Source organism: Hyphomicrobium denitrificans ATCC 51888 (genome assembly GCF_000143145.1).
GTDB lineage: Bacteria > Pseudomonadota > Alphaproteobacteria > Rhizobiales > Hyphomicrobiaceae > Hyphomicrobium_B > Hyphomicrobium_B denitrificans.
This window is the reverse complement of record NC_014313.1, coordinates 1,646,271-1,759,925: the sequence shown is the minus strand read 5'-3', so window position 1 is coordinate 1,759,925 and position 113,655 is coordinate 1,646,271. Positions and strand designations below refer to the sequence as shown.

Annotated in this window: 105 protein-coding genes (1 of these 105 cut by a window edge); 40 read left to right on the top strand and 65 right to left on the bottom strand. The window is 62.6% G+C overall.

Annotation, left to right across the window (positions count from 1 at the left end):
- Window positions 1-113: 113 nt before the first annotated feature.
- The 10 genes from HDEN_RS08480 to rpsF form a co-directional block, all read right to left on the bottom strand.
- A complete protein-coding gene (locus HDEN_RS08480) occupies window positions 114-899 on the bottom strand; it encodes an SDR family NAD(P)-dependent oxidoreductase (RefSeq protein WP_013215691.1) in 786 nt (261 codons plus the stop codon).
- 39 nt (window positions 900-938) lie between these two features.
- Window positions 939-2,420 (bottom strand): amidophosphoribosyltransferase, encoded by a 1,482-nt coding sequence (purF, locus tag HDEN_RS08475; RefSeq protein ID WP_013215690.1) that lies wholly within the window; start codon window positions 2,418-2,420, stop codon window positions 939-941.
- An 89-nt stretch (window positions 2,421-2,509) separates the two neighbouring features.
- On the bottom strand, window positions 2,510-3,142 hold the full coding sequence (locus tag HDEN_RS08470; RefSeq protein WP_013215689.1) for a CvpA family protein: 633 nt from the start codon (window positions 3,140-3,142) through the stop codon (window positions 2,510-2,512).
- Window positions 3,143-3,197: 55 nt separating this feature from the next.
- On the bottom strand, window positions 3,198-4,574 hold the full coding sequence (radA, locus tag HDEN_RS08465; protein ID WP_013215688.1) for a DNA repair protein RadA: 1,377 nt from the start codon (window positions 4,572-4,574) through the stop codon (window positions 3,198-3,200).
- The gene (gene alr, locus HDEN_RS08460) at window positions 4,574-5,716 is read right to left on the bottom strand and encodes an alanine racemase (RefSeq protein ID WP_013215687.1); all 1,143 of its coding nucleotides are present in this window, start codon (window positions 5,714-5,716) and stop codon (window positions 4,574-4,576) included. Before alr ends, radA begins: the two co-directional genes overlap by 1 nt.
- Window positions 5,717-5,737: 21 nt before the next feature.
- Window positions 5,738-7,249 (bottom strand): replicative DNA helicase, encoded by a 1,512-nt coding sequence (locus HDEN_RS08455; protein ID WP_013215686.1) that lies wholly within the window; start codon window positions 7,247-7,249, stop codon window positions 5,738-5,740.
- Window positions 7,250-7,412: 163 nt separating this feature from the next.
- Window positions 7,413-7,997, bottom strand: coding sequence for a 50S ribosomal protein L9 (gene rplI, locus HDEN_RS08450; protein WP_013215685.1), 585 nt, complete (start codon window positions 7,995-7,997; stop codon window positions 7,413-7,415).
- A gap of 47 nt (window positions 7,998-8,044) precedes the next feature.
- Window positions 8,045-8,995 (bottom strand): DUF2232 domain-containing protein, encoded by a 951-nt coding sequence (locus tag HDEN_RS08445; RefSeq protein ID WP_013215684.1) that lies wholly within the window; start codon window positions 8,993-8,995, stop codon window positions 8,045-8,047.
- 108 nt (window positions 8,996-9,103) lie between these two features.
- A complete protein-coding gene (gene rpsR, locus HDEN_RS08440; RefSeq protein ID WP_013215683.1) occupies window positions 9,104-9,358 on the bottom strand; it encodes a 30S ribosomal protein S18 in 255 nt (84 codons plus the stop codon).
- A gap of 3 nt (window positions 9,359-9,361) precedes the next feature.
- Window positions 9,362-9,901 carry a 30S ribosomal protein S6 gene (gene rpsF, locus HDEN_RS08435; RefSeq protein ID WP_013215682.1) on the bottom strand — a complete coding sequence of 180 codons (540 nt, stop codon included), beginning with the start codon at window positions 9,899-9,901 and terminating at the stop codon, window positions 9,362-9,364.
- A 394-nt stretch (window positions 9,902-10,295) separates the two neighbouring features.
- On the opposite strand from rpsF, the gene HDEN_RS08430 reads away from it, so the two are divergent.
- Window positions 10,296-10,541 carry a hypothetical protein gene (locus HDEN_RS08430; RefSeq protein WP_013215681.1) on the top strand — a complete coding sequence of 82 codons (246 nt, stop codon included), beginning with the start codon at window positions 10,296-10,298 and terminating at the stop codon, window positions 10,539-10,541.
- A gap of 32 nt (window positions 10,542-10,573) precedes the next feature.
- Here the strand turns inward: HDEN_RS08430 and HDEN_RS08425 are convergent, their stop codons facing one another.
- Window positions 10,574-11,386 (bottom strand): slipin family protein, encoded by an 813-nt coding sequence (locus HDEN_RS08425; protein ID WP_013215680.1) that lies wholly within the window; start codon window positions 11,384-11,386, stop codon window positions 10,574-10,576.
- Window positions 11,387-11,719: 333 nt separating this feature from the next.
- On the opposite strand from HDEN_RS08425, the gene HDEN_RS08420 reads away from it, so the two are divergent.
- From HDEN_RS08420 to gmk, 8 genes are all read left to right on the top strand, one after another.
- Window positions 11,720-12,244, top strand: a complete 525-nt coding sequence (locus HDEN_RS08420) for a VOC family protein (protein WP_013215679.1) — start codon at window positions 11,720-11,722, stop codon at window positions 12,242-12,244.
- Between the two features lie 141 nt (window positions 12,245-12,385).
- Window positions 12,386-13,333, top strand: a complete 948-nt coding sequence (fabD, locus tag HDEN_RS08415; RefSeq protein WP_013215678.1) for an ACP S-malonyltransferase — start codon at window positions 12,386-12,388, stop codon at window positions 13,331-13,333.
- Window positions 13,334-13,343: 10 nt separating this feature from the next.
- A complete protein-coding gene (gene fabG, locus HDEN_RS08410) occupies window positions 13,344-14,090 on the top strand; it encodes a 3-oxoacyl-[acyl-carrier-protein] reductase (RefSeq protein WP_013215677.1) in 747 nt (248 codons plus the stop codon).
- A 399-nt stretch (window positions 14,091-14,489) separates the two neighbouring features.
- Window positions 14,490-14,732 (top strand): acyl carrier protein, encoded by a 243-nt coding sequence (locus HDEN_RS08405; RefSeq protein ID WP_013215676.1) that lies wholly within the window; start codon window positions 14,490-14,492, stop codon window positions 14,730-14,732.
- A gap of 140 nt (window positions 14,733-14,872) precedes the next feature.
- Window positions 14,873-16,135 (top strand): beta-ketoacyl-ACP synthase II, encoded by a 1,263-nt coding sequence (gene fabF, locus HDEN_RS08400; RefSeq protein WP_013215675.1) that lies wholly within the window; start codon window positions 14,873-14,875, stop codon window positions 16,133-16,135.
- A gap of 136 nt (window positions 16,136-16,271) precedes the next feature.
- Window positions 16,272-17,678: an endolytic transglycosylase MltG gene (gene mltG / locus HDEN_RS08395; RefSeq protein WP_013215674.1), complete on the top strand. Its 1,407-nt coding sequence runs from the start codon at window positions 16,272-16,274 to the stop codon at window positions 17,676-17,678.
- Window positions 17,679-17,774: 96 nt separating this feature from the next.
- Window positions 17,775-18,665 carry a YicC/YloC family endoribonuclease gene (locus tag HDEN_RS08390; RefSeq protein ID WP_013215673.1) on the top strand — a complete coding sequence of 297 codons (891 nt, stop codon included), beginning with the start codon at window positions 17,775-17,777 and terminating at the stop codon, window positions 18,663-18,665.
- A gap of 27 nt (window positions 18,666-18,692) precedes the next feature.
- Window positions 18,693-19,343: a guanylate kinase gene (gene gmk / locus HDEN_RS08385; protein ID WP_013215672.1), complete on the top strand. Its 651-nt coding sequence runs from the start codon at window positions 18,693-18,695 to the stop codon at window positions 19,341-19,343.
- On the opposite strand, the gene rsmA is transcribed toward gmk, so the two are convergent.
- From rsmA to lptF, 6 genes are all read right to left on the bottom strand, one after another.
- Entirely contained in the window at window positions 19,340-20,212 is an 873-nt protein-coding gene (rsmA, locus tag HDEN_RS08380) for a 16S rRNA (adenine(1518)-N(6)/adenine(1519)-N(6))-dimethyltransferase RsmA (protein WP_013215671.1), read from the bottom strand. The two genes, gmk and rsmA, sit on opposite strands and share 4 nt — an antisense overlap.
- Complete coding sequence (pdxA, locus tag HDEN_RS08375; RefSeq protein WP_013215670.1) at window positions 20,209-21,270, bottom strand: 4-hydroxythreonine-4-phosphate dehydrogenase PdxA; 1,062 nt, start codon at window positions 21,268-21,270, stop codon at window positions 20,209-20,211. Before pdxA ends, rsmA begins: the two co-directional genes overlap by 4 nt.
- Before the next feature lie 2 nt (window positions 21,271-21,272).
- Window positions 21,273-22,577: a peptidylprolyl isomerase family protein gene (locus HDEN_RS08370; RefSeq protein ID WP_245256762.1), complete on the bottom strand. Its 1,305-nt coding sequence runs from the start codon at window positions 22,575-22,577 to the stop codon at window positions 21,273-21,275.
- A gap of 150 nt (window positions 22,578-22,727) precedes the next feature.
- A complete protein-coding gene (locus tag HDEN_RS08365; RefSeq protein WP_013215668.1) occupies window positions 22,728-25,205 on the bottom strand; it encodes an LPS-assembly protein LptD in 2,478 nt (825 codons plus the stop codon).
- 3 nt (window positions 25,206-25,208) lie between these two features.
- Window positions 25,209-26,303, bottom strand: a complete 1,095-nt coding sequence (gene lptG / locus HDEN_RS08360; protein WP_013215667.1) for an LPS export ABC transporter permease LptG — start codon at window positions 26,301-26,303, stop codon at window positions 25,209-25,211.
- Entirely contained in the window at window positions 26,300-27,496 is a 1,197-nt protein-coding gene (gene lptF, locus HDEN_RS08355) for an LPS export ABC transporter permease LptF (RefSeq protein ID WP_013215666.1), read from the bottom strand. Before lptF ends, lptG begins: the two co-directional genes overlap by 4 nt.
- 353 nt (window positions 27,497-27,849) lie before the next feature.
- Here lptF and HDEN_RS08350 point away from each other — a divergent pair, with 353 nt between their 5' ends.
- The gene (locus tag HDEN_RS08350) at window positions 27,850-29,379 is read left to right on the top strand and encodes a leucyl aminopeptidase (RefSeq protein WP_013215665.1); all 1,530 of its coding nucleotides are present in this window, start codon (window positions 27,850-27,852) and stop codon (window positions 29,377-29,379) included.
- 157 nt (window positions 29,380-29,536) lie between these two features.
- Here the strand turns inward: HDEN_RS08350 and HDEN_RS08345 are convergent, their stop codons facing one another.
- The 5 genes from HDEN_RS08345 to HDEN_RS08325 all read right to left on the bottom strand — a co-directional run bounded on the left by HDEN_RS08345 (window position 29,537) and on the right by HDEN_RS08325 (window position 32,437).
- The gene (locus HDEN_RS08345) at window positions 29,537-30,178 is read right to left on the bottom strand and encodes a dihydrofolate reductase family protein (RefSeq protein ID WP_013215664.1); all 642 of its coding nucleotides are present in this window, start codon (window positions 30,176-30,178) and stop codon (window positions 29,537-29,539) included.
- Between the two features lie 68 nt (window positions 30,179-30,246).
- Window positions 30,247-30,600, bottom strand: a complete 354-nt coding sequence (locus HDEN_RS08340) for a hypothetical protein (protein WP_013215663.1) — start codon at window positions 30,598-30,600, stop codon at window positions 30,247-30,249.
- Window positions 30,601-30,616: 16 nt separating this feature from the next.
- Complete coding sequence (locus HDEN_RS08335) at window positions 30,617-31,342, bottom strand: hypothetical protein (RefSeq protein ID WP_013215662.1); 726 nt, start codon at window positions 31,340-31,342, stop codon at window positions 30,617-30,619.
- Window positions 31,343-31,409: 67 nt separating this feature from the next.
- Window positions 31,410-31,925, bottom strand: coding sequence for a GNAT family N-acetyltransferase (locus HDEN_RS08330; protein ID WP_013215661.1), 516 nt, complete (start codon window positions 31,923-31,925; stop codon window positions 31,410-31,412).
- Window positions 31,922-32,437: a hypothetical protein gene (locus HDEN_RS08325; RefSeq protein ID WP_245256761.1), complete on the bottom strand. Its 516-nt coding sequence runs from the start codon at window positions 32,435-32,437 to the stop codon at window positions 31,922-31,924. The genes HDEN_RS08330 and HDEN_RS08325 overlap by 4 nt, the downstream gene beginning before the upstream one ends.
- On the opposite strand from HDEN_RS08325, the gene HDEN_RS08320 reads away from it, so the two are divergent.
- The gene (locus HDEN_RS08320; RefSeq protein WP_245256760.1) at window positions 32,436-33,101 is read left to right on the top strand and encodes a DUF2306 domain-containing protein; all 666 of its coding nucleotides are present in this window, start codon (window positions 32,436-32,438) and stop codon (window positions 33,099-33,101) included. The two genes, HDEN_RS08325 and HDEN_RS08320, sit on opposite strands and share 2 nt — an antisense overlap.
- A 69-nt stretch (window positions 33,102-33,170) precedes the next feature.
- Window positions 33,171-34,178: a nucleoside triphosphate pyrophosphohydrolase gene (mazG, locus tag HDEN_RS08315; RefSeq protein WP_013215658.1), complete on the top strand. Its 1,008-nt coding sequence runs from the start codon at window positions 33,171-33,173 to the stop codon at window positions 34,176-34,178.
- Here mazG and HDEN_RS08310 read toward each other — a convergent pair.
- The 9 genes from HDEN_RS08310 to dusB form a co-directional block, all read right to left on the bottom strand.
- Window positions 34,175-35,401, bottom strand: a complete 1,227-nt coding sequence (locus HDEN_RS08310; protein ID WP_013215657.1) for an FAD-dependent oxidoreductase — start codon at window positions 35,399-35,401, stop codon at window positions 34,175-34,177. The two genes, mazG and HDEN_RS08310, sit on opposite strands and share 4 nt — an antisense overlap.
- Window positions 35,402-35,423: 22 nt before the next feature.
- Window positions 35,424-36,731: a GTPase HflX gene (gene hflX, locus HDEN_RS08305; RefSeq protein ID WP_245256788.1), complete on the bottom strand. Its 1,308-nt coding sequence runs from the start codon at window positions 36,729-36,731 to the stop codon at window positions 35,424-35,426.
- A 92-nt stretch (window positions 36,732-36,823) separates the two neighbouring features.
- On the bottom strand, window positions 36,824-37,072 hold the full coding sequence (gene hfq, locus HDEN_RS08300; protein WP_013215655.1) for an RNA chaperone Hfq: 249 nt from the start codon (window positions 37,070-37,072) through the stop codon (window positions 36,824-36,826).
- Between the two features lie 169 nt (window positions 37,073-37,241).
- Window positions 37,242-38,105: a D-amino-acid transaminase gene (locus HDEN_RS08295; RefSeq protein WP_013215654.1), complete on the bottom strand. Its 864-nt coding sequence runs from the start codon at window positions 38,103-38,105 to the stop codon at window positions 37,242-37,244.
- 15 nt (window positions 38,106-38,120) lie between these two features.
- On the bottom strand, window positions 38,121-39,521 hold the full coding sequence (gene ntrX, locus HDEN_RS08290) for a nitrogen assimilation response regulator NtrX (protein ID WP_013215653.1): 1,401 nt from the start codon (window positions 39,519-39,521) through the stop codon (window positions 38,121-38,123).
- Window positions 39,522-39,552: 31 nt separating this feature from the next.
- Window positions 39,553-41,877 carry a sensor histidine kinase NtrY-like gene (locus HDEN_RS08285; protein WP_245256759.1) on the bottom strand — a complete coding sequence of 775 codons (2,325 nt, stop codon included), beginning with the start codon at window positions 41,875-41,877 and terminating at the stop codon, window positions 39,553-39,555.
- A 273-nt stretch (window positions 41,878-42,150) separates the two neighbouring features.
- A complete protein-coding gene (gene ntrC, locus HDEN_RS08280) occupies window positions 42,151-43,596 on the bottom strand; it encodes a nitrogen regulation protein NR(I) (RefSeq protein ID WP_013215651.1) in 1,446 nt (481 codons plus the stop codon).
- A complete protein-coding gene (locus HDEN_RS08275; RefSeq protein WP_013215650.1) occupies window positions 43,596-44,759 on the bottom strand; it encodes a two-component system sensor histidine kinase NtrB in 1,164 nt (387 codons plus the stop codon). The genes ntrC and HDEN_RS08275 overlap by 1 nt, the downstream gene beginning before the upstream one ends.
- Window positions 44,756-45,742, bottom strand: coding sequence for a tRNA dihydrouridine synthase DusB (gene dusB / locus HDEN_RS08270; RefSeq protein ID WP_013215649.1), 987 nt, complete (start codon window positions 45,740-45,742; stop codon window positions 44,756-44,758). The genes HDEN_RS08275 and dusB overlap by 4 nt, the downstream gene beginning before the upstream one ends.
- Window positions 45,743-45,965: 223 nt before the next feature.
- Here dusB and HDEN_RS08265 point away from each other — a divergent pair, with 223 nt between their 5' ends.
- From HDEN_RS08265 to HDEN_RS08245, 5 genes are all read left to right on the top strand, one after another.
- On the top strand, window positions 45,966-47,153 hold the full coding sequence (locus HDEN_RS08265) for a bifunctional 2-C-methyl-D-erythritol 4-phosphate cytidylyltransferase/2-C-methyl-D-erythritol 2,4-cyclodiphosphate synthase (protein WP_013215648.1): 1,188 nt from the start codon (window positions 45,966-45,968) through the stop codon (window positions 47,151-47,153).
- A gap of 4 nt (window positions 47,154-47,157) precedes the next feature.
- A complete protein-coding gene (locus HDEN_RS08260) occupies window positions 47,158-47,775 on the top strand; it encodes a cation efflux transmembrane domain-containing protein (RefSeq protein ID WP_013215647.1) in 618 nt (205 codons plus the stop codon).
- 162 nt (window positions 47,776-47,937) lie between these two features.
- Window positions 47,938-48,423 carry a MarR family winged helix-turn-helix transcriptional regulator gene (locus tag HDEN_RS08255; RefSeq protein ID WP_013215646.1) on the top strand — a complete coding sequence of 162 codons (486 nt, stop codon included), beginning with the start codon at window positions 47,938-47,940 and terminating at the stop codon, window positions 48,421-48,423.
- A 128-nt stretch (window positions 48,424-48,551) separates the two neighbouring features.
- A complete protein-coding gene (locus tag HDEN_RS08250) occupies window positions 48,552-49,043 on the top strand; it encodes a CinA family protein (protein WP_013215645.1) in 492 nt (163 codons plus the stop codon).
- Entirely contained in the window at window positions 49,040-49,888 is an 849-nt protein-coding gene (locus tag HDEN_RS08245) for a pentapeptide repeat-containing protein (protein WP_013215644.1), read from the top strand. Before HDEN_RS08250 ends, HDEN_RS08245 begins: the two co-directional genes overlap by 4 nt.
- A gap of 228 nt (window positions 49,889-50,116) precedes the next feature.
- Here the strand turns inward: HDEN_RS08245 and HDEN_RS08240 are convergent, their stop codons facing one another.
- The 8 genes from HDEN_RS08240 to HDEN_RS08200 all read right to left on the bottom strand — a co-directional run bounded on the left by HDEN_RS08240 (window position 50,117) and on the right by HDEN_RS08200 (window position 55,231).
- Window positions 50,117-50,581 (bottom strand): type II toxin-antitoxin system RatA family toxin, encoded by a 465-nt coding sequence (locus HDEN_RS08240; protein WP_013215643.1) that lies wholly within the window; start codon window positions 50,579-50,581, stop codon window positions 50,117-50,119.
- Window positions 50,582-50,718: 137 nt separating this feature from the next.
- A complete protein-coding gene (locus tag HDEN_RS08235) occupies window positions 50,719-50,973 on the bottom strand; it encodes a GlsB/YeaQ/YmgE family stress response membrane protein (protein ID WP_013215642.1) in 255 nt (84 codons plus the stop codon).
- Between the two features lie 92 nt (window positions 50,974-51,065).
- A complete protein-coding gene (locus tag HDEN_RS08230; protein WP_013215641.1) occupies window positions 51,066-51,353 on the bottom strand; it encodes a hypothetical protein in 288 nt (95 codons plus the stop codon).
- A gap of 238 nt (window positions 51,354-51,591) precedes the next feature.
- A complete protein-coding gene (locus tag HDEN_RS08225; RefSeq protein ID WP_013215640.1) occupies window positions 51,592-52,008 on the bottom strand; it encodes a hypothetical protein in 417 nt (138 codons plus the stop codon).
- A 239-nt stretch (window positions 52,009-52,247) separates the two neighbouring features.
- On the bottom strand, window positions 52,248-52,574 hold the full coding sequence (locus HDEN_RS08220; RefSeq protein WP_013215639.1) for a DUF5076 domain-containing protein: 327 nt from the start codon (window positions 52,572-52,574) through the stop codon (window positions 52,248-52,250).
- Window positions 52,575-52,697: 123 nt separating this feature from the next.
- Window positions 52,698-52,964 (bottom strand): FtsB family cell division protein, encoded by a 267-nt coding sequence (locus HDEN_RS08215; RefSeq protein WP_245256758.1) that lies wholly within the window; start codon window positions 52,962-52,964, stop codon window positions 52,698-52,700.
- 324 nt (window positions 52,965-53,288) lie between these two features.
- On the bottom strand, window positions 53,289-53,606 hold the full coding sequence (locus HDEN_RS08210) for a hypothetical protein (protein WP_245256787.1): 318 nt from the start codon (window positions 53,604-53,606) through the stop codon (window positions 53,289-53,291).
- 284 nt (window positions 53,607-53,890) lie between these two features.
- The gene (locus HDEN_RS08200; protein WP_013215636.1) at window positions 53,891-55,231 is read right to left on the bottom strand and encodes a porin; all 1,341 of its coding nucleotides are present in this window, start codon (window positions 55,229-55,231) and stop codon (window positions 53,891-53,893) included.
- Window positions 55,232-55,481: 250 nt separating this feature from the next.
- Here HDEN_RS08200 and HDEN_RS08195 point away from each other — a divergent pair, with 250 nt between their 5' ends.
- The 3 genes from HDEN_RS08195 (at window position 55,482) to HDEN_RS08185 (ending at window position 58,636) form a co-directional block, all read left to right on the top strand.
- Complete coding sequence (locus HDEN_RS08195) at window positions 55,482-56,708, top strand: FAD-dependent monooxygenase (protein ID WP_041921607.1); 1,227 nt, start codon at window positions 55,482-55,484, stop codon at window positions 56,706-56,708.
- A gap of 121 nt (window positions 56,709-56,829) precedes the next feature.
- Window positions 56,830-57,699, top strand: a complete 870-nt coding sequence (locus HDEN_RS08190) for a lysophospholipid acyltransferase family protein (protein ID WP_245256757.1) — start codon at window positions 56,830-56,832, stop codon at window positions 57,697-57,699.
- A gap of 112 nt (window positions 57,700-57,811) precedes the next feature.
- The gene (locus HDEN_RS08185; protein WP_013215633.1) at window positions 57,812-58,636 is read left to right on the top strand and encodes a hypothetical protein; all 825 of its coding nucleotides are present in this window, start codon (window positions 57,812-57,814) and stop codon (window positions 58,634-58,636) included.
- A 21-nt stretch (window positions 58,637-58,657) separates the two neighbouring features.
- Here the strand turns inward: HDEN_RS08185 and HDEN_RS08180 are convergent, their stop codons facing one another.
- Together HDEN_RS08180 and HDEN_RS08175 are read right to left on the bottom strand one after the other, a co-directional pair.
- Window positions 58,658-58,894: a DUF883 family protein gene (locus HDEN_RS08180; protein ID WP_013215632.1), complete on the bottom strand. Its 237-nt coding sequence runs from the start codon at window positions 58,892-58,894 to the stop codon at window positions 58,658-58,660.
- A gap of 140 nt (window positions 58,895-59,034) precedes the next feature.
- The gene (locus tag HDEN_RS08175) at window positions 59,035-59,340 is read right to left on the bottom strand and encodes a hypothetical protein (protein ID WP_013215631.1); all 306 of its coding nucleotides are present in this window, start codon (window positions 59,338-59,340) and stop codon (window positions 59,035-59,037) included.
- A 187-nt stretch (window positions 59,341-59,527) separates the two neighbouring features.
- Between HDEN_RS08175 and HDEN_RS08170 the strand changes: the two genes are divergently transcribed.
- Window positions 59,528-59,818, top strand: a complete 291-nt coding sequence (locus HDEN_RS08170) for a hypothetical protein (protein WP_013215630.1) — start codon at window positions 59,528-59,530, stop codon at window positions 59,816-59,818.
- Between the two features lie 166 nt (window positions 59,819-59,984).
- Here HDEN_RS08170 and HDEN_RS08165 read toward each other — a convergent pair whose 3' ends face one another.
- A complete protein-coding gene (locus HDEN_RS08165) occupies window positions 59,985-60,227 on the bottom strand; it encodes a hypothetical protein (protein WP_013215629.1) in 243 nt (80 codons plus the stop codon).
- Between the two features lie 201 nt (window positions 60,228-60,428).
- On the opposite strand from HDEN_RS08165, the gene HDEN_RS08160 reads away from it, so the two are divergent.
- Complete coding sequence (locus HDEN_RS08160; protein WP_013215628.1) at window positions 60,429-60,776, top strand: DMT family protein; 348 nt, start codon at window positions 60,429-60,431, stop codon at window positions 60,774-60,776.
- 4 nt (window positions 60,777-60,780) lie between these two features.
- Here HDEN_RS08160 and HDEN_RS08155 read toward each other — a convergent pair whose 3' ends face one another.
- Both HDEN_RS08155 and HDEN_RS08150 read right to left on the bottom strand, forming a co-directional pair.
- Complete coding sequence (locus tag HDEN_RS08155; RefSeq protein WP_013215627.1) at window positions 60,781-61,758, bottom strand: hypothetical protein; 978 nt, start codon at window positions 61,756-61,758, stop codon at window positions 60,781-60,783.
- A 119-nt stretch (window positions 61,759-61,877) separates the two neighbouring features.
- On the bottom strand, window positions 61,878-63,503 hold the full coding sequence (locus HDEN_RS08150; RefSeq protein ID WP_013215626.1) for an isovaleryl-CoA dehydrogenase: 1,626 nt from the start codon (window positions 63,501-63,503) through the stop codon (window positions 61,878-61,880).
- A gap of 220 nt (window positions 63,504-63,723) precedes the next feature.
- Here HDEN_RS08150 and HDEN_RS08145 point away from each other — a divergent pair, with 220 nt between their 5' ends.
- Together HDEN_RS08145 and hspQ are read left to right on the top strand one after the other, a co-directional pair.
- Entirely contained in the window at window positions 63,724-64,782 is a 1,059-nt protein-coding gene (locus HDEN_RS08145; protein WP_013215625.1) for an HpcH/HpaI aldolase/citrate lyase family protein, read from the top strand.
- 55 nt (window positions 64,783-64,837) lie between these two features.
- Window positions 64,838-65,170 (top strand): heat shock protein HspQ, encoded by a 333-nt coding sequence (hspQ, locus tag HDEN_RS08140; protein ID WP_013215624.1) that lies wholly within the window; start codon window positions 64,838-64,840, stop codon window positions 65,168-65,170.
- Between the two features lie 123 nt (window positions 65,171-65,293).
- Here hspQ and HDEN_RS08135 read toward each other — a convergent pair whose 3' ends face one another.
- Entirely contained in the window at window positions 65,294-66,187 is an 894-nt protein-coding gene (locus HDEN_RS08135) for an invasion associated locus B family protein (protein ID WP_013215623.1), read from the bottom strand.
- Window positions 66,188-66,515: 328 nt separating this feature from the next.
- Here HDEN_RS08135 and HDEN_RS08130 point away from each other — a divergent pair, with 328 nt between their 5' ends.
- On the top strand, window positions 66,516-68,312 hold the full coding sequence (locus HDEN_RS08130) for an extracellular solute-binding protein (RefSeq protein WP_013215622.1): 1,797 nt from the start codon (window positions 66,516-66,518) through the stop codon (window positions 68,310-68,312).
- Window positions 68,312-69,850 carry a class I adenylate-forming enzyme family protein gene (locus tag HDEN_RS08125; protein ID WP_013215621.1) on the top strand — a complete coding sequence of 513 codons (1,539 nt, stop codon included), beginning with the start codon at window positions 68,312-68,314 and terminating at the stop codon, window positions 69,848-69,850. The genes HDEN_RS08130 and HDEN_RS08125 overlap by 1 nt, the downstream gene beginning before the upstream one ends.
- Here the strand turns inward: HDEN_RS08125 and mfd are convergent.
- Window positions 69,847-73,332 (bottom strand): transcription-repair coupling factor, encoded by a 3,486-nt coding sequence (gene mfd, locus HDEN_RS08120; protein WP_013215620.1) that lies wholly within the window; start codon window positions 73,330-73,332, stop codon window positions 69,847-69,849. The genes HDEN_RS08125 and mfd overlap by 4 nt on opposite strands.
- A 9-nt stretch (window positions 73,333-73,341) precedes the next feature.
- Entirely contained in the window at window positions 73,342-73,614 is a 273-nt protein-coding gene (locus HDEN_RS08115; protein WP_013215619.1) for an FAD assembly factor SdhE, read from the bottom strand.
- Between the two features lie 232 nt (window positions 73,615-73,846).
- Here HDEN_RS08115 and recG point away from each other — a divergent pair, with 232 nt between their 5' ends.
- A complete protein-coding gene (gene recG / locus HDEN_RS08110; RefSeq protein WP_013215618.1) occupies window positions 73,847-75,961 on the top strand; it encodes an ATP-dependent DNA helicase RecG in 2,115 nt (704 codons plus the stop codon).
- Here recG and HDEN_RS08105 read toward each other — a convergent pair.
- The 4 genes from HDEN_RS08105 to glmU form a co-directional block, all read right to left on the bottom strand.
- The gene (locus tag HDEN_RS08105; protein WP_013215617.1) at window positions 75,958-76,779 is read right to left on the bottom strand and encodes a DUF502 domain-containing protein; all 822 of its coding nucleotides are present in this window, start codon (window positions 76,777-76,779) and stop codon (window positions 75,958-75,960) included. The genes recG and HDEN_RS08105 overlap by 4 nt on opposite strands.
- Before the next feature lie 44 nt (window positions 76,780-76,823).
- Window positions 76,824-78,107 carry an SPOR domain-containing protein gene (locus HDEN_RS08100; protein ID WP_245256756.1) on the bottom strand — a complete coding sequence of 428 codons (1,284 nt, stop codon included), beginning with the start codon at window positions 78,105-78,107 and terminating at the stop codon, window positions 76,824-76,826.
- 112 nt (window positions 78,108-78,219) lie between these two features.
- Window positions 78,220-80,040 (bottom strand): glutamine--fructose-6-phosphate transaminase (isomerizing), encoded by a 1,821-nt coding sequence (gene glmS / locus HDEN_RS08095; protein WP_013215615.1) that lies wholly within the window; start codon window positions 80,038-80,040, stop codon window positions 78,220-78,222.
- Between the two features lie 144 nt (window positions 80,041-80,184).
- Complete coding sequence (gene glmU / locus HDEN_RS08090) at window positions 80,185-81,537, bottom strand: bifunctional UDP-N-acetylglucosamine diphosphorylase/glucosamine-1-phosphate N-acetyltransferase GlmU (RefSeq protein ID WP_013215614.1); 1,353 nt, start codon at window positions 81,535-81,537, stop codon at window positions 80,185-80,187.
- Between the two features lie 376 nt (window positions 81,538-81,913).
- On the opposite strand from glmU, the gene HDEN_RS08085 reads away from it, so the two are divergent.
- Entirely contained in the window at window positions 81,914-82,792 is an 879-nt protein-coding gene (locus HDEN_RS08085) for an SPOR domain-containing protein (RefSeq protein ID WP_013215613.1), read from the top strand.
- 99 nt (window positions 82,793-82,891) lie between these two features.
- Here HDEN_RS08085 and ypfJ read toward each other — a convergent pair whose 3' ends face one another.
- The gene (ypfJ, locus tag HDEN_RS08080) at window positions 82,892-83,854 is read right to left on the bottom strand and encodes a KPN_02809 family neutral zinc metallopeptidase (protein WP_013215612.1); all 963 of its coding nucleotides are present in this window, start codon (window positions 83,852-83,854) and stop codon (window positions 82,892-82,894) included.
- Between the two features lie 146 nt (window positions 83,855-84,000).
- The gene (locus tag HDEN_RS08075; protein WP_013215611.1) at window positions 84,001-85,440 is read right to left on the bottom strand and encodes a malonyl-CoA decarboxylase; all 1,440 of its coding nucleotides are present in this window, start codon (window positions 85,438-85,440) and stop codon (window positions 84,001-84,003) included.
- Between the two features lie 81 nt (window positions 85,441-85,521).
- Between HDEN_RS08075 and HDEN_RS08070 the strand changes: the two genes are divergently transcribed.
- The 3 genes from HDEN_RS08070 (at window position 85,522) to HDEN_RS08060 (ending at window position 88,835) form a co-directional block, all read left to right on the top strand.
- Window positions 85,522-86,019, top strand: coding sequence for a hypothetical protein (locus HDEN_RS08070; RefSeq protein ID WP_013215610.1), 498 nt, complete (start codon window positions 85,522-85,524; stop codon window positions 86,017-86,019).
- Between the two features lie 330 nt (window positions 86,020-86,349).
- Window positions 86,350-87,798, top strand: a complete 1,449-nt coding sequence (locus HDEN_RS08065; protein ID WP_013215609.1) for a YcjX family GTP-binding protein — start codon at window positions 86,350-86,352, stop codon at window positions 87,796-87,798.
- The gene (locus tag HDEN_RS08060) at window positions 87,795-88,835 is read left to right on the top strand and encodes a YcjF family protein (protein WP_013215608.1); all 1,041 of its coding nucleotides are present in this window, start codon (window positions 87,795-87,797) and stop codon (window positions 88,833-88,835) included. Before HDEN_RS08065 ends, HDEN_RS08060 begins: the two co-directional genes overlap by 4 nt.
- 9 nt (window positions 88,836-88,844) lie before the next feature.
- Here HDEN_RS08060 and mdoH read toward each other — a convergent pair whose 3' ends face one another.
- Window positions 88,845-90,818, bottom strand: coding sequence for a glucans biosynthesis glucosyltransferase MdoH (mdoH, locus tag HDEN_RS08055; RefSeq protein ID WP_013215607.1), 1,974 nt, complete (start codon window positions 90,816-90,818; stop codon window positions 88,845-88,847).
- Complete coding sequence (locus tag HDEN_RS08050; RefSeq protein WP_041921604.1) at window positions 90,803-92,362, bottom strand: glucan biosynthesis protein G; 1,560 nt, start codon at window positions 92,360-92,362, stop codon at window positions 90,803-90,805. Before HDEN_RS08050 ends, mdoH begins: the two co-directional genes overlap by 16 nt.
- A gap of 736 nt (window positions 92,363-93,098) precedes the next feature.
- On the opposite strand from HDEN_RS08050, the gene HDEN_RS08045 reads away from it, so the two are divergent.
- Window positions 93,099-94,409, top strand: a complete 1,311-nt coding sequence (locus HDEN_RS08045; protein WP_013215605.1) for a porin — start codon at window positions 93,099-93,101, stop codon at window positions 94,407-94,409.
- Window positions 94,410-94,813: 404 nt separating this feature from the next.
- Window positions 94,814-96,148, top strand: a complete 1,335-nt coding sequence (locus HDEN_RS08040; protein WP_013215604.1) for a porin — start codon at window positions 94,814-94,816, stop codon at window positions 96,146-96,148.
- A 34-nt stretch (window positions 96,149-96,182) separates the two neighbouring features.
- Here the strand turns inward: HDEN_RS08040 and HDEN_RS18335 are convergent, their stop codons facing one another.
- Window positions 96,183-96,353: a hypothetical protein gene (locus HDEN_RS18335; protein ID WP_169305488.1), complete on the bottom strand. Its 171-nt coding sequence runs from the start codon at window positions 96,351-96,353 to the stop codon at window positions 96,183-96,185.
- On the opposite strand from HDEN_RS18335, the gene HDEN_RS08035 reads away from it, so the two are divergent.
- From HDEN_RS08035 to HDEN_RS08020, 4 genes are all read left to right on the top strand, one after another.
- Window positions 96,352-97,527, top strand: a complete 1,176-nt coding sequence (locus HDEN_RS08035) for a vWA domain-containing protein (RefSeq protein ID WP_041921603.1) — start codon at window positions 96,352-96,354, stop codon at window positions 97,525-97,527. The genes HDEN_RS18335 and HDEN_RS08035 overlap by 2 nt on opposite strands.
- 138 nt (window positions 97,528-97,665) lie before the next feature.
- The gene (locus HDEN_RS08030; RefSeq protein WP_013215602.1) at window positions 97,666-98,181 is read left to right on the top strand and encodes a hypothetical protein; all 516 of its coding nucleotides are present in this window, start codon (window positions 97,666-97,668) and stop codon (window positions 98,179-98,181) included.
- Between the two features lie 62 nt (window positions 98,182-98,243).
- The gene (locus tag HDEN_RS08025) at window positions 98,244-98,609 is read left to right on the top strand and encodes a hypothetical protein (protein WP_013215601.1); all 366 of its coding nucleotides are present in this window, start codon (window positions 98,244-98,246) and stop codon (window positions 98,607-98,609) included.
- Window positions 98,610-98,708: 99 nt separating this feature from the next.
- On the top strand, window positions 98,709-99,974 hold the full coding sequence (locus tag HDEN_RS08020) for a GNAT family N-acetyltransferase (RefSeq protein WP_245256755.1): 1,266 nt from the start codon (window positions 98,709-98,711) through the stop codon (window positions 99,972-99,974).
- Window positions 99,975-99,998: 24 nt separating this feature from the next.
- Here the strand turns inward: HDEN_RS08020 and HDEN_RS08015 are convergent, their stop codons facing one another.
- The 3 genes from HDEN_RS08015 to HDEN_RS08005 all read right to left on the bottom strand — a co-directional run bounded on the left by HDEN_RS08015 (window position 99,999) and on the right by HDEN_RS08005 (window position 101,989).
- A complete protein-coding gene (locus HDEN_RS08015; protein WP_013215599.1) occupies window positions 99,999-101,060 on the bottom strand; it encodes an NAD(P)/FAD-dependent oxidoreductase in 1,062 nt (353 codons plus the stop codon).
- A 25-nt stretch (window positions 101,061-101,085) separates the two neighbouring features.
- Window positions 101,086-101,406: a 2Fe-2S iron-sulfur cluster-binding protein gene (locus tag HDEN_RS08010; RefSeq protein WP_013215598.1), complete on the bottom strand. Its 321-nt coding sequence runs from the start codon at window positions 101,404-101,406 to the stop codon at window positions 101,086-101,088.
- Between the two features lie 178 nt (window positions 101,407-101,584).
- Window positions 101,585-101,989, bottom strand: a complete 405-nt coding sequence (locus tag HDEN_RS08005) for an Hpt domain-containing protein (RefSeq protein ID WP_013215597.1) — start codon at window positions 101,987-101,989, stop codon at window positions 101,585-101,587.
- 379 nt (window positions 101,990-102,368) lie between these two features.
- On the opposite strand from HDEN_RS08005, the gene HDEN_RS08000 reads away from it, so the two are divergent.
- Window positions 102,369-105,125: a coiled-coil domain-containing protein gene (locus tag HDEN_RS08000; protein WP_013215596.1), complete on the top strand. Its 2,757-nt coding sequence runs from the start codon at window positions 102,369-102,371 to the stop codon at window positions 105,123-105,125.
- A gap of 61 nt (window positions 105,126-105,186) precedes the next feature.
- Complete coding sequence (gene dgcA / locus HDEN_RS07995) at window positions 105,187-106,164, top strand: N-acetyl-D-Glu racemase DgcA (protein ID WP_013215595.1); 978 nt, start codon at window positions 105,187-105,189, stop codon at window positions 106,162-106,164.
- Between the two features lie 3 nt (window positions 106,165-106,167).
- Here dgcA and HDEN_RS07990 read toward each other — a convergent pair whose 3' ends face one another.
- Window positions 106,168-107,376, bottom strand: coding sequence for an MFS transporter (locus tag HDEN_RS07990; protein WP_013215594.1), 1,209 nt, complete (start codon window positions 107,374-107,376; stop codon window positions 106,168-106,170).
- Window positions 107,377-107,546: 170 nt separating this feature from the next.
- Here HDEN_RS07990 and HDEN_RS07985 point away from each other — a divergent pair, with 170 nt between their 5' ends.
- Window positions 107,547-108,095, top strand: coding sequence for a hypothetical protein (locus tag HDEN_RS07985; RefSeq protein WP_013215593.1), 549 nt, complete (start codon window positions 107,547-107,549; stop codon window positions 108,093-108,095).
- 78 nt (window positions 108,096-108,173) lie between these two features.
- Here the strand turns inward: HDEN_RS07985 and HDEN_RS07980 are convergent, their stop codons facing one another.
- The 5 genes from HDEN_RS07980 to tkt form a co-directional block, all read right to left on the bottom strand.
- A complete protein-coding gene (locus HDEN_RS07980) occupies window positions 108,174-109,406 on the bottom strand; it encodes an OmpP1/FadL family transporter (RefSeq protein ID WP_013215592.1) in 1,233 nt (410 codons plus the stop codon).
- A gap of 393 nt (window positions 109,407-109,799) precedes the next feature.
- Window positions 109,800-110,627, bottom strand: a complete 828-nt coding sequence (gene thiD, locus HDEN_RS07975; protein ID WP_013215591.1) for a bifunctional hydroxymethylpyrimidine kinase/phosphomethylpyrimidine kinase — start codon at window positions 110,625-110,627, stop codon at window positions 109,800-109,802.
- A gap of 20 nt (window positions 110,628-110,647) precedes the next feature.
- Complete coding sequence (locus tag HDEN_RS07970) at window positions 110,648-111,445, bottom strand: cytochrome c biogenesis CcdA family protein (RefSeq protein ID WP_013215590.1); 798 nt, start codon at window positions 111,443-111,445, stop codon at window positions 110,648-110,650.
- A gap of 40 nt (window positions 111,446-111,485) precedes the next feature.
- A complete protein-coding gene (locus HDEN_RS07965) occupies window positions 111,486-112,682 on the bottom strand; it encodes a phosphoglycerate kinase (RefSeq protein WP_013215589.1) in 1,197 nt (398 codons plus the stop codon).
- Between the two features lie 47 nt (window positions 112,683-112,729).
- Window positions 112,730-113,655 carry the final stretch of a transketolase gene (gene tkt, locus HDEN_RS07960; RefSeq protein WP_013215588.1) on the bottom strand. It continues 1,084 nt past the right edge of the window, so the window shows 926 of its 2,010 coding nt (coding positions 1,085-2,010); the start codon falls outside the window, past its right edge; it ends in the stop codon at window positions 112,730-112,732.

Genomic DNA, 113,655 nt, shown 5'->3' with positions numbered 1-113,655 from the left:
CGAAGTTGTGTCGGGAATGAGGCAGAACGCTTCGCTTCGCCAAGGCTGCATGGCAGATCAAACGAGGGCTGGCGGCTCGATCCATCGCAAGCGCCGTCGCTGCGTCGCGTGACTCAAACGTCGGCGTCGATGACGTTGCCATCCAAGCGAACGCCGGGACGCGCTGAGCTTCGCCACTCACGAAAATTCACGAGATCACCGTTGAGCGTGCAGTGCGGCGATGCGAGTTCGAGAAACAGCGGCACGATCTCTTCGGGCGCAGGCAGGCTCGCAGGATCTTCGCCGGGGAAAGCCCTCGCACGCATGTTCGTCCGCGTCGCACCGGGATTGATCAGGTTGACGCGCACATTCGTGTTCACGAGTTCCGCAGCCCACGATTTGGCGAGCGCTTCGAGGCCTGCTTTGGAGGCGGCGTAAGGCCCCCAATACGCGTATTTGCCGCTCGCAGCTCCCGACGTGACGAAGATCGCGCGCCCCGCGTCGGAGCGCTTCATCAACGGATCGAGCGTGCGGATCAAACGCCAGTTGGCGTTGAGGTTGATGTCGATCGTTGCGAGAAAGCCTTCTTCCGTCGTGTGACCGAGCGGAGAAAGCGGCCCGAGAATTCCGGCGTTAGCGACGAAAATGTCGAGATGCTGCCAGCGCTGATAAATCGTCGGCCCGAGCTGATCGACGCGATCGCCCTTGCTGAGATCGAGCTGCAGAAGCGTCGCCGCACCACCCGCCGCGCGAATATCGTCGTCGAGGGATTCGAGCGCGCCAAGCGACCGCGCCGTGATGACGACATGAGCGCCGGCTTTCGCAAGACCGAGAGCGACCGCTCGTCCGATGCCGCGCGATGCGCCTGTGACGAGGGCGATGCGTCCCTTGAGCGGCGCATCATCGAAGCTTTGCGTCATGAAAAATACTCGGGCTGCGGGTTCGGCCGCGATGCGATGTCAGCCGACCTCTGCGAGAAGCGACAGCTGGCGGGGGATGGCCCCATCGTGATCGGTGAGGTTTGTCGGATAATCGCCGGTAAAGCAATGGTCGGTGAACTGCGGCGCCCGCTCGTCGCGTTGATCGAGCCCGATGGCGCGATAGATGCCGTTAACGGACAGGAAGGCGAGACTGTCGGCCCCCATGAAAGTCCGCATCTCCTCCAGCGACATGTTCGCGGCCAGCAGGTCCTTTTTGCTTGGCGTATCGATGCCGTAATAATCGGGATGCGTGATCGGCGGCGAGGAGATGCGCATGTGAACTTCGCGCGCGCCCGCGTCGCGGATGAGCTGGACGATTTTTTTCGATGTCGTGCCGCGCACCACGCTGTCGTCGATCAGAACGACGCTCTGGCCGCGAATGACACCGGAATTGGCGGAATGCTTGAGCTTGACGCCAAGCTGGCGGATGCGCTGTTCCGGTTCGATGAACGTACGGCCGACGTAGTGATTGCGGATGATGCCAAGCTCGAATGGCACATCGCTCTGCTGGCTGAAGCCGATAGCTGCCGGAACGCCGGAGTCGGGGATCGGCACGACGACATCGGCGTTGACCGGTGCCTCGCGTGCAAGCTCGACGCCCATGCGCTTGCGGATGTCATAAACGGTCTGCCCGCCGACAATCGAATCCGGACGGGCGAAATAAATGTACTCGAAGATGCACGGACGAGCCGGTCGCATCGGGAAGGGGCGATGGCTTTCGAGACCTTCGTCGGTGATGACGACAACCTCGCCGTTCTCGACTTCGCGCAGGAACTCGGCGCCGACCATATCGAGCGCGCAGGTTTCAGACGCGAGAACGTAGGACGTGCCGAGGCGTCCGATGACGAGCGGACGAATGCCGATGGGATCGCGCGCGCCGATCATCATGTCGTTGGTCAGGCAGACGAGCGCATACGAACCTTCGATCTGCCGGATCGCGTCGATGAAGCGCTCGACGATGCGGCGCTTCTTGGAGCGCGACAGCAGATGCAGGATGACTTCGGTGTCGGAGGTGGACTGGCAGATGGCGCCGGACGAGATGAGCTCGCGCCTTAGCGTCAGAGCGTTCGTGAGATTGCCGTTATGCGCGACGGCGAAACCGCCGGTATCGATATCTGCGAAGAGTGGCTGGACGTTTCGGATGAGCGGATCGCCGGTCGTCGAGTAGCGATCATGTCCGATGGCCATACGGCCTTTGAGGCGGGTGAGGACGTCGGCTTTCGAGAAGCTGTCGCCGACCAGGCCCATGCGACGTTCGGAATGGAAGTTGCGGCCGTCGTAGGAGCATATTCCGGATGCTTCCTGACCGCGGTGCTGGAGTGCGTGTAGGCCCAGCGCGGTCATCGCCGCAGCGTCGGGATGATCGAAGATGCCGAAGACCCCGCACTCTTCGCGCAGCCGGTCGTCGTCGTATCGCGTGATCGTCAAACCGTCGACAGTCACGCCGCCCTGCTGTGCCATGAGCATCTCCCGCGTTTGAACCGCCGCAATGTCCGATTACGCCGGGTAGTTCCAAACGAGCGCGCCGTGGCGGCTTGACGCCCGCCGCGTCACGCGACCGTCATATAGTACCGCTTACCGCCGATGACCAGCGCGACGGAACGCCCTTTTTGGTCAAGAAAGCCTTGCTGGCCGCCGGGCTGCTCGGTGGGCGGCGGCGGATTGGCCGACGGCTGGGGAATGATCTCGAGAAGCACCGTACGGATCGCTTCGCCTGTCGACTTCACATAGTCGCGAAAGTAGGCGTCGCGGACGAGCGGATGCTGCTTTTCCTTATCGGGCGAGATGAACGCCTCGTAGGCCATGTAGGGGATGACGAACAGCAGAAACCCGCGCAGGACGCCAAAGACGAAACCCAGGACGCGATCGACCATGCCGACCTGGCTATCGAGAATGGCGTCCGAAATGCGTGCCGTAATAAGGTGAACGATAATGAGGACGATCAGCGCCACGACCAGAGCCACGGCGACGGTGGCGATCTGCGGCGGAAGGCTCGTCTGAGCGGCGATTTCCGCGGTCATGTCTTTTTTGGTCGAGAAAATCCAGTACCCGACACCGGCGGCTGCGATCCACGACAGGATCGAGAGCAGCTCGCGCGCAAAGCCGCGATACATGGCCAGAAGCCCTGAAATGAACGCGACCGCGATCAATGCGAGGTCCAAGTATGTCAACGGACCAACCATGGCCGAAATCCCTCTATGATCCAGCACCCCCCAGGGCCGAGATTCGCCCGCACGTTCAGTTGCATGGCGCCGCCGCCGCTGCAAGTGACTTGAGATGTGCGATACGGGACAGCGAGACTTTCAGTCCCGCGGTATCGACTTCGCCGCTCTCGGGCAGAAAAGCTTGTGAAAACCCGAGCTTGGAGGCTTCTTTCAGGCGCGGCGTCATCATGGCGGCGGCGCGGACGGCACCCGAAAGCGACACCTCCCCGAAAAACACGGCGTCGTGAGGCAGAGGCACGCCGGTCATGGCCGACAGCAGAGCCGCCGCGGCTGCGAGATCGGCAGCGGGCTCCGCTATTTTGAGACCACCTGCAACGTTCAGGTAGACGTCGTGACCGGTAAACGAAACTCCGCAGCGGGCGTCGAGCACCGCGAGCAGCATGGCCAGCCGATTGTTGTCCCAGCCGACGACGGCACGGCGGGGCGTCCCGAGGCCCGACGGCGCCACCAGCGCCTGGATTTCGACGAGTAGGGGGCGCGTACCTTCGATCCCGGCGAAGACGGCCGCGCCCGGGCTTTGGCTGTCGCGGTCTCCCAGGAACAACTCGGACGGGTTGGCGACTTCCTTCAGCCCGCCGGTCACCATCTCGAATACGCCGATTTCGTCGCTCGGCCCGAAGCGGTTCTTGACCGCTCGCAGGATGCGATAGGGGAGCCCCCGGTCGCCTTCGAAGTACAACACGGTATCGACCATGTGCTCGATGACCTTGGGCCCGGCGATCTGACCATCCTTGGTGACGTGCCCGACGAGGAGCAGGGCGGCTCCCGCCATCTTGGCGTAGCGGATCAGAGCCAGCGCCGCCGCGCGAACCTGGCTGACGGTGCCGGGAGCCGCGTCGAGCGTGTCGGCCCAAAGCGTCTGGATGGAATCGATGATGACGAGGTCCGGCGGGCGGTCGTCGCTGAGCGTCGCGAGAATGTTCGAGAGATTGGTCTCCGACGCGAGGCCGACTTGCGCATCCGCGAGCCCCAGCCTTCCGGCGCGCAGCCGGACCTGCGCGATGGCTTCCTCGCCCGAAAAATAAATCGAACGCCCGCCGCGCCGCGCGAGATGCGCCGCGACCTGCAACAGTAATGTCGATTTCCCGATGCCGGGCTCGCCGCCGATCAGAATGGCGGAGCCGGGCACGACGCCGCCGCCGGTCACGCGGTCGAGTTCCATGATGCCGGTCGAAAAGCGCGGCGCTTCCTCGGCCGATCCGATGAGCGTCTCAAGCTTGATAACGCGGCCTTTCGATTGCCGCGTGATGCCGGAGCCGGGAGGCGGGCCCGCGTCGGTCTCTTCGACGAGCGTGTTCCAGTCTCCGCAGGCGGAACATTTCCCCGCCCAGCGCGTCGCGGTGGCCCCGCAGGCCTGACAGACGTAAAGCGATTTCGCGGCCTTCGCCATCAGGCAGCGTCCTCGACGTAAAGGCGCGTGAAGCGCGGCCCGAGACGCGTCAGGATTTCGTATCCGATCGTTGCCGCCGCGATGCCCGCATCCTCGATCGTCAGCCCTTCGCCGATCAGCGTCGCGAAATCGTGCGGCTTCACGGCGCCGTCGGGAAGGTCCGTCACGTCGACCGTGATGAGATCCATCGAGACGCGGCCGACGAGGGGAGCCAGGTGTCCGTCGATCAGGACGTGTCCGCCGGGCCGCCCATCGGGCGCACTGGAATTCCGAGGCACGCCATCGGCATAGCCTGCTGCAATGGTCGCGATGCGGCTCGGACGCTTGGCGCGCCATGTCGCCGAATATCCGACGGTTTCTCCCGGCGCGACGTCGGCAACGGCGAGAATGCGCGCCGCGACGCGCACCGCAGGTTTCACCGGCGCGGGCGCAAGCTGTGAAGCCTGTCCGCCATAAATCGCATATCCCGGCCTGACGAGATTGAAGTGATACGCCGGACCGAGCATCAGCCCGTCCGATGCCGCGAGACTTCTCGGCACGCCGGGAAACAGCGCCGTCAGCGTTTCGAACGCCAGCAGCTGATCGCGGTTTTTCGGATCGCGCGGATTGTCCGCCGAAGCGAGGTGGCTCATCACCAGTTCGAGGCGAAGGCCGGACAACACGCTCGGATCAGCGGTCAGACGGCGAACGTCGCGCACCGGCAGACCGAGCCGGTTGAGGCCCGTATCGATGTGCAGCGCGGCGGGAAGCGTTTCGCCGCGCATCCGAGCCAGGGCCGCCCAGGCTGCAATATCGTCAAGCGTCGAAAGCACTGGCGTCACGCCTTGATTTGCGAAGGCCGTCGCGCATCCGCCGACCAATCCATCGAGCGCAAAAATGTGAGCCTCGGGCGCAAGCTTTCGCGCTGTCTCCGCTTCCTCCGGCGTCGCGATGAAGAACGTCGTGCAACCGGCGTGGCTGAGCGCCGCGATCACCCGTTCCGCGCCGAGACCGTAGGCGTCGGCTTTGACGACGGCCGCGCACTGCGCCGGCGCGACTTTCGCCGCCAGCGCTCGCCAGTTGGCGGCGATCTGCGCGAGATCGACGGTGATCGTGCCGGTGGCGCCCGCCAGCGAGCCCGACATGCGTGCGTTCACCGTCATTCGATCCTTCCCAGCCCGAGCCTAATGCGAGGGCAACATATAGTCCCGCGCCAGATTGCCAAAGCGCGTGAACTGGCCTTCGAACGACAATTCGACCGTACCCACCGGGCCGTGACGTTGCTTGCCGATGATGACCTCGGCCTTGCCCGAAGCCGCGCTCATCTTCGTCATCCAATCGGCAAATTCGGGCGTTCCTTCGGCAGGCTTCGTGCGCTCGATGTAATATTCCTCGCGGAACACGAACATGACGACGTCGGCGTCCTGCTCGATCGAGCCCGATTCACGAAGGTCGGAGAGCTGAGGACGCTTGTCTTCGCGCTGTTCCACCTGACGCGAAAGCTGCGACAGGGCGATGATCGGAACCGCCAGTTCCTTGGCGAGCGCCTTGAGGCCCGTGGTGATTTCCGTGATTTCCTGAACGCGGTTGGCGCTGCTGCTCGCTTTCGATCCTGCGAGCAACTGCAGGTAGTCGACGACGAGCAGGTCGAGGCCGTGCTGCCGCTTGAGCTTACGTGCCCGCGCCGAAAGCTGCGCGATCGTGATGCCGCCCGTCTGGTCGATGTAAAGCGGAATGCGCGACATCTCGTTGGCGACGTCGGCGAGCTTGCGGAATTCTTCCTCGTTGATCATGCCGCGCCGGATTTTCTCCGAACTGATTTCCGCCTGCTCTGCAAGAATACGCGTCGCGAGCTGCTCCGACGACATTTCGAGCGAGAAGAACCCGACGATGCCGCCGTCGAGCGTTTCCGCCGTCCCGTCCGAACGCTGTCCGGCGCGATGAGCCTTGGCGACGTTGTAGGCGATGTTCGTCGCGAGCGCCGTTTTGCCCATCGACGGACGGCCTGCGAGAATGATGAGGTCCGAACGCTGCAGACCGCCGAGCTTGTTGTCGAGATCCGAAAGCCCCGTCGACGCGCCGGAAAGATGCCCCGAGCGCTGGAAGGCGCTGTTCGCCATCTCGATCGCGGTCGTCAGCGCCGACTTGAAGGTCTCGAAACCCTTGCCGTACTTGTTCTGCTCCGCGAGCGAGTAGAGACGCCCTTCGGCTTCTTCGATTTGCGCGCGCGGCGCGTTGTCGACGGCGGCATCGTATGCCGTGTTGACCATGTCCTCGCCGATCAGGATCAGCGAACGGCGCGTTGCGAGGTCGTAGATCGTGCGGCCGTACTCGGCGGCGTTGATGATCGTCGTCGCGTTGGCGGCGAGACGGCCGAGATATTGCGGCACCGTCATCGTCGCATCGATCGGCTCGACGTTTTCGAAGAACGTCTTGACCGTGATCGGCGTCGCGGTCTTGCCGGCATGGATCAGCGCCGCGAGCGTCTCGTAGATGCGCCCATGCAGCGGATCGAAGAAATGATCGGGAGACAGGAAGCTTGAAACGCGATCGAGCGCCTCGTTATTGACGAGGATCGCGCCCAAAAGCGCCTGCTCGGCTTCCAGGTTATGCGGGGGCTGACGAAAGGTCAGCGGTTCAATTGCCGAGCCAGCTTGCTTGAGCTTCTCGGTTGCGAGGACTGCGGGATCTGCCATGCGCGGGACGCTAGCAGATTCCGTTTCCCGCCTCGCCACCCGCGGTGGCGCTTCCTGCATCCGTCCCCGTTATTAACACCACGAGGCGGAAAGATCCGGAAAGGCTTGGCCGTTGCGAATCGAGCAACAGCCAAGCCGGTTGTGCAACCTGATCGCGAAGGGATCAGGCTTTGTCGGCGTCTTCCGAATCTTCGGTCGTGTGGCCTTCCTCGAACACGGCGTCCGGATTGAACGTCTCGAGTTCGAGTGCTTCGTCCTTGACGACCGCGACGTCTTCGCCGCGCGCCTGCTTGTCGGCTTCATCCTGCGACCGCGCGATGTTCAGCGAAACGGTGCTGACGACTTCCGGATGCAACTGAACCTTCGCCGGGTTGAGACCGAGCGACTTGATCGGCTTGTCGAGAACGATCTGGTTGCGGTTGACGGTGAAGCCGCCCGCGCTGATCGTTTCTGCGATGTCGCGCGTCGAGACCGAGCCGTAGAGCTGGCCCGTGTCGCCGGCGGCGCGGATGATGATGAAGGTCTGCCCCTCGAGCTTCGCCGAGACCGCTTCGGCTTCCGCCTTGTGAGCGAGGTTTTCGGCTTCGAGCTGCGAGCGGCGGCCTTCGAACACCTTCTTGTTGTCTTCCGTTGCGCGCAGCGCCTTTTTCTGCGGCAGCAGGAAGTTGCGCGCGTAACCGTCCTTGACGTTGACGACGTCGCCCATCTGTCCGAGGCGGCCGATGCGTTGAAGCAGAATGACTTGCATGAAAAGAACTCCTTTTTGGTTTTTGCGTTTGTTGAATGCGATGAATTTCAGCTTGGCGGTGGAGGCGGCTTGCCTGCGTTCCGGTAGTTGAAAACGGTTTCGGCGAGGCCGACGAGGGCCAGGAGCAATCCGATGTGCGGAACAAGGATCGCGCCGATATAGAGCGAGCTCAGAATGAAGCTGCGCCACGGCGAGCCGCGCGTCAGCACATGAACGAGGCCAAGCCCGACGAGCGCGAAGGCAAGCGTGAACGGCGCCGCGACACCGGCCGAGAGCAGGCCGGTCAGTCCGCCCGTGAAGGTCAGGCCGATGGCAACGAACAGCGCGAGTGTCGCCCCGGCTGGCATCTTGAACTGCGCGAGATCCGGCCAGGGACGCACCAGGCGTCCGGATGCGAGCGTGATGCGGCCCGCGAGCCAGAGGTTGAGCAATGTCGTCGCCATGGCCAGAAGGCCCAGCGCCCAGGGCAGTGTCGAGAGCGTCGAACGCGTGATCTGATCGATCTCCGCCTCGCCGATCGCCGGCGCTCCGGGGATTTGCGTCAGCTCGGATTTGACGAAGGCTTGGACGGCGCCGCGCAGCATCTTCGTCAGGGTTTCGATGTCGCCGCCCATCATGATCAGCGCCAGCATCGCGAACAGTCCTGCGAACAGCGCCGCGAACACGACGATTCGGCCGATAGGATACCATTCGCGCTGGTCTTCCGGTCCGCGGCTCATCAGCGTGAACCGCGTGCAGACGAAAGCCGGGATGGCCGTGCTGATCGCATAGATTTCCGCCGTCAGCGGATTGGTGATCAGCATCACGGTCGTCGTCGCCGTGATGGCGGCGATCGCGCCGGGGATCACACCCAGTCCAAGACCTGCGAGATAAAGGGAGAGCGGCGTCAGCAGAAACAGCACGACGCGCAGCACCATCGCTCCAGTCGTCGCCGAAGCGAAAACGACCGCGGAAACAATACCCGCTGCAATGGCAAGAAGAAAAACGTTCGTCGGCATCGCCTGCTGTCCCGCATTTCGAGCGGTTAGAGCCGGATCCGGTTTCCCGTCCCGACCCAACGGAGAGAAATTCCCCTCTCCCCGTTCTTTACGGGGAGAGGGCGATGATTACTTGATTACGTACGGCAGCAGCCCAAGGAAGCGGGCGCGCTTGATGGCCTGGGCCAGCTCGCGCTGCTTCTTGGCCGAGACGGCCGTGATACGGCTCGGCACGATCTTGCCGCGTTCGGAAATGTAGCGGCCGAGCGTGCGCACGTCCTTGTAGTCGATCTTGGGAGCGCCTTCACCCGAGAACGGGCAGGTCTTGCGACGGCGCTGGAACGGACGACGGGCACCGCCGCCGCTGGAAGCGATTTCAGCCATGGATTAGCCCTCCGAGCCAGGATTGGAATCACGCGGCGGACGAGGTGCGCGCGGCGCATCTCCATCACGGGGCGGACGCGGACCGCGGTCGCCGTCTCTCGGCGGGCGCGAACGGAACGTCGAGCCGCCTTCACGGCCGCCACCGAAACCACCGCGATCACCGCGCGGCGGGCCGCCACGGCCGCCACCGCCGAAGCCGCGATCACCGCGCTCTTCGCGGTCCTGCTTGCGCATCTGGACGCTGGGCTCGGTCTCGTGCTCTTCGACGCGAATGGTCAGAAAGCGAATGACGTCGGAATTGATGCCCATGCGCCGTTCCATCTCGGTCACCGCTGCGGGCGGCGCGTCGATGTTGAAGAAGGCGTAGTGGGCCTTGCGATTCTTCTTGATCTTGAAAGCGAGGTTCTTCAGTCCCCAGTATTCCTGCTTGGTGACTTTGCCCTGGCCTTCCTCGACGACGTCCTGAAATTCTTTCATCAGGGCTTCGACTTGAGCTTGGGTCACGTCCTGGCGTGCCAGGAACGTATGCTCGTAAAGCGGCATACGATGGCCTTTCGGTTCGAGTTGTCGCGTTCTTGGAACGCGGTCGCTTTCCCACCGGCGCAAAGCCCCAATCAGGCCCGAGAAAGGCCGATCTGGTACCCATCAGGAGAAGACACTGGGGGACGACGTCAGAAACGCCTCTCGGCAGCATTTGATAGCAAATGCAACCTGAGCCCCCGATCAGCCTCCAACCGGAGCGGAAAGCGCGCTTATACAGGATTTGGCCGATCCGGCAAGGCGTCCAGGCCCCGGCCAGGCGCAATCTTTGAGGCTCGGTCGCCGCACCTGCGCAATTTCTTCGTCGACAACTTCGGCCTGTCGCCCCGCTGCCAGGGAATCATGGCCTAACGGGCAATTCAAAACGCCTCAGGCGGCGCGTCGAGGGAGAACAGGCATGAAGTTCGCAGCTTATACCGAGGAAACCATCTGGGCGGTCGAGGATACCGAGGAAGCTGCCCGTTCTGAAGGCGAGGCCACGATGCAGGAGTTGGGCTCTACGGCCGATGCCGCGTCCCTCAAAGTCGCACCGATCGACGACGATCTCGTCGAAGCCCTCGCTCAGGCGGAAGCCTCGGGCGAAGACGTGCTCTTCGACCTCATCGATGGCGAACTCTGCGAGGTCGAGACGGTCGAGACCTGAGGTCCCGCCGCGTCGCGCAGAACTAGGCAAGCTCAGCTTTCTTCGCTGGTGGCGTCTTCCGCTGGCGTCGCTTGCACGGGAAGAATACCGGCGCCGCCCGAGAGAACCAGGGTCGGCGCCGATTTTCCGTTTGCGCCTGACAGCGCCTGCAGAACGCGCAGGTTCATCAATTCCGGATTGCCCTTCAGGAGACGTGCCGCATTGTTCAGGGCACGCAACGCGGCCTGCTCGCCGCGAGCGCGTTCGAGGCTCGCAGCCGCTTCGAGTTTGGCGCGTGCGGCATCCGTCGCGATGCGCCGGATCTCCGCGGGCATCATCAGATCACGCACGTCGGCGCGGATCAGATCGCACCCCTGCTGCTCGCATCCCGCCTTCGCGAGCGCGAACAATTGCTCATCCAGCTTGCCGCGCTGGTCGAGAAGCTCCTCGAGCGTCGCCGCCGCTGCGATATCGCGCAACGCCAGCTGCAGCGTACGATAAATGGCGGTGTAATAGCCCTCGGAACTGGTTTCGAGCGCTTTACGCGCGTCCGTCACCCGGACGACGGCGACTGCGCTCATGCGCAGCGCCAGGCGATCCTGGCTCAGCACCTCCTGGCTTGCGACAGTGATCGCCGTCTCGTTGACGTTGATCGTCCGGAGCGTCGAACGCGGCGAAATCCAATGCCGTCCAGGCCCGACTTCGCGGTCGAACTTGCCGTCCTTGTAGACGACGCCACGCAGACCTTCCGACACGACCGTTCCAGAACTTGCAACGAATTTGAACAGGTAAATGGCCATGGCGATCGCAACGATGAGCGCCATGATCAGCGGCAGAGACATGATGAGATCGGATTCCTGCTGCATCGGTGACCCGTGACCTTGGTAGGAGCGCTTCCGGCGCCGTGGCCACGTCACGGGAGCAATCCCCGAAGGTCTGCTCGCAGGGCGGCGCGGCGACTGCCTTGCGGCGGGCGCCGGAAGCGACAGTTTGCTTTTGGATCAGGCTCATCACCCGAGACCGCTAGGTAAAACTCCTGCTGACGAAAGGCCTACGGCCTTTCCGCAGCCCACCCGCGCGGCACTCGAACTTAGCATATGGGTTTCGTTAAAACGAAGGCGGATCGTCTTGGAGCTTGCCTGGACGACACCAGCGGCCCATCTCAATTCCCATCCGCTCATGGCATACGAGGCAGACCGATGGACGAGGCGCGCGGCGAGACAACAAGCACGGCAACGCCGATTGATCCCGGCGTCCGCATTGGGCACGTGCATCTCAAGGTCGCCGATCTCGACCGCGCGCTGGGCTTCTATTGCGGAGTCCTCGGCTTTGAGCTGACGCAGCGCTACGGCAATCAGGCGGCTTTCATATCGGCGGGCGGCTATCACCATCACATCGGCCTCAACACCTGGGAGAGCCGGGGAGGGACGCCGCCGCCTCCGGGCACGACGGGCCTCTACCATCTCGCCGTGCTCTACCCGACGCGCGCGGCGCTGGCGGATGCGCTGCGCCGGCTCATGCAGGCGGGCATTCGGCTGACCGGCGCCAGCGATCATGGCGTCAGCGAAGCGCTGTATCTCGATGATCCGGACGGCAACGGCGTCGAGCTCTACTGGGATAGGCCCGCGGCGGATTGGCCGCGCGACGCGTCCGGCGCGATTGCCATGTTCACCAAGGCATTGGATATCAACGATCTTTTGCGCGAGCGGAAGACCAGCGCATAAGCCTGCGCTTCACCCGCGCGGCGTCGGCGGGCTGTTACCTGCCGCTCTTGACACGTGCGCGATCGGCGTGGACTAAGGCCGCCCAATATCTGCGTTCTCGCAGAGATTTCATCCTTCAGTCCAAGGAGCACCCTCTCCACGATGGCACGCGCATTCGTCTTTCCCGGACAGGGCAGCCAGGACGTCGGTATGGGCAAGGCCCTTGCTGAAGCCTTTCCCTCGGCCAAGGCCGTTTTCGACGAGGTCGACGACGCGCTGGGCCAGAAGCTCTCGGCCATCATCTGGGAAGGTCCCAAGGAAACTCTGACGCTGACCGAGAACGCCCAACCGGCTCTCATGGCGGTGTCGATGGCCGTCATGCGCGTGCTCGAAAAAGAGAAGGGCTTCTCGCTCGCCGACAAGGTCAAGTTCGTCGCCGGACATTCGCTCGGCGAATATTCCGCGCTCGCAGCCGCCGGAGCCTTCTCGCTTGCCGACGCCGCGCGGCTTTTGAAACTTCGCGGTCAGGCAATGCAGAAAGCGGTTCCCGTCGGCGTCGGCGCGATGGCCGCGCTGCTCGGCGTTGGAGCGGAAGCCGCCGAGAAAGTCGCCGCTGAAGCTGCGCAGGGCGATGTCTGCCAGGTCGCGAACGACAACGATCCGACACAGATTGTCCTCTCCGGTCACAAGACCGCAATCGATCGCGTCGCCGAGATCGGCAAAAAATACGGCGTCCGCCGCGCCGTGCCGCTTCCTGTCTCTGCACCCTTCCATTGTGCGCTGATGCAGCCCGCCGCCGACGCGATGGCGGAAGCTCTCGCGACGGTGACGGTCAACAAGCCCGTCGTTCCTGTTGTCGCCAACGTCCTCGCCGCGCCGATTTCCGATCCCGACGAGATCAGGAAGCGTCTTGTCGAGCAGGTGACCGGAACTGTGCGCTGGCGCGAATGCGTTGCCGCGATGGCCGCCGATGGCGTGACGGAATTCTACGAAATCGGCGCCGGCAAAGTCCTTGCCGGTCTCGTGAAGCGGACCGCGGCTTCGGCCAGCGCCGTGAGCCTCGGCGCACCGGCCGACATCGACGCGGCGCTCGCCGCACTCAATGCTTGAAGGAGACCTCATGTTCGATCTGACTGGTAAAACGGCGCTCGTCACAGGCGCCACCGGCGGCATCGGTGCCGAAATCGCGCGCGTCTATCACAAGGCCGGCGCAACGGTCGCCATCTCGGGCCGCAAAGTCGAAGCGCTGGAAGAACTCGCCAAGGAACTCGGCGACCGCGTCCATGTTCTCCCTTGCGATCTTGCCGATCGCCCGAGCGTCGCGAAGCTGATCGACGAAGCCGTGAAGGTTCTCGGCGGTCGTCTCGACATTCTCGTCAACAACGCCGGCTTGACGAAAGATAACCTCTTCATGGTGATGAAGGACGATCAATGGGACGACGTCATCGCCGTCAACCTGACGTCGACGTTCATGCTGTGCCGCGCCGCCTCCCGTCACATGATGCGCTCCAAGACGGGTTATGGCCGCATCATCAATATCGCCTCCGTGTCGGGAGTGTTCGGCAATCCAGGACAGGGCAACTACGCCGCGTCAAAGGCCGGTATGATCGGCATGACCAAATCGCTCGCACGCGAAGTCGCCTCGCGCGGCATCACCGCGAACTGCGTCGCGCCGGGCTTCATCAAGACGGCGATGACCGATGTCTTGACGGACAAGCAGAAGGGCGACATCGCGCAGATCATTCCGTCGCAACGTTTCGGCGAGCCGCTGGATATCGCTGCCGGCTGCCTGTATCTCGCCTCCAACGAAGGTGGGTACATGACCGGTCAAACGCTACACATCAACGGCGGCATGGCGATGGTCTGACCGTCTCCGAAAACGATGGTAAACGGCCGCAAAGCTTCAATTTCCTAGGTTTTGCCCGTGTGCTGTACGAGCGTGTTGAGCTGCGTCACCGTGTGCTTTGCAAGGCCACGTAAACGTGTTAACGACACCACGGTTTTGAGGCGCGAAAAGCGCGCCTTCGGGACGGCGTGAAGCTGGGGACAAACCAGCGTAGCGTTACGCGAATACGGTACTCCGGGGTAAGACTCACGCTACGGGGACCAAAGAAAAGACTTCTGAAAACGGACGCGAGCCCCTATCCGAGCAGGCTGAATTTCCCTTAAAGTTGAAAATAGGCATGCGGTTTCCAGCGGGTTCTGCAGAGCGAACGGAGCGGGCCATTGAGGCTCGCCGAATAATAGAAAGACACGAGGATTGACGATGAGCGATGTTGCAGAGCGCGTGAAGAAAATTGTCGTAGAGCATCTTGGCGTCGAGGCCGATAAGGTCACGGACAACGCCAGCTTCATCGACGACCTTGGCGCGGATAGCTTGGATACGGTTGAGCTCGTGATGGCGTTCGAAGAAGAATTCGGATGCGAAATTCCGGATGATGCCGCTGAGCACATCCTCACTGTCGGCGATGCTGTGAAGTTTCTGGAAAAGAACGCCAGCGCGGCCTGAGCGTCCTCGTTCATCCGCAGAATTGAGGCGCGGGCACTCGCGCCCATCGGATTGGATTTGAAGGGGGCTGGGATGACCGGCCCCCTTCACATGCTGATTGCGATCGACCTTCATTTCCAACAGCCAAGCAAGAAGAAGCCATGCGCCGAGTTGTCATCACAGGAATGGGTATCGTCTCCCCCGTTGGCTGCGGTGTTGAGGCAGCCTGGAAAAATCTGCTCGCGGGGCAGAGCGGCGCCCGCCGCGTCGAAGAGTTCGAAGTCTCCGACATCACCTGCCAGATCGCGAATTTCATTCCGCGCGGCGCGACTGCGGAAGGCAAGTTCAATCCCGACGATTGGATGGAGCCGAAAGAGCAGCGCAAGGTCGACGACTTCATCATCTATGCGGTCGCTGCGGCCGCGCAGGCCATTCGCGATTCCGGCCTGAAATTCGAGACTGCCGAAGCGCAGGAGCGCGCCGGTGTTCTGATTGGTTCCGGTATCGGCGGATTGTCGGGCATTGCCGACACGTCGATCCTGCTCAAGGAAAAAGGTCCGCGCCGCGTCTCGCCGTTCTTCATTCCGGGGCGGCTGATCAATCTCGCGGGCGGCTACGTCTCGATCATGCATAACCTGCGCGGGCCGAACAACGCCGTCGTCACGGCGTGCGCCACCGGTACGCACGCGATCGGCGACGCGGCGCGCATCATCGCGCTCGACGACGCTGACGTGATGGTGGCGGGTGGTTCCGAAAGCCCGATATGCCGCATCGCGATGGCGGGCTTCGCCGCCTGCCGCGCGCTGTCGACGGGCTTCAACGATACGCCGACGAAAGCTTCGCGCCCCTACGACAAGGATCGCGACGGGTTCGTGATGGGCGAGGGCGCCGGCATCGTCGTTCTCGAAAGCTACGAGCATGCCAAGGCGCGCGGCGCGACGATCTACGCCGAGGTGATCGGCTACGGTATGTCGGCCGACGCCTTCCACATCACCGCGCCTGCTGAAGATGGCGACGGCGCCTACCGCTGCATGAAGATGGCGCTCAACCGCGCTGGTGTTTCGCCGAGCGAGATCGACTACGTCAACGCGCACGGCACCTCGACGCCGATGGGCGACGAGATCGAGCTAAAGGCCGTTGAACGCCTGTTCGGCAACACGGCGGGCAAGCTCGCGATGTCGTCGACGAAGTCGGCGATCGGCCATCTCCTCGGCGCCGCTGGTGCGGTCGAGGCGATTTTCTCGACCCTCGCGATCCGGGATAACATTGCGCCGCCGACGCTCAACCTCGATACGCCGTCCGTCGAAACCGCGATCGATCTGGTGCCACACGCGCCCAAAAAGCGTGACATCAATATCGCGCTGTCGAACTCGTTCGGCTTTGGCGGCACCAATGCCTGCCTGGTGCTGCGAAGAGCAGCTTAAACACCGGCCGGCTTCGCCGTTTTGCCACAATTTCCGTTGAGCGTCCGATCGAGGGGCGGGGCTGATGAAGTGTGTGTGATTGAGCTATTCTCAATCGCTCGCTGCCGCTTCTTCAAGGGACAATGCTCTGAGTATCATGAGTCAGCAAAGACGCCGCCCGGACGGGAACAAGACCGCCCGCACCGCCGGAGCACGAAGCCCAGCTGAACGCCTCGAACCCGGCCGTGCGCCCCGCCGGCCGCGCGGCCTCGACGCGCGCGAGCCGTCACGCGTGGTGTCGACAATCGTGCGCATCATCAGCGGCGTGCTCACGGTTTCGCTGATTGGCATGCTGCTCGTCGGCGGCATGTCGTTCACTATCTACAACCAGTATGAAAGCCCCGGCCCTCTCGATGCGCCGCGCGTCGTCGTCATTCCGAAAGGCGAGGGGCGCATCGCCATCGCGGAACGGCTCGAGAAGGACGGCATCATTTCCAATCGCTGGACGTTCGTCGGCGGCCACCTGATGCAGAACTTCTTCGGCCAGCGAAAGAACGGCGAACTCAAAGCCGGCGAGTATGAAATCAAGGAGCACGCGTCGATCCGCGAAGTGATCGACACGCTCTCCGAAGGCAAGTCGATCCTCTACAAGGCGACGCTGCCCGAAGGCCTGACGAGCGAGCAGATCGTCGAACGGCTGAAAGCCGAGCCGAGCCTCAGCGGTGAAGTCACGCACGTTCCGCCGGAAGGATCGCTCCTGCCGGACACCTACTATTTCTCGAAAGGCACGCCGCGGCAGGAACTTCTGGAGCGCATGCAGGCCGAGATGGGAAAGGCGCTCAGTGCGCTCTGGGAGAGCCGCGATCCGAGCTTGCCGATCAAGAGTGCCGAGGACTTGGTGACGTTCGCCTCGATCGTCGAAAAGGAAACCGGGCGCGCGGATGAACGCGATCGCGTCGCCGCCGTTTTCTACAATCGCCTGAGAAAGGGCATGCGGCTGCAATCCGATCCGACGATCGTCTACGGCATCGTCGGCGGGCAGGGTGCGCTGGGTCGAGGCATCACCAAGTTCGATATCGAGACGAAGTCGCCATACAACACTTATCAGATCAGCGGTTTGCCACCGGGACCAATCTGCAATCCCGGCAAGTCGGCGATGCAGGCTGCACTGCATCCTGCCCAGACGTCGGACCTCTACTTCGTCGCCGACGGCACCGGCGGACACGCATTCTCTGAAAATCTGAAAGACCACAACACGGCGGTCCAGAAATGGCGTGAAGTCGAGAAGCAGCGCGCCAAGCAGGCGGACGGCACGGACAGCAAGCCGGACGACAACAGCGCGCCCATCCCGCAGGCCAAGCCCGACGCGGCCGCCAAGGATCAGGCGCGCAAGGGCAAGACGCTCCAGCAGGCCCGCAAGAACGCCAAGGCAGCGCAAAATCAGGGGCCGGCCGGCGGCGCGGCGGCAGGAAGCGGTGACGGCGCTGCAGCGTCGGATCAGGCTTCGGGAGCCACAGACTCGGCCGACGTTCCGCTCCCGGTCAAAAAGCCGAAGAAGCAGTAACCAAGAAACAGGCAGGCTCTCGCTGGATCGGGTTGGCGTATTCGGCCCGACCCGTTAAGTTGCGCGCCGCATAAAAGCCAGGCGAGACCTTCCGCGATGACAATCTCCAGCATGACCGGTTTTGCACGCGCCGACGGCTCGACCGATGGTTTGAGCTGGATCTGGGAAGCGCGCAGCGTCAACGGTCGCGGGCTCGACGTACGCCTGCGCCTGCCTCCGGGTTACGAGGCGCTCGAAATCCCGGCGCGTGAAGCCGTCGCCAAGCGTTTCGCGCGCGGCAGCATTTCCCTGTCGTTGTCGATCGAGAAGCAGCAGACGAACGGTGCCATCCGCTTGAACGAGCAGGTGCTCGCCGACGTCATCAAGGCCGCAGATCGCGTCTCGACGTTGAGCGGCGCAACGAAGCCCGATGCCGCGCAGCTTCTGATGATCAAGGGCGTGCTCGAGACGTCCGATCAGGCGACCGAAGACGCCGCCGCCCGCGCGACCCGCGAAAAGACAATTCTGCAAAGTCTCGAAGCCGCGCTCGATAAGCTTGGCGAAGCCCGCCGCGCGGAAGGTGCGCGCCTGGGCGGCGTCATTCACGATCAGATCTCGCAGATCGAGCAGCTGGCGGCGACCGTGCGGGCATCTCCGTCGCGCGCACCGGAGGCGGTCATGACCCGTTTGAAAGATGCGATTGCGCGTCTCGTCGATACGACGGCTGCGCTCGACGATCAGCGCCTGCACCAGGAGGCCGTGCTGATCGCGACGCGTGCCGACGTCGAAGAAGAGCTGCAACGATTGTCGGCCCACGTCGCCGCTGCGCGCGATATTCTCGCCGAGCGCGGCTCGGTTGGGCGTAAGCTCGATTTCCTCGCGCAGGAATTCAATCGCGAAGCCAATACGCTGTGCTCGAAGGCGAACGCCGTCGACATCACCCGGCTCGGCTTGCAGCTCAAGACGGTCATCGACCAGTTTCGCGAACAAGTCCAAAACGTCGAATAGAATGAGAGCAGGGATTCACAACATCCAATGAGCGTCGCGGCAACCGAACCCCACATCGCACGACGTGGTCTGCTCTTCATTATTTCGTCGCCCTCAGGCGCTGGGAAAACGACTCTCGCCCGCCGGCTGCTTGCCGCCGACAGCGGCATCGAGATGTCGGTGTCGGTCACGACACGCGCGCCGCGCCCCGGCGAGCAGGACGGCGTCGACTATCACTTCGTCGATCGCGATCGGTTCGAGACGATGAAGTCGCGCGGCGAGCTTCTCGAATGGGCGCGCGTTTTCGACAATTACTACGGTACGCCGCGCCAGCCGGTCGAAGCCGCGATCGCCGCCGGCAAGGACGTGCTGTTCGACATCGATTGGCAAGGCGCGCAGCAGCTTTCGGAAAAGCTGAAGGGCGACGTCGTCCTCGTGTTCGTGCTGCCGCCGTCTGGCAATGTGCTTGAGGATCGGTTGAAATCGCGCGCGCAGGACACGGCCGAAATCGTTGCCCGGCGCATGGCCGCCGCGTCCGCCGAAATCAGCCATTGGGCCGAATACGACTACGTGATCGTCAACACCGAGATCGAGAAAAGCGCGGCTGCCGTGCAATCCATCCTGGTCGCGGAACGGCTGAAGCGCGACCGGCTTCTCGGATTGTCCGACTTCGTGCGCGACATGCAGGCGGTGCTCTAGGTTCGCTCCCACTCGCCACGATCGAAGATCGCGGCGAGGCGCGCGAACTCCTCGACCGAAAGATCTTCCGCGCGTCGCTCCGGCGCGATCCCGCCCTCGCGCAAAAGAAGCTCCGCCATCGGCGTGAGTTGCTTCAAACTCGACCGCAACATCTTCCGGCGTTGGCCGAATGCAGCTGCCGTGACGCGCGCGAGCGTCGAGACGCGGCAGCGCGGTTCAGGCTCTGCGATGGGGCGAAAATCGACAACGGCGGACGAAACTTTCGGTGGCGGCGTGAACGCTTCCGGCGGGAGATTGATGGCGATCCGCGCCTCGGTCCGGTACTGCGCGAGCACGGAAAGCCGGCCGTAGGCTTTCGTGCGCGGCGCGGCGATGATGCGCTCGGCGACTTCGCGCTGAAACATCAGCACCATGCGGTCGAACCACGGCGGCCACGGCTCCGTCTCCAGCCAATCGACCAGAAGCACCGACGCAATATTGTACGGCAGGTTGGCTGCGATCGTGACCGGATGCGCGCCCGCGATGAGTTCCGTCCAATCGGTTTTCAGCGCATCGCCCGCATGAACTCTGAGTCGGCCGGGATATCGCGCCACGATCTCATCGAGTGCTGCCAGGCACCGGTCGTCGCGTTCGATCGCAATGACGTTCTTCGCGCCTTCGATCAGCAGCGCGCGCGTCAGGCCGCCGGGACCGGGACCGATTTCGACGACCGTGCTCTTGCTGATGTCGCCCGCCGCGCGCGCGATCTTGCGCGTCAGATTGAGGTCGAGAAGAAAATTCTGTCCGAGCGATTTCTTCGCTGCAAGCCCGTGCCGCTCGATCACGTCTCGAAGAGGTGGAAGTCCATCGGCAGTCGTCATGGCACTCATGTCACGACCGTGCGCGCGCGACGCGTGCTCATCTCGGCCGCGAGTTTGATCGCTGCGATCAGGCTGGCCGCTGACGCCGTACCCTTGCCCGCGATGCCGAACGCCGTCCCGTGATCCGGCGACGTCCTGACGAACGGCAGCCCGAGCGTGGCATTGACGCCGGAATCGAACGCCAGCGTCTTGATCGGGATTAGCGCCTGATCGTGATACATCGCGATCGCGGCATCATACGTTTCGCGCGCGGCGGCATGGAACAGCGTGTCGGCGGAATGCGGACCGGTCGCATCGATGCCGTCCGATCGCAGCGCCGCGATGGCGGGCGCGATGATATCGCGATCCTCGCTGCCGAGCGCGCCGTCTTCGCCTGCGTGCGGATTGAGCCCGGTCACGACGAGACGAGGCTCGGCAATTCCGAAATCCTGTTTCAGCGCCGCCGCAACGATGCGCGCGGTCTCGATGATTTTCTCGGAGGTCAGCAGCGATGGCACGGATTTGAGCGGCACGTGGATCGTCACGGGCACGACACGGAGTTCGGGCGACGCGAGCATCATGACCGGCTCGGCGGGCTGCGCGGGCCAGAGCTCGCTTGCGAGCGCGCCGAGATATTCCGTGTGCCCCGCGAATTGAAAGCCGGCGTCGTAGAGTACCGACTTCGCGATTGGATTGGTGACGACGGCTGAGGCCTGTTCCGCCGCAACCGCTTCGACGGCGCGACGGATCGCAAGAATGACGGCCGGGCCATTCTGGGAGTCAGGAACGCCGGGTTGCGCGGCGCGGACCAGCGGCACGTCCACAACCGGCAAGGCCCGAGCAAAGATGTCGGCCGCAGCACGCGCATGGGGAACGGCAACGACATCACAGTCGACGCCGAGCGCCCGGCGTGTCTCGCGCATGAGGTTGAGATCAGCAAAGAGAGCAAATGCGGGAAGCGCGTTCGTTTCGCGGGTGCGCCACGCGTCAATGGCGAGTTCCGGCCCGATGCCGGCCGGATCACCCATCGTGACGGCCAGAGGAGTGACTGCGAGAGGAACCTGACGCGCGCTCGCCTGAGCGGCCATGGTCAGCGGTACTCGATATGAGCGTCTTCGCGAAGGTCTTTGAGATAGCGGCGCGCCATGACTTCGAACTCTTTCTGTTTCAACTCGCCTTCGGCCTGCGTGCGCTTATCCGCGTCGGATTTGACGGAGTCGCGTCCGCAGACAACGTAAAGCTCGACGGCGCCGTCGCCGACGCTTGGCGGCAACATCTCTCCGTCGCTTGCGTTGAGCAGGAGTGTACGGGTCGGCTCGGGGAGCGTCGAGGATTTCCTTTTGCCGATGTTCTCGAACTTGGCGCCCGGAATGCCGGTCGCAGCCGCGGCCGTCGACTTGCAATCGGTAAAGCGCGAACGAACCTTTTCCGCTTCCTCGATGCGCTGCGCGATGCCGTGTTCTTCCATCTTTTTCGGCAGCATGATCTGTACGCGCTGGATCTGCAACTCAACGTCTTCCTGCGCCGAGCCGGCCGCCGTCGCCACCATTTTGTCGACGTCCTTGGTGTTGACGTTGATCAGCGGGCCAAAGCGCCGACGCACGACCTCGTTCCACGACAGCGCGGCGCGGATACGGCTCTTCATCGGATCGATGCTGCCGCCGACCTGCTTGGTGAACTGATCGAGCGTCATCTTGTTGCGCTCGGCGATGCCGGTGATCACGCGGTCGACTTCGGAGTCTTCGATCGTGACGCTCTGCTTCTTCGCTTCCTGCAGCTTCAGCCGCTCGTCGATCAGTTCCTCGATCGCCTGCTTCTTGACCGCCGGCAGAGACGCCTTGCGCGCGCTCTCGAATGCCTCGCGTTGCAAATTCATGCCGAAGTCTTTTTTCTTCTTTTCGAAGATGGCGATGATCTCTTCGCGCGACTTGCCCTGGTTGGCTTGCACGACCTGATTGAGGAGCGCCTTCAGACGTTCCGTCGTCTTCGGATTTTTGATGATGGCTTCGAAGTTGGCCTTGGCTTGAGCCTGCACGCCGGAGCCGCTGAGCAGCATCGCGCGACGGTCGACTTCGAAACCCGTAACCGGCTCGTCGTTGACGAGGACCTCGATCACGTTCTCGCCGCCGACCGGATCGGATGAAACCGGCTCGCGGCTCGCGGTCTCGGAGCCTTTACCCTTCGCTGCCGGAGCCGACTTCTTGCGGCCCTTCTTGTCAGTTGCCTTGTCGCCGGCGGCATCTGTATTGCCGACCGTGGGCGGTCCGAGCAGACCACCGGTTCCGTCGCCCGTTACGGCAACGGTGCCGCCCTGCGCCAGAGCGGCGATGGCGCCGAACGTCAGAAACAGCCCCGCGGCGACCGCGATCCCTGCCGGCCGGATAATCGAAGGCAAACGCTTATCGTATAAAAACGGCATCCCCAGGAGGTCCACTGTCGAATCGCTCAAGCCAGCAGGATACTGCAGCCGCGCTGAGCCTTTGGCGCTTATCCACATCAAGAGTGGCCAAAATCCGGCCCATTCGCCTGAGCGGCGAAGCGAGCGTCAGTTCACGCGCTCGTCGCCGCCAAGGTTAAAGTCCAGAGCGTCAGTCTTGGCGGCAAAATCGCCAAGATGCTTCAGCTCGAAGCGCAACATGAACGTGCGGTCGGCCTCAATGGTTTGCTCGGAGTAGTTGGATTCGATATAGGACGCCGTGAGCGCGAAGCACTCATCGGCATATTTGATCTGCACGCTGTCGTAGCGCAGTTCTTTCTTATCGACGTCGTAACGCGTCATGCCGCCGATGCTCCAGCGATCCGTGAGGCGGAGAGTCGCCGACGCGAGAAGTTCCTGCTGGACCGGATCTGGATCGGTGGGATCAACCAAGATCGCATCGCTGCTGTAGCTGTATCCGATCTGCGTCGACAGCGGGCCGAAGTTGAAAACCATGGCCGCGTCTTCGCGCCGGAGCTGCATCGTCTCCTGGTCGAAGCGGCTCTGCGAAATGATCCTGAATTCGTCGATCGGTGCCAGATACACGCCAAGCACGTAATCCGAGCGCGACGTTTGGAGACCGCTGACCGGCGTATAGATGTAATTGCCGTCAGCGTCGCGTCCCGGGTTCAGATAAATGTTGTCGCCGGAGAGATGGTAGCTTTCGCCCGCGAGGAAGCGCGCATAGCCGCCATCGCGTGACTGGAACGTGTACTGCAGGCCGACGTTGGCGCGCGTTCCCGTCTCGATCCGATCATAGCCCGAAAACTTCGACGTCGCGAACAGGTTCGTGTCGTCGAACACGAGGCTCTGCGCATCCTCGTTGGGCATCCGGCGCTGCGGAATGCTTTCCTGGTGGGCGACGATCTGGCCGATCGGCTCGATGACGTGGCTGGCGCTCGCCGTGTTCGCGACCCACGGATAGGACACCGTCATGCCGCCGTCGACAACACCACGGGCAACGGTGTCGTTGCGAACGTCACCGACATAGCGAGGATCGCCGTCCGGCAGCACACCTTGTTGCACGACCGTCGTCGGATCCACTGCATTATCGAATGAATAGACGTCGCCACGCACGTCGGCGAACGGCGTGTAGCTGATGCCGATCGAGTCCGTCAGGCGGCGGCGCCATTTGAATTCGGTGACGACGCGCTGCATGTTTTCGTTTTCGACCCGCCCCGTGATCGGATCGATGGGCGAGCCATCCTCGCGCGTAAAGCTCAGAACATTCGTGTTCCATTTGAGCTCGCCGCCAAGCACCGGATCGGCGAAGACGTAATTATAGTTGATGATCGGGTGCGTATAACCTTCGGTCTGCGGCGTGTCGGTGCTGAGCAGCCCCTGGAACTGATAGAGCGTCGCGTTGAAGTAGTTCCGGTCGGACTGACCTGTCAGGTAGACCTGATTGACACGGTCGGTGACGAGAACGCTGTCGAGCTTATAGAAGCGGCGGAACTGATCGTCCGTTTCCGCCGTCACGTCCCAGCCGAACTTCCACCAGCTCGAAAGTGCGAAGACGCCGTGCGTCTCGACGCTCCCGCGCAAGCCGTCATAGCTCTTGAGGCCGATGTTGTCGGGCGATCCGTCAGGCGGAAGGTCGCGATAGTTCTGATCGATGCCGGCCAGTTTCACATTGTACTGTCCGTTCGCGAGACGGTGGCGCCACTCCGCCTGCATCAGCAACCCTTGATCGCTGAGGTAGGTCGGCGTGAGCGTCAGGTCGTAGTTCGGAGCGATCGCCCAGTAGTAGGGAATGCCGGTGATATAGCCGAGCGTCGATGAATGGCCGTACTGCGGTGTCAGGAAGCCGGACTTACGCTTCACCGACGGATCGGGCGACTGGAAGTAGGGCAGATAGAAAACCGGCTGCCCGTAGATCTCGAAGTAGGCGTCTTGATAGGTGATCGTCGCGGCGTCGGCATCGTGGATGATGCGCGCGGCGCTGAGACACCAGAGCGGCGGCGTTCCGCCATCGCTTTTGCAAGGCGTGAAGCGGCCGTTCTCGAATTCGTTGACGTTGCCGCCCCGGCGCACGGCGCGGTCGGCGGTGATCGTCGACTGGTCCTGCGAAACGACAGACAGCGACTGCACGAAGCCGTCGCGGAAGTCGTCCGTCAGCGTATAGCGGTCGGCGCGGATGACGTTGCCCTGCGGCTCCTTGAGGGTAACGTTACCGACGGCGGTCAGCGTTCCGCCACCCTGATCGTAGACCACTTCGTCGGCGGTCAGGATGTTGTCGTTGTAATAGATTTCGACGTTGCCGCGCGCGATGACGCGATTTCCGGCCTTGTCGTAGATCAGCTGGTCGCCCTGCAGGCGCATCGGCTGAGTCTTGTCGACCTGCGTGTTGACCTTGCCGAAGATGCTTGCCTTGCCGAACGTCGAGGGCTGCTTCGAAGCAGCTTCGGCTGAACCGCCAAAATGGATCGTGAAGAGCGCCGCGCCGAGGACGCACGAAAGCGCACGAGCGAACCCGGCTGCCGTAAAGCGCCAGGATCCCCCGCGTGACCTTCCGCAACCCCAGTGCGGTGTCCGCACTTCACGCATCACTCAGCCGTCCTCCTGGTGCAGAAGCACCGTCGTTGAGATAGCGAGAACCAAGACAACCGGCATCCAGGCCGCAACCCACGCGGGCGCAAGTCCAGCGATGCCAATTTGTCGTGCAATTTCCGAGAGCAAAAAGAATCCAACCCCGCCGATCATCCCTGTCGCAACCATAGTCTGGATGCCGCCGGACCGGAATGACCGCAATGACACAGTGGCCGCCAAAAGGACCATCGCGAGGCACAGCATGGGCCGAACCAGAAGCGACTGGTACTGCACTCGCAGCCGCTCGGTTGAAAGTTTCGCCTTATCAGCCGCTTGAATGAGTTCCGGCAGGTCCCAGAACGAGATCGAAAAGACGGTGCCCAGCGCATCCTGAACCCGGTCCGGAGTTAGGTAGGTCGAGAGCAGATAGGATTTGAATTTTTCCGGCTCCTGGCCGAGGCGCGTGACCCACGCGTCCTGCAACTCCCAGTAGCCGTCTTTGAGTTCGGCGCTACCGGCATCGATGCGCTCGGAGAAATGTCCTTCCCGATCATAAGCGAAAACGAGAACACCGGTCAGCGTCAGCCCCTGGTTCGAAGCGGCCGCCGCACCGAGCACGGACTCGCCGTCAGCGCCGTTCTGACGAATCCACGAGCCGCCGCCTTGCGCGCGCAGCAGATTGGCTTCGTTTCCGAAGGCCTTCGCGTAGAGCTTTTCCGAGGTTGCACGGCCGCGCGACGCCAGCGGATTGAAAACCGCCATCGCGAAGATGCCGACGGCCAGCCCGACGAACAGACCTGGGCCGAGGAACTGCCAGACGGACATGCCGCCGGCCCGCATCACGGCCAATTCGCTTTTTCTGTTCAGATAGATGAGTGCGCTGATACTGCCGACGAGAACGGCGAAGCCGATCAGGAATTCGATGTAGGCGGGGAGGCGGAGGAGGGCGATGCGCAGCAGCGTCGTCCCCGGCACCGCGCCGTACTTTCCCGCCATGCGCAGAAGCTCGACGAAATCGATCATGAAGATCAGCAGCGCGCACACGGTCAGGGTCGTCACGATCGCGACGATGAACATCCGCGCGATATATCGCGTCAGCGTGAAGCCTGCGATCATGACGCCGCCCCCTTGGGCCGCGATGGAGCCAGCCGGCTGCGGATCGCTTCGAACAGAGATGCGATGCCGTCCATAAGCTTGCCGAACAATCCGACGCCCGCACGCTGTTTTTCCGAGCGCTTCAGAACGATCAGGGAATAGACGATCGCGCCGATCGGCAATCCGTAGGCGACGGCCACCATGCTCGGGTTTCGAACCATCGCATTCGTGATCGCAAGCCCGGCGAGGCGGCACGTCGCGGCAATGACGAACGTCACGACGAGGCTCTGCATGCGGCTCGTGCGCGTCGATTGTGCTTGCCCGACGAACGCGATGATGAGGAATGCGAAGGCGAGAGGGTAGAGCGGCGTGACGAACCGCTCATGCAACTCCGAGCGGAATTGCCCCGGCTGATTTTTATAGGAGCTGCTCTCGGGATCCGGATTGATGAGTTCGCTGAAATATCGTTCACGCGGCTTCAGGTCTCCGGGTCCGCCGTCCTGCGGTTCGAAGCGGTCGAGATCGACGATGTACTTATCGAAGGCCACGATCTGCGGCGGCCCGTTGGCGTCCGTTCGGCGGATGATGTGGCCGACTGTCATGACGAGGTACGCGGTGCCGTCCTGCTTCACCAGCGTGCCGTGCTCTGCGAGATAGCTTTGCGACTGCGCCTTGTCGCGCGTGTCGTGCATCACCAGGCCAAGCAGCTCTCCGTTCGCGTCACGGTCGCGGATATGGAACATCAGGCCCGTTTCCGGACTCGTGAACCGGCCAGGCTGAATGACTTGCGTGAGGAGGTCGCTGCGGACCTGCACCATGTAATCGCGCAACTGACGCATACTCCAGGGCTGCGCAAAGTGACTGACGAAGGCCAGGAAGATGCTGACAAGCAACGCGAGCAGCAAGAGCGGACGCGCGGCCGTCCACACTTTCGCGCCGGACGCCGAAATCACGATCAACTCGCTGTCGGTGTTGAGCCGGTTGAGCGTGTGAAGCGCGGCGATGAGAAACGAGAAGGGGGCTATGACGGCCATCAGATTCGGGACGGCCAGCGACGTCATCTTGATGAGCATCCAGGTGTCCTGGCCCTGGCTCGTCACGACGTTGAACTGGCGCAGCGCCAGCGCGATCCACACGATGCCCGTCAACGACACCATGATCAACGCGAATGACCCGGCCGCCTGACGAAACACGTACTTCGAGAAGATTCGCATGGCTCGCCGGTCCCCTCCGGCAACGCGCCTCGCGACGCCCCCGCCGCAAATCGCACCGTACCCTTCGATCCGGCTCCCATAGCACAATGGCGGAATTTCGGCTGCTACGCCTTGGCGGGCGGGAATGAGTATGCAGCACAACGTATTAGGCCAAACCGGAGGTTTATCGGGCGAGCGTGGAAAACCCGGCTTGCCAGGATCGAGCGAAAGACTAAGTTGCATCACTCAGCCACGAGTTTTCGCCCTCTCTGCAGTCTCGCGTCGCGGCGACGCCGGGTTAGGACTGCGGATCGGCGCCGCGTCCCACCTGAGCGCTAGCCACGCGCGAACCATCCCGATGGAGTTCTTCAGAAATGTCCGACCGTCTTGAAATCACATTCGCATCCCTCAGCGCCGAACCCGAGGCGGTGACCGTCATCCTCGCCGGCGATGGTTTGGACCTGGGCTCCAAGGCGCGCGAGTTGGAGACGAAGTCGGCGAGTTCGATCAGCAAGGCCGCCGCAGCCGCTGACTACAAAGGCAAATACAAGTCGACGATCGAGATCCTGGCGCCCGCAAAGATCGGCATCGATCGCCTGATCGTCGCTGGGCTCGGCAAGGACAGCTCGCTCAGCGCGCAGCAGTACGTCGATCTTGGCGGCGTCATTCTCGGCGCCATCCAGGCGCGCAAGGCATCGGCCGCGAGCGTCATCGTCGATGTCGACGGCAACGATGATGTGTCTTCGGAACAGGCCGCGGCGTTGATCGCGCAGGGCGCGCTCCTCCGGAACTACAGCTTCAAGAAGTACCTGACCAAGAAATCCAACGATGACGCGGCGGACAAGGACGGCCTGAAAAAGATCACGATCCACGTCGCCCATGCAGACAAGGCGAAGTCGGCGTTCCAGCCGTTGAAGGCCGTCGCGAACGGCGTCAACTTCGCCCGCGATCTCGTCAACGAACCGGCCAACATCCTTGGGCCCGTCGAACTCGCGGAGAAAACGAAAGCCCTCGAGAAATTCGGCGTTTCCGTCGATATCCTCGACGTCAAGGATATGGAAAAGCTCGGCATGGGCTCGCTGCTCTGCGTCGGGCAGGGCAGTGCGCGTCCTTCGCGCCTCGCCGTGATGACCTGGAACGGCGCCAAGGGCTCGAAGAAGCAGAAGCCGATCTGCTTCGTCGGCAAGGGTGTCGTCTTCGATACGGGCGGCATCTCGATCAAGCCCGCCGCCGGTATGGAAGACATGAAGGGCGACATGGGCGGCGCAGCGGCCGTCATCGGCACCATGTACGCACTTGCCGAGCGCAAGGCGAACGTCAACGCCATCGGCCTCGTCGGTTGCGTCGAGAACATGCCGTCGGGCAATGCCGTGCGTCCGGGCGATATCGTGACGTCGATGTCCGGCCAGACGATCGAGGTGATCAACACCGACGCCGAGGGCCGCCTCGTGCTCGCCGACGTGCTCTGGTACGCGCAGGAGAAGTTCAAGCCGAAGCTCGTCATCGACCTCGCGACGCTGACCGGCGCCATCATGATCGCGCTCGGCAAGGAGTACGCGGGCATGTTCGTCAACGACGACAAGCTGTCGGATGAACTTCAGTCGGCCTCACGCACGACGGGAGAGAAGGTCTGGCGGATGCCGCTCGACAAGACGTTCGACAAGATGATGGACTCGAAAAACGCCGACATGAAAAACACCGGCGGCCGCTGGGGCGGCTCAGCGTCGGCCGCGGCGTTCCTGCAGCGCTTCGTCCAGAAGGACACGCCCTGGTGCCATCTGGACATTGCCGGCACCGCGATGGACGGCACGCGCAACGACATCAATCAGAGCTGGGGCGCCGGCTGGGGCATCCGGCTGCTCGACCGGTTCGTCGCCGAGCACCACGAGAAGAGCGAGAAGTAATTGGCGAGCTTGTTCAGCCGGTCCAAAAACGGCCGGCTGAACAATTTCAAAATCTCGTATCATATTGATACATATAGCGCGCCGACAAATATTTTCCATAATCTATGTTATGCGAAATGCCACTATAGCAGCCTCGGAGGCGTTCAGCGCGCGGTTGTTATCGGCGAAGAAGCACGTGAGCTGCATGCTCGGTCGCCTGATACTCCGCCACACGAAATCCCTGCGCCGGCAGGTCGATCCCGGCGAACATCGCCTCGCCTTGTCCGAGCGCGACCGGCGATAAGGCGAAATGCATCTCGTCGATCAAGCCGGCACGAAGATATTGACGGACCGTGTCGACGCCGCCGGCGATCTTCACGTCGCGGCCGCCTGCTGCGCGCGTTGCCTGATCGAGCGCCGCCTCAATGCCCTCGGTGACGAAGATGAATGTCGTCCCGCCGTCCATCTGGATCGGATCACGCGGATGATGCGTCAGAACGAAGGTCGGAGCGTGATACGGCGGATTATCGCCCCACCAGCCTTTCCAGCTCTCGTCTTGCCACGGACCACGGACCGGCCCGAACATGTTGCGCCCCAGGATGAACGCGCCGAACCCGTCCATCGAACGGTGGGCGTAGGCATCGTCAATCCCGTCCGATCCGCCGTTCTTGCCGATCATCGCATTGAACATGCGCGTTCCGAACATCCACCGGTGAAGCTCCTCCCCACCCTTGCCGAGCGGATTTTCCAGACTTTGATCGGGACCTGCGCCAAATCCATCGAGAGACAGCGAGAAACCTGCGACGCGCACTTTCGCCATCTGACGTTTCCTCATTTCGCATTCTGCGATCGGTAGGTAAGTAGGTGTGAATTGCGGCGATCTTGACGCTAAGCGTTTTCTCGCAGCCCTGAGCCGCGATACCAGAACGGAAACGGCGCGCCGATGAGCAGCATGGCGAACGCCAGGATCGCATTGCGCACCGGCCGCCGCTCGAACCCGGCGCTCTCGATCGACGCGTAGCCCGGTACGGTCTCGACATCCGCGATCAGCGACTGCACCGTTTCGAGATCGTCCTCGTCGACCAGAAAGCTGATGCCGCCGAACAGAATGTTGAACTGCGGACACTGCGAGATGATGTCCTTGCCCGCCAGCGCGAAGCGAATGCCGTGTGCCTCGAGCAGGCTCTCTATGACGATGGCCTCCGGCAGCATCAGCGTCGTGTGAGCGCAAACGAGCGGCATGCGGACGCCTCCAAGATCAAACCCGGTTTTCGAGAGTCCTAATCCCTTCCGCGATCAGCACCGCGTATAGCGCCAGCACGAACCCCGACAGCATGTTGACGGAGACGATGGCGCCTATGGCCTGCGCCACGGACGGATCAAACACCCATGACAGCATCCGTACCACGATCTCGTCGAAGCTCTGTTTCAGAAGGAACAGGAACTCGCTCGCCTGCTCCATCGACGGCTTGGCGGGAAGATCGAAAGCCGCGCGCTTCGCGAGTTCCGTGATGCCGGGCGCAGGCAGAAACGTCAGCCCCGCCGAAAACAGCAGCCCGAGCGGCGCGGCGAGACGGAAGTATCCCCAGCGCAGCGGACGCGCCTTGAGGCGTCCCATCAGAAAGCGCACGACCTGCACGCCAAGAAACAGCGACCCCGCGAAAACGATCGCAACGATCTTGAGCCGTTCCTGATCGGTACCGAGAAACGTCAGCAGCGCGACGACGCCCGCGAGCACCGCCTTCGTAATCGACTCCAGCGCCCCGACCCCGACGATCAGATAGATCGACCGTCCGGGAGCACGATCGAAATAGAATGGAAACTCGTACTTGAGCCGCGCGATCTCGAGCGCAGCGCCGACGACCAGCGCCAGCCCGGCCGTTGCCGCGGCGAAGACGATCGGCGCGGTGTAGCCGAGCCACGCGACGGCGTAGATCGCCGCCAGCTCCAGCGCCATCAACAGGCCGTTGAAGAGAATGTACATCGTCGCGCCCTGGCGTTGCCCCCGCGCGAAGGTAGCACTAGTCGGTGCCGCTCGGACACTGGCGTTGTCAGTCGGCGCCGAAGAACGCCGGGTGATACGAAACGGCGGCAGACGGAACCGTTCCGCGAAAAGCCTGCGCCAGAAAATACTCGGGAGGCGCGCCGTCGAACGTCACACCCAAGCCTCGCTCGAATCCCAACCGGCGATAAAATTGCGGTTCACCCAGCACGACGCATCCCGCGGCACCCATGGCCTTCAAAGCTCTGAGGCCGCCGTCGATCAGTGCCGAGCCGATGCGGTGTCCTTGGAAAGCCGGCGCGACGGCGACCGGTCCCAGCCCGTACCATCCTTCATGCTGTGGGCTCAGCTGGACCGCTGAGAATGTTGCATGGCCGACGATCGTACCGTCGAGAACCGCGACCTGCGGCAGTACGAGTTCGCCGGCCTCCCGCAATCGCCGCACGATCAGATGTTCGGTTTGCTGACTGTGCGGATGATCGGCGAAGGCCGCCTGGAGAATGTTCTCGACGTCATCAGCGTCCGCAGGCCACTCATCGCGAATGACAAGCGAGTCGACCGTCACGACGTTGCTTTCTCCAGTGTGCAGGTTGCATCTCCCGTGCGCGCCAGCTCGGCTTCGAATGGAAACGAGCGCCGCATGATGCGAAGCTCTGGTCCCGTGTCGCCGAGGAAATGCAGCTTCGCGGCCCCCTCGTCGCTGTTGTACCAGGCTTCGACTGCATACGGTGCCGTGTCTTTGGCAAGCAGGAGTTGCCCTTTATAGGTTCCCCCGCCATTGGTGACCGCGTTATTCGCCGCGAGCCGCACGCCGATCGCGCCGCACGTCTTGTCGTCCTTCACCGCAATCCCGCACCAGCCGTCCTTGCACGCGACGAAATCATAGGTCAGCGCGCATCCGTTGCTGCAATCGCTTTCGGCCTCGCTGCGGCCGTAGCCGTGCCGCTTGCCGCTCCAGCGTCCGGCGAGCGACACCGTCGCCGCTGGTGCGCTCGTCGCTTGGTCGTTCGTCTCAGCCGCCGCAGAGCCGACAAAACTCGGAGCGATGATGGCTCTCGCCATGACAGATGCCAGCATGACCGACGCCACGATCACGCTTCCCGCAATCGCGCCGCGCCACGCTCGCGACGGAAAGCTGCGCCGGATGCTGTCGCGTATGGCAATTCTTGTCATCACGATGGTCCTCGTTGTGCCTGTCGGGCTCGTCGCGCTCGGCTCCGGTGCCGGAGTGATCGCGCTGCCCTATGAGATGTTCGAGCTGGCGCGCCGTGCGCCCCTTCTCTTTCCGGCTCACATGATCGCATCGGCGCTTGTGCTTCTGCTGGCGCCCGCCGTTATCCTGACGCGACGCCGTCCCGAGTTTCACAGACCGCTTGGCCGGCTGTTGGGCCTCTTTGTGGTGATTGGTGGGCTGACTGCGCTTCCTGTAGCCATCATAAGTCACTCGACGCCTTTGGCGCGCGCCGGGTTCTTCGCGCAAGGACTGGTCTGGCTCTATCTGCTCGGCGCAGCCTACGTCGCGATCCGCGCACGCGACATTCCCCGCCATGCCCACCTGATGACCGCGATGGTGGCCGTGACGACCGGAGCCGTCTGGTTCCGCGTGATCACCGGCACGGCCATCGCGTTGAGATTGCCGTTCGAGCCGGTCTATGCCGCGTCCGCCTGGCTCGGTTGGATGCTGCCGCTGGCGCTCGTGCTGTCGAACCCGCGAGCTTTCGCGAGGCTCCTGTCGCGATAGCCGCAGCGGCCGCCCTCGCCCGCAACGCCCGCATCCTCTAGTCTCCCCGGCGCAATCGAGAGGATGCTCATGACGGACGCCATAAAGCCCTCGCGCGACATCGCGCGGCTCATCGAAATCATGGCGGCGCTACGGACGCCGGTCACCGGCTGCCCGTGGGACCTCGAGCAGAATTTCGAAACCATCGCGCCGTATGCGATCGAAGAAGCCTACGAGGTCGCCGACGCGATCGCCCGCCGCGACCTGCCGGACTTGAAGGACGAACTCGGCGATCTCTTGCTTCAGGTTGTCTATCACGCGCGGCTCGCCGAGGAGCAAGGCGCGTTCGCGTTCGGCGACGTCGTCGAGGCGATCACGCGCAAGATGATCCGCAGGCATCCGCACGTCTTCGCTGACGGCACGGCGCGCGATCCGCAATCGGTCAAGACCGCGTGGGATCGGATCAAGGCCGAAGAGCGCGCCGAAAAAGCCGCCGAGCGCGCCCGGCTCGCGCAGACTGCGCCTGCTTCTTCACCCCTCCCCGTTCGCGAAACAGAGTTAGGCACCGAACCGCAACCATCGACGCTCGCCGATATTCCTGTCGGGCTCCCGGCTTTGACGCGCGCCATCAAGTTGCAGGACAAAGCCGCGAAGGTCGGTTTCGATTGGCCGAACCTCGCCCCCGTCTTCGACAAGCTGAAAGAAGAGATCGCCGAGTTCGAAGAAGTCGCCCTCCCAAATGATCCACGAAGGGACTCTATATTGGCGCCTTCCGACTCGCGTTCCGCGAGCCGGCCGGAAGGCGCGCCACTCTCCGCGTCCGGCGGCCGGCTCCCCGGAGGGGAGTCGCCGGACGCCATCAAAGAAGAGTTTGGCGACATGCTGTTCGTGATGGCGAACATCGCGCGGCATTTGCATCTCGATCCGGAAGCGGCGTTACGCGCGGCGAACCAGAAATTCGTGCGCCGCTTCGCGCATATCGAAACGCGTTTGGAGAAGCTCGGCAAAACCCCGTCGCAATCGACGCTCGAAGAAATGGACGCGCTGTGGGACGAAGCCAAAGCGATAGAGAAGAGCGCGACGGCAAAAAAAGTTTAAGCGCCGTTGCCCTTCCGGATCGCGTCCGACACATGCTCGGGCCGAAAGCCGAGGCCGATCAGCCGCGCCGGAATGCGCGATAGAAATGGCAAGCTGTTGAACAGGCGAAAGGCGAGCGGAGGCTTCACATCACGCGTTTTCGCGAGCGTTTTCGCAATGACCCGGTTTTGCACTGTGAGTTGCAGGCGCTGGGTCGCATGCGTTGGAAAATCCCGCCGCGCCTGAACCGTCTTGAGATCGTCGAACGTCAGCCGTTTCTCTTTCAACGGCTGCCACAGACTGTTGGCCGCCGCGACGGCATCCTGAACAGCGAGATTGATGCCGACGCCGCCGACCGGGCTCATGGCGTGCGCCGCATCTCCGATGCACAGCAATCCGGGCCTCGCCCATTCGTTCAGCCGATCGACGGCGACGGTCAGAAGCTTGACGTGATCCCAATCGGCGATGGCATCGGCGCGGGACGCTTCGAACGGCAGCAACGCGCCGACCGACTTGCGAAAGGCGTCGAGACCTGCCGCACGCACCTTGGCGTCGTCGCCTTTCGGGATGACGTAGGCGCACTGCCAATAGTCGCCGCGCTGGAGCATAATGAAAATCTGTCCGGCATCGAACCGGGCCTGCGTCTCTTCTGTGTCGGTCGGAAGCCTCGGCAGACGAAACCACATGACATCCATCGGCGCGCCGAAGTTCTCGCTGACGAGACCTGACGCTTTGCGCAGCGTCGATGTACGCCCGTCCGCCGCAACGACAAGATCGGCAGAGACAGTCAGCGGCCCTTCGGGTGTCGTGACTTTGACGCCCGATACGCGACCGCCGTCATGGACGAGATCCGTCGCTTCGGCGTTCATGCGCAGCGAAAACTTCGGATACGCGCGCCCCTTCTCCGCCAGAAAATCGAGAAAGTCCCATTGCGGCATCAGCGCGATGAACTTTGTCGAAATCGGCAGCGACGAAAAATCCGCGAGCTTGATGCGCGTTTCGCCGAACTGCCCGTAGAGCTGCTTCACCTCTTGATGCGGCAGCCTTAGGAACTCATCGAGCCACCCGAGTTCCTCCATCAGACGCAAGGTCGAGGGATGAATCGTATCGCCGCGAAAGTCGCGCAGGAAGTCCTTGTGCTTCTCGAGAACGAGCACATCGACGCCAGCGCGCGCGAGCAGCACGCCGAGCATCATTCCGGCCGGTCCGCCTCCGGCAATGCAGCAGGTGACGTGTTGATCCATAGCGCGAGCTTAGCCCTCCGCGTCAGACCTTCAACCCCGCTTTTCGCAACTGCCCGAGAACTCGGTCTTTCTTTTCGCTCGGAATGCGCAGCCGCAGTTCGATGCTGCCGTCCTTGCGCGCCTCGCGCGCCAGCACGTCACACGTTTCATGCAGCCAGTTGAGGAGCGCCCCAAGGCTGCCGGGAATGATGACGTCGAGGATCTCGTCGGCGACGCTGAGGCGGCTGTCGATCGCGTCGAGCAGCGGCACGATGCCTTCGCCCGTCACGGCCGAAACGAGAACCGGAGGACGTTCGTTGCGCTGGGCTTCGTGTTGTAGCTCCGCGCGACGATCGCCGGTCAGAAGGTCGATCTTATTCCAGACTTCCTGGATATGCCCGTCGACCGGCAGCGTGTCGATGCCGAGCTCGCTCAGAACCTTTTCGACGTCGCGCGCCTGCGCTTCCGTTTCCTCATGCGCGATGTCGCGCACGTGCAGAATGAGATCCGCCTCGACCACTTCTTCAAGCGTCGCGCGGAACGCCGCGACCAGCGAAGTCGGCAAATCCGAGATGAAGCCGACAGTGTCCGACAGAATGATGCGCCGCGCGCTCGGCAGCTTCACTTCCCGCATCGTCGGATCGAGCGTCGCGAACACCTGATCCATCGCGACAACGCCCGCGCCGGTGATCTTGTTGAACAGCGTCGACTTGCCCGCGTTCGTATAACCGACGACGGCTACGATCGGATACGGCACCTTGCGCCGGCCTTTGCGATGCAGATCACGCGTGCGAACGACGTCCTTGAGATCGCGCTTGATGGCGTCGATGCGATCCTGAAGCATACGTTTGTCGAGTTCGATCTGCGCTTCGCCCGGGCCGCCGAGAAAGCCGCCGCCGCCGCGCTGACGTTCCAAGTGCGTCCACGCGCGAACGAGCCGCCCCTTCTGATACGAAAGATGCGCAAGCTCGACTTGCAGGACGCCCTCGCGCGTTCGTGCTCGCGCGCCAAAAATTTCGAGAATGAGACCTGTGCGGTCGACAACCTTCGTGTTCCACGCCTTCTCGAGGTTGCGCTGCTGCACCGGCGTCAGAGCATGATCGACGACGACCAGCCCGATATCGAGATCGCGCACGCGCCCGCCGAGTTCATCGACTTTGCCCGATCCGAGCAACGTCGACGGCCGAGGCTCCGACATGGGAACGATCGCGGAGTCGATGATGTCGAGATCGATGGCGTTCGCGAGGCCGACAGCCTCGGACAATCGGTTTTCAGGCGTGTGCGTTTCGCCCGCGGTCTTAGCCGCATCGCCCGAGCGTTGCGGCCGTTTCAGAACCGGTACTAGGACCAGCGTGCGCGTTCTCGGCTGACGCGTATCTTGACTCGTACGCCGGCGCTTACGAGGCGAAGCGTCCTCGCCGTCTGGATTATTGGAAATTGGTGTCAACCAGTTCCTTCGCCGTCCTGATCGTTGAGATTGACCGGACCGCCCGGCATGATCGTCGAAATGGCATGCTTGTAAACGAGCTGCGAGTGCCCGTCGCGCCGAAGCAGAACGCAGAAATTATCGAACCAGCTGACGATGCCCTGCAGCTTGACGCCATTGATGAGGAAGATCGTCAGCGGAGTTTTGTTTTTACGAACATAATTAAGAAAGGTGTCTTGTAAATTCTGAGTTTTTTCAGCCGCCATAATTTTTGTCCGTTTTTTTCGACGTCTTTTGAAACGCGCCGGGCGCTGTCGGGCTTGAAAAATCGACGAGGCGTCCTAGCGGGGATCTCGACGGGCATCGGGGGGATGACTATCGAAGCGGTGACACTTTACAGGTGTTATTGCCCCGCACAATGCGGCAACATTCGCACTACACGATTGAAATTTCGGCAAGCTCATGGAAGCGCGACCTGAGCCGGCGCACGACCGGACCCGGCCGCCCATCGCCGACCTGCCGCGCATCGATGCTGACTACCGGCATGACCGTGTTCGTCGCCGACGTCACAAAAGCTTCGCGGGCGCCGATGGCCTCGGCAAGCGTGAACGCGCGTTCCTCGAGCTTCAGCCCTTCTGCCGCAGCGACGTCCTTAACGGTCGCGCGCGTGACGCCCGGCAGAATGCGCGGGTCGAGCGGACGTGTCACCAGCACGCCGCCGGGCGTCACGATCCACGCATTGCTCGATGCGCCCTCCGTAATAGCGCCGGATTGATCGACGAACCACGCCTCATGAGCGCCCGCGCTATGGGCCGCGTCCTTGGCGAGCACCGCCGGCAGCAGCATCACGGTTTTGATATCGGAACGGCCCCAGCGATTGTCGGGCATCGTCTTGACGGCAATGCCGTGCTCGGCAAGCTCGTCCGCCCACCCCAATCGCTGCGAGCGCGCGAGAACGACAAGTGTTGGGAAAATTTCCAGACCTGGAAAAGAGAAATTCCTCGGACCTGCCCCGCGCGTCACTTGGAGGTAGACGAGTCCGTCGCGAACGCGATTTCGGCGCACGACTTCGCCGACGATGTGTAAGAGCGCGCCATTCGACATGGGCGCCGAAATCGACAACGCGCCGAGCGAGCGGTTCAACCGCGCAAGATGCCGGGTTGCATCAACTAATCGGCCGCCGCGCACTTCCATGACTTCATAGACCGCGTCGGCAAATTGAAAGCCGCGATCCTCGGCATGGATCGCAGCTTCGGCGTAGCGCTTGTAGGCGCCATTGACGTAGACGATGCGGGTCACGCTGCTGTCCGTCCCTTACGAAACGGATCTGAGATCGCCGGCCCGCTGTTCGGACGAGACGCCCAGCGCACGAAGTTTCCGGTGCAGCGCCGATCGCTCCATGCCGACGAACTCGGCCGTGCGCGAGATGTTCCCGCCGAAGCGATTGATCTGCGCCAGGAGATATTCCCGCTCGAAGATTTCGCGAGCCTCGCGCAGCGGCAACGACATCAGATGTTCCGCGCCGCCGTTGACCGGGAGCGGCACGTTCGAGCCGATTTCATCGGGAAGCATGTCCGCCGTGATCGCGGCGCTTGCATCTCCGCCCGCCAGGATCAGAAGGCGCTCGACGTTGTTGCGAAGCTCGCGCACGTTGCCCGGCCAGTCGTGTGCCTGCAGCACGGCGATGGCGTCCTCGCCGATCCGCCGCGGCGCCAGACCCGACGTTTGCGCAACCTGTCCGACGAAATACTGGATCAGATCGGGAATGTCCTCGCGCCGCTCCGCAAGGCTCGGCACGCGCAACGTCACGACGTTGAGACGATGGTAGAGATCTTCCCGGAAACGGCCTTCGCGAATGTCCTGATCGAGATCGCGCGACGTCGACGAGATGATGCGGACATCGACCGACACCTTCTGGCTGCCGCCGAGACGCAGGAATTTCTGCTCGACGAGCACGCGCAGGATCTTGCCTTGCGTTTCCATCGGCATGTCGGCGACTTCGTCGATGTAGAGCGTGCCGGTGTGCGCTTCTTCCAGCGCGCCGACTTTGCGCGGCCCGCCGGTGCGATCCTCGGTGCCGAACAGTTCTTCCTCGACGCGGTCCGGAACCATCGCCGCCGCATTGAGCACGACGAACGGACCGTCGGCGCGCAGCGACTTCTGATGCAGGACGCGCGCCGCGAGTTCTTTGCCGGAGCCCGACGCGCCGCGCAGCATGATGCGGCTGTTGGTCGGACCGGCCTTGTCGATGTTGTTCTTCAGCTGATTGATCGCCGGCGATTTGCCGATCATTTCGGCGGAGACGACGGAGCGCTCCTTCAGTTCGCGGACCTCGCGCTTCAGCTGCGAAGCTTCGAGCGCGCGCATCGTGACGAGCACCAGGCGATCGGCCTTGAACGGCTTCTCGATGTAATCGTAGGCGCCGCGCTTGATGGCGGTGACGGCCGTCTCGATGTTGCCGTGTCCTGAAATGATGACCACCGGCAGATCGGGATACGTCCGCTTCATGATCGTCAGAACCTCGAGGCCGTCGAGGCGGCTGCCCTGCAGCCAGATGTCGAGAATGACAAGATGAGGTTTTCTATCTTCGATGGCGCGCAGCGCTTCATCACTGTCGCGTGCGAGGCGCGTCCGGTGACCTTCGTCTTGCAGGATACCCGCAATCAGATCCCGAATATCGGCTTCATCATCAACGATCAAAATATCAGCGGACATTACAGCGCTCCTGGGGACTTAAGCTTTTGTATCATGCTCCACTCGCGGCACGCGAGGCATTATGAAGTTGTTCAGTGGAAAGGTCGTGCGTGCTTTCAAGCTTGGTAGGCAATGTCATTCGTATGAGCGCGCCCCGCGTTCTTGTTTCGCTGTGGGGCGCATCTTCGAGCGTCAGCGTGCCACCGTGCTGCTCGACGACTTTCTGCACGATTGCGAGGCCGAGGCCGGTGCCTTTGGCGCGCGTTGTCACGTAAGGTTCGAGCAGCTTCGCACGGTTCTGCTTCGGCAGGCCAATACCATTGTCGATGACCTCTATCGCGACGCGATCGGCGGCCGGCAGAACGCGAACCTCGATCTCGCCTTTGTAGCCATCGGGCCGTCCTTGCGGCTCGCCATAGGATTCAATCGCTTCGGCCGCGTTCTTGATGAGGTTCGTCACCGCTTGCGACACGAGCCGCAGATCGAAGCGTGCGCGCACCGGGCTGCTCGGAATGGAAAGCTTGAAATCGACATCCTTGTGGCCTTCGCGGAAGAGAACCGCCGGCTCCTGCACGGCAAGACGCACGTCCTGATCGGCCATGACCGGTTGCGGCATGCGCGCGAAGGAGGCGAACTCGTCGACCATGCTCTTGATGTGATCGGTCTGCCGCTCGATCGTCTGCGTCAGCGTCTCGAACAGCTCGCGATCTTCCGAGACCTGCTTGCCGAATTTCCGGCGCAGGCGTTCGGCTGAAAGTTGTATCGGCGTCAGCGGGTTCTTGATTTCATGCGCGATGCGCCGCGCGACGTCTGCCCAGGCGCTCGTGCGCTGCGCCTGAACCAGCTCTGAAATGTCGTCGAACGTGACGACCGAGCCGACGTCGCCCTCGCCTTCCCGCTCGTGCGTCACCTTCACGGCGAACGTGCGCTCTTCGTCGCCGATCTGTTTTTTGACCTCGTCGAGGCCCTTGCTCTTGAAGCCCGGCTCGTCGGCGGACCGAAGCGCCGACGCGAATTCCGGAACGATATCGGCGAGCGGACTTCCGACCGCGTTCGCTCCCGCGAGGCCCAGCAGCCGTTCCGCAGAGCGGCTGAGCAACGTGATGCGGCCCGCGCTGTCGAGGCCGATTACGCCCGCCGAAACACCGGACAGAACCGCCTCGATGAAGTTATGCCGTTCTGTGAGCTGCACGTTCGTCTGATGCAGCGCGTCCTGCTGCTGCTTCAGTTCGCGCGTCATCAGGTTGAACGTCTGCGACAGACGCCGCAGGTCGCCCTCGCCGCGCTTCTCGGGCAGCGCGAATTGCAGATTGCCTTTCGACACCTCTTGCGCGCCCGCGATCAATCGCCGGATCGGAGCCACGAACCGTCCGGCGAACCACATGCCGACCCAGATCGCGGCCAGCAGCGACGTCACCGAGATCATGAAATAGATCAGGCCGTGCGCAACCTTGAGGCCGCCCTTCGCTTTCCTGAGCCGCGTGTATTCGTAGACGTTCTGCTCGGTTCTCTGAAGGTGATTGATGACCTTCGGACTGACGCCGCGCGCGACGTAGAGATAGCGGCCCGGCATGCTGTCGATCTTCGCGATCGCCGAGATGCGATAATCGTTCGACGGGCTCGACAAGGCGACCTGACCGGCCTCGGCCTGTTTGATGTCGGCGAGCGAGGGCACGACGTACGGCAGTTTCGGATCATCGAGCGCGAGGACGATCGGATTGCCGTCGCCGTCGACGACGTAGGCCGATGTCAGATCGCGCAGGCCCGCCTGCCCGATGAGAAATTTCTGGAACCCGTCCGGATCGACGCTGAGCGTCGCGGCTTCGCCGTTGATGTCGCGGACCATGTTGACGATGTCGGTCCGGATGATCTGGCTGTGCTCGTCGACGTAGGCTTTCGCGACGTCGTACGAATTTTCGACGATCGCGCTCGTGCGTCCGGAAAACCAGCCGTCGAGCGAGCGCGAGAACGTCGTCGTGGCGGCAACGGCGAGCAACCCCGCCGGCAGCGCCGCGATGAGACTGAACAGAATGACGATGCGCGTATGCAGTCGCGCACCCGGGATCTTGTCGATCCACGCCCGCCTCAGTCCGAGCGCCTGCCAGCCGACGATCGTCAGCATCGTCAGGATCAGCAGCCCGTTCACCGCGAGCGCCGCCCAGACGTATTCGTTGCGCGGCGTGATTGCGGTGAGCCCCGTCAGGATGATGTAGCTCGCGAGCGCCGACAGCATCGACAGCAGCACGACGCCAAGGCCGAACCAGAAGGCGCGCTCGGAGGGATTGAGCGACGTCGCGCGCTCTTCCATCAGCGCGTCCGCCGATAGCCGGGATCGATCGGCTGATACGGCATCCGTATCGCTGTTGCTGCCGTTCATCAGTTTGTCACTCGACCCCGCCATCGAAACTGACACCACTTTCCTTGCGATTGCCCCCCCGCCGGCCCACGAAGCCGCCGAAGACGTCTCGCAGACTGACAACGTGTTCGGCCTGCGATTGGGTGCAGCCCTTCGGCTACACCCCTGCGACCCAACAGGCTAACTGTGACATTTTCGCGACATTAATGGTGCAGATCAAGCGCCGGGCACCGGTCTGCGGCGTTTCGCACGCCATTGGGTGGGGAAAAGCCGAAGTTTCCCCAACGAGTTAGATCAGCCTTCGACGGTGCGAAAAACGCGAATGCTGAGGTCGCGAATGCGCGCGCGCAGCGTGTTCCGGTTGAGCCCGAGAAGCTCGGCGGCCCGGATTTGATTGCCACGTGTGGCGGCGAGCGCAGCGCTGAGCAACGGCTTTTCGACTTCGCGGATGATGCGATCGTACAGCCCCGGCGGCGGCAGCTCGTTTCCGAACGAAGAAAAATATCGCGACAGGTATCGCTCCACCGACTCGCTGAGATCGCCGTTGTCCGCGCCCCCTCCGAGCGGCGGCGAAATGGCCGAGCCCGCGAGTTCCTGCTCGACGATCTGCGTCGTCAGCGTGTCCTGCGGATGCAGTGCGACGAGACGGCGGACGACGTTCTCGAGTTCGCGCACATTGCCCGGCCACGGATGCGACTTCAGCCGCTCGATGGCGGCGCTCTCGATCGACTTCTGTCCGAGCCCTTCGCGCGTTGCCTGTCGGAGAAAATGCCGGACGAGATCGCCGACGTCCTCGAGGCGCTCGCGCAGCGGCGGCAGACGGATCGGCACGACGTTGAGGCGATAGAACAGGTCTTCGCGGAACAGGCCTTGCTGGATTTGCGATTTGAGATCGCGGTGCGTGGCGGCGATGATGCGCACGTTCGTCTTGATCGGCGTGCGCCCGCCGACGGTCGTGTATTCGCCCTGCTGCAGCACACGTAGCAATCGCGTCTGCGCTTCGAGCGGCATGTCGCCGATCTCGTCGAGGAACAGCGTACCGCCTTCGGCCTGTTCGAAGCGGCCCGGCGTTCGCGTCTGCGCGCCGGTGAACGCCCCCTTCTCGTGCCCGAAGAGTTCGCTTTCGATCAGCTCGCGCGGAATCGCCGCCATGTTGATGGCGACGAACGGCCCGTGCCGGCGTTTGCCGTAGTCGTGCAGAACGCGCGCGACGAGTTCCTTGCCCGTCCCGCTTTCGCCGTTGATCATGACGGTCAGATCGCTCTGCGTCAGACGTGCGAGCACGCGATAGATGTCCTGCATCGGCAGCGATCGGCCGATCAGCGGCAGCTCGTCGGACTCCCGTTCCGTGGCGGGTGCCTGACGCTTGCGGCCGGGTTCCGACAGCGCTCGCGAAATGACGGCAACGACTTCGTTCAGGTCGAACGGCTTCGGCAGATATTCGAACGCGCCCTTCTCCGTCGCCGTCAGCGCCGTCATCAGCGTGTTCTGCGCGCTCATGACGATGATCGGCAGATCGGGCCGGAGCTTCTTGATGCGTGGAATGAGATCGAACGCGTTCTCGTCCGGCATCACGACGTCGGTGATGACGACATCGCCTTCGCCCTGACTGACCCAGCGCCACAGCGTCGCTGCGTTTCCCGTGGCGCGCGGCGCGAAGCCTGCACGCGCTAAAGCCTGATTGAGCACCGTGCGAATGGCGGTGTCGTCATCGGCAATGAGAACAGTGCCTCTGGCCATCAACCCTCTCTCGACGTTTGCAACGTGCCGGTTCGCGATCGCTGCATCGGCAGCAGAACGCGGAAGATTGTGCGTTTGGGTTCGCTATCGCATTCGATGATGCCGCCGTGGTCGGCGATGATCTTGGCGACGAGCGCCAGTCCGAGCCCGCTGCCCGAGGCTTTCGTCGTGACGAACGGATCGAAAAGATGCGGCCTCAGATGTTCCGGAATACCGCAGCCGTTATCCTCGATCTGGATCATCAGCGGCAGGCTGACCCGCGTGTCTGTACCCGGCAGCGACAGGCGCACGCCGGGCCGGAACGCCGTCTGCAGAACGATGCGACCGTTCTCGGGATTTCTGCCGATCGCTTCGGCGGCGTTCTTCAGAAGATTGAGAAAAACCTGCACGAGCTTGTCGCGATTGCCGAGCACCGACGGCAGCGACGGATCGTAATCTTCGACGTAGCGGATGCCGCTCCCGAACCCATGCTCTGCGATGCGGCGTACGTGATTGAGAACGTCGTGAATGTTGACGGCGTCTTTCGCCAGCGGCCGCTCGTCGCCGAACACTTCCATGCGATCGACAAGCGTGCAGATGCGATCCGTTTCCGAGCAGATGAGCTGCGTCAGCGCGCGGTCTTCATCCGATAGTCCAGGTTCCAGGAGTTGCGCCGCTCCGCGAATGCCGGAAAGCGGATTCTTGATCTCGTGCGCCAGCACGCCCGCCATTCCGGAAACCGAGCGCGCGGCGGCGCGATGCGTCAATTGCCGCTCGATCATCTGCGCCATCGAACGCTGCTGCAGCATCAGGAACATGTTGCGCGGTTCTTCCGGCAGCGGTCCGCCGTAAATATCGACCAGCTTGGAACCCGAGAAACGCGGCGTCGCGATCTCGATGCCATACTCGTTGATCGTCGCGCCCGTAGCCTGCACCTGCTCGACCAGCGCCATCAGCGGACAGCCGAACGCCACGATGTCGGACAGGCGGCTGCGCAGCAGCATCGGCGCGCTCATGGAAAAGAACGCTTCGGCCGCGGCGTTCGCAAAAACGATGGTGCCCTCCTCGCCGACAACGAGAATAGGATGCGGCAGCGCGCCGAGCAGGCTCTCGCGATCAACGGTCGGCGGTGGCGGAGGAAGCGCCGCGATATTCGATTTGCGCGCGGTTGCCTTCTGACTCATGCCGCGACGGGCTCCGCACCTGAATAGAACGCCGAAAGACCGTCGAGAACGTGCTGCGGATCGAGCGCCGTGCAGAGCCGCGCGCGCCACGCCTTGACCGTCGCCGTGTCGGCGCCGCTCGACAGCAGATACCAGCCGATATGCTTGCGCGCGTTCTTGAGGCCAAGCTCGCGGCCATAGTGCGTGAGCATGGCATCGACGTGCTCGAGCGCGATCTCGCGCTGGGTGGCGCGGCTCGGATCGCCGGGATCTCTGCCCGTCGAAAACGTCGCCGCGATGCGTCCCGGCATCCACGGCGCGCCATACGCGCCCCGTCCGACCATAACGCCGTCCGCGCCGGATGCGTCGAGTGCCTTGCGCGCGTCCGACGGACCATTGATGTCGCCGTTGACGAGCACCGGGAGCGAGGTCGCCTCAACGACGGGCCGGACGCCCTGCCAGTCGGCGGTGCCCGTGAAGAACTGGCAGCGTGTGCGCCCGTGCACGGTGATCAGTTTGACGCCCTCGGCTTCCGCCCGGCGCGCGAGATCAGCGGCGTTGCGCGATGTCTCATCCCAGCCGAGACGCATCTTGAGCGTGACTGGAACATTGACCGCCTGAACGACGGCGCGGATCAGCGACTGGGCATGATCGAGATTGCGCATCAGCGCCGAGCCCGAAAGCTTGCCTGTCACCTCTTTCGCCGGGCAGCCCATGTTGATGTCGATGACATCTGCGCCCTTGGCCTCGGCGATCCGCGCCCCATCGGCCATCCAGCGCTCTTCGCGCCCTGCGAGTTGCATGACGAACGGAGTTAACTCGCGCCCTTCGGCGCGCCGCAGGACGTCGGCCCGCGACTTGACCAACTCCTCGCTCGCAATCATCTCGGAAACGACGAACGTCGCGCCAAGCCGATGCGCCAGACGGCGAAAGGGAAGGTCGCTCACTCCGGACATGGGCGCCAACGCCACCATCGGATTGCCGTCAGCGGAGGGTTTCAGCATAAATCCTGACCGTCGAGGGACGTATTGCCTATAATTTAATCAATGTTCATAAGTGCCATTAGTTTAAGCAGACTAGGATGCGCCTTTTAAATATGCAAGCCCCAGCATATGCGCGCCGCGTCGCACACCTGACGGCCGTTGCGGTTTGCGCCAACTCGGGGCACTGAGCTTCGTTCAGGCGGCAAGACGGCTGCCGTTCATTTTTTCGATCGGGAGAACAGATGTGCGCATCGCCGCTTTGATCGTCGCGGCTGGACGAGGAACGCGCGCCGCGGCGCCCGGCGCCGGGCCGAAGCAATATGCGCTGATCGGCGGCCGGCCGGTGCTGGCCCATACGATCGCGGCGTTCGCGGATCATCCCGAGATCGACGAGATCAAGGTCGTGATCCATGCCGACGACGGCGAACTTTATGCGCACGCGTCCGGCTGCACCGCCAAGCTTTCACCTGCCGCCACAGGCGGCGCGACGCGGCAGGCGTCCGTGCATAGCGGCCTTGAAGCGCTGGCCGCTTCGAAGCCTGATCTCGTGCTCATTCACGACGCCGCGCGCCCGTTCGTTTCAGCCGCGACGATCTCGAAGGTCATCGCGACGCTCAAGTCCGCACGCGCCGCGCTCGCCGCCCTGCCCGTTACCGACACGTTGAAGCGCGCGTCGGATCGCGGCGTCGTCGAAGATACGATCCCCCGCGCCGGGCTTTGGCGCGCGCAGACGCCGCAAGGCTTTCATTTCGAGCCGATCCTCGATGCGCATCGCAAAGCGGCTGAACAAGGTCTCGACAAATTCACCGATGACGCTGCCATTGCCGAGTGGGCCGGCTTCGACGTAGCAATCGTTGAAGACGAAACGGGAAACATCAAACTAACCACCGCAGAGGATTTGAAATTGGCCGATCGGCAGATGACTTCAAATATTGCATTCGAACCGCGCACCGGCACGGGCTTCGACGTGCACCGCTTCACCGAGGGTGATCACGTGTGGCTCGGCGGCGTGAAAATTCCGCATACGCATAAACTCGAAGGTCATTCCGACGCCGACGTCATTCTGCACGCGCTGACCGACGCACTGCTCGGCGCGATCGGCGATGGCGATATCGGCCAGCACTTCCCGCCGTCGGACCCGAAATGGAAAGGCGCAGCCTCTCGTCTCTTTCTCGAAGATGCGGCGCGCCGCGTGAAGGATCGCGGCGGGCGCATCGTGAACGTCGATATCACTGTTCTTGCCGAAGCGCCGCGCGTCGGCCCGCATCGCCCCGCCATCCAAGCGCTGATCGGAGACGTGCTCGGTCTCACGCCCGATCGCATCGGCATCAAGGCGACGACGACCGAGGGTATGGGCTTCACGGGCCGCCGCGAAGGCATCGCCGCAATGGCGTCGGCAAGCGTGCTGCTGCCATACGGCTTGAGCGAATGAACGAATGAGCGACGACGACGACGATTTTCCGGACATCAGTGAGAACCGGCCTTTACAGCGCATCGTGCGCAATGTCGCGGTGCTCAACCTCTCCTATTTCGGGGTCGAGTTCGCGGTTGCTCTCGCCATCGGCTCCGTTGCGCTGTTCGCAGACAGCGTCGACTTTCTCGAGGACAGCGCGGTCAACCTGTTGATCCTCGCCGGGCTCGGCTTCTCGGCCGCACGGCGTGCGAAGCTCGGAATGTTGCTCGCCGCGATCATTCTTTTCCCGGCGCTCGCAACGCTCTGGACGGCATGGCAGAATTTTTCGAGCGGGGCCGTGCCGGAACCTTTCGCGCTCACCGTAACCGGGCTCGGGGCGCTCGCCGTCAATTTTGTCTGTGCCCGCATGCTGGCGCCGTTCCGCACGGCCGGAGGAAGCCTGACGCGCGCCGCGTTTCTTTCAGCGCGCAACGACGTCATCGCCAACATCGCGATCATCGTCGCTGGCTTGCTGACGGCTGCAACCGCGTCAAGATGGCCCGACCTGATCGTCGGGCTGGGCATCGCCGCGATCAACGCCGGCGCTGCGAAAGAGGTCTACGAGGCCGCCCGCGCCGAGCACCAGGCCGCCAAACCCTGAGCAAGGCACAGGTTGCAGATCGTCCAAGCTCAACATCGAGAGCTTCGATGCGCAATTGCAACGGCTTTGAGCGTTGACCCGCCTGCCAGAATCGCGGCATCAAAGGGTTATGTGGTTGTATTGCCACGAGCCACACGAAAGCGCTCACACACGGGAGCCGATATGAACGTCATGCCCCACACTCTTGACCGTATGCCCGCCGATGCCGCCATAAGCACCATCGCCGAGACAACCGCCGAGATGTGCCTCGCCACCCGTGTGCGTCAGCTTTCGCGCATCGTCACGCGCGTCTACGATGATGCCTTGCGCCCACTCGGCATCACCGCGAGCCAGTATACCTTGCTCGCGCAGCTGGCCTCACGTGACGGAATCACTGCCGTCGAGATCGGACACGATCTCGACATCGAGAAGTCGACACTGTCGCGCAATCTCAAGCGTCTTCTGGCGCTTGGCCATATCATCATGGATCCGCCCGCCGGTCGGCGTGGCCGCGGTCTGCACCTTACGCCCAAAGGTCAGGCCGTTTTGAAGGATGCATACCCGATATGGCAGGACGCGCAGAAGCGGACGGTCGGGGCTATGGGCTCCGACAGTCGCATCGTCCTCGATAGCCTGCTTTCGCATGCCGAGGTCTTAGCCGCGGCCTGATCAGCCAGGTCGTTTGCACATTCTCCTCTCTCTGGATAGCCTTACCGGAGAGTGCTTCCGCCCGAAGCACTCTCCGGTTTCGTTTTGGGCTGCCGTGCTGAACTTGTCCGGCTGAATGAGAGGCGCGCGTGTTTCCACCCGACATCGAAGCAAGCGCCGCTCGGATCGTAGCCAAGTTGCGCGCTGGGCATCTCAAGGTTGCGACGGCCGAAAGCTGCACAGGCGGGCTCATCGCCGGAGCGATCACTTCGATCGCCGGATCGTCCGACGTTTTCGATCAAGGCTTCGTGACCTACGCCAACTCGGCCAAAACGGCGATGATCGGCGTTGACGCCGGATTGCTCGAAGATCATGGCGCCGTGAGCGCCGAAGTTGGACGTGCGATGGCCGAGGGCGCGCTGAAAACCGCCTCCGCCGATGTCGCCGTTGCCGTCACCGGCATCGCCGGTCCCGGAGGCGCCATGCCTGGAAAGCCCGTCGGGCTGGTTTTTATCGGGCTTGCATCGCGACAGACGCCAACCCATGTCCAGCGCTTCGAATTTGGCGATATCGGTCGCGACGGTGTTCGTCTGGCGACCGTGCGCGAAGCTTTGAGACTTCTCGAAAGGGCTGGCGAATGACCCGTCTCGGAGCACTCTTTCCCTGCGCTAGAGGATACCGTCTCGCAGCCCTGCTCGCCGCCGCGTTCTGGGTCGCGCCCGCGTTCGCCGCCGATCTGACAGCGCGCGACGTGTCGGCGCTTCTGTTCAAGGCGGCTCCCGGAAACCGGCCGGTTCTCAGTGGCAAGAATCTGCAAGGGCTCGATCTCGCGGGCCTCGATTTCAAGGGCGCCGACCTCAGCAAATCGGATCTGTTCGGCGCTGATCTTTCTGGTGCCGACCTTTCGAGCACCAATCTCTCCGGCGCGATGCTCGACCGCGTGACGCTGATCGCGGCGCGGCTCGATGGCGCAAACCTCGACAATGCCAGCTTGATGCGCCCATCGACGACGGCGACGCTGACGCCAAGCCAGGGCGAAGCGATCAGCTTCAAGTCGGCTTCGCTTAAGGGCACGAAGCTTTTCGGTGTCTTTGCCGGATCAAACTTCGCGGGCGCCGATCTCACCGATGCCATTAGCGCCCCGCTGAACAAGACCGGCTTTATCGAATACATCTGGCGAACCGATTTGTCGGGCGCGAACCTCTCCGGCGCGCAGCTGACGCGAGCCAACATGACGCAAACGCGCTTCAGCTTCGCAGTGCTGCGAGACGCCTCCCTGCACGACACTATTTTGCGCGAGGCCGATCTTTCCGGCGCTGTGCTGACTGGCGCGGATCTCTCGGGCGCCGACCTGACGGGTGCTGATCTCAGTGGCGCCGACGTAACCGGCGCCAACCTCGACGGCGCCAAGCTGCATGATGCCAAAGGTCTCGAAAGCCTGAAGGGCCTGGCTCTGGCGCGAAACTTCGAAAAGACAATTCGCTAGAGCGCTGGCGATCCCGCATCCGCATCCACGCGCCTAACGAAACCAGGGCATCGGGAGCACGCGTGGATGGCCGCCTCCGCGGCCATGACGTTCTGAGATGAACATCCGACGTCGTCATCGCAGTGCGCCTGCCAACCTCACCTTCGTCATGGCCGCGCAGGCGGCCATCCACGACAAGCAAAAGGTTTTGCGCTGCACCGCCGGATCATTGGCGCCTTCAGGCTGTTCTCACACCCGTGTCGACGGACCGTAAACGTGCGCGGCCCGTTCTTCGAAGGCTTGCGCGAAGCGCCGGAACGCCTGGTCGAACATCGCTCCCATCAGCGCGCCCATCAGCATCGACTTGAACTCGTAGTCGATGAAGAAATCGATCGTCGAACCCGTGCCGGCAGCATCGTTTTTGAACGTCCAGTGATTGATCAGGCGCTTGAAGGGGCCGTTCAAATAGCTGACATCGATATTCAGATCGTTCGGCTTTGTCAGCACGCGCGTCGTGAAACTTTCGCTGATCGACTTGTAGCCGATATTCATCCGCGCAGTGAGTTCTTCGCCCTCACCCACCGGCTGCCGTGACAGCACGGCGAGCCCCGTGCACAGCGGCAGGAATTCCGGATAGCGCTCGACGTCGGCGACGAGCGTGAACATCTGGTTGGCGGTAAAGGCGACGTGGCGTGTGGTCTTGAATGATGGCATGGCTGCAATTCGGCGGCGCTATGGGCCGCCTGATCTGGCGCGACTGCCCAACCCCGTGCCCGTCACGGGATTAGTTGCCATAATGCACAAAGTGAGCGCCGTGGATGAGGCCCAGCGGCGCAACATCGAGAATCGCGTCAGGCGAGAATACGCGCCAGAAGCACGACGATGATGGCGCCGATCGCCGCCGTAACGATTTGCGATACGAAGGCGTTGCCGATGCCGAGGTTGATGCCCAGCGCCTTGAACAGATAGCCGCCGACGAATGCACCGATGATACCGGTTATCAGATAGCGGATCAGACCGTTGCCGCCGACGACGAACGAAGCGAGGAAACCGGCAAGGATGCCGATGACTGCGAAGACAAGCAGATCGCGCGTTTGTTCGTCCATGATCAGCCTCCGAAATTCTGGCTTCGAAAGTCTTGCAATCTCACACCCGCGCGCATGCCCGACAGGAGTTCACCTGCCACCGGCGCGCTGCCTTAGACGTGGCAGCGAGCGCCGAGGTACTGATTGAGCAGCTGATTGTACCTGTCAACGTCGGCGCGCTGACCGGCCGACAGGCTGCCGCCGCTGCTCGCGCGTTCGACCTGCGCAGGCACGCCTTTGGAATCGAGACGATTGAGCTGCCCACGAATCGAGTCGCAGCTTTCGCCGCTCGGCAACGCTCGAGGACCCGGATCCTGATAGCCCTTGCCGGATGCACCACCGCATCCCTGCAGAAGCGTTGACAAAGCGGCGACCGTTACGATCGCAATGAAACCCCGCATTCCGCACAATCCCACTGGCTTGATAAATGGCAGCGAAGCCCGATTATACGCACTGCACACTAAAGACCATAGAGCGGCTGCGTTTTGCAACTCCTGATGGCCTTCATGTGGCAACGATGCAGCATCGTCTGAGTTCGACGCACTCTGAGCATGACTGAATGCGAGCAGAACTCTGCTGCGTGAACTCACGCGTTTCGGAGATGCCGAGGCATCTCCGTGCATCCGATAATGTCGAGCGTCAGTTCGCTGCCGGCGTGCCAGCAGCCGGAGCTGCGGGCTGCGTGCTTGCCGTCTGCGCGGCCGGAGCAGCAGGCTGCGCCTGAGCGGTTTGCGCCGGAACCTTCGGGCCGCAACGCGTCTGGAAATCCGCGTAGGCCTTGTTGAGTTCAGCCTGCTTCTGCAGAGCCGAGCGTTTCACCGAAACCTTGACGGTCTTTCCGTCGCCGGCTTTTTCCAGCCGTTCGATCGTGCCGTCGCCTTTCAGCGTGTTGATCTGGCTCGCGAGCGACACGCACACCGGGTCGGACTTGGCCGCCGTCGTGTCGGGACCGAGCGATTGCGTCGAAAGACCGAAATTCGAACCGTCCGCGCATCCGCAGGTCAGTCCCGCTGCAAGCACGGCCAAAGCAAGCTTGCCCGTTGCGCCCTCAATCATCTTCCACCCCCGGATCGTTGCAACCTGCAACAGCACGCGCACAGGCTTTCTGCTTAAGGATGGTGAAGCTGCACCCGCAAGCCGTGCGGGGCGCCTCGTCCCCAACGAACAGAAGCGGAGGAGTTCGAAATTGTGGACATCAGCCACATGGTGCCGATACGCAACAGCGACAGCACATGCCGGGCCGCCGGGCGTCAAGCGCGCCCCGCGTTTCACACGGCATCCGATTTCGTGGACCGCTAGTGGACTCTGCGCCCGCGAACCTTACCCGCCGCCTTTGCGCTGCCCGGGAGCACGGAGTCGAACCCTTTGCGGATCTCCTCGAGCGCCTGCGCATCGCTTTTCTGGCCGTTGAGCGCGGCCGAATTTGCGACGTGATGGCCGATCTGCGCGAGAAGCCGTCCCCAATCCTGCAGCTGATCGCCGAGCGCCTCGCCGTTGATGGTGACCATCAGAGCACCATCCGCGACCCAGGCGCGGATCAGTTCGACGGCTTGCTGGGCTTCCGGGACACCATCAGGGATATCGAGTTCCAGGGGCCGTTCGGTGTCTTGCAGATTGCTCATGTCAACGGCGCCTTCAATACGCGATACAGAGGGGATCGGGCAAATTTAGTAGGCGCAGGACGCTATCGCAAGAGCGTTGCGTGCAGCGCGTTCTTGTAGCCGAAAATGCGGGGTTTGCGTGGCCTATCGCGACGCTACGATTTTATCGTTGCTGCGGACGTAGCCGAGCACATCGCGCGCGATTTCTTCGACCAGATCGGAATTGGGGACTTCCGGAGAGAGCAGAGCCACGTCGCGCCGCAGTTTCGCGCGGACGGATTCGAGGCCCCTGTTCTCGAAATCGAGAAGCGCCGATCGTTCGATGAGGCGCGTCCGCGCTTCAAATCCATGCCGGCCGTAGCGGGCATGATAGACGAAATAGGACGTCGACGTCAGGCAGGCAAGCAACACGAATATCTGCCGGGTGAGATGTCGATGCCTATTTCGCCTTTCAGGCCTATTGGCACGCAGCACTGATTCACGCTCCGAGGGAGGAGATCGTTGATGGGAACGATGTTATGGAGCGGTCCGCTTAAGGGCAGGTAAATTCATCCGAGATTTCAATCGCGAATGTCTCGGGCGGCCGCGCGGCTGGATGGGCTCGGCCTTGTTGGATTCTGCGACTTGCGGCCAGGCACAGGCGAGCACGCACGTCGGACGTTGTGGTCCGTCTGCGCGATGTCAGGCTATTGGGAAAGTACAGGCAGGCTCGATCCGCTGAGTCAGGCCAACGGCCTAGAAACGATGCTTCATGCTTCCGTGGATCGTAAGATCCTGCGGCGCTTCCGGACCGGCTGCCGGTTCGCTGTTCTGTTCGCTTCGATTGTCTTCGGCCGCGCCGTAAAGCAGCTCGAGGCCGAAGTCCATTTTAGGCAACGTGCCGAGCTTACCAAGACCCGGGATGCGGATCTCGGCGCCTTCCTCGCTCTTCGGCGTCGACTGATCTTGCACTTGCGCTTTCGGAGCATCAGGCGCTCCGTTCGGGATCGCCATACGCTGCTCGTCAAGCGCGAATGCTCCGGTGGTCGCAGCGGCGGCGACGGCCGCCAACATGCCAAGCACCAATGCTGTTCTTCTCACCAAAACCCCGCAATGCCTTGCAAGCACGCACATGTAATACTGATGAGCGGTCGGTCGTCGAACTTCAATGCCCTTTTCAGACCCCTGGCCCTCACGGTGCCGTTTCTGGTGATGCTGTTGTATCATCGCCATGTTGCTGACGCGACACAGAAGTTTCCCAAATTGTACGGCCCAGAACTTGCCAGTTTTCGGCGGCACGCGAAAAGGGCCGCCTTGCGGGCGGCCCTTCCATTCTGACGCAGACGGGAGGTAGGCGATCAGAACTGAATGCGTGCGCCGGTGATGACCATGTCGAAGGCATCGAGCGAGGCGGTATCGCCAGCCGAGTTCGTCAGGTCGCCGTCGGCATGACGGTAGATGACGTACAAGTCCATCGCAGCGGCATCGATGTTCTGAACGATACCGGCAGCCCAGAAGTTGATATCGCCGTCGTGGACGTAGCCCGACGCCCCGCCGTCAACGGCGAAGGTCTTGCCAGTGCGCGATCCGAGGTTGTCATGGCGATATTCGCCGAACACCGTCGTCTTGCCGAGCGGCAGCCACTTCTGCTCGATACCGCCCTGGATGAACCAGAGATCGCTCTTGCTCTCAGCGGCCGCAGAGATCAGCTCGACGCCATGGTCGATCGTCTGGCCGTAGCCGCCGTAGACATAGAGGCCGGTCGGAGCGTGCTGGATCGTGGCCGCGCCACCCCACCATTCGCAATCCTCACGGGTCGCACCCGTCGCGCTGAACGGCGCGCAGCCGGTCAGATTCTCGTCGGTGCTCTTTTCCCAGCCGCCTTTGGCGAGGATGTTGAAATCGCCCCACTTTTCTTTGTAGGTCAGTGCGACGCCGGTCTGGTCGTCTTCGCCCCACGAAGCCGTCAGCACGAAGCCGAGGATCGTCGGCGAGTCGTAACGGACGATGTTGCGGCGGCCGTTCTGACCGCTCGTGCCGTTGTCGGCGCCACGAAGAATGTCGTTCCAGCGGATGGCGGTGCCACCAACCTGTGCGCCACCGCTTCTCAGCTGGAAGCGGCCCTGCGCCACGGCAGCAGCCTGGGCGTCAGAGTAGTTGCGCGTGTTCACGCCATCGGCATCGTCCAGAAGATGGTACGTCGCCGAGCCTTCGAGGCCGACTGTCAGCTTGCCGAAGTCTTTGCTTTTCAGCCACCAGTTGCTCTTACGAACGATGAGCGAGTTGTTCGGAGAGTTGGCATCCGTGCTCGACGGGCCGGTCTGGTCCCACTTGTTCGAGGGGTTGCCCTGGACGCCGATTTCCAACGTGTAACCAGCCGAGTATCCGTTGGCGATTTTCGCTTCGCCGGAGAACTTCACACGCGATTGCTCGAGCGAGTTCGTGCCGACGTAGGCGTTGCGCTGCGAACCGTCATCCCAGAAGTAGACGGCTTCGTTGACCCAGCCGGAAATCGTGAGCGAAACCTTGCGGTTACCCTTACGGGCGGTCGTCGCCTCGAGCTCAGCGATACGTTCTTCAAGATCGGCGCAGCAGTTGCCGCCCAGATCGGCTGCGGAGGCTTGCGTAAAGCTCATCGCAAGTCCAAACGCCGCCAACAACGCAAGACGGCTGCACGATAGTGTGAATACCGATTTCATCGGTGCCCCTCTGTTTTTACAGACCCCAACCAGAACGGCGCGCCATTTCCCCTGATCGCGCCGGACAATTCCTGCCATTGCGCTGTGAGAAATATCTTTTCCCCAAATCAGCGCCTTGGGCACTGAAAAGCATGCCAGTTTAACAGATGCGTGACAGTCGGGCCCTCAAAGAGTTGCAACGCAGCAACAGGTGGTCCTTTAGACCATTTCTGTGCTTTAAGAGACACATTGAAGGATAGCTGCGGTGGCCATGAAAACTGTCTTTGACGTTGCGGTCGTTGGCGCCGGACCGGCGGGCCTTGCCGCCGGCCTCGCGTGCGCCGAATCCGGGCTTCGTACGATTGTGATTGGACCGCGATCCGATCCCCGCGACGGGCGTTCCGCTGCGCTGATGGACGGATCACTCAACCTCCTGAAAAGGCTTTCAGTTTGGGATAAAGCTGCGAGCGCTGCGGCTCCGCTGCAAGGCATCCGCCTCATCGATGCTACGGGCGGGCTCGTCCGCGCTCCGGAAGTGCTGTTCGAAGCCTCCGAAATTGGCCTTGGAGCATTCGGCTACAACATCCCGAACTCAGCTTTGACTGCTGCTTTGGAAGCCACGTCGCATCCGCTTCTGACGCGGCTCATCGACCCGCGAGCGACGGTGTCCGACTTGGCCGGAAGCGAAGCAGTGTTGTCGACCAGCACCTCCGAAGTCATCAGGTGCCGTTTGATTGTCGCCGCCGACGGACGTGAGTCGCCAGCCCGTGCCGCCGCTGGGATCAGCACGACGAACTGGAGCTATCCGCAGGCCGCCGTCGTCGCCACATTCGCTCACACACGGCCCCACCGCGGTATCTCCACCGAGTTGCATCAGCCGATGGGTCCTCTGACCGTCGTCCCCGCCCCCGGCAACACATCGAACCTCGTCTGGGTGGAATCGCCGGAAGAAGCCCAGCGCCTTGCCAATCTCGATGACGACAGCTTCGGCCGTGAACTCTCGGCCCATATCGGAGACCTGCTCGGCGCCGTTTCCAGCCTTACGCCGCGAAGGACCTTCCCGCTTTCCGGCCGCACGGCGGACGTGCTTGGCCGTTCGCGCGTCGCGCTCGTTGGCGAAGCGGCACACGTCATCCCGCCGATTGGCGCGCAGGGCCTCAATCTCGGCTTTCGCGACGCGGCGACGATCGCCGAGCTTGCTGGTGCGGCCCGGCGCGCCGGGACCGACATCGGCGGCGACGAGGTCCTCGCGAACTACGACCGGCTGAGGCGCCGCGATATCGCCTCCCGCGTCTTTGCCGTCGATGTGCTCAACCGGTCGTTGCTGTCCTCGATTCCGGGCGTCCATCTCGCCCGCGGTTTCGGGCTTTTCGCGCTCGCAACCAGCCGCCGCTTGCGCGCCCGTGTCATGCGCGAGGGCGTCATGCCGGGCTCGGACGTGCCTGAGTTTATGCGGCCGTTGCATCGAAGCGGGGAAATCCCAGCCGCCCGAGCTTGACGGGGCTGTTCCCCGGCGGGCAAGACTTCGCGCTTGATCTCTTTCAACTGAGGGAATTTGACCACTGTCTTTGGGCGTGCCCGCATCGCCGCTGCGTGACCTGCAGTTCAGGCTTGAATATGTGCTATTGCGACTGATCGTCGGCATCGTGCGCATCGTGCCGCTCGACGTCGCGACGCACCTGTCGGCATGGAGCTGGCGGCGTCTCGCGCCACTGATCAATCCGAAACGGCACAAGCGCGCGCTCGACAATCTGCGGATTGCCTTTCCCGAGAAGTCGGAGGCGGAGCGCACGGCCATCGCACTCGCCCACTGGGAAAATCTCGGTCGCGTCATGGCCGAGACGATGCGCATCGATCAGGTGATCGCCGATCCGACGCGTCTGGTCATCAGAAACCCGAAAGTCTTCGAACGCTACTCGAGCAAGCTCGGCCCGATCGTCGGCGCGTCGCTGCACATGGGAAACTGGGAGCTTGCGATCTGGCCTTTGACCATCGCAGGCGCCGATCCGGCTTGCGTCTACCGCTCGGTCAACAATCCCTACATCGACCGCTATCTGCGCTATCAGCGCCGCGATCTCTATCCGGGCGGCATGTTCGGCCGCGGCAAGGTTGAAGGCGAGCACGACGACTCGCAGAAAACAGCGCGCATCATCATGGATTTCGTTCGCCGCGGCGGACGTCTCGGCGTCGTCTGCGATCTCTACGATCGCTCCGGCCTGCCTGTGCCGTTTTTCGGCAAGGACGCGCGCACGGTCGCGATCCCGGCGATGATTGCCCGCCGTGCCGGCGCCCGCATCTGGATGTCGCGCTGCATGCGCATCGGCAAGGACAGCCGCTTCGAGATCGAACTCAAGGAGCTTCGCATTCCGCGCACAGCCAACCACGGCGAGGACGTCAAGTGGGTGACCGCTGCGATGACCCGCCAGTTCGAGGAGTGGGTTCGCGAGATGCCGGAGCAGTGGATGTGGTCCAACCGGCGCTGGAGCTAACCTCAGACTGAGAACCGGCCCTGCCCCCGAGTCCGGAACCGGTGCGCCCGGCCGGGCGTTGTTACTTGCTGACCTCAAACATCAGCGGTTTGGCGTTCGGCAAGAGCAGCGCATGAGCGACACACTCACACCTCTCCGCTTGGCAATCGTCTTCCTGGGCCTTCTCCTTCCGACGCTCGCACTGATCCCGCTTGGAAGTCTATGGCTCTGGCAGCACGGATTTCTGATTCACTGGGCGCTGGCGACGCTCGCCTGCACGCTCATCGCGTACATCTTCGAGCGCATGACGCTTGGACCGAAAGTTGCGGCCCTGCCGTCGTCGCCATCGCAGCCGATCAATGCCGAGCTGCAAGTGACGACGCTGCGCATCGATGACGACCCGCTCCGCAAGAAGGCGGCCGCCGCCGTCGAGAAACTCGCAAACACCACATCGCCCGAGGCCATCGCATCCTGGAATGACCTTTTGAACAGCGGGCTCGAGACGGTTGAGACGGTCGCCAAGGTTTATCACCCCGACCGCGCCGATCCGATGCTGCGCTTCACCGTTCCCGAAGCGTTGACGTTGATCGAGCAGGTAAGCGGCAGACTGCGGCCGGTATTCGAAGGGTCGCTTCCGCTCGGCAACCGCCTCACCGTCGCACAGTTTGCGCAGATCTATCGCTGGCGCGGCGTCTACGACGTCGCCGATCGAGCCTGGTCGATCTGGCGAATTGCGCGCGTTCTCAACCCTGCGACCGCCGTCACCTACGAAATGCGCGAGCGGCTCTCCAAGTCGATCATGCACTGGGTCAAGGGATCGATCACGACACGTCTCACCCGAGCTTACATTCGAGAAGTCGGAATGGCGGCCGTCGATCTTTATAGCGGCGAGCTACGCCGAAAGGCCGGCGTTCCGGCCGACCGTCCGCGCAACAAAAAAGAACCGTCCGTCGACTGAACGTCGCGGACGGTTTGGATTTTACGACTTCCAAAGTGCTCCGACGACGAAGCCGACTGCGCCGGCGATGAGCAGTGTCGTCAGCGGCTGATCCTTGACGGATTTGTCGATCGCGCCTTTGACGTTGCCGGCCATTTCCTCGACCTGCTGCTTTGCGTCTCCTGCGGCCTCGCTTGCGGCGTCGATCGTCTGCCGCGCGCGGCCTTTGATATCTTCAATTGAGCTGGAAGATCCGTATGTGGATGATGTCGATGCCATTGGGGAGCCACTCCTTGTTGAATAATGGAACCAACGCTGTGGCCTCTCATTGGTTGCATCGCGGAACGTCGGGACCCATCCGCGCAATTAAACGTGACCGGAGTTGACACGCGCGAATTCCTCGATCGGCGCATCTCGCATCAACGCGATGCCGTCTGTGCGGTCCCGCGCCGTCGGGCGACTTCCGCTGCGGACACTTCTCCCGCCGCAACCAGTGCATTGACGCAGCGTTTCGAAAGGTTGCTGCCCGCCGCGCGCATGCACGAACGGACCTGAGGGCTGTCAGGGCTATAGGCGCTGCAATGCGCGTAGTAGTCGGTTGCGCAAGCGAGCTGAACGCTGAGGCTGACGGCCAGGGCGTCGTTTGCCGTAACCGCCGCGCCGCCGAGCGCGATTGCTGATGTCAGGACTGCTTTCATCGTCTTGAACGACCGTTTCGATGCCATTGTCGCGTCTCCGCTCGCAGAATTGGGCCTCGGGGTTTCATGTTGCGAAAGGGTTACGCCAACTGAGATTGGCCCGCTGTTCCGCGCGTAACCAACGGTGAGCCACGAATTTCGGCGGTCGGCGGCGCACGAGAACCACGCGTCAACTCGCGCGTTATCGTTAGGGACATCACGCGAGGAATGAACAATGGCGGCTGTGATTAATCTCGTTTCGGAACGGCAACATCGCACGGCGCGGGAAGCCGCTGAGCTGCGCGACGAGCTCCTGGAAAAATGCTGCGTCTCCGTCGCCGACCTTGATCGCATCGCGGGTTATGCGCTGGTCGTGTGGGACGCGCGCGGCGACATGCGGACCGCGTACAATGCATCCGAGGGGCCGATCGGTCCGGCGCTTGTCCCGACGCTTGTCGCCGACGCCTTGAACCGGCACGTCGCAGTTATGCTCGCGCGCTCTGACGACACCGACGCATCTAGCTGACGTTCGCCGTCCAACAAAAAAGCCCGGAGCAATGCTCCGGGCTGGAAATGCTTCGACGAACAAGGGTTAGTGCAGGAAGCCGAACAAGTGCAGTCCGATGATGACGATCAGCGGAACGCCTGCCAGCCACAGAATGAGATCGCGTGCCATGCTAGTCTCCTCAGGATCAGTTGTCGTTCGAGTTGGTGTTCGCGGTCGCGTCCGTTGACTTGTCGACCTGCGCTGCGGTCGGCGCGCCATTGGCGAGCCCGAGAAGCCGGTCGAGGTGATAACGCGCCTGTTGCAAGTGATTGCGCGCGTCCTCACCGCGAAGGATGACGCCGCTCTGCGCGGCGCTCCGCAGTTCGTTTTCCATGTCCCAAAGCGTCTTCAAGACGCCTGGAACAGACTTCTGAATGCTCTTGGACATGTCGGTCGCGTCCTTATCAAACCAGTGAGATAAGAACGCTCACCACAATGCTGTGGTTCCGGAGGCTTCGTCGTCAGCGCGCGGAACGAAGTGACCAGGCGCTGGGCTGGACTCACTCGCTAATAGACTTGTATGGACGAGCCGCGTTGCTCGCCTACTGCGTTGCGCCTTTCCGTTTCACCCCTTTGGACCCATCCGCCCATGATCTCGCCGTCTCTTCTGCCGATCGTGCTTTTGACGATGTCGAACGTCTTCATGACCGCCGCCTGGTACGGTCATCTCAAGTTCACTGACCGGCCGTTATGGGCCGTCGTTCTGGTGAGCTGGGGTATCGCTTTCTTTGAGTATTGCCTGGCGGTGCCTGCAAACCGCTATGGCCATGCCGTCTATTCGGCCGCCGAACTGAAGACGATGCAGGAGGTGATTACGCTCGTCGTCTTCGCAGTTTTTTCCGTCGTCTATTTGAAGGAAGCGTTGACGATCAATCACGCCGTCGGCTTCCTGCTGATCGCTGCCGGCGCTTTCTTCGTGTTCAAAGGGCCGTTGTGATTGCTCAGTTGATCGGCACGCTGAGCTTGAATTTGCTGTTGATGCTTTGTGGCGTGGTCGCCGTCGCCGCATCGACGTCCGTGGTCACGCTAAGCGTGTAGATATCGGAGTCTTTGTAGGTGACGCCAGCTCCGGCGGATCGGTCCGGAGTGGTGAGGCTCGCAGCGCCCGTCGACATTTCGAACTCGCGCTTGTAGGTCACGAACGGCGAGATTGTCTTGCCGTCGCCGAGCGTAAAGGAATGATCGATCTTCGGCGCGAGAATGACCGCGCTCTTTTCGGACGCGCCGTTCGCCGCCGCGAACCCGGCGTTACCGGCCTGCCATTCCGTCCGCGCGTCGACGCTGATGAGCGGCGTCGCTTGCAGAGTGACATACGCGGACGCCTTCGAGTCCAGTTCCGTCGCGGCGCTGGCCGAACGCGCATCGCCACGCTCGACCGCAACGCCCATCACGGCGGAGCGTGACAGCTTGTAATCGACACCAAGGCCGGTGCGGGTCGATTGATCGCGATCGCCCTCGTAGCCTTTGACGTCGACGCTGGTCCACACGTCCACGGGAAGGTTCGGCGCGGTATTGGTCTTCGGCAGCGCCGGCGCGCTGGCGCCACTGTGATCGATGACGAAGGTCCGCGTATTGAAGTTCTTGAGATCGTCGAGGCTCGTACGCAGCGACACGTTCGAGTTCGACGAATTGACCTGGAGCGGCACGCCTTTGTCTCGCTGCGCGATCCACGGCATCGCTGAAGCTGTCGACGCTGCCGGTTTTGCTCCGGCATGATCTTGTAATGCGGCGTCGAGATCGATTTGCGGCAAGTCGCTGTCGCATGGAGAGAAATCCGGCTCCGCCATGCTCGTTGCAACGTTCAGGCACTCGTCATCCGCATGAGCGACAGACGCCGCGGGGATGCACGCGGCAAGGCTCAGGATGCAGAAACCGACGCTACGCGCTTTCAATGATTTGCTTACGAGATACATGCTCATCCGCGCCTGTTAGCCTCGAACTTTGATCATCATGTGGCATCGCACTTTGTGGGTCTGCCGCGCATTGTTTCCACCGCGATCCTGCCGCACGAGACTTGTCGCGAAGCAATAACATTCGCTTAACGCAACACGGGCGCGGCGCGCTCGACAATGCGGCGCGTGTCCACTCCTGGCGGAAGCATGCCGAACGCTCCCGAACCGCCGTCGAGTCGCGATGCGCAGAATGCGTCGGCCACGATCTGCGGCGCGTGCCGAATGAGCAATGATGCTTGCAGCGCGATGACGAGATCGCGGACGAAAACACGAGCTTGCGCTTCGTCGCCAATGGATGTGGCAGTCGCCTGCATCCGTGCAAGGAATTGCGCCAGACGGCGGTCGGCCGTTGCCGCGTCGCGCATTTCGTCAGCCAGCACGGCGGCGGCGAGCGGCGCCTTCGCGATTGCGCGCAGAACATCGAGACACATGATGTTGCCCGAGCCTTCCCAGATCGAATTGACTGGCACTTCGCGATAAATGCGAGCGAGCCCGAAATCCTCGACGTAACCGTTGCCGCCGAGGACTTCCATCGCTTCGGCCGCGAACGCTGGCGCGCGCTTGCAGATCCAGAATTTGGCGGCGGGCGTCACGACGCGGCGGAAGGTCAGCGCCTCCTCGCTATCCTCGTCGTAAGCGCGCGCAAGCCGCAGCGCCAGAAGCGCCGCAGCCTCGGCTTCGATCGCGAGATCGGCCAGCACGTTGCTCATCAGCGCGTGATCGACGAGATGCTTCTGGAACGTCGTACGATAGCGGGCGTGATGAATGGCTTGCGCCACGGCTTGGCGCATCAGTCCCGAAGACCCGATGACGCAGTCGAGCCGTGTGTAATTGCCCATTTCGATGATCGTCGGAATTCCGCGCCCTTCGTCTCCGAGAAGTTCAGCGTGCGCATTCTCCAATTCGACTTCGCTCGATGCGTTCGAGCGATTGCCGAGCTTGTCTTTGAGACGGCGAATGTGGATCGCGTTGCGCGTGCCGTCCGGCTTCCATCGCGGCACGAGAAAGCACGTCGGACCTGCGTCCGTCTGCGCCAGCATGAGGAACGCGTCGCACATCGGCGCCGACATGAACCACTTGTGTCCGTTGAGGCGATAATAGCGGCGCTCTCCGTCGGCTTCAGAGAACTCGGCGCGCGAGACGTTGGCTCGGAGATCGGACCCGCCTTGGTTTTCCGTCATCGCCATGCCGATCAGCGCCGACGTTTTTTCATGCGCTGGGCGAAATCGCGGATCGTAAGAGCGCGAGAATATGCGCGGCAGCCAGTCCGCGGCGACGTGGGGAGCGCGCTTCAACGTCGGCACCGCTCCATAGGTCATCGAAACCGGGCAGTAGACGCCGCTTTCGATCTGCGCGAGCATGAAGCATCCGGCGGCGCGCGCGACATGCGCGCCGCGCTTCGGCTCCGCCCACGGACTTGAATGAAGCCCCGCCTCCATCGCGAGACCGAGCAGCGCATGCCATGACGGATGAAAGTCGACTTCATCGATCCGCGCGCCGGAGCGATCGAAAGCGCGGAGCGTCGGCGTGTTGCGATTGGCTTCCGCTCCCAGCGCTATGACGTCCGCGCTGCCAAGGCGCGCGCCGAGCGCCTGCAGCGAGCTTTCCGCCCAGCTCGCACCTTCGCGGCCGGCCGCCTCGCGCAGCACGGCATCGCTGTCAAAGAGATTGTAATCCTCGAGCGGTGGCGGCTGGTTGGTGACATCGATCATCGCGGCCTCGTTCACCTGTCAAGCCGATTGCACCTTAGTTCCGGGATCAGCACGCTGCAATTTCAATGAAACGTGCGTTTGCTTGGCCCGATCCCATTAACGAACGGCAAAAGCCCGCGCCAAGGCCGCCCGAAACGTAAAGAGTGCCCAATTGACATGGGCGCCATGACGCCCAATGGTGCGGCCAAATTTTCCCAGAACTCGAACAGGATCGCTGCCGATGGCCTCGACACGCACGCCCGCTAAGCACTTCGCCCCTCTCGCCATCGGCGCGCCCGAGCCGTTCCGCACGCTCCCCGTCAACCTCGAGCGGATGATCCATTTCGTTCCGCCGCACAACGACAAGATCCGGGCCAAGATCAAGGATCTCGCGGCGCAGGTCGACGTGGTGCTCGGCAACCTCGAAGACGCCGTTCCGCTCGATCAGAAAGAGAATGCGCGCAAGGGATTCATCCAGATGCTGCGCGACAACGATTTCGGCGCAACCGGCGTCTGGACGCGCATCAACTGCCTGAACTCGCCGTGGGTGCTCGACGACGTGACCGAGATCGTCTCGAACGTCGGCAACAAGCTCGACGTCGTCATGCTGCCGAAGGTCGAAGGCCCGTGGGACATCCATTATCTCGATCAGCTTCTCGCGCAGCTCGAAGCCAAGCACGGCGTCAAGAAGCCGATCCTCATCCACGCCATTCTGGAAACGGCGGAAGGCGTCAATAACGTCGAAGCGATCGCGGCCGCTTCGCCGCGCATGCACGGCATGAGCCTTGGACCGGCTGACCTCGCGGCGTCGCGCGGCATGAAGACGACGCGCGTCGGCGGCGGCCATCCGGACTACGGCGTCCTTGCCGATCCGGGCAAAGACGCAGCCGCGGCGCGAACCTTCTACCAGCAGGATCTCTGGCACTACACGATCGGCAAGATGGTCGACGCCTGCCAGGCTTATGGGTTGAAGGCGTTCTACGGCCCGTTCGGCGATTTTTCGGATCTCGCCGCCTGCGAGGCTCAGTTCCGCAACGCGTTCCTGCAGGGCTGCCTCGGTGCCTGGACGTTGCACCCCTCGCAGATCGACATCGCCAAGCGCGTGTTCTCGCCCGATCCGGCCGAAGTGAAATTCGCCAAGCGCATTCTCGACGCGATGCCCGATGGCACCGGCGCCGTCATGCTCGACGGCAAGATGCAGGACGACGCCACCTGGAAACAGGCGAAGGTCATTGTCGATCTGGCGAAGATCGTCGCGTCGAAAGATCCGGAACGGGCGGCGCTTTACGGCGCGCTCTGACGATCCGTCCTCCTGCCCTCTTGCGAGATCGGCTCAACCGGCACACATTTGGGCTATGGGTTCAATTCGGCATGCAAAGTTCGCGATCGGTCAGGTGGTGCGTCACCGCATCTATCCGTTTCGCGGGTTGATTTTCGACATCGATCCGGAATTCGCGAACACAGAGGAATGGTGGCTGTCGATCCCGGAAGACGTGCGTCCGCGGAAGGATCAGCCGTTCTATCATCTCTACGCTGAGAATGACGAAACAACGTACCTCGCTTACGTCTCCGAGCAGAATCTCCTTCTCGACGAGACGTCGGCGCCGCTTCGCCATCCCGATATTTCCGACCGCTTCATCAGCGACGCCGGCGGCACATACCGGCTGCGGCCACGGTCGGCCAACTGAGCAATCGGGTTACAGCCGCCCCAGCGCCGGATCGCCGTTTCGCCCTTTGGTTGAAATCGTCACAAAATAAAAGCCGCCCCGGCGGTGCCGGAGCGGCTTGGTAACTCGTTTGAGCTTAGGCGCTTACTTCTGCTTCGGCGCAGCCTTGGGCGCAGTGGAGCCCGTCGTCGTCGGCGGCGCGCCCGGCGCATCGAGCGGAAGGTTCTTCATCTCGTTGGCCTTCCACTGCTCGGCCATCTTCTGCTGACGTTCGCGGATCTGCTGCATCAGCGCGCCGCGAGCCTCTGCATATTTCTTGTTGTCGACCGGAGGTCCGGCCGCCGCCTCATTGTAGCCGTCGAGCGGAACCGGGAAGCCAACGGGCTGAGCCGCTGCGTTCATCGCCAGAACCATGATACCGCCGCCCTTCGACATCTGATCGAGGATATCAGGCGTCGCTTCGGTTTCGGCCGTGCAGCCGGCGGGGTGGCAAAGCGAGTAGTGCAGTTCGATCGGCTTCAGCTTGGCTTCGTCGACCTTTTCGTTCTTCGATGCCTTTGCCCAATCTTCCTTGCTGTAGACGGCGGCGCGCAGGCCCGGCGGGATCGCCATGCCGAGCGGAACCATGATCATCAGCGACTTTTTCGGACTGCCTTCGATCTGGCGGATGGCCGCCGAAACGAGAACCATGCCCGTGTTGCCGTCAAGACGCTCATGATGCGTCAGGCAGAGCTGCTTCTCTTCGTTCGCTTCCTTGCCGTCCTTGTCCTTTTTCGCGACCGGGGCTTTCTCGCAAAGCTTCACCCAGGCACTTTTGGCAGCGGCCGAAGCAGCACCGGCAGCCGCAGGCGCCGCAGCTTTCGCCGGAGCGGCCTTCGCAGCAGGCGCGGCTTTAGCGGCGGGCGCCGCCTGAACCTTCTTCGGCGTAATCTGAATTTCCTTTTCGGCATCCTGCGCCGAGGCCGCGGACATTGCCGCGACCAAAGCCAAGACGGAAACGAGCGCCCTGCCGCCCGTGCGCAATACCGCGTTTGCCATCAACGTAACAATCCTCGCTTGTGCTATCCTGCCGGAAGTCCGGCCCCTATCCTCGGTACGCAGCAGTATGTCCCTGTTCTGCGTTAGACCCGGCACCCCGCCGTTCGGAGCCCGAGTAAGGCTCGGATTGCGGCAATCCCGTGGCCGGATGGCTCAACAACTGGTGGATGCATCTCGCAAAATGCGGTCGTTGCGCCCATGCCACTGCGACAAGCTAGACAAGCCCTGTCATGCCCCGATACAAAACTTCCGCGTCGCGAAAAAACATCTCGCCGCCAGGACTTGCTCGCATGGGTTTCGGCCGGTCGATCGATTTTTAGGTGCCGGTATGCCATTCGGGAAATTTTCGCTTTTCGCGGCATTGATCATCGGGACCTTGGCCTGCCACCCTGCCGTGGCGGCGCCCCAGCCGTCCATCGCGCTCCACGGGACGGCGCGGTACGGCGATGGCTTCACGGCATTCTCTTATGTCAATCCGCAGGCGCCGAAGGGGGGCAAGCTCACCCTTGGCGTTCTCGGCTCTTTCGAGAACCTCAATCCGCTGATCGTCAGGGGCGTCCCCGCGTCCGGCGTTCGGGAGTTCTCCGTCGAGAGCCTGATGGCGCGCAGCCTCGACGAGCCCTTCACACTCTACGGACTGCTGGCGGAGACGATCGACGTTGCCGACGATCGCAAGTCGGTCACGTTCACGCTCAACCCTGCCGCGAAATTTTCCGATCGTCAGCCGGTGACGCAGGACGATGTCATCGCATCGTTCGAGCTTCTGAAGACGAAGGGTCGGCCCAACCATCGCACCTATTTCGCCAAGGTTCCGAAAGTCGAGAAAGTCGGCGACCGCGGCATCCGGTTCACGTTCGAGGATGCGGACGATCGCGAGCTGCCGCTCATCCTCGGCGTGATGCCCGTCTTCGAAGCCCGCGCGATGACGCCGGAGCAGTTCGATTCCTCCTCGATGACGCCGCTCATCGGCTCCGGCCCCTACACGGTCTCGCGCGTCGACGCCGGACGTTCACTGACATACGCGCGCGACGACGGCTATTGGGGCAAGGACCTTCCCGTCAATCGCGGCCGCTTCAACTTCGATGAAATCCGCTTCGACTATTTCCGCGACGCGTCCGTGATGCTCGAAGCATTTCGCTCCGGCACGCTCGATCTGAGACTCGAAGAAGACCCCGGGCGCTGGGCCGACGCTTATAACATTCCGGCCGTCCGCGATGGCCGCATCATCAAGGCCGAATTTTCGATCGGGCTTCCGGCGGGCATGACGGCGCTGGTCTTCAACACGCGACGCGCCGTCTTTGCCGATCCGCGCGTGCGCCGCGCCCTGATGACGCTGTTCGATTTCGAATGGACGAACCGCACGCTGTACAACGGCTTGTTCAAGCGCACGACGAGCTACTTCGAGCGCTCCTATCTCGCTTCGACGGGTATTCCCGCGGACGCTTACGAACGGCAATTGCTGACGCCCTACCCTGATGCCGTTCGCCCCGAATTCCTCGCCGGAACCTATAAATTTCCGGAAAGCGACGGCGGCGGCGGAAACCGCGACAATCAGAAAGCTGCATTCAAGCTGCTGACTGAGGCCGGCATGATTTTGAAGGGAGGCCAGCTCGTCGACGGCAAAACCGGACAGCCGCTGACATTCGAAATTCTCGCCAACAGCAACGCCCAGGAAGCATTGCTTCTGAGCTATACGCGGAGCCTGGCGCCGCTCGGCATCGCCGCGCGCGTCCGCGTCGTCGACAGCGCGCAGTATCAGGAACGCCTGTCGAGCTACGACTACGACATGATCCAGAACACATGGCCGTCGTCGCTGTCGCCAGGCAACGAACAGCTGTTCCGCTGGTCGGCGAAAACCGCCGATGCGCAGGGCTCATTCAATTTCGCGGGCGTGAAAAACCCGGCCGCCGATGCGATGATCAACGCCATGCTCGCTGCCGAGACGGAAGAGAATTTCATCTCGTCCGTGCGCGCGCTCGACCGGGTGCTGCTGTCGGGCGATTACGTCGTTCCCCTCTTCTACACGCCGCGCCAGTGGGTCGCGTATTGGGCGAAGCTCAAACATCCCGAAAAGACGCCGCTCTTCGGCTATGCCGTCGATACGTGGTGGGTCGAAAGCAAGTGATGCCGACAGTCTCCGAAGCCTTCAACATGGCCGACTATGCGATCGGCCGCCACGCGCGCGCGATACCGGATAAGACCGCTCTGCTCGTTTGCGACGTCGAAAATCCGCGCGAGCCATTGGAAACCTGGACGTTCGGCGAACTCGATCGCGCGGTCCGGAACTTGGCTGCGGGGCTTGCGGCGAAAGGCTTGCGGCGCGGCGATCGCATCGGAATCCGGCTCGGCAATTCCTCGCAATCCGCACTGATGTTTTTCGCCGCGATGGCCGGCGGCTTCATCGCTCTGCCGCTGTCCGATCAATTGACCGCCTCCGAACTTGCGGCACTTCTTGACGACAGCGGCGCGGCCGCTCTTGCAACCGCTGACTCTCCGCACAGCGTTGCGCGAGACGGCATCCTCACCCTGTCGCGTGATGACGTTGCAGCCATGATCGCGCGCGACACGGATGAGCCATACGCGCCGACCCAGCGCGACGATCCGGCGTTCCTGATCTACACCTCCGGCACGACGGCGCGGCCGAAAGGCGTCCTGCACGCGCATCGCTCGGCGCTGGGCCGCCAGCCGATGTATCAAGGCTGGTACGGCATCCGCTCCGATGACCGCATGCTGCACGCGGGCGCATTCAACTGGACGTTCACACTCGGCGTCGGCCTGACGGATCCCTGGGCTAATAGCGCGACGGCGATCGTCTGCACAGGGAACAAAGCGCCGGAGCTTTGGCCGAACGTGATCGCCGAAACCGGCGCGACGCTGTTCGCGGCCGTGCCCGGCATCTATCGTCAGATTCTGAAATACGCGAGCCCGAAGCCTGGAGCGCTCGGCCAATTGCGTCACGGCCTGATGGCTGGCGAGACGCCGCCGCCGGGATTGATCGAGGAATGGACATCCGTCACCGGCCTGCCGCTCTATGAAGCCCTCGGCATGAGCGAAATCTCGACCTACATTTCGACAGGCCCGTCGGTGCCGCACAAAGCGGGCACGGTCGGCAAGGCGCAAGCCGGTCGGCGCGTTGCCATCCTTGCCGTCGAAGGCAGCGACGAACCGTTGCCGCCGAACCGCGAAGGCCTCATCGCCGTCCACCGCTCCGATCCGGGTCTCATGCTTGGATACTGGAAGCGGCCCGACGAAGAAGCCGAAGTCCTGCGCGGCGAATGGTTCACCGGCGGCGATCTCGGTTCGATCGATGACGAGGGATATATTGCGCACCTCGGCCGCGCCAACGAACTGATGAACGCGGGCGGCTATCGTGTGTCTCCGCTCGAAGTCGAAGCGGCGCTCGGACGCTGCCCGGGCGTCGCCGAAGTCGCCTGCACGGAAATGCGCGTCCGCAGCGACGTTTCGATCATTGCCGCATTCGTCGTGGCAGCCGAAGGCGCGCCCCGCGATGCTTCAGCGATCAAGGATTTCGCGAACAGGAATCTCGCAGCCTACAAAATTCCGCGCGAGATCGTTTTCGTCGAACGTCTGCCGCGCACACCCAACGGCAAGGTTCAGCGCAAGGCTCTCGCGTTGCCGTCCCTCGTCGATGGTAAGTCTTAAGCCGCCTGCTTGGTCTTGCTCGCAAGCTCTGCGAATTTCTGGATAAGCGCGCGAACGCCTTTGAGCCGCGCTTCCGGCAAATCCCAATCGGCGCGATAGACGAGCCGCTGGTCGGGCTGCACTTTAAGCGCCCCGCGCGAATTTTGCACGAACGCGATCAGGCCTTCCGGATTTGCGAAGCGTCCCTTGTGCAGCGTGATCACGCCGCCCTTCGGACCCGCGTCGACTTTCGCGATGCCGGCAGCGCGGCAAAGGCCCTTGATCTCCATGACGTCGAGCAGATGTGTGACTTCGTCCGGCAGCGATCCGAAGCGATCGACAAGCTCGGCGGCGAACGCATCGATGTCGGAGCGCTTTTCGAGACTCGACAAACGCCGGTAGAGACCAAGACGAAGTTGTAGATCGGTGACGTAAGCCTCCGGGATCATGATCGACGTGCCGAGCTGGATCTCCGGGCTCCACTTGTCATCGGCTTCGATTTCGCCGCCCTTCATCGCGGCGACCGCTTCTTCCAGCATCGACTGGTAAAGCTCGAAGCCGACTTCGCGGATGTGACCCGACTGTTCTTCGCCGAGCAGATTGCCCGCGCCGCGAATATCGAGATCGTGCGACGCCAGCGAGAAGCCCGCGCCGAGGGTATCGAGCGACTGCAGAACCTTGAGCCGTTTCTCCGCGCCTTCGGTCAGCTTCTTGTCCGGCGGAGTCGTAATGTAGGCATAGGCGCGCGTCTTCGATCGCCCGACGCGGCCGCGCAATTGATAAAGCTGCGCCAGGCCGAACATGTCGGCGCGATGCACGATCAGCGTGTTGGCGTTCGGTACGTCGAGACCGGACTCGACGATCGCCGTCGACAGCAGAATGTCGTATTTGCCTTCGTAGAACGCGGTCATCACGTCTTCGAGTTCGGTCGGCGACATTTGTCCCGTCGCACGCGCGAACACGAGATCGGGCACCGCCTCGCGCAAAAACTCCGCAATGTCGTCGAGATCGGAAATGCGCGGCGCGACGTAATAGGTTTGTCCGCCGCGGAAGCGCTCGCGCCTGAGCGCTTCTTTCAAAATAACTGGATCGAACGGCGAAATGAACGTGCGCACCGCCATGCGGTCGACAGGCGGCGTCGTGATCAGCGACAGTTCGCGCACACCTGTCAGTGCCAATTGCAGCGTACGCGGGATCGGCGTTGCCGACAGCGTCAGCACGTGCACGTCCTCGCGCATCTTCTTGAGACGCTCTTTGTGATTGACGCCGAAGTGCTGCTCTTCGTCGATGATCAGCAGGCCGAGCCGCTGGAACTCGATTGTTTTTCCGAGCAGAGCATGCGTACCGACGACGATGTCGATGTCGCCGGACTTGAGCCCGGCTTTCACTTCCGCGAGCCCTTTTGCGCCGACCATGCGCGACGCCTGCGCGATCTTGACCGGCAATCCCTGGAAGCGTTGCGTGAACGTTCTGAAATGCTGACGCGCCAGAAGCGTCGTCGGCACGACGACGGCAACCTGCAAGCCGTTCATTGCGCCGACGAACGCGGCGCGCAGCGCAACTTCCGTTTTGCCGAAGCCGACGTCGCCGCAGACGAGCCGGTCCATCGGTCTGCCGGATGCGAGATCGGCAAGAACGGACTCGATGCTCGTCGCCTGATCTTCCGTTTCCTCGTAAGGGAAACGCGCAACGAATTCGTCGTAAGCGCCTGTCGGCGGCACGAGCGCGGGAGCTTCGCGCAAGGCTCTGAGCGCCGCGATCTTGATGAGTTCGTTGGCAATCTCGCGCAGCCGCTTCTTGAGCTTGGCCTTGCGCGATTGCCAGCCGACGCCGCCGAGGCGATCGAGCTGCGCATCGCCCTCGTCCGCGCCGTAGCGCGACAGAAGCTCGATGTTCTCGACAGGCAGAAACAGCTTATCGCCGCCCGCGTAGTGAAGTTCGAGACAATCGTGCGGTGCGCCGAGCGCGGTGATCGTCTGCAATCCTGCGAAACGGCCGATACCGTGATCGCTGTGCACGACGAGGTCGCCGACCGACAGCGCCGTCGCCTCCGTCAGAACATCGGCCGCCTTGCGCGCGCGCCGCCTCTGGCGCACGAGGCGATCGCCCAGCACATCCTGTTCGGCGATGACGGCGAAGTCCGGCGTCTCGAAGCCTTCCTCGATGCCGAACACCGCGAACGCCGTCGCGTTGGGCTTCAGCGCCTGAACCTCGGTGAAGCTTTCGACCTTTTCCGCGTCTTTCAGGCCGTGATCGGCGAGCAGCGTGATCAACCGCTCGCGTGCGCCCGTCGTCCAAGCCGCGAGAATGACGCGCCGCGAGTCCGCGTGAATGCGCCGGATGTGACCGACGACGGCGTCGAACACGTTGTTGTCGGGATCGGCGCGCTCGGCCGCGAACGTCCGGCCGCGGCGGCCTTTCATCTGGTAGACGTTCGACGTGCCGGGATCGTCGAACGGCGTCAGCCGCGAAACCGTGCGCGCATCGAGCGCCGACGCCCAGTCCTTGCCGTCGATGAACATCTGATCCGGCGGCACAGGCTTATACGGCGGTGCGCCGAAGCGTTGCCCTTCGAGCGAGTCCACACGTGCTTCGTAGTGCTCGCGCACTTGCTCGAAGCGGCGCTTCACGGCTTCGTCCGCCATGTGATCGAAACTGATGCCGACGCCAGGCAGATAGTCGAACAGCGTTTCGAGCGCGGGATGGAAAAACGGCAGCCAGTGTTCCTGGCCCTGATAGCGCCGCCCGCTGCTGACGGCCTCGTATAGCGGATCGTCACCGGTATTGCCGCCAAACAGCGCGACGTAGCGCGTCCGGAACAGCGCCGTCGCCGCTTCCCCGAATGCGACTTCGCTGACCGGCATCAGCGAAAACTTCGGCACCGGCTTCATCGAGCGCTGCGTTTCGGCGTCGAATGCTTTGACGCTTTCGAGCGTGTCGCCGAAGAAGTCGAGGCGGATCGGATTGCTGCGCCCCGGCGGATAGAGATCGAGAATGCCGCCGCGCTGAGCGTATTCGCCCGGCTCCATCACCGTGCTCGAGCGGTCGTAGCCGTAAGATTCGAGCCGCCGGATCAGCTCCGCCGGATCGATGCGCTGGCCTGGCGCGATGGTCTTGACCGCACCCCGGATGAAACTCCTCGGCGGCACGCGCTGCAGAATGGCGTTGACGGTCGTCAGAACCAGCGTTGGCTTCTTGCGTCCGCCAATCGCGAGACGTCCGAGCGTCGTGATACGGCGCGCCACGATCTCGGCGTTGGGGCTCGTGCGGTCATAGGGAACCGTATCCCACGCCGGAAACGGCACGACGGCAATGTCGGGCGCGAAGAACGCGACGGCCGCCTGCAATTCTTCGAGACGCCTGTCATCGCGCACGACGTGCAGGTGCAGACCCGGCTGATCGCCACCACGGGCGGCGCGTGTGATGTCCGCAAGAACGCGGCCGTCGAACCCTTCCGGGACGCCGGAAAAAATCACCCGCGAGGTCTGCACTTGATCCGTCATTGCAAAGTATCAGTCTGTACCAGCGGCGAGCCGGTGAAAAACGCGAATATCGTTCAGCAGATCCTGAAACTCGCCGCTTTCAGGCTCGCCGGAAAAAATCCACGCCTGCAACAGCGGATCGGGAAGGTTCAGGAACCTCTCGAAGTGCTGCACGGCTTCCTCGGACCACGCGGGAATGCGGACATCGGCATAGCGCCCGACCAGCAGGTCCATCTCTTTGGTGCCGCGGTGATGCGCGCGGTAGGAGGCGCGCCGCCGCCGCACATCGAGATCGTCCGCCATCGTCAATCCGGGTTGCATGGCAAATGGGTGTGCGGCCCCTCGCGGCTTGACTGGAAAGCGATCAGCCGCCACGGTGTGCCGTCCGTGCGAAGGGTTCCTATAGCGCCCGCCGTCCTTGACGCCTAGCGTGAAGGCCGGTGCGTATTGCCGCGACCCTTCGTTCCGATCGCCGTGCTCTCCACAAAACCGGCGGCGGGGCGCGAAATTCCTCAATGGCAAGCCGAAGTCGACGATGCGTCCCTCGTTTCTCAACCCGCTGTTCGCGTCGGCGCAGACGATCTCCGGGATCGGCCCGCGGTTCATCCTGCTTTTGAAGAAATGCCTGGCGCTGCCTCCGGGCGTCGCCGAACCGCGCGTCATCGACCTTCTCTGGCATATGCCGACCGGCATCATCGACCGGCGCGCCGAACCTCAGCTTGCCTCGGCCGTTCCGGGAAGCATCGTCACGCTGCAGCTACGTGTGCTGAAGCACAAGCCCGCGCCGCGCGGCAACCGGAAGGCGCCGCACAAAGTTACCTGCGAGGACGACACAGGGCGCATCGATCTCGTCTTCTTCCACGCCGAACGAAAGTTCATCGAGAAGCAGCTTCCCGAAGGTGAGATACGGTTCGTATCCGGACGGATCGAGCGTTACGGCGAAGCCCTGCAGATGGCGCATCCCGATTATATCGTTGCGCCGGAAGCACGTGACGATCTGCCGATGCTCGAGCCGGTCTATCCGCTGACCGCCGGACTGTCGGGCAAGATCATGGTCAAGGCCGCGCGTCAGGCCGTCGATCGCGTGCCCGAACTTCCCGAATGGCAGGAGAGCCGCTGGCTGGAAGCGCGAGGCTGGCCCGCCTTCAAAACCGCGATCAATCGCATTCACCGGCCGCTCGATGCGCCGGATGTTTCGAACGGCGCAGGCCCGTGGCAGCGCCTCGCCTATGACGAGCTTCTCGCCGGGCAACTCGCGTTTGCGCTCGTGCGTCAGAATATGAAAGCCGAGCGCGGACGGCGTCTCGCCGGCAAAGGCGACATCCGGCAGAAAATTGCAGACGCGCTTCCGTTCAAGTTGACCGGATCGCAACAGACGGCCCTCGCCGAAATCTCGGACGATCTCGCGGCGTCGCATCGCATGCTGCGCCTGCTGCAAGGCGACGTCGGCTCCGGCAAGACGGTGGTCGCGCTGATGACGATGGCGGTCGCGATCGAAGCCGGTGCGCAGGCCGCTTTGATGGCGCCGACGGAAGTCCTTGCGCGCCAGCATCAGGAAACCATCGCGCCGCTCGCCGAAGCCGCAGGTCTGCGGATCGCCCTGCTGACGGGCCGCGAAAAGGGCAAGGTACGCGATGCGATCCTAGAGCGTCTCGCATCCGGCGAAACCGACATTCTGATCGGCACGCACGCGCTGTTTCAATCCGACGTCGTGTTTAAAGACCTCGCCCTTGCCGTCATCGACGAGCAGCATCGCTTCGGCGTGCATCAGCGTCTCGCGCTTCAGGCAAAAGGCGCGAACAACGATACGAACGTCCTCGTCATGACGGCGACGCCGATCCCGCGCACGCTGCTGATGACGCATTACGGCGATCTCGACGTTTCGAAGCTCACGGAAAAACCCGCAGGACGAAAGCCGATCACGACGAAGGCGCTACCGCTGGAATCGCTCGAACGCCTCGTCGAACGCATTCGCGCGCAACTCGCCGAGGGCGCGCAGGTCTATTGGGTCTGCCCGCTGATCGAAAGCTCCGAGTTGACCGACCTTGCCGCGGCGGAAGAACGTTTCGCGCATCTCCGCCAGATTTTCGGCGAGGGCGTCGGCCTTCTGCATGGCGCGCTTTCGGCCAAGGAAAAAGACGAGACGATGGCCGCCTTCGCGGAAGGCACGATCAAGATCCTCGTCGCGACGACGGTCATCGAAGTCGGCGTCAACGTGCCGAACGCCAACATCATGGTGATCGAGCACGCCGAGCGCTTCGGCCTCGCGCAATTGCATCAGCTGCGCGGCCGCGTCGGGCGTGGATCACGCGAGTCGTTCTGCATGCTCGTTTACAAAGCGCCACTTGGAGAGACGGCCGGGCAACGTCTCAAAATGATGGAAGAGACCGAAGACGGCTTCAAGATCGCCGAAAAGGATCTGGAATTGCGCGGCGGCGGCGAAATTCTCGGCGCACGCCAGTCAGGCGCGCCAGGATTTCGCGTCGCTGAAGTGCCGGGCTACGACACGCTGCTCGCGGCTGCGAGCGACGATGCGGCGCTGATCCTCGGCAGCGACCCCAATCTCACCTCGCCGCGTGGGCAAGCGCTGCGCACGCTGCTCTATGTTTTCGAATGCGATGAAGCCGTGCGCCTGTTCCGCGCCGCTTAAGCTTTCTTTCCGTGCCCGAACGGAAACCGCGAGTCCGGCATCGAACCCGCCCCGATGCGCCGCATTTTATCATCCACGTTCGGCATCACGATACCGCCCGACAGGATGATCTTGGCCGCTTCTTCGACGGTCATCGAGAGAAACACGACGTTCTCGCGCGGAACGAAGCAGATGAATCCCGTCGGTGGCACGATGCCTGTGGGCATGAAGACGGTGAGCAGATCGCTCGTCCCGCCCGGCGCCACATCCTTGATCTCGCCCGACGTCTCGCCGGTGACGAAGACGAGGCTCCAGATTTCCTTCGACGGGAATTCGATCATCCCGACTTTCTGGAAGCTCTGGTTCGGGCCTGTCGTCGAGATCACGCTTTCGAAAATCTGCTTGAGCGCGCCGTAGACGTTGCGCACGATCGGCGTACGCGACAGCATCAGTTCGCCGGACGAGACAAGCGTTCGCCCGAGCAAGTTGGCCGCGAGCGCTCCGATCACGGTCAGTCCGAAGATCGCGACGACAAGCCCAAGCCCCGGCAACGGAAACGGCAGATAGGTGTCGGGATTGAACGTCGTCGGAAGAAGCGGCTTGATCCACGCATCGACCCAGTGGATCACGCCCCACATGATCCAAAGCGTGATCGTCACAGGTCCGACGATGACGAGACCGGTCAGGAATGCATTTCGGAACCGCGAGCCGAGCCGCCAGCCGGTCTTGCCCTCGCTGCTTGCGAGCCGCTTCAGGCCTTCGGTGAGTTGCGCTGCCTCCGCATCCCTTTGACGGCTGGAGCGGCGTTCCGGGTTTGGATCGGACGGGGGTGCGCTCATAGTCTCCTACTCGGGCCAGCCACCCGACGGAGATCGGGCTTCTCTCAGTTTGTCACGACCAGGCAGTCTAGGCCACTACTCCGAAGCTTGTCGCAAAGACCACGCGGCTCTTCCTGCGAAGCATAGCCGTTGATGCGCACCCGATAAAAGGTGCCCATGCTTCCGATAACCGCCTCATCGACGGTCGGGACATGGTTGGCGAGGTCAGCGCCGTGCTGCGCGACGAGTTGCTGAGCCAGCGCATCTGCCTCGGCACGCGACCGGACGGCCGCAATGTGGATCTTGTATTTGCCCTTTGTGGCGACTGCCGGTTTCGGTGAGACGGCGGCGACTTTTTGGGACTTGCCCCCAGACTTCGCGGCGCCGCCTTCGTTGACGACCGTCGCATTGGTCCAACTCGACGTTTCCGCGACCGCGCCGGTCGAAGCCGTCGTGACGCCGGATGGCGCCTGAGCCTCAGCCGGTGCCGCAGACGAACCGCCGAACATGTTCGAGAAAAATCCCGTCACGCCCGAGCCGAACGACCCCGATTGCGCTGGCGCAGACGCCGTCGTTTGAGGCGCGGGCGCTGGGCTTGAGGTCACCGAGGACGACGCGAGCGAATTGACCGGCGCGTAGGCTGCGCGAGCCCGGGCCGCATCCTGCGCTGCGCTGCTCGATGGGTCCTGCCGCGAGACCGGGCCACCGCTGGCGTCGCCCGAGCCGTTGTTTGCCGCCGCCTGTGCGATCGCCGCCGCCGACAATCCTGCCGAACCCGCGTTGGGGCCGGATGCCGGCGTTGCCGCTGGCGCAGCCGGTGTTGTCGATGCCGTGATCGGCGTGCCGACGACCCGCTCGGGACCTTTGCCCGTGTCCTGGATGCCGGCCATCTTGTAGGCCTCGGCGCGTTCGGCCGTCGCGGTGTTGCGATCGGCGGCGCTGAGACCGTTCTTCAGCCAGAGCGCGCTCGTCAGATCCGAAATCGCCTGTCCGGGCTGCTTTTGCTTCCTGTAGGCGACGCCGCGCGTATAAAGCGCCTTCGCCATTTCCGGCGATGAAAGCCCGCCCGTGGTCAGCGCATTCGACAGCTGCTCGATCGCGGGCTGATAGCGGCCGTTCGCGAAATCCTTGAGTCCGGCATCATAAGCTTGCCGGGAAGCCTTCTTTTTCTGCTCTTCGGGCGACAGCTTCGAATCGTCGCCGCCTTGCGATCCGCTTTGCGAGGCGGCAGCCTTGGCCTTCTTCGCCGACGCGATCGACGGGCTTCCGATGGCGGCGAAAGCAAACGCGCACAGGCCCGCAACGGCGGCGAACCCCGTGCCACGCACGAGCTTCCGGACTTGCGTCATGTGCGTTTCTTTCCCCATTCCCGACGACTTTAGGCGCAATACCCCCTTCCCCTTATTGCAACCAGCCGAACTGGGCAATTTCAGGGCCCGATTCTCATGACGTTTTCCCCCGTCATTCCACTGTGACCGATTTCGCAAGGTTTCGCGGCTGATCGACGTCGGTGCCGATCTGCACTGCGGTGTGATAGGCAATCAGCTGAATCGGCACGGCATAAAGCAGCGGCGCGATGAACGAATCGATCTTCGGCATCTGAATGTGCGCTGCGGGCGTGCAGCCGGCCTTCTCGGGCGCGGCATCCGAAATCAGAATGATCTGTCCACCGCGTGCTGCAACCTCCTGGAGATTCGACACGGTCTTTTCGAAGAGATCGTCTTCCGGCGCGACGACGATGACCGGCACGTTTTCATCGATGAGCGCGATCGGTCCGTGCTTCAGCTCGCCCGCCGCATAGCCCTCGGCGTGAATGTAGGAAATCTCTTTGAGCTTGAGCGCGCCTTCGAGCGCGATGGGGAAGCTCGAACCACGACCGAGATAGAGAACGTCGCGCGCCTTCGCCAGCTCCTGAGCCACCGACAAATAGATTTCGTCCTGGCGCAGGATCGCCGCGATGTGCCGGGGCACCTCCGTCAACGCCGTAACCAGCGCGATCTCCTGCTCCTTGGTAATTGCACCGCGCGCCTTCGCGATTGCAATTGCTAGGCAGGCCAAAACCGACAGCTGACAGGTGAAGGCCTTCGTCGATGCGACGCCGATCTCGGGCCCGGCCAGCGTCGGCAACGCCGCATCGGACTCGCGAGCAATGGTCGACGTCCTGACGTTGACGATCGATGCGATCCGCTGCTTGTTGGCTTTGCAGTAGCGAAGCGTCGCCAGCGTGTCCGCTGTCTCGCCCGACTGTGAAACGAAGACGGCGAGGCCGTTCTCCGGAAGCGGCGCTTCGCGGTAACGCATCTCGGATGCGACATCGATATCGACGGGCACGCGGGCATAGCGCTCGATCCAGTATTTCGCGACGAGACCGGCGTAATAGGCCGTCCCGCACGCCGAAATCGTCACGCGGCTGATCTGCGCGAGATCGAGACCGAGATCGGGGAAACGAACCTGCGCCGTCGCCATATCGAGATAATTGGCGAGCGTGTGCGACACGACTTCCGGCTGCTCGTTGATCTCCTTCGCCATGAAGTGGCGATAGTTGCCCTTGTCGACGAGCAGCGAGCTTGCGACCGCCTTGATGACCGGGCGTTCCGTGCGGGTGCCTTGCCGGTCATAGATTTCCGCGCCCGAGCGGCGCAGCACAGCCCAGTCGCCTTCTTCGAGGTATGTGATCGCATCGGTGAACGGTGCCAGAGCAATCGCGTCCGAGCCGAGATACATTTCGCCCGTGCCGTGCCCGATCGCGAGCGGCGAGCCTTTGCGCGCCGCAATCATCAGGTCGTCTTCACCGGCGAAAATGATGCCGAGCGCGAACGCGCCCTGCAAATGATCGAGCGCCCTGCCCACCGCCGCGACAGGATCGTTGCCCTTGTTGAGCTCGTCGGTGATCAGGTGCACGACCGCTTCCGTATCGGTGTCGGTATCGAAGCGGTGTCCCTTGGCTTCCAGCTTGGTGCGAAGCTCACGGAAGTTTTCGATGATGCCGTTGTGAACGACCGAGACCTTGTTGGTCATGTGCGGATGCGCGTTGCGCTCCGTCGGACGGCCATGCGTCGCCCAGCGCGTGTGGCCGATGCCCGTACGCCCGGCGAGAGGCTCCTCGATAAGCCGCTTCTCAAGATTTCTGAGTTTGCCCTCGGCGCGCCGCCGCTCGAGCCTTCCGCCCTCGACAGTCGCGATGCCCGCGGAATCATAGCCGCGATATTCAAGGCGGCGCAGCGCGTCGACCAGATCACTGGCGACGGCAGACTTTCCAAGAATCCCGACGATTCCGCACATACGTTTTCCCCAGATGACTCACCCTCAAGTTGCACGATGAGAGTGTTTCAAATTATTTTCAAATCACAGAGTGTTTCGTATTAACGAATGCAGATGCCGTGCCAGCGAAAGCGCGCAAGTTACCAGCATCGTTAACTAATCACATCACTTTGTAGCTTTTCTGCGCAGCATCAGCGTTCGAAATTTTTCAGCCCAGCCTGGGCGCTCTTCCTGACTGCTGCGTTCGAGCGCAAGCGCGCCGGGCGTGACGTCCCGGGTGATGACGCTGCCTGAGCCGACGTACGCGCCTGCTCCAATCGTGACCGGAGCCACCAGCGACGAATTCGAGCCGATGAAAGCGCCCTCTCCGATCTCGGTCTTGTGTTTGGCGTAGCCGTCGTAATTGCAGAAGACCGTGCCGGCCCCGACGTTCGCCTTTGCGCCGATCACACCATCGCCGAGGTAGGCGAGGTGATTGGCCTTGGCGCCGGGCCCAAGCGTCGTATTTTTCACCTCGACGAAATTGCCGACGTGCGCGTCGGCCCCGATCCGGGCGCCCGGCCGGAAGCGCGAGAACGGCCCGACGCGTGCGTCCTTGCCGATCACCGCGCCTTCGAAGTGCGAGAAGCCCAGAATTCGGACACCCTCTTCGATCGTGACGCCCACGCCGAAAATGACGTGCGGTTCGATGACGACATCGGGCGCAATCTGTGTGTCGAAGCTCAGCCAGACCGTTTCCGGCGCGATCATCGTCACGCCGCTCGCCATGAACTGAGCGCGCGCGCGCTTCTGCCAGATCGCTTCGGCTTCGGCGAGCTGATCGCGGGCGTTGACGCCCAGAACCTCATCCTCGCTGCATTCCACGACGCCGGCGCGCAAACCGCTGCGAACACCGATCTCGATGGCATCGGTCAGGTAGAATTCGCCTTTGGCGTTGGCATTGCCGATCTGCCCCAGCAGCTTGGCGACGTCCGGGACGCGGAACGCCATGACACCCGAGTTGCAGAGATCGATACGGCGTTCGGCTTCCGAGGCGTCCTTTTCTTCGCGGATCGCGGACAGCGTTCCCTTGGGGTCGGTCAGAAGCCGGCCGTATCCGGTCGGATCTTTGGCTCTGAACCCCAGCACAGCGATATGAGCGCCCGCGTCGAGCGCGGCGCGCAAGCGCGCAACGGTTTCGGGGCGGATGAGCGGCGTGTCGGCGTAGAGCACGACGACGTCGCCGCTATGCCCTGCGAGAGCGGGACGCGCAGCGAGCACCGCGTCCGCCGTGCCTTGTTGCGTTGCCTGGACAAACACTTGCGCCGGCGGCGTGACGCGCCGGGCTTCCGTCGCAACGGCCTCCATCCCCGGCCCGACGACCACGGCGACATCGCCCTGGACATCCGAAACGGTCGCAAGCACGTGCGCCAGCATCGACTGCCCGGCGATCTTGTGCAGCACTTTCGGCTCGCTCGATTTCATGCGCGTGCCCTTGCCGGCGGCGAGAACGACGAACAACGGGGGCGATGCGCTCATGACAAACCTTGGGGCTTGGCCGCGTCCGGCCGTGGACTTTCATCCGTGCGGGGCAGGTGGCTGGCCCGTCAGCGGCGCCAAGCCATAGCGCCCGAAATCCCCCCGCGGCAAGGGAGGCACACAAAATGGCGGGAGCGTGCACGTGATGAGCGCGTCGCTGCGCTGATGACGTCCATTTTGCTCAAATGTTTCTAGGCGATGGCTGACGGATGGACATCGATGCCACCATCCACAACTTCGATGCAACACAAGCCGACCGGCCATTGCGAACACCTTCCCAGAGACCCAACGTTCTCAATGCGGCGAAATTGATTCGCCTGAGAAATCCCGCCGCGCAGCATTCGGGACCCTTTCGGAAACTAGGACACCACACCTCATGACCAAGCCCGCCATTGATAAGCCGGTCCGTAGGAACGCGATTTTGACGCCCTACGCCGCTCTCTGGTCGACCCTCGGGACACTCGGCCTGGTCTATCTCGGCGTCGCGGTTTTTCAGCCCGACTGGCTTAGCAGCCTGACGCCGCCCAGCGCCCGCGTCGAGCACAGCGCCGAGACGCAGGCCTCGCTCATGAAGCTCAGCGCCGATGTGGACAGCCTGAAGTCGTCGATGGCCAACCTGCAAATCGATGTCTCCGGCGTGAAGTCGACACTGGATACCCAGGCGCAGCATACGCAGGAGCTCGGATCGCAAGTGACCGCGCTCGAAGACAAGATGCGCCTTGCTGAAGCCCCGCCGGCACCGCCTGCGACGGCATCCGCTCCGCAGCAGCACACCGGAACCGACGTGATCGGCGCAGTCGACGATACGCCGGCCGGCCTCGATCTGTCCGAAAATCAGGCGCGGCCGCAGACCAAGATCATCAACGCATCGCCCGAGAGATCACAGATCGTCACCGGCAGCGTCGACAAAGCGCCTGCGCAGGCAAAGCCGAAAGCAAGCGCCGCCAACAGCGATGAGATCAGCTTCGGTCCCGCAGTCGTGAAGCCGGTGAAAAAGCCGATCGGCATCGCGCTCGCATCGAGTGCCAGCGTCGAAGGCCTCCGTCTGAATTGGAGCCAGCTCGCGCAGATGCATGGCGACAAGCTGAAACGCCTGAAGGCCCGCTATACGACCAACGGTGATCCGGCGAACCCGAGCTTCAATCTGATCGCAGGCCCCGTGAAGTCGAAGGCTGAGGCGGTGAAGCTCTGCAACGATCTGCAGGCGCAGGCGGTGTCCTGCTCGGTCGAGGACTTCACCGGCAACGCGCTGTAAGACGAAACAGCGCAACGCTGAGAACGCAAAAAAACCGGCGCGCCGCGAGCCCGCCGGTTTTTTTTATATCTGAATGAACTGAGACGGGCGAGCCGCCCTTCAGTAGCTCGACGTGTTGAACGTATCGCACGCGTCCATGCGGCCGGATTCGAAGCCTGCCTTGAACCAGTGCACGCGCTGGGCTGCCGAGCCGTGCGTGAAGGCATCCGGAACGACGCGACCCGTCATCTTCTTCTGGATCATGTCGTCGCCGATCTGCGAGGCCGCGTTCAACGCTTCCTCGATGTCGCCCGGCTGCAGGCGCTTTTTCATCTGATCGTTGAGGTTCGCCCAGACGCCCGCCAGACAGTCAGCTTGCAACTCGGTTCGCACCTGAATCTGGTTGGCCGTGACTTCGTCGTCGGCGCGCTGCTTCAGTTCCTGCACCTTGTCGAGAATGCCGAGCTGCTTTTGCACGTGATGGCCGACTTCGTGCGCGATGACGTAAGCCTGTGCGAAGTCGCCGCTGACGTTGAACTTGCGCTTCAGCTCATCATAGAACGCGAGGTCGACGTAAACTTTCTGATCGAGCGGACAATAGAACGGCCCCATCGCGGCCTGACCCGCGCCGCATGCCGTTCGCGTGATGCCGGAATAGATGACAAGCAGCGGGTCCGGATATTTACGGCCGAAGCTTTTGAACACGGAAGTCCAAACGTCTTCGGTGTCGGCGAGCACGCGGCTGATGAAGGCCTTTTCGTCGTCGTTGCCGGCCGTCTGCGTCTGCGGCGAGCCCGGCAATCCCGGAATGTTGTTACCCGGTGCGCGCTGCGCCGGACGCTCTGATTGCGGAAGCTGAGGCATGTTGATCTGGCCGCCGCCGCCCGATCCGAAGAGAACGTCGAGCGGATTGATGCCCATGAACATCATGAGCGCGCCGATGATCAGCAGCGTCGTGATGCTGAACCCGCCGCCACCGATCGGAATGCGCATTCCGCCGCCAGGAAATTGCAGGCCTCCGCCGCCTTGGCCGCGGCGATCTTCAACATTCGAACTTTCTCGGTCGTTCTCGTCGTAGCGCATGGCGGCCCTATAATTGAGGTACGCGTTACGGGATCAAACAGCGCCGCAGAAATTAACGTGCGCTCCATAACGCCAGCCGCGCCATACTGCACGTGGAAATAGGTAAGACAAGGGCTTCGTTTACGTGTCTGGCAGCGAAAAACGGTTCAATCGGAGCCCATGGAGCGCGCCCGTTTTGCCGACGCCACGCTCGGCAGCGCGAGCAGACCGGAAGTCGCCGCAAGATCCGTAATTTGGGTGCCGGACTTGAGCAAGGCGCGGACGCCGCGCGAGGCCGCAACCGTGCCGTCCTGCGCATAGGCTTCGTGGTTGCGTTCGATTTCGCCGAGGTCGTACCGGTAATTGACCATCAGGCCGTGCGCTTCCCTGAGGCCCCGCTCGGACGTGTCGGCGAGCCAGTTGACCCGTTCGAGCCGCGCGCCATTGCCGAGATGAAAGCGCGCCACGGGATCTACGGGCCGCTCGTCCGCCGAGCGCACGGCGAGAAAATACTGCGCCGCGAGCGACAGCAGCACCGGCTTCAGCTCCTCGCTCCCCGGCGCGCCTTTGGCAACGTCATCGACCCACCGCGGATCGTTGAGCCGCGCCAGCGTTGCGCGCTCCTCCGGATCGAGCCCCGTTTCGCCGTCGATCGCAAGCACGCGGTCGAGCCAGCGCGCGAAGCTCGGCACCGGAGACAATGTCACGAATGTCTTGAGGCTCGGAGTGTCACGAACGAGGTCCTCGACCACCTGCTTCAGCAGGAAATTGCCGAACGAGATGCCCTTGAGACCTTCCTGGCAGTTCGAGATCGAGTAGAAGACGGCCGTCGTCGGCGGCACATCGTGGTCGTCGCGGTGCGCATCGAGAACGGCTGAGATCGTTCCCGGGATTTCACGCATCAACGCAACTTCGACGAAGATCAAGGGCTCATCGACCAGCGCTGGGTGGAAGAAGGCGAAGCACCGCCGGTCTTTCGGATCGAGCCTGCGGCGCAAGTCGTCCCAGCCGCGGATTTCGTGCACGGCTTCGTAAGCGATGATTTTTTCCAGAATGGCCGCCGGCGTCTGCCAGTCGATGCGGCGCAGAACCAGGAAGCCGCGATTGAACCACGACGTCAGCAAGCGCTGCAGATCGCGGTCGACCGCCGCGAGCGCTTCGTCCGCTTTGAGATGCCGCAAGAGATCGGCTCTGAGTGCGACGATCTCCGCCGTCGCTCCCGGCGCGAGGTTGAGCCTCCGGAAGAACTCCATGCGTGGGCTGTAGGAAGCGCTCTGCAAACGCGCGAGGCTCTTTTCCGACGGCTGATCGAGATAGCCGCGCGCCGCGTCGGCAACCTCCGCCGCATCCGGTTGGAGTTCATCCGCGAGGAACCGGTAGAACTGCAGACGCTCGTCGGTGGACGCCTTCTTGAGTTGTAGCAGAAGCTGTCGCGCGATCGCGACGCCCGACGCTTCGCCGCGTCCCGACATCAGCGCCCGCGCCAGAACCTCGATCGAGTCTCCGCCGACGGTTCCGAACAGAGCCTTCGGCAACAATGCCCGGCCCTGCTCGGCAATCGAGTTCATCAGCTCCTGGAAAAACGAGACGTTCACGCGTTCACCCATTGCAGCCCGAACCCCGTATTAACTTTTGCTTAACCGTATAGGCCGAGCATTGTTCGCCTACTTGTATAGGGCATATGCGACATGAGCGATCGCCTTTCCAGCGGCCGGCCGGCATCGAGTCTCGACGCCGCCAACAACGACACCGGACGCGTGGCATTTTGCGGACCCTACGTGCTCTCCGCGATTACCGGCTTCGGCATTTCCAAGATCGAGGACGTGATCCGCGAGGGCCGCGAGCTGCCGCCGCATCGCAAGCCCGTCGTCAAGGGAACGTATGCCGACGAGGTGGAATCCGCCCTCGCCCATTTCGGCTACCGCATGGTGTTGAAGGAAACGCACCTTCACCGCGCCCGCAAGGAACGTCCGACGCTCTGGACCTGGATGCAGAAACCGCGCAACGCGTGGGCCTATTACATTCTCGCAATCCATAAGGGCAAGGAAGGCCATTGGATTCTCGTGAAGGGCGTCAAGATGTGCGACACCTTCACCGAAGGCAAATGGACGTTCGTCGTCGACGGGCCGCACCGCGGCTGCCGCATCATGGAGATCTTCGAGGTCAAAAAGGCGCACGACGCCTAGACGCCTCCGCCGCTCCCTCCGTGACGCGCGTATGAACGTCTCGTGAACCCGCACGTCAGCCCTCGTTCAACCGCCATGCGCTAGATCTCTCCACGATGGGAGGCGAAACGCGCAATGCGAGGAGAGGTGCATGGCTGAATTCTTTCGTTCTGGAGCTTTGATGCTGATGGCCGCCGTCGTGGTCGCCGCCGGATGCGCCGTCGTTTTCTACGGCTGAAGCTGCGCCCGCACTCGGGCCGCCGCGCGATCCGATCTTGTCGGATGGGGAGAGTTACGCCACTTAAGGGGTCCTGAACGGTCCCTTTATCCTTGCGAAATGCGCGGCGCGATTTGACTGACCTCACCTACTCCGATCTCATCAGAGACGCGCAGACGCGGCTCGGCAACTATCTGACGCCGTGCGTCCGCCTCGGCGTCACCGGACTGTCGCGCGCCGGCAAGACCGTTTTCATCACGGCGCTGGTGCGCAACCTCGTATCGGGCGGACGCCTGCCGTTCTTTTCAGCCGATGCGGAACACAGGATCGTGCGCGCCTACCTGGAGCCGCAGCCTGACGACAGCGTCCCGCGGTTCGACTACGAGGCGCATCTCCATGATCTGCTTTCCGTGCCGCCGTCCTGGCCTGACAGCACGCGCCGCATTTCGGAACTGAGGGTTACGATCGAATACCAGTCGACGTCGCTCTTGAAGCGCTTCGTCGGCCTCTCGAAACTGCACGTCGACATCGTCGACTACCCGGGCGAATGGCTGATCGACCTGCCGCTGCTCGATCAGGATTACCGAACTTTCTCGACGGAAGCGCTGGCGCTCGCGGCCGCGCCGGAACGTGCCGAAATCGCTAAGCCGTTTCTGTCGTTCCTTGCCGGAACCGATCCTGCGGCGATCGAGGACGAACAGATCGCGATGACCGGCGCCAAGCTGTTCACCGACTATCTCCGCCGCATGCGTGAGAGCGGCGCACAATCGACGCTCGCGCCAGGGCGCTTTCTTCTTCCCGGCGATCTCGAAGGCTCGCCGCTTCTGACGTTCTTTCCGATGCCGCTCGCATCCGGCGAACGCCCGCCGCGCTCGTCACTCGCCGCGATGATGATGCGCCGTTTCGAAAGCTACAAATCGACCGTCGTCAAACCGTTCTTCAACGACCACTTCGCACGCCTCGACCGGCAGATCGTGCTCGTCGACGTTCTCGGCGCCTTGAACCGCGGAGCGGCAGCGGTCGGCGATCTCGAACGCGCGATGACCGCGATCCTCAAGGCCTTTCGCCCCGGAGCCAATTCGTGGCTGTCGCTACTGATCGGACGCAAGATCGACCGCATTCTGTTCGCCGCGACTAAGGCCGATCACTTGCCCGCGTCGAGCCACGATCGCCTGGAAGCCATTCTGAAGCTTATCGTCGACGAGGCGATCTCGCGCGCCGAGACCGAAGGCGCGGGCGTCAGTGCAATCGCTCTCGCAGCCTTGCGCGCGACGCGTGAGACGACAGCGAAACAAGGTAGCGAAATCCTCCCCTGCCTGCGCGGCACGCCGATCCAGGGCGAAACGATCGGCGGCGTGACGTTCGACGGCGCAACCGAAGCCGCGATTTTTCCGGGCGACCTGCCGATCGACGCCGCAGCCGCGTTGAGCGCCGCGCGCAGCGCCAAAACGGCGTCGCTCGAGCTTGTCCGCTTCGCGCCGCCAAAGCTTATCGATACGCTGCCCGACGGAAAGCCGGCTGCATTTCCGCACATCAGATTGGATCGCGCGCTCGATTTCCTTGTATCGGATTATCTCGCATGACGTTCGAGAACGATGTCCCGCCGCCGCGCAAGCCGCGCGTCTTCAAGCCCGACGACGTCGCCGCCGAGGCGCAAGTTGACGACATCGCGCGCGAAGGCGGCGCGGTAACGGCACGGCGCGCGGCGCGCGTTCCAACGCGTCATCTGACGGTGACCGACATCAATCGCGGCTTCCGTTTCGGCAGCATCATTTTCTCGGCAGTTGCCGCGTTGGCCTCGCTCGCCGCGGGGCTTTGGTTCGTCCGCTTCGTCTCAGTTGCGCTCGAACGCCAGGATTGGGTGGGATGGCTGGCGTTCGCGCTGATGTCGATCATCGTCATCGCCCTGCTCGGCATCGTGCTCCGGGAATTGATCGGCTTCCGCAGGCTCGCCCGGCTCTCCAAGCTCAGAGCGCTCGTCAAATCCGCAGTTGCAAAGCCTGAGCGCGCCAGCGAGCACGCGGCGGTCAATGCTTTGCTCTCGCATTATCGCGGGCGCGCCGACCTCGCTTGGGGGCTCGCTCGCGTGCGTGATCATCTGGGTGATGTTCTGGAGCCGACTGAGCTGCTGCGCCTTGCCGACCGCGAGCTGCTGCATCCGATCGACGGAGAAGCGCGACGCGTGATCCTCAAGTCCGGCAAGCGCGTTGCGACCGTCTCGGCGCTGTCGCCGATCATGTGGATCGCGATGGCATTCGTGCTCGTCGAGAACGTCCGGATGTTCCGCGCGATTGCTGGGTTGTATGGCGGCCGGCCCGGCGTGCTTGGTGCTTTGCGCCTCGCGCGTCTCGTCGTCGGTCACGTGATCGCGACCGGCGGCATCGCGATGACCGATGATCTGCTCGGACAATTCGTCGGGCAGGACGTCCTTCGCAGACTGTCCCGCCGTCTCGGCGAGGGCGCATTCAACGGAGCCTTGACCGCGCGGCTCGGAGTGGTCGCCGTCGAGGTCACGCGTCCGCTGCCCTATCTCGACGCGGAACCCTTGCGCGTGCGCGAAATCTTCAGCGAGCTGATACGCTCGCTCAGAGGTTCGGAAAAAGCCGACAAGCCGCAATAGACGGCGCTCTTACGCTGCCGCTGCTTCCGGCTCGGCATTCAACCCGCCCGGCGTCGCGGCGCGGCGCGCCCACGTATTCGAGCGGTGTCCGGCGTCGATCAAAACCGATGGCGGCGACAGATCGACGTTGGTTGCAAGCGCCCAGCGTTCGAGCGGACCGGCGCGTAGCGACGTGATCCAGCTCACCGGCCCGGCCAGCACAAGGCCGAGAATGACCGGCGCCATCCACATGAGAAGGCCCGGCGAAACCGTCCACGCAATGCCGCCCGCGATCAGACCGATCAACGTGTGCCAGCGCGCGAACCACATCGCGTCATCGAACGACAGCGCGCCGTCGTTGCGGTTTTGAGGCTTCCATCCGGAATCGAGACCTGCCAGAATTTCGGCTGAGGCGACCGTCTGCGTCACCATGAAGATCGGCGCGATCAGCATCGAGTAGATCGTCTCGACGAAGACGCCGACCGTTACGCGCACCGCGCCCAGAAGGTCATGCCGGGCACGCGCTTCCTTCCACGCGAGGAACAGGCCCAGAAACTTCGGCAGCAGCACCACGACCAGCGTCGCCAGGAAAAGCCTGAGCGCCGCGCCGGGGTCGATGATCGGCCAGATCGGGAAGAGCGTCTTCGCGTCACGGAAATAGCTCGGGATCATCTGCTGGCCTTGCAGGGCCAGGATGATGCCGACGACGAGCGACAGGGCCCAGACCGCCGAGATGAGATACGACGTAGCGCCCATCCCGAGATGCAGGCGCCCCATCGGCGTCAGGCCGCTTTGCGACACGATGGCGAGATGCTGAAGGTTTCCCTGCGCCCAGCGGCGGTCGCGGGCGACGATGTCGACGATGTTGGGCGGCATGCCCTCATACGACCCCTCGAGCGACGGCATCATGTGCACGCCATAACCGGCACGTTGAAGCAGAACCGCTTCGACGAAGTCGTGGCTCATGATGTGGCCGCCGAACGGCTTCCGGCCCGGGAGGTCAGGAAGTCCAGCAGCCGACGCGAATGCGGCTGTCCGGATGATGGCGTTGTGGCCCCAGTAGTTGCCCTGGTCCCGATGCCAGAAGGCAAGACCCGACGACACTGCGGGGCCGTAGGTGTTGCAGGCGAATTGCTGCAAACGCTGGAGCAGCGTTTCGCCGCCGACGATGCGCGGCACGGTTTGGATGAGCCCGGCCTTCGGATCGGCTTCCATCGCAAGCGCCAGCGAGACCAGCGTGCGCCCGTCCATGACGCTGTCGCCATCCAGAATGATGAAGGACTCGTAGCCGCCGCCGAAGCGGCTGACCCAGTCGGCGATGTTGCCGGCCTTGCGGGCGGTGTTCTGCATGCGCCGGCGATAGTAGACGGAAACGAACGGTGCGATTTCCTGCGTCAGCGCGCGATAGACGTCGGCTTCCCGTCCGCCGTCATCGTCGCCACGCGTGTCCGACAGAATGAAAACATCGAAGTTGCGGGCGCGGCCGAGGCCGTCGAGTTCGCGCGCCATCGCCTCGATCGCACCGGCGATCCGCGTCGGCTCTTCGTGGTAGACGGGAAAGAGTAGCGCGACGCGCGTATTCAGCGGTTCGGTCGGTTGCGGCGGCGTAATGGTATCGGCGCGCTCGCCGGCGAATAGCGGCAGAAAGCCGAGCGCCGCGCTCAGGCTGCCGATCGCGATCCACCCGAACGCAATCGTCGACAGGATGAGAAAGAGAAACTGCACCGGCGTGATCATGACGAACGCCAGGATGCTGAACAGCTCATGCGCGAAGGCTGCAGTCAGCGCCGCCGCGCCTGCAAAGATCGCGGTGCGAGGCACCCAATAGCCGCGCCGCCGCGGCTCGGCGATGCGAGCGATCTTCGCGCTGAAATCCTGCTCCGGCATGTCGAGCGGCGCTGCCGCCGGCAAATGCGACCACGGACCCGCGTCACGCGCCACGACGGGCTGCGCAGGGTCGAGCGGAAAATCGCCTTTGAAGTTTTCGTTTACGGCTTCGTCCATCGATAGAGCCAAGTCTCCGAGACGGCCTGATCGCCGGCCTTCAAGATGCACCGCAATTCCGCGAGCTCGGCGTCGCCGGGCGTCAGCTCAAACGTCACTCGAACACCAGAAATCTCAAGATTGCGTTGAACCGCGACGTTCGAGATCTGGCCGGCGCTGGCTGTAACGTCGGCGACTGGCAGATCCTTCGCATCCTTCACCGCAGGACCTGTCAAATCGATGACGAAAAGAAGGTTTTCCGGTTTCTTGCCGCCGCCGACACGCGTCTTCGCGACGCGTGCGCCCGACCACGACGCCGGGACATCCCTGCCCCAGCTGAGCTTGTAGTTGAAGACGTGCGGTCCGCCGGGCGTCAGCGGCTTCCCTGGATGCCAATAGGCGACGACGTTGTCGTGGATTTCGTTCTCGACCGGGATTTCGACGAGCTCGATATAGCCCTCGCCCCACTGTCCTTTGGGCTGCACCCAAACGCTTGGTCTCTGCTCATAGTGAGCTTCGAGATCTTCATAGCTGCGGAATGTCCGGTCGCGCTGCCATAGTCCGAAGCCGCGCGGGTCCTTGTCCATGAAGGCGCTGACTTGCAAGGTTTTGGGATTGTTGAGCGGCCGCCAGAGACGTTCCTCGCTACCGTTGACGATCGCAAGCCCCTCGCTGTCGTGGACCTCGGGGCGGAAATCGCGTGTTCGCCGCGGCGTCGCGTTGCCGTTAAGAAACATGCTCGTCAGAGGCGCAATCCCGACATGGGGCAGCGCGACGCGAGGATATAGCGTCGCCGACACGTCCATGGTGGTCGTTTCTCCCGGCTCAATGACAAACCGATACGCGCCGGTCGTCGACGGACTGTCGAGCAACGCATAGAGCGTGACTTGAGTTGCACCGGGTTTCGGCTTTTCGAGCCAGAATGTCCTGAAGAACGGAAACTCTTCCCCGCCTGGACGCGCCGTATTCAGCGCCAGCCCGCGCGCCGAGGCGCCATAGCCTTGGCCACGCCCAACGGCGCGGAAATAGCTCGCGCCTTGAAATACGGCATACTCGTCGAAATTGTCGGAGCGGTTGATCGGTCCGTGAACGCGAAATCCCGAGAACCCGTACGGCGCATCGTCGGGACTTGGGCCGATCAGTGGGCCGAAGCTGAACAGCTTGCCATTGGCGACCAGCCGCGATGCCGCGCCGTTGTCGACCACCCAGAGATCGACCGGCATGTCGTACAGCCAGCCCATGGCGAACGGCTGGATCTCGAAATTGAGATGCTCGCCCTTCCAGATCGCCTTCTCCGAACGAAAGCGGATGTCGCGATACTGATCATAATTGAGCTTGTTGAAGGGCGGCGGCAGATCGAGCGCCGGCTTCCCGAAGGGCTGATCTGCGAGGCGCTTCGCCTCGGCGTTGACGTTCGAGGTGCTGAACGGCGTTGGTGGCGACGACGACTCGCCCGCCGCCTCCGCAATATCCGTAGCGAGCGCCAGTTTGGCGGCCGCGAGGGCAAAGGTTCCCATTGCAGCCTGCCCGAGAACCGACCGCCGATCGAGTAGTTTGCCTGTCATGTTCGAATTTCTGCTTGCCCGAGCGGTGAGCGTCTGATGGTCTGGTGTACGCTCCCGCCAAGCGCCCACCAATTAGCAATAAGAGATTTGCTAAATGACGATTGTGGCAGATTTTCCACGTCGATCCATTCTAGGTGTGACTTTCTCGTCAATCGTTGCGAGCCCGTTAACGGCCGCAAAAACCTCCGCGTGCATCATCAACCGGCCAACGCAGCAGGCGCGCATCGGCGGCATACCAGCGGGAATAATTCGCGGCCTCGCCAGCATTCCGGCAGATGACGGTTGATCGCGCCAGTGAAGCCTTTTTACTCCGAAGAATGATAAGTTTTCGCTTCAATAAGGCGAATTCGGTTTCCTGCTAAGTCTTTACCTGCGCGGGCGAGACAACGTCGCACGATGAGCAACTGCAAAATCAGGCGCCGCCGCACCGATCCCCGGAAGGCCGACACATCCACACAACGGGGCGTTGATATGCTCTCGTTTGACTACTTCTGCTCGTGACTTTTGTGTCACAAACTCCTTCAATTCCACAGGTGCTTTGGCCAAAGGTATTTCACCCGCGAATCTAATCTGCTTTAAGCATTGCCCTGAGCGGTGATTCGGGGGGCAACCCGTGGACCGCAGAAGACGGGTTTGACGACGGGTTTAAACAAAAGACCATCGAATAAGAAGAGTGTTGGGCTGAACAGTTCGTTCCGTCCGTCATTCCTCAGTCGAAGCAGACGGGAGTAGGTTCATGAGCAAGTATAGTCTGAGTGCCCTGGTGGCGGCAGGCCTGCTGGCAGGCGGGATGTCGGTCAACAGCGCATCGGCGGCCGACCTTGGGGGGAACTGCTGCGCGGACCTCGAGGAACGCATCGCAGAACTCGAAGCCACGACGGCCCGCAAGGGCAACCGTAAGGTCTCGCTGACGGTTTCCGGCTGGGTTGGCCAGCAGGTCACCTGGTGGGATGACGGAGGCCAGTCGAACGTTTACGTCACGGATCTTGGTTCGACGCTCGCCAGCCACGTGAAATTCACCGGTCAAGCACAGATTCTGCCGGGCTGGACAGCGGGTTATGTCCTCCATCTCGAGGCGATCGGCTCCGACTCGCTGACGACGACGCAGGGCGTGCCGGATGGCCCGAATCTGCTGACGGGCAGCGCCAACGGCGTCAGCACGCTGCAGTCCTTCTGGTTCATCAAGAGCGACCAGCTGGGTAAGGTCTCGGTTGGTAAGCAGTCGCAGGCTTCGGATAACACGGCGATCCTCGTCGACGGTTCGGGTTCGCTCGTTCCGGCCAACTGGGTTCCGTTCGACTTCAACTCGTTCTTCATTAGACAGAAGAATGGCCAGCTGACCGATACGACCTGGGGCGGCGTAGGCACCTGGGGCGACGTCAACGGAGCGCCGACGAACTCGGTCCGTTACGACTCGCCGTCGTTCGGTGGCTTCTCGGTGTCGGCATCTTGGGGTGAAGACGACTTCTGGGACGTCGCCGCTCGCTATGCGGGTGAATGGGCTGACTTCAAGGTCGCGGCTGCTGCGGCTTACAGCCAGACGAACAGCTCGTCGGGCAACAGCGCCAACGTTCTGCAGCCGTTCGATACAGGCTACTTCCAGGTTGGCGCATATGTCGAGCACATGCCGACGGGCCTGTTCGCCTACGGAGCGTATGGAAACCTCAACTTCCACGACTCGTCCGCTAGCAGCAATCAGACCTGGTACGGCAAGGCCGGTATCCGTCAGCGTTGGAATCCGCTTGGCCACACTGTTCTTTACGGTGAGTACGAGCGCATAGAAAACCGCAACGGTGGCGATATCTATGCTAATGGCGCAGGCCCGGATACCGACACACCTGATTTGCTCTACGGCTATGACAAAGCGTCGGCTCGCCTCTGGGGTGTTGGTGTTGTCCAGGAAATCGACTCGGCCGCCATGTCACTCTGGCTGAAGTACCGCAACATCGACGCCAGCTTTAAGGGTGTTGAAATCGAGGGTGGCGACGGTGGTCTTGCGACCAACAACTTCCAGGAAGTCACCTTCGGTGCTCTGATCAATTTCTGATCAGAACCTCTAAAAATCGAAAAAAGCGAAGGCCGCCCATTGAGGCGGCCTTTTCTTTTGCGTCATGCACAGCTTGTCCTCATGTGATGCGTGGAAAACTCATTTTGCACGGACACACCGCAATCAATCGCCTTTAACGTAGCGAATTCAGTTATTTATGCGGTCCAGCCACAGGTGTGGACCTTGTTCCGTTAGTTGCCCTCTCGCCACAACGCGGGATTCGTCACGGCGAATTTGCAAACCGTAATTGTTGCAAAGGGACGAATCACAGAGCTTCCCCCTCAAGCGGCGACGTCACTTGGCAGGTGTACCGCCGTGAACTGCGTAGTCGCGCAGTTCTAAATAACGGCGAACGCCAAGTACCGCGTCCACCACTAGAAGTGATGAAGACGGGAGAAGGTAGAATGATGAAATATAGCCTAGGCGCACTGGTCGCTGCAGGCGTTCTCGCTGGCGGATTCGCCACGAGCGCCTCTGCTGCGGACCTGGGCGGCAATTGCTGCGCGGACCTCGAGGAACGCATCGCGGAACTCGAAGCCACGACGGCGCGCAAGGGCAATCGCAAAGTCTCGCTGACGATTTCTGGCTGGGTTGGCCAGCAGGTCACTTGGTGGGATGACGGCGGCCAATCGAACGTTTACGTGACCGATCTCGGCACGACGCTCGCCAGCCACGTGATGTTCACGGGCCAGGCGCAGATCATGCCGGGCTGGACCGCTGGTTACGTGCTGCACTTGGAAGCAATGGGCTCGGACAGCTTGACGACGAGCCAGGGTATCGCTGACGGTCCGTCTGTACTGACGATTTCCGGCGGTGGCGCGACGAACTCGGTCGGCACGCTGCAGTCGTTCTGGTTCATCAAGAGCGACCAGCTGGGCAAGATCTCGGTTGGTAAGCAGTCGCAGGCTTCGGATAACACGGCCATCCTGGTCGACGGTTCGGGCTCGCTCGTTCCGGCAAACTGGGTTCCGTTCGATTTCTTCTCATTCTTCGTGAGACAGAAGAACGGTCAGCTGACGAACCTGAACTGGGCAGGCACGGGAACCTGGGGTGACGTCAACGGTCTTCCGACGAACTCGGTTCGTTATGACTCGCCGACGTTCGCTGGCTTCTCTGTGTCGGCATCGTGGGGTGAAGACGACTTCTGGGATGTCGCAGCTCGCTATGCTGGCGAGTGGAACAGCGTGAAGGTCTCTCTCGCTGCAGCATACAGCCAGACGTCAAACGCAGTCACGAACGCCTACTTCCCGACGGGCAATACGCTTCAGGCACCCGACTCCGAATACTTCCAGATCGGCGCTTATGTTGAACACGTGCCGACAGGCCTGTTCGCCTACGGCGCCTACGGACACCTCGGTTTCGGCGACTCTTACGGTGCCGACGATCGTAGCAACAACACCTGGTACGGTAAGCTCGGTATCCGTAAGCGTTTGAACCCGCTTGGCCACACCGTATTCTATGGTGAGTACGAGCACATCGAGAACCGCAACGGCGGCACGATTGGCACCAACCTCGCTGATGGTCCTTCTGTCGATCTCTTTGACTACGACCGCTCGTCGGCTCGCCTCTGGGGTCTTGGTGTTGTCCAGGAAGTCGATGCCGCTGCCATGTCTCTTTGGCTGAAGTACCGCAACATCGATGCCAGCTTCAAAGGCGTCGAAGCGGTCGGTGATGTTGAAGGCGGTCTCTCGACCGACAACTTCCAGGAAGTTACCTTCGGTGCTCTGATCAACTTCTAATTCGATCAGAAACCGCGAATATCGAAGCCGCCCCTCACCGGGCGGCTTCTTTTTTTGCACCGACCTCTCCAGGCTTGCGTACCTCGACGACCGTCATGGCCGCGAAGGCGGCCACCCACGCCGAACCGCCGCCCTGCAATGACCGCAGACGAGCGACACCCCGGCCGGTGACGTCAGGCGGCCACCGGTCTAAAGTCTCGCCCATGTTTGAAACGTTCTTCAGCGAGCTGCGCTCGGCCAAGATCCCGGTCACGCTCAAAGAATACCTGACGCTGCTCGAAGCCGTCGCGGCAGGCGCGGCCGGCACGCGCGTCGAGGATTTTTATTACCTGTCGCGCGCCGCCCTGGTGAAGGACGAGCGCAACCTCGACCGTTTCGACCAGGTCTTCGGCCACGTGTTCAAAGGCCTCGAGTCGACGGCCGAGGCGATCGAAGCCGAAATCCCCGAGGAATGGCTCCGCCGCATCGCTACGCTGCATCTCTCCGACGAGGACAAGAAGCGCATCGCCGAGCTTGGCGGCTGGGACAAAATCATGGAGGAGCTGAAGAAGCGCCTCGCCGAGCAGAAGGAGCGCCATCAGGGCGGCAACAAATGGATCGGAACCGGCGGCACGTCGCCGTTCGGTGCCTACGGATATAACCCGGCCGGCATCCGTATCGGCCAGCACGAAAGCCGCCATCGTCGCGCGATCAAGGTTTGGGATAAGCGCGAGTTCAGGGATCTCGATGGCACCGCCGAAATCGGCACGCGCACGATCAAGGTCGCGCTGCGCCGTCTCCGTCAATTCGCGCGCACGGGTGCAGCATCCGAACTCGATCTCGACGGCACGATCCGCGGCACCGCCGAAAAAGGCTATCTCGACGTCCGCATGCGCGCCGAGCGCCACAACGCCGTGAAGCTCCTGATGTTCTTCGACATCGGCGGCTCGATGGACGACCACATCAAGGAAGTCGAAGAGCTCTTCTCGGCGGCACGCACGGAGTTCAAGCACCTCGAATATTTCTACTTCCACAACTGCCTCTACGAGAGCGTCTGGAAGGACAACGCCCGCCGCTACACCGACAAGACCCCGACCTGGCAGGTGCTGAACACCTTCCCCGCCGACTACAAAGTCATCTTCGTCGGCGATGCCTCAATGAGCCCCTATGAAATTTCGGTGCCGGGCGGCTCCGTCGAGCATATGAACGAGGAGCCCGGCGCCCTCTGGCTGACGCGCGTCACGGACATCTACAAGCATGCGGTCTGGCTGAACCCGATCGATGAGCGCCACTGGAACTGGACACCGTCGATCAACATGGTCCGGACGCTGCTGGGCGGCCGCATGTTCCCCTTGACGCTCGAAGGCCTCGACGCCGCCACCCGCGAACTGATGCGCTGACGCACCATGCGCGGGCGAACGGGTGCTCGGCCTGAGTTAATGCGGTGAAAAGCAAGGAACGAGTCGGCCTCGGGAGGTTGACCCGCCCCCGGTCCTGCGCCATGTCATGAGGGTTCGGGGGAACGGGGACATTCCCAAATGAAGATCGCACGAATTCTTTTCGTGGGCCTGATGACGGCGAGCCTCGGCGGCTGCGGCGCCAGCCTGCCGAAATTGTCGACTGGCTCGCTCTTTGGCGCAAACCAGGAGAGCCCCATCGACCGCAACAACGACCCTGCGACGCGCACGATGGATGTGGCTGCCACGTCGGCCCGCGCCATCAAGTGCGGCTATAATTTCGATCCCGCGAAGTTGAAGAACAATTTCCTCGCGACCCAGTCCGCTGCGAACCCCACCGATCTGCCGAAGCTGACGCAGATCTACGACGCGTCCTTCAATACGGTCTCGAAGGCGCTCGTCAGCAAACCGGATTATTGCTCGGCGGAAAAGACGGCACGCATCAAGCTGGCGTTGAACCGCCATCTGGCTGGCGACTTCACACCCTCTCCGCCTGAAGTCGCCGAAGACGACAGCCTGTTCGGAGGCTGGGGCAAATCCTCATCGTCGTCATCGTCCGGCAATCAAGGCGCCAACATGCAGGACATGATGCGGTAAGCCGCGTGCGGACCCGCTCGTGACCGCACCGAGTTCCAATCCGAAAGACCGGATGCGATAGCGTGCAGCAAATTCTGTGGGCGGAAATTTTCGTCAAAGCGATTGCGGGCGCGTTGCTGTTTCTAGCCCCGCTGACGACACTCGCACTGCTTGGGTTCGAACGTCCGAGCACCGGCTTCTGGCCAAGGTTGGTCGGAGCCATGACGCTCGGCATCGCCGCGGGCGTCTGGATCGGATTGCAATTCCCCGCCGCCCGTGGCGCAATCGGACCCGGTGGCCTGATCGCCATCAATTTCGCAACCGCTGCCGCACTCATCGTCCCGCTCATCATGGGCACGGCGGCACCCTCGCGACGCGGCAAGCTCGTTGCCGCAGCGGTCGCCATATCATTGTTGGCGCTGGCATTTCTCGAAATCGCACACGTGTAAACGAACGCTTCAGTCGCGCCGCGTAACCGTCGCCTAACGATTGCCCTCTAGAAAGAATTGCCGGTAGCGCGCTTCACGTCGCTCGCGCCACGATTTCTTATGGAACAATCGAACATGCACGTCGCCGCCCGTTCGGTCGCCTCGCTGACACCGTCATCGCCTGACACGGCATCGCGAACTGTGACGCGCGACGGGATCGCGCCACGCATCGATCTCACGCTCATCACCGAACGAAGCGCGTTCGATGCGCTCGAGCCCGAGTGGAACGATCTGTTCGAACGCTCGGCCCGATCCATCCACGTCTTCCAATCCTTCAATTTCTGCTGGCACTGGGCCAACGGCTTTCTCGCCAAAGACGGCGCCAAGTCAGGACCTCGCCTCGCGATCCTGACCGGTCGTCAGAACGGTCGCCTCGTGATGATCTGGCCGCTCGTCTCCGAACGCGCGAATGGTATCACTGAAGTTTATTGGATGGGTGAGCCCGTCGCGCAGTACGGCGACGCCTTGATCGACACCGGCAGCGTCTCGTCCGAAATTCTGCGCACAGGACTGGAGTACATCCGCAAAAATCTGTCGTCGGATGTTTTGCGCTTGAGACGTGTCCGCGCTGACGCCAATGTCGCGCGCTTGATGTGCGACATCGGCGCTCAAATCGCGGACACGCAAGTCGCGCCCTATATGGACCTCGCGAGCGCGAAGGATTTCGCAGCGTTCGAAGAGCAGAGCTTCTCAACCAAGATGCGCCGCAACCGTCGGCGGCTGACGAAACGGCTGGAAGAAAAAGGCCCGCTTGAATTCCTGCGCCTGCATGGCGGCGCCGAGGCTGGCGCGTTTGCCGCGAACGCAATCACCGTCAAAAATCGTTGGCTCAAGGATCGCGGACTTGTATCGAGCGCCTTGAACGACGACCGCACGGTTCGCTTTTTCCGCGACGTCGCAGAAAGCAAAGCCAAACCGGTTGCATGTGTCGTCTCGATTCTGAAGACGTGCGGAGACGCGGCCGCCTATGAGATTTCCTTCACCTGCAAGGGCCGTCTTGTCGTGCATGTGATGGCCTTCGAACTCGCATTCGAAAAAGCCGGCGTCGGCGTGCTGCTGCTCGAACAGAACTTGAAACAGGGCTACGCCGAAAAGCTCGACGTCTACGATATGATGGCGCCTGGCGACGCCTATAAAATGGATTGGTGCGATAAGTCCGAGCCGGTCATCGACTGGGTGATCCCCTCGAGCGCGAAGGGCTACCTCTACGCGCGCGTCTATCTCGAGTTTCTGCGCCCGCGCTTGAAGTCGGCACTCAAAGCCGTGCCAAAACCTCTGCGCCGTTTGATGCGTCAGGGGCTCACGGGCGCTTCGGCGCAGGGATAATCAAATTATCGACTGAGCGACGCTCTATTTGACGCCGAGCTTCTTCTGCAGGTTCGACGACGACGTCGTGTACTGGAACATCAGCTTCTTGTTGGGATAGACGATGCGATGCGCCGCCTGCGCCATCAGCGCCGCCTCGTGGAAACCCGACAGGATGAGCTTCAGCTTCCCGGGATACCAGTTGATATCGCCAATGGCGAAGATGCCCGGCTCGCTCGTCTCGAAGCGTTCCGTATCGACGTTGATGAGGTTCTCATGAAGATTGAGACCCCAGTCTGCGACCGGACCGAGCTTCATCGTCAGTCCGAAGAAGGGCAGCATGGCCGTGCACGGAACGCTTTCGACGCCGTCCGCAGTCTTGATTTGAACGCTTGAAAGTTCGCCGTCTGCGCCTTCCAGCGTCGTCACCTGCCCGATCAACAGACGGATTTGGCCGTCCGCAACCAGCTTGCGCATCTTCTCGACGGAATGCGGAGCGCCGCGAAATTCATCGCGACGGTGGACCAGCGTCAGGCTGTTGGCGACCGGCGCGAGGTTCAGCGTCCAGTCGAGCGCGCTGTCGCCGCCGCCGACGATGACGACGTCCTTGCCGCGCATCTGCTCGATTTTACGCACCGAATAGAAGACCGATTTTCCTTCGTAGTCTTCGATCCCTGCAAGCGGCGGACGCTTCGGCGTGAACGAGCCGCCGCCCGCGGCGATGACGACGACCTTGGTCAGACATTCAGTCCCGGCATCCGTCGTCAGGCGAAAGCGCCCGTCCGCCTCGCGTTTGAGCGTGTTGATTTGCTCGCTAAAATGGAATGTCGCCCCGAACGGTTTGATCTGCTCCATCAGCCGGTCGGTCAGTTCCTGGCCGGTGACGGTTGGCAGCGCCGGAACGTCGTAGATCGGCTTTTCAGGATAAAGCTCGGCGCACTGTCCGCCCGGCCGATCGAGAATGTCGACAACGTGCGCCTTGATATCGAGAAGCCCGAGTTCGAAGATCGCGAACAGGCCGCAAGGTCCGGCGCCGATGACGACGGCATCGGTCTCGATGATCTCGGCTGTCGTCGTTGCCTCTTGCGCCGGTGCGGTCACGGTCATTCGAATGCCCAATGCGTAAGTGTTGTCAGAACTGCTTCTCGGGGACGCGAACGATCAGCCCGTCCAGCGCGTCGCTGATTTTGATCTGGCAGGACAGTCGGCTCTCCTCGCGCACGTCGAAGGCGAAATCGAGCATGTCCTCTTCCATTTCCGACGGCTTGCCGGCTTTCTCACGCCAGGCTTTGTCGACATAGACATGGCAAGTTGCGCAGGCGCATGCCCCGCCGCATTCCGCCTCGATACCGGCGACGTCGTTCAGCTTGGCGGCTTCCATGACAGTCAGTCCGTTTTCCACTTCCACCGTCTGGCCTTCGCCGTCTGGCTGGATGAACGTGATCTTCGTCATGGGTCCGTGCGCGTCCTGTCGCTATTTCGCAATCCCTAAAGGGGGGGCTTGCATGTCACTGCTGATTTGGAAGTTACGATAGCGCGCACACTTAGAGGCACCGTTGCGGCATTTCAAGCCAAACGCTCGGCCATGCATGCTTTAGGGCGGCAGAGGGACCGGCTAAAGAACCGGCTGGTCAGGTGATTTCGTAGGTGCTGCGAATAAACGCGCCGGCTTCGGCCGCACCGCTCTCGATGCTGAGAATTGCGTCCGCGCAGGCCTCGGACACGGCACCAAAGTCCAGTCTTTCAGCCTCCTGGGCGATGTCGCCGAGCCGGAACGCCCCGACCGCCCGGCAGGAGCCCTTGAGCGTATGGGCCGCCACTTTCCACTCTTTCTGGCTGGTTGCGGACCGCAGCGTGGCGATCGTCTCAGGCAGCTGTCCCAGGAACAGGGTGAGGATTTCCTTCTCCAGCGCCTGATCGCCGAAGGTGTAACGGCGAAGGTGCTGGAAATCGACCGGTTCGGACGGTCTTGCATCGGCCTCGACGAACGCCGGAACGGCTTCCGGCCCGGTTGTCGGGCTTGGCGCTCTATGCATTCCATCTCCCCAGATCGCGACTTCTTCCCCGCGCGGCGAGGTTTGGTCTTCTAGTAATTGTGGCAAATGCGGAATAACTCTGGGTAAAGTTGAAGTGTCTATTTCGAAGTGTCTCGGTAGGGATTACTTAGGAAAGCTTGTCCAGGCGCGTCACGTGGTCGGCTGCATGGTTACGTTTTGGGTTTCGCCGTAATCCAGCCGCAAACGTCGCTGTAGGCTGCTAAGTGCCAGTGATGCATAGGCATTTCTTATCAAAGGATATGTCTTTGTGTTTTGCGGACGCATATAAAGTCCGATAGTGTGCAAAGAGAGTTTCCGGCTGCCCCGGGCGCACGGGGTATCGTTAGCGGTTGCCGGTTCGAGTGGGGGGCGTTGCGCAATGTCGCAAGATCAGATTGCGAAGCTGATGGCTATCGCCGGGAGGGCGCCTGCAACGGCGACGCCGGTCGAGCCGACGCTTGGCCAGCCGGCAGCAACCGACGAACCGTCAACACCTCCGCCTTCCACATCAATGCCCGCACTGGCTCTGCCTCCGCCTCTGTTGGGTGGGCTTTCGCCGTCCGATCAGCCGAAGCCTGAAAAGCCTGCGCCGGTAGTGGAAGAGGCACCGGCCCGGCGCGTCGCGCGCCGCCGTCCCGCAGGCCCGGTTCGCGGTAAGATCGCCGCTAACGACGATGTGCCGAGCATCGGCGGTCTGATCTACGCGCTCGAGCAGAAACCCTCGAGCAAGGTTTTTCGCCTCGCCACCATCGGCAGCATCGTCTGGGCCATCGGCGGGCTCGCGATCGGCGCCTTGACGCTCGCGCCGCAGTGGCAGGAAGGCGCTTCGCTCGCGACGCTCCTGGTGCAGCCGACGACGTTCTATACCGCGACTGCGATCGTCGCCCCGATCGGCATCATCTGGCTGCTCGCGTTGCTGAGCTGGCACGTCGCCTCGCTGGCGCTCAAATCCTCCACGATGAGCGAAGTCGCGATCCGCCTCGCCGAGCCCGACCGCACCGCCGAACAATCGATCGCGAGCCTCGGCCAGGCCGTGCGCCGGCAAGTCTCCTTCATGAACGACGCCGTCTCGCGCGCCCTTGGCCGTGCGGGCGAACTCGAGGCGCTCGTTCACAACCAGATCGCCGAACTCGAACGCTCCTACGAGCAGAACGAGCAGCGCATCCGCGACTTGATCAAGGAGCTGAGCGGCGAACGCCACGCCCTCGTCGATACCTCGACCAGCGTCACCGATACGCTGAGGACTCTCGGCACCGAAATCCCGATGCTGATCGAAAAGCTTTCGACGCAGCAGGTGACACTCTCGCAGATCATCTCCGGCGCCGGCGAAAACCTCGCCAATCTCGAAGGCTCGCTCGCGACCGCGACCGGCCGCTTCGAAGGCACGGTCGGCGCACGGACACAGCAGCTTCAGACCGTTCTCGAAGACTACACCGCAGCCTTCGCAACGGCGCTCGGCGCGCGAACCGAGCAGATGCGTCTGACGTTCGACGGCTACATGCAGACCCTCGACACGACGCTCGGCAACCGCACCGAGAACCTGCAGACCGTATTCGAGGAATACGCGCGCGCGCTCGACACGACGCTGTCGAACCGGGCTCAAGCGCTCGATATCCAGCTCGTCGAACGGACGCGCTCGCTCGACGAAGCCTTCTCGAAGCGCCTCGAGCTGTTCGACGATCAGATCATGCGCTCGACGACGGCCATCGACACTGCCGTCAGCGAGAAGGCGTCGCTGCTGACCAACGCTCTCGAGCTTCATGCGCATTCGTTCCGCGAAACGATTTCGCGCCAGGCTGCCGACCTCGACGACTCGGTGATGAACGGCATCAGCGCCGTCCGCCGCACCAGCGAGAACATCACCCGCCAGACGATGAAGGCGATCGACGGCCTCGCCAAGCAGTCGGGCGCACTCCAGAACGTCGCCGAGAACCTGTTCTCGCAAATTCATGGCGTGACCGACCGCTTCGAAAGCCACGGCGAACAGATCCTGAAAGCCGCGAACGTTCTCGACACCGCCAATCTCCGCATCGAGTCGACGCTGCAGTCGCGCCACGCCGAACTCAGCAGCACGCTCGATCGCTTCTCCGGCAAGGCCGACGAGTTCGGCCGCACGCTCGCCGGATACTCGACCGATCTCGAAGGCTCGCTGTCGAACATCGAACTCCGCGCCCGTGCCATCGCCGACGAACTGCGCGACGGCGCCGAAAGCAAGTCGCGCGTGCTGATGGCCGAACTCGACCGCGTCAAGAACGAGACCGAAGCCCATAGCGATCGCGCCATCGCCGATCTGCGCACGCGCTTCCAGAGCGTGTCCGGGGACCTGTCGCGCGAATTCGAGGAGCTTTCCTCGCGGCTGGCGTCGGCTTCCGATGAAACGCGTGAGCGCGCCGCCGAGGCCGCCGCGACGCTCGCCCGCGAGCAGGCCCGCATCCGCGAAGAAGCCGCGCGTCTTCCCGCTTCGACCCGCGAGACGGCGGAATCGATGCGCCGCGCCCTGCAGGATCAGCTGCGCGCCATCGAGCAGCTCAATCAGATTTCTCAGCGCGCCAACGCGCCCCGCGATGTCGTCCGGCCGGAGCTGCCGTCCGGCGCACGCTCGCCGGTATCACTCACCTCGGCGCTGAGCCAGCAGGGCCCCGGTGCAGGCCGGGGCAAACCGTCAGGGTCTCCGGACGGACGCGAATCCTGGTCGCTCGGCGATTTGCTGGCGCGCGCTTCGCATGAGGACGAAGCCCAGAGCGCGCACGCCCATGCTCAGGCGCCGCAGGCACCGAGCGCACCGCCGCCGCCGACTGCTTCGCCTGCCCGCCTCGACATCGCGACGATCGCGCGAGCACTCGATCCGTCGACCGCCTCGGCCATCTGGGGCCGCATCCGCGCCGGACAGCGCAACGTCCTCGTGCGCAGCATCTACGCGCCGGAAGCGCGCGCTCTCTTCGACCAGATCACCAACCGCGTCCGCGTCGATCGCGATCTCGAGCAGTCGATTTTCCGCTATCTGACCGACTTCGAGCGCATCATCAAGGATGCCGAAGCCCGCGATCCGAGCGGACGCGCCGCGCAGAACCATCTCGTGTCGGATACCGGCCGGGTCTACCTGTTCCTTGCCCATGCTGCAGGGCGCATCCGCTGATCGCGCAGAAGCGTGATTGCTGCGGACATGCGTTTCAACTCAGCAACCTCGGTTGTCGCTGATGTCCTCGCTCGCCATTGAAGTCCGAAGCGAAGTCTGGCCGCTGAAGGAAGCCTTCACGATTTCGCGCGGCGCAAAAACATCCGCGCACGTCGTCGTCGCGACTGTTCGCGACGGCCAAGTCTCGGGCCGTGGCGAGGCCGTACCCTACGCGCGCTACGGCGAGACGGTGGAAAGCGTTCTCGCACAAATCAACGACGCGGCATCGAGCATCAAGGCTCACGCTGACCTCGCTCGGGTTTTGAAACCCGGCGCGGCGCTCAACGCTCTCGATTGCGCGTTCTGGGATCTCGAAGCAAAACGCACAGGCCGCACCGTCGCAGCGCTCGCAGACTTGCCCGAGCCCGAAGCGGTCGACACGGCCTACACAATCAGCCTCGACACGCCGGAGACGATGGCGGCAAAGGCCGTGGCAGCTCTGAGCCTCCCGATCTTGAAACTGAAGCTCGGCGGCGCCGGCGATGCCGACCGCATGCGCGCGGTGCGTTTGGCGCGGCTCGATGCGCGGCTGCTGGTCGATGCCAATGAAGCCTGGACTCCGGAATTGCTGCCGGGCCTGCTCGCGGTCGCCGCCGAATGCAACGTCGAGGTCATCGAGCAGCCGCTGCCGGCCGGTGCGGACGAAGCACTCGCCTCGGTCACGCACCTCGTTCCGATCTGCGCCGACGAAAGCGTGCACACGGCTGCCGATCTCGCGCGCCTCAACGGCCTCTACGATGCGGTCAACATCAAGCTCGACAAAGCCGGTGGCCTCACCGGTGCCATCGCGTTGGAGAAGGCCGCCCAGGAACTCGGCCTGAAGGTGATGATCGGATCGATGGTCGCGACCTCCCTCGCCGTCGCGCCTGCGATGCTGCTCGCACGCAACGCCGATTGGGTCGATCTCGACGGCCCGCTGCTTCTGGCGCGGGATCGCGATCCGCCAATTCACATCGAGAACGGACGCATTGCGCCGCCCGAGCGGTCGCTCTGGGGCTGACGTTTACGACGCCTCCCGCACGATCAGCACACCGCCATTCCACGTTTGCATCAGCCGCACGGCTGCGCCGAGAGACACCGCCGCGATGACCGCCATCGCGACATAGGAAAGCGGACCGGCCTCTGCGTAGAAATAACCGGCGATCAGCGTTGCGACGCCCATCGCAACCCCCGCGGATACCGTCGCATAGAGAGCCTGCGCACTCGCAGCTCGGTCGCGCGGAACGGCGTCGTGAATGAAGTGCATCGCCCCGATGTGCGACGCGCCGTAGGTCACGCCATGCAGGAGTTGCAGCGGCACAAGGATCGCAAGCGACGGATCGCTGGCCAGCGTCAGCCACCGCACAATGGATGCGAGCCCCGCAATCGCGATCAGTCGGACTGCGCCGAACTTTGCCGCGACGCGCCCCGAAAACGTGAAAAGCAAAACTTCCGCGAAAACGCCGATCGCCCAGAGCGTCCCGCACCATGCTGCCGATAGCCCCTGTTTCTGCCAGATGATCGTGCCGAACGTGAAGAACGTCGCGTGCGCAGCCTGCGCGAGGCCCGCCGCAATCAGGAACAGCCGGAATTCGCGACGCGCCAGAAGTTCGCGCGGTTCCGCGATTTTCCAGAACGGTTGCGCAGCGTTGGCGGACGGGCCCGGCGCACCGCCGACGCTCGGCACCTGATACGCCGCGATCAACGTCAGCGCGCAGCCGAACGCAATCAGCCAGATCCCTGCCCCGCCTCCGAACTCGGTAATCGCGACGCCTCCGGCGAAACTCGCCGCGACGAAGCTCAGCGATCCCCAGAGCCTGAGCCGTCCATAATCGAGCCCGCGCGCACGCGCGCCCTGCACCGCGATCGTGTCGATCAACGGCATGATCGTCGAGTTGCTGACCATCAGCAGGACCGCGAAAATCAGGATCGCCCAGTATGACGGTGCGATGGCCAGTACCAGCACGAATGCCAGTGCCGCCCATGCGAGTGCAATCAGATGACCGCGACGCACACCGCTGCGATCGGCGACAACCGCCACGGCCGGCGTGATGAGCACGCGCACGAACAGCGGAGCCGCAATGACCGCGCTGATCTCGCCCGCTGTCAGTCCCTTCCAATCGAGCCAGACCGGCATGAACGGCACGTACATGCCGTAGACGACGAACAGCGCGCCGTAGAAAAGCGCGACGGGCAGTGCGAAGGCGCCGGCTTTATCTTCGATGACGGACACAAGAGATCCCCGAAATACTCAGACGCGATTCAACCATAGAGCGGCGATGCGAAATTACGACGGCGTCTTGTGCGCCGCCGCTTATCCCTAGGAACGGGGGAGGCACAGTCTGCTCATCGCACAAGAATCGCTTATGCGTTGAGTGTTTTTTTGCGGAGCACAAAACGACGATGCAGTCTTTGTCTCTACCGGTTGCCGAGGACGCTGAAACCGAATATCGCGCGATCGAAGCGACGCTTCTCGAAACCGCGCGCGGCCGCTGGTTTCTCGCCGAGCATGGCCGCCGCGCCCGGCGTCTCGACAGCAATCTTCTCGAAGATGCGATCACGCGTCTACAGAACTCGTTGCGCGAACCGCCCGCGCTTCTGGGTCAGCTGAAAGCCGAAATCGAAACCGTCAAGGCTGACCTCGCCGAGACGCGCGCCAGGCTCATGGCCCGGCCGACGGTCGATGAAAGCATCTTGCCGACCCACGCCATCCTCAAGGCTGCGGAAGATATTCATGACATCGCGTGGTCGCTGCAGGCCAATCCGTTCGATCCGAAAGGCTGCGAGGAAATCGCCCGCAACGCCGGCAAACTTTACGCGATGAGCCAGTCGCAGGCAGCGCAATCGCACCGCGCCGTCGCCGCCTCCAATGCACTGGATACCGCCGCGACGAAGCTCGAGGGCGTCCTCGAAAGCGTGCTCCATGAGCTGAAGGTTGATGACGGCGCGTAAAGGATCGACCATCGACACATAAAAAAACCGGGCGCGATGCCCGGTTTTTTATTGCCATCATTCAATGACGAACGCCGCCTACCACCGCGTCCGCATACCGACCGAAAACAGATCGACGGAAGCTTGGACGTTGCCGGTAAACGGCCCAACGTTCGCAGGGCTTGCGGTGTAAAGATCGATGCCGCCATCCTGGATGAAGATGTGCGAGTACGCAGCATCGAGCGTGATCGAGTCGCTCCATTGATAGCTGGCGCCGATGCTCAGCCAGACGCGGTTGTTGTCCGGGATCTGAACCAGCCGCTTCGATGCATCGTCAATGGGAGAAATCTCGTAGGCAACACCGCTGCGCAGCGTGAGCCTCGACGAATAATCGTACTCACCGCCGACGGAGAAGAACCAGCCGTCATTCCAGTTCGCGGCAACGGACGGCCCCGGCCCATAAGGCGTCGAAAGCGAAAGATCCTTGAAGCGGCTCCAGTTCGACCACTGGGCTGTGCCAAGCAGGCGGGTGGTGGGCGTCACGACCTGCCGCAAGCTCAGCGTCACGATATCCGGCAGGTTGACCGTCCCGATGGAGGGCAGCGTGCCGGTATTGAGGGAATGGAACTTGCCATCGAGATCGTGCGTCATCTGCGAGCGATAGCCGAGACCGATCGTCGTTCCTGCCGTCGGCTCGAGCGTAATGCCGGCGGTCGCGCCGAATGCCCAGTCGGTCCCGCCGAACTGTGCGATGGTGTCTGGGGAATCGCGGAATTGCAGTTTGCCTTGCGCCCATTCGATCTGGACGCCGGCGCCGACGGTGATGCCGGGCGCGATGCGGTAGGCGACCGTCGGGTTGGCGTTGATCGTCAGCAGCTTGGTGGTCACGCCCAGGTATGAGCCGGGATAGAGTGTATTCTCAGGCTTCGTTGCCAAGCCGAAGGGCGAGGTGATCGCCATGCCGACCCAGAGATCGCGCCCGACCTGATACGCGCCGTAGCTTGAGCTGGTGGTCGCATCGATGCCGATGTTGCCGCTACTGCCGGTACCAAGTGGCGATCCGGTGATGTCGATATTTCCGTAGGGCAGAACGAGCGTGTAGGACGATTCCGAATTGAGCCCCGGGAATTGTGCCGTCGCCGCCGAGTTCCAGAACATCGAACCAAGGCTGCCGCCTGCGGCCGAGCCGGCCGAAGCTGAGCCCATGAACACGGTCGACTGCTCGTGAATATCGAAACCGCCAGCGGATGCGGCCGAAGCCCCTAACCCCAGCGCTAGGAGAGCAAAACTTCCAGCATAGGAAAATTTCCGCATGTCGCGCGTGATCGGCATCGTGATTGGGCCCCCTCAGGCGCGCTTCAAGGCGCCCGCCGTATTCTGCCACAATACGTGAACCGCGCCACTCGCGCAGGCCTCTTTCCAACAGCCGCGAATCAATCTGGCAAGATAGTTTGCCCGTGTGCCAGCAGCGCAACAAAAAACCGGCCCGCCAGTGGCGGACCGGTTTTGCTAAGCTCCGTTCCAAGATTCTGGATCGAGCCTAGCGCTCCCCCCGGAGATAATTTCCGGCCACAAGTGCCGGAGCCGCGCGCAAGCTGCCAAAGTGAAGGCGGCATCGCAAGTCTTGACGACAAATGACGAAAACGAGTCTGTCTCTACGATGCTTTGACGCCACAGCAACCGCTGCGATGCAGCAACGATTGCTGGCGCAGAGTGCATCGCAGATCAATGATCGTGCCGGTGCGTTCGCAGTGCAAAGTGATGATCGACCGGGCCATTGCCTGCGCCGATGCGCCGATGCTGGCCGGCATCGAGCGCCTCCCAGACGAACGATTTGGCCCGCGCAACGCACTCTTCGAGCCGGCGTCCAAGCGCGAGATTGGCGACGATCGCCGCCGACAGCGTGCAGCCCGTGCCGTGGGTGTTGCGCGTTTCGACCCACGGCCGCCGCAAAACATGATGCGTCGCGCCGTCGAAAAGAATGTCGACCGCCTCCGCGCCGCTTGCATGGCCGCCTTTGAGCAGAACGGCGCCGCATCCGAATTGCATCAGCTTCTCGGCATCGCGGCGCATGTCCGCTTCCGTTTCGGCGTCCGAGCCTCCGAGCAGTTTTGCAGCCTCGGGAATGTTCGGCGTGATCAGGAACGCTCGCGGAATGAGCAATTGCTGGATGGCATCGATCGCGTCTGGCGCGAGCAGAACGTCCCCGCTCGTCGCGACCATCACCGGATCGACGACCACCGGCACGGATGGGATTTCGGAAAGCAGCCGCGTCACGATCTCGACTGTTGCCGCATCGCCCAGCATGCCGGTCTTGGCTGCTGAAACAGAAAGGTCCGAAGCGACCGAGCGGAACTGAGCGGCGATGAAATCGGGCGCAATCCCGAGCACGCCCGAAACGCCCGTCGTATTTTGCGCCGTAAGTGCGGTGATGACCGACGCGCCGTAAACGCCGAACGCCGAGAAGGTTTTCAGATCAGCCTGAATGCCCGCGCCGCCCGACGGATCGGAGCCCGCAATGGTAAGCGCGATCGGCGGCGCTGTGGGAGCCATCGGTGCTGTAGGCTCCGCGCTCAGGGCGTTCCTTTCTGAAGGATCTGGCCTTCAAGACCGGCCGGTGTGACGAGCGATTCAATCTTGGCGAGGCCCGGGAAGTTTTCGAGCATCCACTGGCTGAACCAGTTCTGCGCGCCGAAGATGAAAAGCAGGCCCATCGCGATCAGCAGCAGACCCATGATCCTCTCCAGCGTCGTGAAGTGCTTTTTGAAGCGCTTCATGAAGCCGAGGAACGGCCGGATCGCGATGGCCGCAAGAACGAACGGCACGCCGAGGCCCAGCGAGTAGGCGAACAGCAGTTTCACACCGGCCCAGAGGCTCGTCTCGCTCGCGGCCAGCGTCAGCACCGTTGCAAGCACCGGACCGATGCACGGTGTCCATCCGAACGCGAACGCGAGGCCCATGACGTAGGCGCTGATGAAGCTCGCTTCTTCGGCGGCGTGCGAATAGCGCGCCTCGCTGTAGAGCAACGGAATTCGGAACACACCGAGGAAATGCAATCCGAACAGCAGGATGATGATACCCGCGATCGTTCCAAGCTCGGCGCGATAGGACAGCATCACCTGTCCGACCGTGCTGGCTCCCGCGCCAAGCGCCACGAAGACGGTCGTGAACCCCAGAACGAAAAACATCGAAGATACGACGACCCTGCCCCACACGCGGCGGTCGACCTCATCCTCTCCCGTCAGCTGATCGAGCGTCGTGCCGCCGATATATCCGAGATAGGGCGGGACCAGCGGCAGCACGCACGGCGACAGGAAGCTTGCGAGCCCGGCAAGAGCAACGCCAATGTAGATGTGCGCATCTGCAAACATTCTATCGATCTACCTCGCCGTGCAGTTCGCTCTGCTTTGGTCAGCGCGCCAGCGCTGCGATACCTGGCAACTCTCGTCCTTCGAGCCATTCGAGGAACGCGCCACCGGCCGTGGAGACGTACGTAAACTCGTCCGTGACATTTGCGGCGTTCAGCGCCGCGACGGTATCCCCGCCGCCCGCGACCGAAACAAGTTTGCCAGCCTTCGTCAGCGATGCAGCCGCGCGTGCAACGGCAAACGTCCCGTCGCCGAAAGGCGAAATCTCGAACGCTCCCATCGGACCATTCCAGAGCAAGGTCTTCGTTCCCGCGAGCACGTCCGTTACATGCGCGACCGATTTCGGCCCGACATCCAAAATCATCGCGTCCGCCGGCACATCGTCGATTGCAACGACCTCGCTTGCCGCGCCTTCCTTGAACTCGCGCGCGATCACGGCGTCGACGGGCAGGACGATCTCGCAGCCCTTCTCCTTGGCCTTCGCGAGAATCTCGCGAGCCGTTTCCGCAAACTCGGGCTCGGCAAGCGATTTGCCGACGTTGGTTCCGGCCGCCTGCAGGAATGTGTTGGCCATACCTCCGCCGATGATCAACTTGTCGACCTTCGCGACAAGGTTCGTCAGCACCGGAATTTTCGTCGAGACCTTGGCGCCGCCGACGAGCGCTGCCGTCGGACGCTGCGGTTTTTCGAGTGCCGTGCGCAGCGCGTTGATCTCTTCCATCAGCAGCGGCCCGGCGTAGGACGGAAGATGATGTGTAATGCCCTCGGTCGAGGCGTGTGCGCGATGAGAGCACGAGAACGCATCGCCGACGAACACATCGCCGAGCTTCGCGAGCGCGCTCGCGAATTCAGGATCGTTCTTTTCCTCGCCCTTATGAAAGCGAAGGTTCTCGAGCACGGCGATGTCGCCATTCGACAGCGATTGAACCGCCGCTTCGGCGGCCGCGCCAATGGAATCCTCGCCGAATTTCACGGGCCGCCCGAGCAGGTCCTGCAGCGTCTGCGCGACGGGACGAAGCGACAGCTCCGGATCAACGCCCTTGGGCCGTCCGAAATGCGAGATCACGATGACCTTCGCGCCGCGATCGCTCAACGCCTTGAGGCCCGGAACCACGCGTTCGAGACGCGTCGCATCGGTCACCTTGCCGTTCTTGATCGGCACGTTGAGATCGGCGCGCACGATCACGCGCTTTCCCGCGACGTCGATGCCGTCCGTAGTCTTCAGCTTGTCCAGATTCATGCCTTGTACCGGTACCTTTGAGCAGCAGCGCGCGTCACGCGCCGCACCTAGTTCGCTTTTTTGGCGAGCGCCTGCGCGATGTCGGCAACGTGCGCGGCGGTGATGCCGAAATGCTGGAACAGCTTCGCAGCCGGAGCCGACGCACCGAATCCCGGCATTCCGACGAACTTGTCCGAAGGTCTCAGCCACTCGTACCAGGACTGCGCAACGCCCGCTTCGATGGCGACGCGCGGTGCTTCTCCGAGCACGCTGTTGCGATAGCTCTCAGGCTGCGCGCGGAACAATTCGAACGACGGCATCGAGACCACCGCAGCCGAAACTCCGTTCTTCGCGAGCGCCGCCGCCGCCTCGATCGCAACGCCGACTTCCGATCCCGTTGCGATCAGCGTCACGTCTCGCGCGCCTTCGGACGCCTTGACGACGTAAGCGCCTTTCGCGCTCTGGTTCTCCGGCCCGTCGCTCCGCAGGTTCGGAACGGCCTGCCGCGACAGCGCCAGGATCGAAGGCGTCTTCTTCGCCGCGATCGCAAGCTCCCAGCACTCGGCCGTTTCGATGCCGTCTGCGGGGCGGAAGACGTTGAGGTTCGGAATGGCGCGCAACGCGCTCAGGTGCTCGACCGGCTGATGCGTCGGACCATCTTCGCCGAGCCCGATGGAATCGTGCGTCATGACGTAGACGACGCGCTGCTCCATCAATGCCGACAGGCGGATCGAGGGGCGGCAATAGTCGGTGAAGACGAGGAACGTGCCGCCATACGGAATGAAAGAGCCCGACAGCGCGATGCCGTTCATGGCCGCCGCCATGCCGTGCTCGCGCACGCCGTAGTGGACGTAATTGCCCGCAAAGTTCTCGGGCGTGATCGAGACTTGAGCCTTCGTCTTGGTGAGGTTCGATCCGGTGAGATCGGCGGAGCCGCCGACGAGTTCAGGCAGCGCCGGAACCAAATGTTCCAGCGTCAATTGCGACCAGACAC

What these genes read in the sequence shown, in the direction of transcription:
- HDEN_RS08480 (WP_013215691.1), bottom strand. Translation starts at nt 899, where the DNA reads ATGACGCAAAGCTTCGATGATGCGCCGCTCAAGGGACGCATCGCCCTC.
- purF (WP_013215690.1), bottom strand. Translation starts at nt 2,420, where the DNA reads ATGGCACAGCAGGGCGGCGTGACTGTCGACGGTTTGACGATCACGCGA.
- HDEN_RS08470 (WP_013215689.1), bottom strand. Translation starts at nt 3,142, where the DNA reads ATGGTTGGTCCGTTGACATACTTGGACCTCGCATTGATCGCGGTCGCG.
- radA (WP_013215688.1), bottom strand. Translation starts at nt 4,574, where the DNA reads ATGGCGAAGGCCGCGAAATCGCTTTACGTCTGTCAGGCCTGCGGGGCC.
- alr (WP_013215687.1), bottom strand. Translation starts at nt 5,716, where the DNA reads ATGACGGTGAACGCACGCATGTCGGGCTCGCTGGCGGGCGCCACCGGC.
- HDEN_RS08455 (WP_013215686.1), bottom strand. Translation starts at nt 7,249, where the DNA reads ATGGCAGATCCCGCAGTCCTCGCAACCGAGAAGCTCAAGCAAGCTGGC.
- rplI (WP_013215685.1), bottom strand. Translation starts at nt 7,997, where the DNA reads ATGCAAGTCATTCTGCTTCAACGCATCGGCCGCCTCGGACAGATGGGC.
- HDEN_RS08445 (WP_013215684.1), bottom strand. Translation starts at nt 8,995, where the DNA reads ATGCCGACGAACGTTTTTCTTCTTGCCATTGCAGCGGGTATTGTTTCC.
- rpsR (WP_013215683.1), bottom strand. Translation starts at nt 9,358, where the DNA reads ATGGCTGAAATCGCTTCCAGCGGCGGCGGTGCCCGTCGTCCGTTCCAG.
- rpsF (WP_013215682.1), bottom strand. Translation starts at nt 9,901, where the DNA reads ATGCCGCTTTACGAGCATACGTTCCTGGCACGCCAGGACGTGACCCAA.
- HDEN_RS08430 (WP_013215681.1), top strand. Translation starts at nt 10,296, where the DNA reads ATGAAGTTCGCAGCTTATACCGAGGAAACCATCTGGGCGGTCGAGGAT.
- HDEN_RS08425 (WP_013215680.1), bottom strand. Translation starts at nt 11,386, where the DNA reads ATGCAGCAGGAATCCGATCTCATCATGTCTCTGCCGCTGATCATGGCG.
- HDEN_RS08420 (WP_013215679.1), top strand. Translation starts at nt 11,720, where the DNA reads ATGGACGAGGCGCGCGGCGAGACAACAAGCACGGCAACGCCGATTGAT.
- fabD (WP_013215678.1), top strand. Translation starts at nt 12,386, where the DNA reads ATGGCACGCGCATTCGTCTTTCCCGGACAGGGCAGCCAGGACGTCGGT.
- fabG (WP_013215677.1), top strand. Translation starts at nt 13,344, where the DNA reads ATGTTCGATCTGACTGGTAAAACGGCGCTCGTCACAGGCGCCACCGGC.
- HDEN_RS08405 (WP_013215676.1), top strand. Translation starts at nt 14,490, where the DNA reads ATGAGCGATGTTGCAGAGCGCGTGAAGAAAATTGTCGTAGAGCATCTT.
- fabF (WP_013215675.1), top strand. Translation starts at nt 14,873, where the DNA reads ATGCGCCGAGTTGTCATCACAGGAATGGGTATCGTCTCCCCCGTTGGC.
- mltG (WP_013215674.1), top strand. Translation starts at nt 16,272, where the DNA reads ATGAGTCAGCAAAGACGCCGCCCGGACGGGAACAAGACCGCCCGCACC.
- HDEN_RS08390 (WP_013215673.1), top strand. Translation starts at nt 17,775, where the DNA reads ATGACAATCTCCAGCATGACCGGTTTTGCACGCGCCGACGGCTCGACC.
- gmk (WP_013215672.1), top strand. Translation starts at nt 18,693, where the DNA reads ATGAGCGTCGCGGCAACCGAACCCCACATCGCACGACGTGGTCTGCTC.
- rsmA (WP_013215671.1), bottom strand. Translation starts at nt 20,212, where the DNA reads ATGAGTGCCATGACGACTGCCGATGGACTTCCACCTCTTCGAGACGTG.
- pdxA (WP_013215670.1), bottom strand. Translation starts at nt 21,270, where the DNA reads ATGGCCGCTCAGGCGAGCGCGCGTCAGGTTCCTCTCGCAGTCACTCCT.
- HDEN_RS08365 (WP_013215668.1), bottom strand. Translation starts at nt 25,205, where the DNA reads ATGCGTGAAGTGCGGACACCGCACTGGGGTTGCGGAAGGTCACGCGGG.
- lptG (WP_013215667.1), bottom strand. Translation starts at nt 26,303, where the DNA reads ATGATCGCAGGCTTCACGCTGACGCGATATATCGCGCGGATGTTCATC.
- lptF (WP_013215666.1), bottom strand. Translation starts at nt 27,496, where the DNA reads ATGCGAATCTTCTCGAAGTACGTGTTTCGTCAGGCGGCCGGGTCATTC.
- HDEN_RS08350 (WP_013215665.1), top strand. Translation starts at nt 27,850, where the DNA reads ATGTCCGACCGTCTTGAAATCACATTCGCATCCCTCAGCGCCGAACCC.
- HDEN_RS08345 (WP_013215664.1), bottom strand. Translation starts at nt 30,178, where the DNA reads ATGGCGAAAGTGCGCGTCGCAGGTTTCTCGCTGTCTCTCGATGGATTT.
- HDEN_RS08340 (WP_013215663.1), bottom strand. Translation starts at nt 30,600, where the DNA reads ATGCCGCTCGTTTGCGCTCACACGACGCTGATGCTGCCGGAGGCCATC.
- HDEN_RS08335 (WP_013215662.1), bottom strand. Translation starts at nt 31,342, where the DNA reads ATGTACATTCTCTTCAACGGCCTGTTGATGGCGCTGGAGCTGGCGGCG.
- HDEN_RS08320 (WP_245256760.1), top strand. Translation starts at nt 32,436, where the DNA reads ATGACCGACGCCACGATCACGCTTCCCGCAATCGCGCCGCGCCACGCT.
- HDEN_RS08325 (WP_245256761.1), bottom strand. Translation starts at nt 32,437, where the DNA reads ATGCTGGCATCTGTCATGGCGAGAGCCATCATCGCTCCGAGTTTTGTC.
- mazG (WP_013215658.1), top strand. Translation starts at nt 33,171, where the DNA reads ATGACGGACGCCATAAAGCCCTCGCGCGACATCGCGCGGCTCATCGAA.
- HDEN_RS08310 (WP_013215657.1), bottom strand. Translation starts at nt 35,401, where the DNA reads ATGGATCAACACGTCACCTGCTGCATTGCCGGAGGCGGACCGGCCGGA.
- hfq (WP_013215655.1), bottom strand. Translation starts at nt 37,072, where the DNA reads ATGGCGGCTGAAAAAACTCAGAATTTACAAGACACCTTTCTTAATTAT.
- ntrX (WP_013215653.1), bottom strand. Translation starts at nt 39,521, where the DNA reads ATGTCCGCTGATATTTTGATCGTTGATGATGAAGCCGATATTCGGGAT.
- HDEN_RS08285 (WP_245256759.1), bottom strand. Translation starts at nt 41,877, where the DNA reads ATGAACGGCAGCAACAGCGATACGGATGCCGTATCAGCCGATCGATCC.
- ntrC (WP_013215651.1), bottom strand. Translation starts at nt 43,596, where the DNA reads ATGGCCAGAGGCACTGTTCTCATTGCCGATGACGACACCGCCATTCGC.
- HDEN_RS08275 (WP_013215650.1), bottom strand. Translation starts at nt 44,759, where the DNA reads ATGAGTCAGAAGGCAACCGCGCGCAAATCGAATATCGCGGCGCTTCCT.
- dusB (WP_013215649.1), bottom strand. Translation starts at nt 45,742, where the DNA reads ATGCTGAAACCCTCCGCTGACGGCAATCCGATGGTGGCGTTGGCGCCC.
- HDEN_RS08260 (WP_013215647.1), top strand. Translation starts at nt 47,158, where the DNA reads ATGAGCGACGACGACGACGATTTTCCGGACATCAGTGAGAACCGGCCT.
- HDEN_RS08255 (WP_013215646.1), top strand. Translation starts at nt 47,938, where the DNA reads ATGAACGTCATGCCCCACACTCTTGACCGTATGCCCGCCGATGCCGCC.
- HDEN_RS08245 (WP_013215644.1), top strand. Translation starts at nt 49,040, where the DNA reads ATGACCCGTCTCGGAGCACTCTTTCCCTGCGCTAGAGGATACCGTCTC.
- HDEN_RS08240 (WP_013215643.1), bottom strand. Translation starts at nt 50,581, where the DNA reads ATGCCATCATTCAAGACCACACGCCACGTCGCCTTTACCGCCAACCAG.
- HDEN_RS08235 (WP_013215642.1), bottom strand. Translation starts at nt 50,973, where the DNA reads ATGGACGAACAAACGCGCGATCTGCTTGTCTTCGCAGTCATCGGCATC.
- HDEN_RS08230 (WP_013215641.1), bottom strand. Translation starts at nt 51,353, where the DNA reads ATGCGGGGTTTCATTGCGATCGTAACGGTCGCCGCTTTGTCAACGCTT.
- HDEN_RS08225 (WP_013215640.1), bottom strand. Translation starts at nt 52,008, where the DNA reads ATGATTGAGGGCGCAACGGGCAAGCTTGCTTTGGCCGTGCTTGCAGCG.
- HDEN_RS08220 (WP_013215639.1), bottom strand. Translation starts at nt 52,574, where the DNA reads ATGAGCAATCTGCAAGACACCGAACGGCCCCTGGAACTCGATATCCCT.
- HDEN_RS08210 (WP_245256787.1), bottom strand. Translation starts at nt 53,606, where the DNA reads ATGTTGGCGGCCGTCGCCGCCGCTGCGACCACCGGAGCATTCGCGCTT.
- HDEN_RS08200 (WP_013215636.1), bottom strand. Translation starts at nt 55,231, where the DNA reads ATGAAATCGGTATTCACACTATCGTGCAGCCGTCTTGCGTTGTTGGCG.
- HDEN_RS08195 (WP_041921607.1), top strand. Translation starts at nt 55,482, where the DNA reads ATGAAAACTGTCTTTGACGTTGCGGTCGTTGGCGCCGGACCGGCGGGC.
- HDEN_RS08185 (WP_013215633.1), top strand. Translation starts at nt 57,812, where the DNA reads ATGAGCGACACACTCACACCTCTCCGCTTGGCAATCGTCTTCCTGGGC.
- HDEN_RS08180 (WP_013215632.1), bottom strand. Translation starts at nt 58,894, where the DNA reads ATGGCATCGACATCATCCACATACGGATCTTCCAGCTCAATTGAAGAT.
- HDEN_RS08175 (WP_013215631.1), bottom strand. Translation starts at nt 59,340, where the DNA reads ATGGCATCGAAACGGTCGTTCAAGACGATGAAAGCAGTCCTGACATCA.
- HDEN_RS08170 (WP_013215630.1), top strand. Translation starts at nt 59,528, where the DNA reads ATGGCGGCTGTGATTAATCTCGTTTCGGAACGGCAACATCGCACGGCG.
- HDEN_RS08165 (WP_013215629.1), bottom strand. Translation starts at nt 60,227, where the DNA reads ATGTCCAAGAGCATTCAGAAGTCTGTTCCAGGCGTCTTGAAGACGCTT.
- HDEN_RS08160 (WP_013215628.1), top strand. Translation starts at nt 60,429, where the DNA reads ATGATCTCGCCGTCTCTTCTGCCGATCGTGCTTTTGACGATGTCGAAC.
- HDEN_RS08155 (WP_013215627.1), bottom strand. Translation starts at nt 61,758, where the DNA reads ATGAGCATGTATCTCGTAAGCAAATCATTGAAAGCGCGTAGCGTCGGT.
- HDEN_RS08150 (WP_013215626.1), bottom strand. Translation starts at nt 63,503, where the DNA reads ATGATCGATGTCACCAACCAGCCGCCACCGCTCGAGGATTACAATCTC.
- HDEN_RS08145 (WP_013215625.1), top strand. Translation starts at nt 63,724, where the DNA reads ATGGCCTCGACACGCACGCCCGCTAAGCACTTCGCCCCTCTCGCCATC.
- hspQ (WP_013215624.1), top strand. Translation starts at nt 64,838, where the DNA reads ATGGGTTCAATTCGGCATGCAAAGTTCGCGATCGGTCAGGTGGTGCGT.
- HDEN_RS08135 (WP_013215623.1), bottom strand. Translation starts at nt 66,187, where the DNA reads ATGGCAAACGCGGTATTGCGCACGGGCGGCAGGGCGCTCGTTTCCGTC.
- HDEN_RS08130 (WP_013215622.1), top strand. Translation starts at nt 66,516, where the DNA reads ATGCCATTCGGGAAATTTTCGCTTTTCGCGGCATTGATCATCGGGACC.
- HDEN_RS08125 (WP_013215621.1), top strand. Translation starts at nt 68,312, where the DNA reads ATGCCGACAGTCTCCGAAGCCTTCAACATGGCCGACTATGCGATCGGC.
- mfd (WP_013215620.1), bottom strand. Translation starts at nt 73,332, where the DNA reads ATGACGGATCAAGTGCAGACCTCGCGGGTGATTTTTTCCGGCGTCCCG.
- HDEN_RS08115 (WP_013215619.1), bottom strand. Translation starts at nt 73,614, where the DNA reads ATGGCGGACGATCTCGATGTGCGGCGGCGGCGCGCCTCCTACCGCGCG.
- recG (WP_013215618.1), top strand. Translation starts at nt 73,847, where the DNA reads ATGCGTCCCTCGTTTCTCAACCCGCTGTTCGCGTCGGCGCAGACGATC.
- HDEN_RS08105 (WP_013215617.1), bottom strand. Translation starts at nt 76,779, where the DNA reads ATGAGCGCACCCCCGTCCGATCCAAACCCGGAACGCCGCTCCAGCCGT.
- HDEN_RS08100 (WP_245256756.1), bottom strand. Translation starts at nt 78,107, where the DNA reads ATGACGCAAGTCCGGAAGCTCGTGCGTGGCACGGGGTTCGCCGCCGTT.
- glmS (WP_013215615.1), bottom strand. Translation starts at nt 80,040, where the DNA reads ATGTGCGGAATCGTCGGGATTCTTGGAAAGTCTGCCGTCGCCAGTGAT.
- glmU (WP_013215614.1), bottom strand. Translation starts at nt 81,537, where the DNA reads ATGAGCGCATCGCCCCCGTTGTTCGTCGTTCTCGCCGCCGGCAAGGGC.
- HDEN_RS08085 (WP_013215613.1), top strand. Translation starts at nt 81,914, where the DNA reads ATGACCAAGCCCGCCATTGATAAGCCGGTCCGTAGGAACGCGATTTTG.
- ypfJ (WP_013215612.1), bottom strand. Translation starts at nt 83,854, where the DNA reads ATGCGCTACGACGAGAACGACCGAGAAAGTTCGAATGTTGAAGATCGC.
- HDEN_RS08075 (WP_013215611.1), bottom strand. Translation starts at nt 85,440, where the DNA reads ATGGGTGAACGCGTGAACGTCTCGTTTTTCCAGGAGCTGATGAACTCG.
- HDEN_RS08070 (WP_013215610.1), top strand. Translation starts at nt 85,522, where the DNA reads ATGAGCGATCGCCTTTCCAGCGGCCGGCCGGCATCGAGTCTCGACGCC.
- HDEN_RS08060 (WP_013215608.1), top strand. Translation starts at nt 87,795, where the DNA reads ATGACGTTCGAGAACGATGTCCCGCCGCCGCGCAAGCCGCGCGTCTTC.
- mdoH (WP_013215607.1), bottom strand. Translation starts at nt 90,818, where the DNA reads ATGGACGAAGCCGTAAACGAAAACTTCAAAGGCGATTTTCCGCTCGAC.
- HDEN_RS08050 (WP_041921604.1), bottom strand. Translation starts at nt 92,362, where the DNA reads ATGACAGGCAAACTACTCGATCGGCGGTCGGTTCTCGGGCAGGCTGCA.
- HDEN_RS08045 (WP_013215605.1), top strand. Translation starts at nt 93,099, where the DNA reads ATGAGCAAGTATAGTCTGAGTGCCCTGGTGGCGGCAGGCCTGCTGGCA.
- HDEN_RS08040 (WP_013215604.1), top strand. Translation starts at nt 94,814, where the DNA reads ATGATGAAATATAGCCTAGGCGCACTGGTCGCTGCAGGCGTTCTCGCT.
- HDEN_RS08035 (WP_041921603.1), top strand. Translation starts at nt 96,352, where the DNA reads ATGTTTGAAACGTTCTTCAGCGAGCTGCGCTCGGCCAAGATCCCGGTC.
- HDEN_RS18335 (WP_169305488.1), bottom strand. Translation starts at nt 96,353, where the DNA reads ATGGGCGAGACTTTAGACCGGTGGCCGCCTGACGTCACCGGCCGGGGT.
- HDEN_RS08030 (WP_013215602.1), top strand. Translation starts at nt 97,666, where the DNA reads ATGAAGATCGCACGAATTCTTTTCGTGGGCCTGATGACGGCGAGCCTC.
- HDEN_RS08020 (WP_245256755.1), top strand. Translation starts at nt 98,709, where the DNA reads ATGGAACAATCGAACATGCACGTCGCCGCCCGTTCGGTCGCCTCGCTG.
- HDEN_RS08015 (WP_013215599.1), bottom strand. Translation starts at nt 101,060, where the DNA reads ATGACCGTGACCGCACCGGCGCAAGAGGCAACGACGACAGCCGAGATC.
- HDEN_RS08010 (WP_013215598.1), bottom strand. Translation starts at nt 101,406, where the DNA reads ATGACGAAGATCACGTTCATCCAGCCAGACGGCGAAGGCCAGACGGTG.
- HDEN_RS08005 (WP_013215597.1), bottom strand. Translation starts at nt 101,989, where the DNA reads ATGCATAGAGCGCCAAGCCCGACAACCGGGCCGGAAGCCGTTCCGGCG.
- HDEN_RS08000 (WP_013215596.1), top strand. Translation starts at nt 102,369, where the DNA reads ATGTCGCAAGATCAGATTGCGAAGCTGATGGCTATCGCCGGGAGGGCG.
- dgcA (WP_013215595.1), top strand. Translation starts at nt 105,187, where the DNA reads ATGTCCTCGCTCGCCATTGAAGTCCGAAGCGAAGTCTGGCCGCTGAAG.
- HDEN_RS07985 (WP_013215593.1), top strand. Translation starts at nt 107,547, where the DNA reads ATGCAGTCTTTGTCTCTACCGGTTGCCGAGGACGCTGAAACCGAATAT.
- HDEN_RS07980 (WP_013215592.1), bottom strand. Translation starts at nt 109,406, where the DNA reads ATGCCGATCACGCGCGACATGCGGAAATTTTCCTATGCTGGAAGTTTT.
- thiD (WP_013215591.1), bottom strand. Translation starts at nt 110,627, where the DNA reads ATGGCTCCCACAGCGCCGCCGATCGCGCTTACCATTGCGGGCTCCGAT.
- HDEN_RS07970 (WP_013215590.1), bottom strand. Translation starts at nt 111,445, where the DNA reads ATGTTTGCAGATGCGCACATCTACATTGGCGTTGCTCTTGCCGGGCTC.
- HDEN_RS07965 (WP_013215589.1), bottom strand. Translation starts at nt 112,682, where the DNA reads ATGAATCTGGACAAGCTGAAGACTACGGACGGCATCGACGTCGCGGGA.